The sequence below is a fragment of the Streptomyces sp. NPDC050732 genome, from assembly GCF_040654255.1.
Classification (GTDB): domain Bacteria; phylum Actinomycetota; class Actinomycetes; order Streptomycetales; family Streptomycetaceae; genus Streptomyces.
Genome location: NZ_JBFAHP010000014.1, coordinates 57,672 through 173,014 on the forward strand (window position 1 = coordinate 57,672; position 115,343 = coordinate 173,014).

83 protein-coding genes and 1 riboswitch (2 of these 84 cut by a window edge) are annotated in these 115,343 nt (G+C 71.2%); of the genes, 55 read left to right on the forward strand and 28 right to left on the reverse strand.

What is annotated here, in order from left to right:
- Together AB0H82_RS15025 and hflX are read left to right on the forward strand one after the other, a co-directional pair.
- Positions 1-1,355, forward strand: partial view of a M1 family metallopeptidase gene (locus tag AB0H82_RS15025; protein ID WP_362992617.1) — the 3' portion only. It extends 130 nt beyond the left edge of the window; 1,355 of the gene's 1,485 nt are visible here — the last part of the coding sequence; the start codon falls outside the window, past its left edge; its stop codon occupies positions 1,353-1,355.
- A 194-nt stretch (positions 1,356-1,549) separates the two neighbouring features.
- Positions 1,550-3,040, forward strand: coding sequence for a GTPase HflX (gene hflX / locus AB0H82_RS15030; RefSeq protein ID WP_362992619.1), 1,491 nt, complete (start codon positions 1,550-1,552; stop codon positions 3,038-3,040).
- A gap of 92 nt (positions 3,041-3,132) precedes the next feature.
- On the opposite strand, the gene AB0H82_RS15035 is transcribed toward hflX, so the two are convergent.
- Both AB0H82_RS15035 and AB0H82_RS15040 read right to left on the reverse strand, forming a co-directional pair.
- Positions 3,133-4,344, reverse strand: a complete 1,212-nt coding sequence (locus tag AB0H82_RS15035; RefSeq protein WP_362992621.1) for a hypothetical protein — start codon at positions 4,342-4,344, stop codon at positions 3,133-3,135.
- 230 nt (positions 4,345-4,574) lie between these two features.
- On the reverse strand, positions 4,575-5,804 hold the full coding sequence (locus tag AB0H82_RS15040) for a hypothetical protein (protein WP_362992622.1): 1,230 nt from the start codon (positions 5,802-5,804) through the stop codon (positions 4,575-4,577).
- 469 nt (positions 5,805-6,273) lie between these two features.
- Here AB0H82_RS15040 and AB0H82_RS15045 point away from each other — a divergent pair, with 469 nt between their 5' ends.
- The 5 genes from AB0H82_RS15045 (at position 6,274) to AB0H82_RS15065 (ending at position 14,775) form a co-directional block, all read left to right on the forward strand.
- Complete coding sequence (locus AB0H82_RS15045; protein WP_362992624.1) at positions 6,274-7,929, forward strand: diaminobutyrate--2-oxoglutarate transaminase family protein; 1,656 nt, start codon at positions 6,274-6,276, stop codon at positions 7,927-7,929.
- Between the two features lie 231 nt (positions 7,930-8,160).
- Positions 8,161-10,053, forward strand: coding sequence for an IucA/IucC family protein (locus AB0H82_RS15050; protein WP_362992797.1), 1,893 nt, complete (start codon positions 8,161-8,163; stop codon positions 10,051-10,053).
- A 36-nt stretch (positions 10,054-10,089) separates the two neighbouring features.
- Positions 10,090-10,806, forward strand: a complete 717-nt coding sequence (locus AB0H82_RS15055) for a GNAT family N-acetyltransferase (RefSeq protein WP_362992626.1) — start codon at positions 10,090-10,092, stop codon at positions 10,804-10,806.
- A 104-nt stretch (positions 10,807-10,910) separates the two neighbouring features.
- Positions 10,911-12,764, forward strand: coding sequence for an IucA/IucC family siderophore biosynthesis protein (locus AB0H82_RS15060; protein ID WP_362992799.1), 1,854 nt, complete (start codon positions 10,911-10,913; stop codon positions 12,762-12,764).
- A gap of 40 nt (positions 12,765-12,804) precedes the next feature.
- Positions 12,805-14,775, forward strand: a complete 1,971-nt coding sequence (locus AB0H82_RS15065; RefSeq protein ID WP_362992628.1) for an ATP-dependent DNA helicase — start codon at positions 12,805-12,807, stop codon at positions 14,773-14,775.
- Positions 14,776-14,919: 144 nt separating this feature from the next.
- On the opposite strand, the gene lexA is transcribed toward AB0H82_RS15065, so the two are convergent.
- Complete coding sequence (gene lexA, locus AB0H82_RS15070; RefSeq protein WP_030778599.1) at positions 14,920-15,705, reverse strand: transcriptional repressor LexA; 786 nt, start codon at positions 15,703-15,705, stop codon at positions 14,920-14,922.
- Between the two features lie 495 nt (positions 15,706-16,200).
- On the opposite strand from lexA, the gene nrdR reads away from it, so the two are divergent.
- The gene (gene nrdR / locus AB0H82_RS15075) at positions 16,201-16,746 is read left to right on the forward strand and encodes a transcriptional regulator NrdR (RefSeq protein WP_362992630.1); all 546 of its coding nucleotides are present in this window, start codon (positions 16,201-16,203) and stop codon (positions 16,744-16,746) included.
- Between the two features lie 137 nt (positions 16,747-16,883).
- Positions 16,884-19,781 (forward strand): vitamin B12-dependent ribonucleotide reductase, encoded by a 2,898-nt coding sequence (locus tag AB0H82_RS15080; RefSeq protein ID WP_362992632.1) that lies wholly within the window; start codon positions 16,884-16,886, stop codon positions 19,779-19,781.
- Between the two features lie 150 nt (positions 19,782-19,931).
- On the opposite strand, the gene AB0H82_RS15085 is transcribed toward AB0H82_RS15080, so the two are convergent.
- Complete coding sequence (locus tag AB0H82_RS15085) at positions 19,932-20,507, reverse strand: TerD family protein (RefSeq protein ID WP_362992634.1); 576 nt, start codon at positions 20,505-20,507, stop codon at positions 19,932-19,934.
- Positions 20,508-20,629: 122 nt separating this feature from the next.
- Between AB0H82_RS15085 and AB0H82_RS15090 the strand changes: the two genes are divergently transcribed.
- Positions 20,630-21,451, forward strand: coding sequence for an arylamine N-acetyltransferase (locus AB0H82_RS15090; protein ID WP_362992636.1), 822 nt, complete (start codon positions 20,630-20,632; stop codon positions 21,449-21,451).
- 33 nt (positions 21,452-21,484) lie between these two features.
- Entirely contained in the window at positions 21,485-22,090 is a 606-nt protein-coding gene (locus tag AB0H82_RS15095) for a YdbC family protein (RefSeq protein WP_362992638.1), read from the forward strand.
- Positions 22,091-22,185: 95 nt separating this feature from the next.
- Here the strand turns inward: AB0H82_RS15095 and AB0H82_RS15100 are convergent, their stop codons facing one another.
- Complete coding sequence (locus AB0H82_RS15100; protein ID WP_362992640.1) at positions 22,186-22,731, reverse strand: TetR/AcrR family transcriptional regulator C-terminal ligand-binding domain-containing protein; 546 nt, start codon at positions 22,729-22,731, stop codon at positions 22,186-22,188.
- Between the two features lie 445 nt (positions 22,732-23,176).
- Between AB0H82_RS15100 and AB0H82_RS15105 the strand changes: the two genes are divergently transcribed.
- From AB0H82_RS15105 to AB0H82_RS15115, 3 genes are read left to right on the forward strand one after another with little or no spacing between them, the layout of a single operon-like run.
- Entirely contained in the window at positions 23,177-24,787 is a 1,611-nt protein-coding gene (locus AB0H82_RS15105; protein WP_362992642.1) for an ABC-F family ATP-binding cassette domain-containing protein, read from the forward strand.
- Between the two features lie 34 nt (positions 24,788-24,821).
- Positions 24,822-25,481, forward strand: a complete 660-nt coding sequence (locus tag AB0H82_RS15110; protein WP_362992644.1) for a phosphoglycerate mutase family protein — start codon at positions 24,822-24,824, stop codon at positions 25,479-25,481.
- 13 nt (positions 25,482-25,494) lie between these two features.
- Complete coding sequence (locus AB0H82_RS15115; RefSeq protein WP_362992646.1) at positions 25,495-26,403, forward strand: ADP-ribosylglycohydrolase family protein; 909 nt, start codon at positions 25,495-25,497, stop codon at positions 26,401-26,403.
- Positions 26,404-26,950: 547 nt separating this feature from the next.
- Here the strand turns inward: AB0H82_RS15115 and AB0H82_RS15120 are convergent.
- Positions 26,951-28,510 (reverse strand): MFS transporter, encoded by a 1,560-nt coding sequence (locus AB0H82_RS15120; RefSeq protein ID WP_362992648.1) that lies wholly within the window; start codon positions 28,508-28,510, stop codon positions 26,951-26,953.
- A gap of 138 nt (positions 28,511-28,648) precedes the next feature.
- On the opposite strand from AB0H82_RS15120, the gene AB0H82_RS15125 reads away from it, so the two are divergent.
- From AB0H82_RS15125 to AB0H82_RS15135, 3 genes are all read left to right on the forward strand, one after another.
- Positions 28,649-29,263 (forward strand): TetR/AcrR family transcriptional regulator, encoded by a 615-nt coding sequence (locus AB0H82_RS15125; RefSeq protein WP_362992649.1) that lies wholly within the window; start codon positions 28,649-28,651, stop codon positions 29,261-29,263.
- 68 nt (positions 29,264-29,331) lie between these two features.
- On the forward strand, positions 29,332-30,033 hold the full coding sequence (locus tag AB0H82_RS15130; RefSeq protein ID WP_362992651.1) for a ribonuclease HII: 702 nt from the start codon (positions 29,332-29,334) through the stop codon (positions 30,031-30,033).
- A gap of 79 nt (positions 30,034-30,112) precedes the next feature.
- On the forward strand, positions 30,113-30,742 hold the full coding sequence (locus AB0H82_RS15135; RefSeq protein WP_362992653.1) for a hypothetical protein: 630 nt from the start codon (positions 30,113-30,115) through the stop codon (positions 30,740-30,742).
- A 262-nt stretch (positions 30,743-31,004) separates the two neighbouring features.
- On the opposite strand, the gene AB0H82_RS15140 is transcribed toward AB0H82_RS15135, so the two are convergent.
- Positions 31,005-31,643, reverse strand: a complete 639-nt coding sequence (locus AB0H82_RS15140; protein WP_362992655.1) for a hypothetical protein — start codon at positions 31,641-31,643, stop codon at positions 31,005-31,007.
- Positions 31,644-31,959: 316 nt separating this feature from the next.
- On the opposite strand from AB0H82_RS15140, the gene AB0H82_RS15145 reads away from it, so the two are divergent.
- On the forward strand, positions 31,960-34,119 hold the full coding sequence (locus AB0H82_RS15145; protein ID WP_362992657.1) for a RecQ family ATP-dependent DNA helicase: 2,160 nt from the start codon (positions 31,960-31,962) through the stop codon (positions 34,117-34,119).
- Between the two features lie 41 nt (positions 34,120-34,160).
- Here the strand turns inward: AB0H82_RS15145 and AB0H82_RS15150 are convergent, their stop codons facing one another.
- Complete coding sequence (locus AB0H82_RS15150) at positions 34,161-35,108, reverse strand: methionyl-tRNA formyltransferase (protein ID WP_362992659.1); 948 nt, start codon at positions 35,106-35,108, stop codon at positions 34,161-34,163.
- A gap of 259 nt (positions 35,109-35,367) precedes the next feature.
- On the opposite strand from AB0H82_RS15150, the gene AB0H82_RS15155 reads away from it, so the two are divergent.
- The 8 genes from AB0H82_RS15155 (at position 35,368) to AB0H82_RS15190 (ending at position 55,768) form a co-directional block, all read left to right on the forward strand.
- The gene (locus AB0H82_RS15155) at positions 35,368-36,735 is read left to right on the forward strand and encodes a lysine N(6)-hydroxylase/L-ornithine N(5)-oxygenase family protein (protein WP_362992661.1); all 1,368 of its coding nucleotides are present in this window, start codon (positions 35,368-35,370) and stop codon (positions 36,733-36,735) included.
- A 52-nt stretch (positions 36,736-36,787) separates the two neighbouring features.
- The gene (locus AB0H82_RS15160; RefSeq protein ID WP_362992663.1) at positions 36,788-37,846 is read left to right on the forward strand and encodes an iron ABC transporter permease; all 1,059 of its coding nucleotides are present in this window, start codon (positions 36,788-36,790) and stop codon (positions 37,844-37,846) included.
- Positions 37,847-37,863: 17 nt separating this feature from the next.
- Positions 37,864-38,958: an iron ABC transporter permease gene (locus AB0H82_RS15165; RefSeq protein WP_362992665.1), complete on the forward strand. Its 1,095-nt coding sequence runs from the start codon at positions 37,864-37,866 to the stop codon at positions 38,956-38,958.
- A 121-nt stretch (positions 38,959-39,079) separates the two neighbouring features.
- Entirely contained in the window at positions 39,080-39,904 is an 825-nt protein-coding gene (locus AB0H82_RS15170) for an ABC transporter ATP-binding protein (RefSeq protein ID WP_362992801.1), read from the forward strand.
- Between the two features lie 183 nt (positions 39,905-40,087).
- A complete protein-coding gene (locus AB0H82_RS15175) occupies positions 40,088-41,140 on the forward strand; it encodes an iron-siderophore ABC transporter substrate-binding protein (protein WP_362992667.1) in 1,053 nt (350 codons plus the stop codon).
- A 46-nt stretch (positions 41,141-41,186) separates the two neighbouring features.
- A complete protein-coding gene (locus tag AB0H82_RS15180) occupies positions 41,187-42,989 on the forward strand; it encodes an ABC transporter ATP-binding protein (RefSeq protein ID WP_362992669.1) in 1,803 nt (600 codons plus the stop codon).
- Between the two features lie 58 nt (positions 42,990-43,047).
- Complete coding sequence (locus AB0H82_RS15185) at positions 43,048-54,051, forward strand: amino acid adenylation domain-containing protein (protein ID WP_362992671.1); 11,004 nt, start codon at positions 43,048-43,050, stop codon at positions 54,049-54,051.
- Entirely contained in the window at positions 54,041-55,768 is a 1,728-nt protein-coding gene (locus AB0H82_RS15190) for an ABC transporter ATP-binding protein (RefSeq protein WP_362992672.1), read from the forward strand. The genes AB0H82_RS15185 and AB0H82_RS15190 overlap by 11 nt, the downstream gene beginning before the upstream one ends.
- Positions 55,769-56,071: 303 nt before the next feature.
- Here AB0H82_RS15190 and AB0H82_RS15195 read toward each other — a convergent pair whose 3' ends face one another.
- Positions 56,072-57,256, reverse strand: coding sequence for an alpha/beta hydrolase-fold protein (locus tag AB0H82_RS15195; protein WP_362992674.1), 1,185 nt, complete (start codon positions 57,254-57,256; stop codon positions 56,072-56,074).
- 120 nt (positions 57,257-57,376) lie between these two features.
- Between AB0H82_RS15195 and AB0H82_RS15200 the strand changes: the two genes are divergently transcribed.
- Positions 57,377-57,589 carry an MbtH family protein gene (locus AB0H82_RS15200; protein ID WP_362992676.1) on the forward strand — a complete coding sequence of 71 codons (213 nt, stop codon included), beginning with the start codon at positions 57,377-57,379 and terminating at the stop codon, positions 57,587-57,589.
- A 74-nt stretch (positions 57,590-57,663) separates the two neighbouring features.
- Complete coding sequence (locus AB0H82_RS15205) at positions 57,664-59,229, forward strand: amidohydrolase (RefSeq protein WP_362992678.1); 1,566 nt, start codon at positions 57,664-57,666, stop codon at positions 59,227-59,229.
- Between the two features lie 34 nt (positions 59,230-59,263).
- On the opposite strand, the gene helR is transcribed toward AB0H82_RS15205, so the two are convergent.
- On the reverse strand, positions 59,264-61,474 hold the full coding sequence (gene helR / locus AB0H82_RS15210) for an RNA polymerase recycling motor ATPase HelR (RefSeq protein WP_362992803.1): 2,211 nt from the start codon (positions 61,472-61,474) through the stop codon (positions 59,264-59,266).
- Between the two features lie 353 nt (positions 61,475-61,827).
- On the opposite strand from helR, the gene AB0H82_RS15215 reads away from it, so the two are divergent.
- Positions 61,828-62,295, forward strand: a complete 468-nt coding sequence (locus AB0H82_RS15215) for a GNAT family N-acetyltransferase (protein WP_362992680.1) — start codon at positions 61,828-61,830, stop codon at positions 62,293-62,295.
- Positions 62,296-62,378: 83 nt separating this feature from the next.
- Here the strand turns inward: AB0H82_RS15215 and argB are convergent, their stop codons facing one another.
- The 4 genes from argB to AB0H82_RS15235 form a co-directional block, all read right to left on the reverse strand.
- Positions 62,379-63,260 (reverse strand): acetylglutamate kinase, encoded by an 882-nt coding sequence (gene argB / locus AB0H82_RS15220; protein ID WP_362992682.1) that lies wholly within the window; start codon positions 63,258-63,260, stop codon positions 62,379-62,381.
- A 17-nt stretch (positions 63,261-63,277) separates the two neighbouring features.
- Complete coding sequence (gene argJ, locus AB0H82_RS15225) at positions 63,278-64,429, reverse strand: bifunctional glutamate N-acetyltransferase/amino-acid acetyltransferase ArgJ (RefSeq protein WP_362992684.1); 1,152 nt, start codon at positions 64,427-64,429, stop codon at positions 63,278-63,280.
- The gene (gene argC / locus AB0H82_RS15230) at positions 64,426-65,466 is read right to left on the reverse strand and encodes an N-acetyl-gamma-glutamyl-phosphate reductase (protein ID WP_362992686.1); all 1,041 of its coding nucleotides are present in this window, start codon (positions 65,464-65,466) and stop codon (positions 64,426-64,428) included. The genes argJ and argC overlap by 4 nt, the downstream gene beginning before the upstream one ends.
- 67 nt (positions 65,467-65,533) lie before the next feature.
- Positions 65,534-66,190 (reverse strand): isochorismatase family protein, encoded by a 657-nt coding sequence (locus tag AB0H82_RS15235; protein ID WP_362992688.1) that lies wholly within the window; start codon positions 66,188-66,190, stop codon positions 65,534-65,536.
- A gap of 247 nt (positions 66,191-66,437) precedes the next feature.
- Here AB0H82_RS15235 and AB0H82_RS15240 point away from each other — a divergent pair, with 247 nt between their 5' ends.
- From AB0H82_RS15240 to AB0H82_RS15270, 7 genes are all read left to right on the forward strand, one after another.
- Complete coding sequence (locus tag AB0H82_RS15240) at positions 66,438-67,811, forward strand: DUF4192 domain-containing protein (RefSeq protein ID WP_362992690.1); 1,374 nt, start codon at positions 66,438-66,440, stop codon at positions 67,809-67,811.
- A 162-nt stretch (positions 67,812-67,973) separates the two neighbouring features.
- Positions 67,974-70,052, forward strand: coding sequence for a glycogen debranching N-terminal domain-containing protein (locus AB0H82_RS15245; protein ID WP_362992692.1), 2,079 nt, complete (start codon positions 67,974-67,976; stop codon positions 70,050-70,052).
- A 120-nt stretch (positions 70,053-70,172) separates the two neighbouring features.
- Complete coding sequence (locus AB0H82_RS15250) at positions 70,173-70,934, forward strand: NUDIX hydrolase (protein ID WP_362992694.1); 762 nt, start codon at positions 70,173-70,175, stop codon at positions 70,932-70,934.
- Between the two features lie 166 nt (positions 70,935-71,100).
- Positions 71,101-73,017, forward strand: coding sequence for an ATP-binding cassette domain-containing protein (locus AB0H82_RS15255; protein WP_362992696.1), 1,917 nt, complete (start codon positions 71,101-71,103; stop codon positions 73,015-73,017).
- A gap of 162 nt (positions 73,018-73,179) precedes the next feature.
- A complete protein-coding gene (locus AB0H82_RS15260) occupies positions 73,180-74,067 on the forward strand; it encodes an FCD domain-containing protein (protein WP_362992698.1) in 888 nt (295 codons plus the stop codon).
- Positions 74,068-74,538: 471 nt separating this feature from the next.
- On the forward strand, positions 74,539-76,083 hold the full coding sequence (locus AB0H82_RS15265) for an RNA polymerase sigma factor (protein ID WP_362992700.1): 1,545 nt from the start codon (positions 74,539-74,541) through the stop codon (positions 76,081-76,083).
- 162 nt (positions 76,084-76,245) lie between these two features.
- Complete coding sequence (locus AB0H82_RS15270) at positions 76,246-77,076, forward strand: serine protease (protein WP_362992702.1); 831 nt, start codon at positions 76,246-76,248, stop codon at positions 77,074-77,076.
- Between the two features lie 176 nt (positions 77,077-77,252).
- Here the strand turns inward: AB0H82_RS15270 and AB0H82_RS15275 are convergent, their stop codons facing one another.
- Complete coding sequence (locus tag AB0H82_RS15275) at positions 77,253-77,483, reverse strand: hypothetical protein (RefSeq protein ID WP_362992703.1); 231 nt, start codon at positions 77,481-77,483, stop codon at positions 77,253-77,255.
- A gap of 441 nt (positions 77,484-77,924) precedes the next feature.
- Between AB0H82_RS15275 and AB0H82_RS15280 the strand changes: the two genes are divergently transcribed.
- The 3 genes from AB0H82_RS15280 (at position 77,925) to AB0H82_RS15290 (ending at position 82,342) form a co-directional block, all read left to right on the forward strand.
- Positions 77,925-80,048, forward strand: a complete 2,124-nt coding sequence (locus AB0H82_RS15280; RefSeq protein WP_362992705.1) for a DNA topoisomerase IV subunit B — start codon at positions 77,925-77,927, stop codon at positions 80,046-80,048.
- 198 nt (positions 80,049-80,246) lie between these two features.
- Positions 80,247-80,753, forward strand: a complete 507-nt coding sequence (locus AB0H82_RS15285) for a DUF485 domain-containing protein (RefSeq protein ID WP_362992805.1) — start codon at positions 80,247-80,249, stop codon at positions 80,751-80,753.
- Positions 80,750-82,342 (forward strand): cation acetate symporter, encoded by a 1,593-nt coding sequence (locus AB0H82_RS15290; RefSeq protein WP_362992707.1) that lies wholly within the window; start codon positions 80,750-80,752, stop codon positions 82,340-82,342. The genes AB0H82_RS15285 and AB0H82_RS15290 overlap by 4 nt, the downstream gene beginning before the upstream one ends.
- A gap of 46 nt (positions 82,343-82,388) precedes the next feature.
- Here the strand turns inward: AB0H82_RS15290 and AB0H82_RS15295 are convergent, their stop codons facing one another.
- The 4 genes from AB0H82_RS15295 to AB0H82_RS15310 are packed head-to-tail and all read right to left on the reverse strand — an operon-like array spanning position 82,389 to position 87,091.
- Positions 82,389-83,066 carry a response regulator gene (locus AB0H82_RS15295; protein WP_362992709.1) on the reverse strand — a complete coding sequence of 226 codons (678 nt, stop codon included), beginning with the start codon at positions 83,064-83,066 and terminating at the stop codon, positions 82,389-82,391.
- On the reverse strand, positions 83,063-84,754 hold the full coding sequence (locus tag AB0H82_RS15300; RefSeq protein ID WP_362992711.1) for a sensor histidine kinase: 1,692 nt from the start codon (positions 84,752-84,754) through the stop codon (positions 83,063-83,065). Before AB0H82_RS15300 ends, AB0H82_RS15295 begins: the two co-directional genes overlap by 4 nt.
- Positions 84,755-84,782: 28 nt before the next feature.
- Positions 84,783-85,799: a sucrase ferredoxin gene (locus AB0H82_RS15305; protein ID WP_362992713.1), complete on the reverse strand. Its 1,017-nt coding sequence runs from the start codon at positions 85,797-85,799 to the stop codon at positions 84,783-84,785.
- A gap of 35 nt (positions 85,800-85,834) precedes the next feature.
- Complete coding sequence (locus AB0H82_RS15310) at positions 85,835-87,091, reverse strand: citrate synthase family protein (protein ID WP_362992715.1); 1,257 nt, start codon at positions 87,089-87,091, stop codon at positions 85,835-85,837.
- 120 nt (positions 87,092-87,211) lie between these two features.
- Here AB0H82_RS15310 and AB0H82_RS15315 point away from each other — a divergent pair, with 120 nt between their 5' ends.
- A complete protein-coding gene (locus AB0H82_RS15315) occupies positions 87,212-88,417 on the forward strand; it encodes a citrate synthase/methylcitrate synthase (RefSeq protein ID WP_362992717.1) in 1,206 nt (401 codons plus the stop codon).
- A 63-nt stretch (positions 88,418-88,480) separates the two neighbouring features.
- Here AB0H82_RS15315 and AB0H82_RS15320 read toward each other — a convergent pair whose 3' ends face one another.
- The gene (locus AB0H82_RS15320; RefSeq protein WP_362992718.1) at positions 88,481-88,720 is read right to left on the reverse strand and encodes a hypothetical protein; all 240 of its coding nucleotides are present in this window, start codon (positions 88,718-88,720) and stop codon (positions 88,481-88,483) included.
- 245 nt (positions 88,721-88,965) lie between these two features.
- Positions 88,966-89,520, reverse strand: a complete 555-nt coding sequence (locus AB0H82_RS15325) for a DUF6082 family protein (protein ID WP_362992720.1) — start codon at positions 89,518-89,520, stop codon at positions 88,966-88,968.
- 328 nt (positions 89,521-89,848) lie between these two features.
- Between AB0H82_RS15325 and AB0H82_RS15330 the strand changes: the two genes are divergently transcribed.
- A complete protein-coding gene (locus AB0H82_RS15330; RefSeq protein WP_362992722.1) occupies positions 89,849-90,916 on the forward strand; it encodes a CobW family GTP-binding protein in 1,068 nt (355 codons plus the stop codon).
- A 23-nt stretch (positions 90,917-90,939) separates the two neighbouring features.
- Here AB0H82_RS15330 and AB0H82_RS15335 read toward each other — a convergent pair whose 3' ends face one another.
- Positions 90,940-93,393, reverse strand: a complete 2,454-nt coding sequence (locus AB0H82_RS15335; RefSeq protein ID WP_362992724.1) for a DNA topoisomerase IV subunit A — start codon at positions 93,391-93,393, stop codon at positions 90,940-90,942.
- 213 nt (positions 93,394-93,606) lie between these two features.
- Between AB0H82_RS15335 and AB0H82_RS15340 the strand changes: the two genes are divergently transcribed.
- The 4 genes from AB0H82_RS15340 (at position 93,607) to AB0H82_RS15355 (ending at position 98,442) form a co-directional block, all read left to right on the forward strand.
- The gene (locus AB0H82_RS15340) at positions 93,607-94,962 is read left to right on the forward strand and encodes a pitrilysin family protein (RefSeq protein ID WP_362992726.1); all 1,356 of its coding nucleotides are present in this window, start codon (positions 93,607-93,609) and stop codon (positions 94,960-94,962) included.
- Positions 94,959-96,344: a pitrilysin family protein gene (locus tag AB0H82_RS15345; RefSeq protein WP_362992728.1), complete on the forward strand. Its 1,386-nt coding sequence runs from the start codon at positions 94,959-94,961 to the stop codon at positions 96,342-96,344. Before AB0H82_RS15340 ends, AB0H82_RS15345 begins: the two co-directional genes overlap by 4 nt.
- Before the next feature lie 229 nt (positions 96,345-96,573).
- A riboswitch (cyclic di-AMP (ydaO/yuaA leader) is annotated at positions 96,574-96,736 on the forward strand.
- Positions 96,737-96,748: 12 nt separating this feature from the next.
- Positions 96,749-97,552 (forward strand): M23 family metallopeptidase, encoded by an 804-nt coding sequence (locus tag AB0H82_RS15350; RefSeq protein WP_362992730.1) that lies wholly within the window; start codon positions 96,749-96,751, stop codon positions 97,550-97,552.
- Positions 97,553-97,755: 203 nt separating this feature from the next.
- A complete protein-coding gene (locus AB0H82_RS15355) occupies positions 97,756-98,442 on the forward strand; it encodes a GntR family transcriptional regulator (RefSeq protein ID WP_362992732.1) in 687 nt (228 codons plus the stop codon).
- Between the two features lie 137 nt (positions 98,443-98,579).
- Here AB0H82_RS15355 and AB0H82_RS15360 read toward each other — a convergent pair whose 3' ends face one another.
- Complete coding sequence (locus tag AB0H82_RS15360; RefSeq protein WP_362992734.1) at positions 98,580-98,861, reverse strand: HPr family phosphocarrier protein; 282 nt, start codon at positions 98,859-98,861, stop codon at positions 98,580-98,582.
- A gap of 151 nt (positions 98,862-99,012) precedes the next feature.
- Between AB0H82_RS15360 and AB0H82_RS15365 the strand changes: the two genes are divergently transcribed.
- The 4 genes from AB0H82_RS15365 (at position 99,013) to AB0H82_RS15380 (ending at position 104,447) form a co-directional block, all read left to right on the forward strand.
- A complete protein-coding gene (locus tag AB0H82_RS15365; protein ID WP_362992736.1) occupies positions 99,013-101,856 on the forward strand; it encodes a GNAT family N-acetyltransferase in 2,844 nt (947 codons plus the stop codon).
- A gap of 71 nt (positions 101,857-101,927) precedes the next feature.
- Positions 101,928-102,515 carry a DUF5998 family protein gene (locus AB0H82_RS15370; protein WP_362992738.1) on the forward strand — a complete coding sequence of 196 codons (588 nt, stop codon included), beginning with the start codon at positions 101,928-101,930 and terminating at the stop codon, positions 102,513-102,515.
- A complete protein-coding gene (locus tag AB0H82_RS15375) occupies positions 102,515-103,702 on the forward strand; it encodes a nucleotide pyrophosphatase/phosphodiesterase family protein (protein WP_362992740.1) in 1,188 nt (395 codons plus the stop codon). The genes AB0H82_RS15370 and AB0H82_RS15375 overlap by 1 nt, the downstream gene beginning before the upstream one ends.
- A gap of 64 nt (positions 103,703-103,766) precedes the next feature.
- Positions 103,767-104,447 (forward strand): thymidine kinase, encoded by a 681-nt coding sequence (locus AB0H82_RS15380; protein ID WP_362992742.1) that lies wholly within the window; start codon positions 103,767-103,769, stop codon positions 104,445-104,447.
- Here AB0H82_RS15380 and AB0H82_RS15385 read toward each other — a convergent pair.
- Complete coding sequence (locus AB0H82_RS15385; protein WP_362992744.1) at positions 104,430-105,155, reverse strand: VOC family protein; 726 nt, start codon at positions 105,153-105,155, stop codon at positions 104,430-104,432. The two genes, AB0H82_RS15380 and AB0H82_RS15385, sit on opposite strands and share 18 nt — an antisense overlap.
- A gap of 460 nt (positions 105,156-105,615) precedes the next feature.
- Between AB0H82_RS15385 and AB0H82_RS15390 the strand changes: the two genes are divergently transcribed.
- Positions 105,616-106,443, forward strand: a complete 828-nt coding sequence (locus AB0H82_RS15390) for a sulfurtransferase (RefSeq protein WP_362992746.1) — start codon at positions 105,616-105,618, stop codon at positions 106,441-106,443.
- A 53-nt stretch (positions 106,444-106,496) separates the two neighbouring features.
- On the opposite strand, the gene sepH is transcribed toward AB0H82_RS15390, so the two are convergent.
- Positions 106,497-107,597, reverse strand: a complete 1,101-nt coding sequence (gene sepH / locus AB0H82_RS15395; RefSeq protein ID WP_362992748.1) for a septation protein SepH — start codon at positions 107,595-107,597, stop codon at positions 106,497-106,499.
- A 481-nt stretch (positions 107,598-108,078) separates the two neighbouring features.
- On the opposite strand from sepH, the gene AB0H82_RS15400 reads away from it, so the two are divergent.
- On the forward strand, positions 108,079-109,284 hold the full coding sequence (locus tag AB0H82_RS15400; RefSeq protein WP_362992750.1) for a hypothetical protein: 1,206 nt from the start codon (positions 108,079-108,081) through the stop codon (positions 109,282-109,284).
- Positions 109,285-109,292: 8 nt separating this feature from the next.
- Here AB0H82_RS15400 and AB0H82_RS15405 read toward each other — a convergent pair whose 3' ends face one another.
- Positions 109,293-110,618, reverse strand: coding sequence for a D-arabinono-1,4-lactone oxidase (locus tag AB0H82_RS15405; protein WP_362992751.1), 1,326 nt, complete (start codon positions 110,616-110,618; stop codon positions 109,293-109,295).
- Positions 110,572-111,816 carry an MFS transporter gene (locus AB0H82_RS15410; RefSeq protein ID WP_362992753.1) on the reverse strand — a complete coding sequence of 415 codons (1,245 nt, stop codon included), beginning with the start codon at positions 111,814-111,816 and terminating at the stop codon, positions 110,572-110,574. Before AB0H82_RS15410 ends, AB0H82_RS15405 begins: the two co-directional genes overlap by 47 nt.
- Positions 111,817-111,983: 167 nt before the next feature.
- Here AB0H82_RS15410 and AB0H82_RS15415 point away from each other — a divergent pair, with 167 nt between their 5' ends.
- Entirely contained in the window at positions 111,984-113,111 is a 1,128-nt protein-coding gene (locus AB0H82_RS15415; protein ID WP_362992754.1) for a ferrochelatase, read from the forward strand.
- A gap of 10 nt (positions 113,112-113,121) precedes the next feature.
- Complete coding sequence (locus tag AB0H82_RS15420; protein WP_362992756.1) at positions 113,122-113,928, forward strand: inositol monophosphatase family protein; 807 nt, start codon at positions 113,122-113,124, stop codon at positions 113,926-113,928.
- Positions 113,929-114,017: 89 nt separating this feature from the next.
- Here the strand turns inward: AB0H82_RS15420 and AB0H82_RS15425 are convergent, their stop codons facing one another.
- On the reverse strand, positions 114,018-114,191 hold the full coding sequence (locus AB0H82_RS15425; RefSeq protein ID WP_361731879.1) for a hypothetical protein: 174 nt from the start codon (positions 114,189-114,191) through the stop codon (positions 114,018-114,020).
- A 313-nt stretch (positions 114,192-114,504) separates the two neighbouring features.
- Here AB0H82_RS15425 and AB0H82_RS15430 point away from each other — a divergent pair, with 313 nt between their 5' ends.
- Complete coding sequence (locus AB0H82_RS15430) at positions 114,505-115,158, forward strand: response regulator transcription factor (RefSeq protein WP_062780089.1); 654 nt, start codon at positions 114,505-114,507, stop codon at positions 115,156-115,158.
- Between the two features lie 6 nt (positions 115,159-115,164).
- Positions 115,165-115,343, forward strand: the beginning of a protein-coding gene (locus tag AB0H82_RS15435) for a HAMP domain-containing sensor histidine kinase (RefSeq protein WP_362992759.1). 1,069 nt of this gene lie beyond the right edge of the window; 179 of the gene's 1,248 nt are visible here — the first part of the coding sequence; its start codon is at positions 115,165-115,167; the stop codon falls past the right edge of the window.

The window sequence follows — 115,343 nt, forward strand, 5'->3', positions numbered from 1 at the left end:
CGCTCGGCATCGGCGACCGGCTCTTCCCGCACCTGGGCAACCCCGGATACGACGTCGAGACGTACGACATCGCCTTCACCTATCACGGTGACAACCGCAAGCCGCTGGACGCCGTCACCAAGATCTACGCCCGCGCGACCGACCACCTGGAGCGCGTGAACCTCGACTTCGCGCACGGCACCGTGCGCTCCGTCGAGATGAACGGCGAGCGCGCTCGCTTCGAAAGCAGCGGCGAGGACCTGGTCGTGACACCGTCCGCGGCGGTCGGGCGCGGCGACCGGATGCTGATCACCGTCCGCCACACCAGTGACCCGGTGCCCGCTAAGGGCACCGAGGGCGGCTGGCTGCGCACCGACGACGGACTGGCCATGGCCAACCAGGCGGACGCCGCCCACCGGGTCTTCCCCTGCAACGACCATCCCGCGGACAAGGCGGAATTCACCTTCCGGATCACCGCGCCCAAGGGGCTCACCGCCGTCGCCAACGGCCTCCCGGCCGGCACCACCCGGAACGGCGCCGCCACCACCTGGGCGTACCGCTCCCACCACCCGATGGCGACCGAACTGGCCCAGGTGTCGATCGGACGTTCCACCGTGGTGCACCGGGAGGGACCGCACGGCCTTCCGGTGCGCGACGTGGTGCCCACCAAGGACCGCAAGGTCCTGGAGCGCTGGCTGAAGAAGACACCCGGCCAGATCGGCTGGATGGAGCAGAAGGTCGGCCGCTACCCCTTCGAGGTGTACGGCATCCTGGTCGCCCAGGCCAGGACAGGCTTCGAACTCGAAACGCAGACACTCTCTCTCTTCGAGAGAGACATCTTCACCCGCCCCGAGTACCCGGAGTGGTACGTCGACGCGATCATGGTGCACGAGCTGGCACACCAGTGGTTCGGCGACAGTGTCAGCCCGAGGTCGTGGTCGGACCTCTGGCTCAATGAAGGCCACGCCACCTGGTACGAGGCCCTTTTCGCCGAGGAGGAGGCGGACCGGCCGCTGGCCGACAGGATGCGGAACGCCTACCGCCATTCCGACCGGTGGCGCGCGGCCGGCGGGCCCCCGGCGAGGCCGAAGGCGCCCGCGCCCGGACAGAAGATCAGCCTCTTCCGCCCCGTGGTCTACGACGGCAGTGCCCTGGTGCTCTACGCCCTGCGCCAGGAGATCGGGCACGAGGCCTTCGACCGCCTGGAGCGGGAGTGGGTCCGCATCCACCACGACGGCAACGCCGAGACCGCCGACTTCGTGCGGCTCGCGTCCCAGGTGGCCGGACGTGATCTCGGAGGCTTCTTCGACGGCTGGCTGTACGGGAAGAAGACGCCGCCGATGCCGGGGCATCCGGAGTGGAAAGCCGGGAAATAACCCGGATGACGAGACGGGCCGTGCCGTGCAACCATCATGGGGTCGACGGCACGCCCGTCAGGGACATCCCCTCGGGGACATCTCAGGGCAGGATCGGCCGGTTCCGGGAATCTCCGGACCACGCCGGGCGTTGTCGACTGTGACGGATCCCGCATCCGTCGCCTTTTCCATCGACGAATCGACGTAAGGACCAAATGACCTCCTCTTCTTCCCCTTCCCAGGACGCACAGAGCTTCGCGCAGAACTACCCCGAAGGTCTTCGGGCCGATGCCCTGATGGAAGAGGACGTCGCCTGGAGCCACGAGATCGACGGAGAGCGGGACGGCGAGCAGCTCGACCGCTCCGAGCGCGCGGCTCTGCGCCGCGTCGCGGGCCTCTCCACCGAGCTCGAGGACGTCACCGAAGTCGAGTACCGACAGCTCCGCCTGGAGCGAGTGGTGCTCGTCGGCGTGTGGACTTCGGGAACGGTCCAGGATGCGGAGAACTCCCTCGCCGAGCTGGCCGCCCTCGCCGAGACCGCGGGCGCGCTCGTGCTCGACGGTGTCGTCCAGCGCCGCGACAAGCCCGACCCGGCGACGTACATCGGCTCCGGCAAGGCCCTGGAGCTGCGCGACATCGTGCTTGAGACCGGAGCCGACACCGTCGTCTGCGACGGTGAGCTGAGCCCCGGCCAGCTGATCCACCTCGAAGACGTCGTCAAGGTCAAGGTGGTCGACAGGACCGCCCTGATCCTCGACATCTTCGCCCAGCACGCCAAGTCCCGAGAGGGCAAGGCGCAGGTCGCCCTCGCGCAGATGCAGTACATGCTGCCGAGGCTCCGTGGCTGGGGTCAGTCGCTCTCCCGTCAGATGGGCGGCGGCGGCGGTGGCGGCATGGCCACCCGCGGTCCCGGTGAGACCAAGATCGAGACGGACCGGCGACGGATCCGCGAGAAGATGGCGAAGATGCGCCGGGAGATCGCGGAGATGAAGACGGGCCGCGACATCAAGCGGCAGGAGCGCTGGCGCAACAAGGTGCCTTCGGTAGCGATCGCCGGATATACGAACGCGGGCAAGTCCTCCCTCCTCAACCGCCTCACAGGCGCGGGCGTACTGGTGGAGAACGCGCTGTTCGCCACCCTCGACCCCACCGTGCGCCGGGCCGAGACGCCGAGCGGCCGGGTCTACACCCTGGCGGACACCGTCGGGTTCGTACGACACCTGCCGCACCACCTCGTGGAGGCCTTCCGCTCCACGATGGAGGAGGTCGGCGACTCGGACCTCATCCTGCACGTGGTGGACGGTTCGCATCCGGTGCCGGAGGAGCAGCTCGCCGCGGTGCGCGAGGTGATCCGCGACGTGGGCGCCACCGACGTGCCCGAGATCGTCGTGATCAACAAGGCGGACGCTGCGGACCCGCTGGTCCTCCAGCGCCTGCTGCGCAACGAGAAGCACGCGATCGCGGTCTCCGCGCGGTCCGGCGCCGGAATCGACGAACTGCTCGGGCTCATCGACAGCGAACTGCCGCGGCCCGAGGTCGACATCGAAGCCCTCGTTCCGTACACGCACGGCCAGCTCGTCTCGCGGGCGCACGCCGAGGGCGAGGTGCTCTCCGAGGAGCACACCGGCGAGGGCACGCTGCTCAAGGCGCAGGTGCACGAAGAGCTCGCCGCGGAGCTCGCTCCGTACGTGCTCGCCGCGCACTGAGCCGAGAAGCTGACCCGGTAGCGCACCTGGCGAAGGCCCGCCCCCTCTCGTAGGGGGCGGGCCTTCGCCATGTCAGGTGTGGTGCCGTGCGGCTACTGAGCGCCGTACTTCTTGCTCATCATGTCGTAGACCTGCTCGGCGCCCCTGCCGAGCTGGGGGCCGGCCAGCCAGGTGTTCTCGGCCGGGCCGATCGAGGTGTTCGACACGAGCTTCGTCTTGCCGCCCACCATCCGGAACCAGCCACCGCCGGACGAACCGCCGGTCATGGTGCAGCCGATGCGGTACATCGTCGGCAGGGACGGCGACAGCGAGAGCCGGCCCGGCTTGTCCACACACTGGTGCATGAGCAGGCCGTTGTACGGCGGGGCGGCCGGGTAGCCCCAGGCGCCCATCGAGCTCACGCTCTGCGCGGCCGGGGTCGACAAGTCGACGTCGAGCGCGTTGCCGACGGTCTCCTCCAGGGACTTGCCGCCCTGCTCCGGCTTCACATGCATGACGGCGTAGTCGTACGTCGCACCCGAGCCGCCCGTCGGACCGCCGTCGTTTATCCACTCGTTCGAGGTCGAGACCCAGTCCGCCCAGTACTGGCCGTAGGGGGCGATCTCCTGCGGGGCCGCGTTGCGCAGCTGGGCCTCGGACTTGCCCAGGTCGTTGTAGGACGGCACGAAGGCGATGTTGCGGTACCAGCCGCCGTTCTGGCCGGCGTGCACGCAGTGGCCCGCGGTCCACACGAGGTTGGACTTGCCCGGGTTGCGCGGGTCCTTCACGACCGTGCCGGAGCAGACCATCGACCCCTCGGGGGAGTCGAAGAAGATCTTGCCGACCGGGGCGGCGTTCTTGTGGTACGGCGTCTTCTCGGGCTTGGCCCGCACCGGAGTCGGCTCGGGGTCGGTCGCGCCCTGGCCGGCGGCCGCGTCCTTCGCGGCGATCGTCTTGTTCGGGTCCTTCGCCTTCCGCATCCGCTCGGGCTTCCAGAGCCCTTCGATGACCGGGTTGGCGAAGTCCTTGGCCTCGCGCACCCAGTCGTCCTTGTCCCAGTTCTTCCAGGCGCCGTTCTTCCAGTCGTCCAGGTCGATCCCGTTGTCCTTGAGCTTGTCGGCGAGGCCGTCGGGAAGCTTGGTGTCGGAACCGGAATCGGAGCCGTCGGCTCCCTGGGACGTGGTGGTGTCCGGCTTGTCGCTCGCCTTGTCGTCGCTCGGGCCACAGGCCGTGGCGGTGAGCGCCAAGGTCGCCGCGAGCCCGGTGGCGGCGAGCGCGACCCGCCGTCCGCGGCTGCGCGCGAACGGCGCACGAGTGGAACGCATGGTGCAGGTACCCCCGTTGAAACGTGTGATTGCCATGTACGTGTCATGCGTCGGCGCAGGGCTCCGTGGCACCCGCTGTGACGCGACACCTCACTATGCCTGTGAGGTTGGGGGCGAACAGCGGCGGGGTCGTGAAGGTTTTCGGCGCCCCGCCGCTGTGCTTCTCTACTGGACTTCGCTGCCGAGCTGGCCTTCCGGGCTTGTCTCCCGGGCCTGCCCCAGAGACCTGTCTACTGGCCGGCGAACTTCTTGCTGACCGCGCTGTAGATGCCCTTGGCCTCCTTGCCGAGGCGCGGACCGGCCAGCCAGCCCGCCGTCACCGGACCGATGGAGGTGTTCGACACCAGGGCGGGCTTGCCGTCCTGACCCTCGGCGACCCAGCCGCCACCGGACGAACCGCCGGTCATGGTGCAGCCGACGCGGTACATCGTCGGGTCGGGCTTGGTCAGCGAGAGCCGTCCCGGCTTGTCCGCGCACTGGAACAGCTTCTGGCCGTCGTACGGCGGCGCCGCCGGGTAGCCGGTCGCCGTCATCGTGTCGATCCGGGGCACCGCCGGGGCGTCGAAGTCCACCGGAAGCGCCGAACCGACCGTCTCCTCAAGCGACTTGCCCTCGCTGCCCTTCTCCGGCTTCACGTGAATGACCGCGAAGTCGTACGGAGCGCCCTTGCCGCCCGTCGGGCCGCCCTGCTCGATCCACTGGTCGGAAGTCTGCGCCCAGTCACCCCACCAGACGCCGTACGGAGCGACCTCTTCCTTCGGAGCGTTCCGCAGCTCCTCGGCCGACTTGCCGCTGTTGTTGTAGGAGGGGACAAAGATCATGTTGCGGTACCAGCCGCCCTCGGCGCCCGCGTGCACGCAGTGACCCGCGGTCCACACCATGTTGGACTTGCCCGGGTGGGCCGGGTCCTTCACGACGGTCGCGGAGCAGACCATCGAACCCTTGGGGCCGTCGAAGAAGAGCTTGCCGGACTCGGCTGCCCGGTCGTGGTACGGCGTCCCCACGGGGGCCGCCTGCACAGGCTTGGGCGTCGGGTCGGTGACGCCCTGGTCACCGGAGATGTCGCTGTCGTCGACGCTCCGGTCGGGGTTCTTGTCGGCGTCCCGCATCCGGTCCGGGTCCCAGAGGTCCTCGATGATGGGATTGACGAAGTCGCCCGCCTCGCGCAGCCAGTCGTCCTTGTTCCAGTTCTTCCAGGCGCCGTTCTTCCACTCGTCCAGATCGATCCCGTTGTCCTTGAGCTTGTCCTTCCAGGCGTCCGGGATCTGGATCTTGTCGTCACCGTTGCTGTCGCCGGGCTGCGCCGACGACGAGTCGCCACCGGCGTTGTCGTCGGTGGGACCGCAGGCCGTGGCGGTCAGTACGAGCGCCGCGCCGAGCGCCACAGCCGCCACGGGGGCGGTCCTGGTGCGCGCGCTCCTCCTGTTGCGAACGGTGAAGAGCGGACGTATGGGTCGCATCGTGAGAATCCCCCTGGGCCTCGAAATTGTTCCAAAGTGCTGGCCATCCGGGTGTGGAACACCCGTTGCCACCGGTGCGGCACCCCTTGGCCGTGTTTCTCTGCTTTGCTCTGATTTGCTCGGGGGAGCGGTGCACCTGTCGCTGATGAACGGCCCCCACACTATGCCGGTGCCGTTGGGGACGGCCGACGGAAGGGCAACGGTTCCGTCACGGCAAGGATCTTCCGATTGCCCGTGATCCCCCGGCGATTTCGTCGTTGGTACGTACGGGGGGAGTCGCGGCCTGCGTTCATCCCCCTGCCAACTCGCCCGCGCAGCCGCCCACATGAGCTCCACCGAGCCGCATCGGCGGACGCGCTCGTCCGCAGCGGGAGGACCAACAGTCGTGGCCGTGACCGAGCCTGCGCCCGCGGCAGTGTCCGCGGAGAACTCCGTAACACAGTCCCCACCGCAGTCCGCACCGAAGTCCATGGCGCAGTCCCAGTCCGTGGGGCAATCCATGGCGCAATCCGCGGCCCAAGAGGGGATCCTCCGTCGTCAGTCGGCACGCGAGTCCGCGGCGCGTACGTATGCGCGGGCCCTGCCGATCGTGCCGGTGCGGGCGCGCGGCCTGACGATCGAGGGTGCCGACGGGCGCCGCTACCTCGACTGCCTCTCCGGCGCCGGAACCCTGGCCCTCGGCCACAACCACCCCGTGGTGCTTGAGGCGATCCGGAAGGTCCTCGACTCCGGGGCGCCGCTGCACGTCCTCGACCTGGCCACACCGGTCAAGGACGCCTTCACCACCGAGCTGTTCCACACGCTGCCGCGAGGCCTCGCCGAGCACGCGCGGATCCAGTTCTGCGGCCCCGCGGGGACGGACGCGGTGGAGGCGGCGCTGAAACTGGTCCGCGCCGCCACCGGCCGCGGCCATCTGCTCGCGTTCACCGGCGCCTACCACGGGATGACGGCCGGGGCGCTCGAAGCATCCGGCGGCGCATCGGACGTACGGGTCGCGCGCCTGCCCTATCCGCAGGAGTACCGCTGTCCGTTCGGCCTGGGCGGCGCGCGTGGCGCCGAGCTCTCCGCCCGATGGACCGAGAACCTCCTCGACGACCCCAAATCGGGCGTGACGACACCCGCAGGCATGATCCTCGAACCGGTCCAGGGCGAGGGCGGAGTCCTCCCCGCTCCCGACGCTTGGCTCCGCCGGATGCGCGAGATCACCGCCGCGCGCGACATCCCCCTCATCGCGGACGAGGTACAGACGGGCGTCGGCCGCACCGGAGCCTTCTGGGCCGTCGAGCACAGCGGCGTCGTCCCCGACGTGATGGTGCTCTCCAAGGCGATCGGCGGCAGCCTCCCCCTTGCCGTCGTGGTCTACCGAGACGACCTCGACGTCTGGCCGCCCGGCGCGCACGCCGGCACCTTCCGCGGCAACCAGCTCGCCATGGCAGCGGGCGCGGCGACCCTCGCGTACGTCCGCGAGAACGGCCTCGCAGAACGCGCCGCCACCCTCGGCGCCCGCATGCTCGCCCAACTGCGCTCCCTGGCCGCCGACCACCCCTGCATCGGCGAGGTCCGCGGCCGGGGGCTGATGATCGGCGTGGAACTGGTGGACCCGGCTTCGGACACAGGGCCGGGCCCGGCTCCGAAGCCGGGACCGATGCCGACGCCTGGGTCGGCCTCGGCCTCGGGGTCGGTGTCGGGTTCTGGGTCCGGGGTGGCGGTAGGTGGAGGCTCGATTCCGGAGCAGGGTGGCCTGGCGCCGGGGGCCGGCTCGGAGGTGAGGCCGGAGTCAGGGGCGGTCCCGTCGCCGACCACGCCCACCGCGCAAGCGCGCCCCGAGACTCCGTCAGCGGTCACCCGGGCCGGAGCCGCGCCCGCCCCGCCAGTCGACGCCCGGCTCAGCCCACCCCCGGACGACCCCTTCGCCGCCTCGCGACCCCACCCACCGGCCCCGGACCTGGCCGCGGCCGTACAACGCGAGTGTCTGCGCCGCGGCCTCATCGTCGAACTCGGCGGCCGCCACTCCAGTGTCGTACGACTCCTGCCTCCCCTGACCATCACCGACGAACAGGCGACCGCGGTCCTCGACCGCCTCGCCGACGCGCTGGCCACCGCGGCGCGTGCCCACCACGCATAGCCAAGACGGACCCGGGCCGTTCCGGCTGACACGAGCCGCCGAGCGCGTACCCGCCCCGTTGCCACACGGAGCCCCTGACAACCTCACAAGGAAGCCCTCTTGAACGCCACCCCCGCATCCGAAGGCCGCCCCCAACCCCACGCCCCGGGTGCGTGCGGCGCGCACACCTCACTGGTGGCGGAGTCCAACACGGTCCCCCGGCAGAAGGGTGGCGGCCAGGACGCCGAACGCCTGCGCGGCACGTCCACCGACCTGTTGGATCACCCCGACCCGCACGTCGCCGCCCAGACGGCCGCCGTCGAGAACCTCCTGCGCTGCTGGGTCAGGGAGAACAACATCCCCGCCCCGGACCGCGGCGTCCTGCGCATCCCCCTCCCGGCCAGCGGAACGGCCCTGCTCGTCCCCGTGCACTACTGGTCGGCCACCGGCTGGCACCGCTTCAGCCTCCCCTATCTCGAAGACGGCCCGGCGAGCGCCCCGCCCGTGGACGCCGTCACCGTCGCCGCCCTCCTCGGCCGCGAGACCGCCCGACGCACCACGGAGCCGCCGTCGGCCGGCGCGACCGAACCGACCCAACCGGCCGAACCGACCGAATCGACCGAAGCGGCCGAGACTGAGGCGGTCGAGCCGACCGAGTCGACAGAGCTGAGCGAGCCGACCGAGCCGGGCGACGGTGCCGACCTGGTCGGCCGGGTCGCCGACTCGGTCCGCCGCACGACCGCGTTCATCGCCTACCGCCGCAACAGCCCCGACGACGAGCCCGACCTGTTCCTCGCCGCCGAACAGTCCCTGCTCCTCGGTCACCCCCTGCATCCGACCCCCAAGAGCCGCGAGGGTCTGTCCGACACCGAATCCCGCCTGTACTCACCCGAGTTGCGCGGCGCCTTCGCGCTGCACTGGCTGGCTGTCGACCGCTCCGTACTCGCTTCCGACTCGGCCTGGACCGAGCGCGGCCGCGCCGTCCCCGCCGACCAGCTCACCGCCCGCCTCGCAGGTCCGGACCTGCCGCTCCGGGGCGATCGCGTCGCCCTGCCCGTGCATCCCTGGCAGATCCGCGAGCTCCGGCACCGCCCCGCGACCGCCGCACTCCTCGACGCCGGGCTCCTCCAGGACCTCGGCCCTCATGGCGCCCCGTGGCACCCCACCTCCTCCGTACGCACCCTGTACCGCTCCGGTGCGGCCGCCATGCTGAAGCTCTCGCTCGGCCTGCGCATCACCAACTCCCGCAGGGAGAACCTCCGCAAGGAGCTGCACCGCGGCGTCGAGGTCCACCGGCTGCTGCGCAGCGGCCTCGGCGAAGAGTGGCAGTCGGTCCACCCCTGCTTCGACGTGGTCCGCGACCCGGCGTGGCTCGCGGTCACCGGCCCCGACGGTGAGCCGGTCCTCGGGCTCGACGTCATGATCCGACACAACCCCTTCCGCCCCAGTGACGATGCCACCTGCATCGCCGGCCTCGTCTCGCCGCGGCCGACGGCGCTGCCCGCCGGCCAGGAACCTCGTGCGATGCGCTCCCGGCTCGCCGAGACCGTCACCCGACTCGCCGGACGGACGGGCCGGTCCCGGGGTGCCGTGGCCGCCGAGTGGTTCCTGCGCTACCTCGAATCCGTTGTGCGCCCTGTGCTGTGGCTGGACAGTGAAGCGGGCGTCGCCCTGGAGGCGCACCAGCAGAACACCCTCCTCATGCTCGACCCCGACGGATGGCCCGTGGGCGGCCGCTACCGGGACAACCAGGGCTATTACTTCCGCGAGTCCCGCCGCGCCGAACTCGAACGACGCCTTCCCAGCATCGGTCAGGACAGCGACACCTTTGTCTCCGACGAGGTGACGGACGAGCGGTTCGCCTACTACCTCGGCATCAACAACGTCCTCGGCCTCATCGGAGCCCTCGGCGCCGAACGGCTCGCGGACGAACGGCTGCTGCTCGCCGCCTTCCGCCGCTTCCTCGGAGATGTCGCGACAGGGCCCGACAGGCTGCGCACCTCTCTGCCCGCGACCCTGCTCGACTCACCCGTCCTGCGGTGCAAGGCCAACCTGCTGACCCGGCTGCACGGCCTCGACGAGCTTGTCGGCCCCGTCGACACCCAGTCCGTCTACGTCACCATCCCCAACCCCCTTCATTCCTGAGGGACATGCCCCACCTCTGCTGACAGGAGCGACGACGTGCCTCCCACCGATGCGAGCACCGACGCCGGTACCGAATCCGCCGCTGCCGGCGCCGACTGCACGGACACCCTCGACCTGCGCCTGCCCGAGGAACTCGTCGCCCTGCTGGCCGAGGGCGACGGGCATGCCGCCGCGGTGGAGGACGATCTCCTGGATGGCGTCGGAGGCTGGGGGCCTGTCACCACCGCCGCCGGTGTCTTCCAACTCGTACCCGTACGTCTCGAACGCGACCTCCCGCTGATCAGTCGATGGATGAACGACCCCGCCGTGGCGGCCTTCTGGGAACTGGCGGGGCCCGAAGCCGTCACCGAAGCCCACCTGCGCCGACAGCTCGACGGAGACGGACGCAGCGTCCCCTGCCTGGGCGTGCTCGACGGCATGCCGATGAGCTACTGGGAGATCTACCGGGCAGACCTCGACCCCCTGGCCCGTCACTACCCCTCGCGTCCTCATGACACAGGAATCCACCTCCTCATCGGCAGAGTGGCCAACCGCGGCCGTGGCCTCGGCACTTCGTTGCTCAGAGCCGTCGCCGACCTGGTGCTCGACCGTCGCCCCGCATGCGCACGCGTCGTAGCTGAACCCGACCTGCGCAACACCCCCTCCGTCTCCGCATTCCTGAGCGCCGGCTTCCGCTACTGCGCCGAAGTGGAACTGCCCGACAAACGCGCGGCCCTCGTGGTCCGTGATCGGGCCCTGCGCGCCATGCTCTGACCCGATCACTCTTAGTAACGATGCTCGCCCCGATCCGGTTCCCTCCCTGAGGAGTCCCCGTGCCGAATCCGTCTTCCAGCCCGATTCCCAGCCCCTCCGCCGAGCTGTACGACCCGCCCGAGCTGACCCAGGACAGATGGCGCGAGACCGGGCGCCGCCTGCTGGCCAAGATGATCGGAGAGTTCGCGTACGAGGAGATCATCCGGCCCGTACCCGTACCCGTGCCCGCACCCGCATCCGCATCCGCAGCGGACGGGAAGACGTGCACCTACCGGCTTCACCTCGAACCGACCGAGCAGGACGAGACCGCCACGTCGGTCCGGCGGCAGGGCGCCTGCCTCACCTTCCGCGCGCGCCGTGGCTCGTACGACAGTTGGCATGTGGACCCGGCCGGCCTGACCCTCGCCGAGGGCGACGGACCGGCTCTCCCCTTCAGCGACCCGCTGCGGTTCCTGGTGATGGCCCGCAGGACCCTGGGCCTGGACGGTGCCACACTCGGGCACCTCATCCGCGAGCTGACCGTCACGCTGAGCGCCGACACCCGCATAGATCACACGGCGCTCAACGCCGCCCGACTCGCCGACCTCGGCTACGCGGAACTTGAGGGGCACCAGACCGGCCACCCCTGGCTCGTCCTCAACAAGGGACGCATCGGGTTCTCCGCCCGCGACACCGATCGATGGGCACCCGAGGCCCGCCGCTCCACGACGCTCCCATGGATCGCCGTCCACACCAGTCTCGCTGTGTACAAAGGGGTCACAGGGCTGGAGACCGCGCAGAACCTCTACGCGCGCGAGCTCTCCCCCGCCACCCGCACATCCTTCGCGGACTTACTCCGCGCACGCGGACTCGATCCGCAGGAGTACCTCTACCTCCCCGTGCACCCCTGGCAGTGGGACGAGATCGTGCTGCCGCTCTTCGCACAGTCCATCGCCGCGGATGCCATCGTTCCGCTCTGCAGCGACGGCGACCTGCGCCTCCCTCAGCAGTCCATCCGTACGTTCCTCAACGCGTCCCGCTCCGACCGGCACACAGTGAAGCTTCCGCTGTCGGTCCTCAACACGCTCGTGTGGCGAGGCCTCCCCACAGGTCGCACCGTCGCCGCGCCCGCCGTCACGGCCTGGATGCACGCACTGCGTGACGCGGACCCCTTTCTCCGTGACGAATGCGGAGTGATCCTTCTGGGTGAAGTCGCGTCGGTGGCCGTCGAGCACCCTCTGTACGACGAGTTGCCGGAAGTGCCCTACCAGTACAGGGAGCTGCTCGGAGCCATCTGGCGCGAGCCGGTCAGCCGCTACCTCGCACCGGGTGAACGCGCCCGTACGCTCGCCTCGCTCACGCACACCGACCCCGACGGCCGGGCGTTCGTCGCGGAGCTCGTGGAGCGCTCGGGGCTGGCCCCCAAGGTGTGGCTGCGGCGGCTCTTCGCCGCCCTGCTGCCTCCACTGCTGCACTTCCTGTACCGCTACGGCACCGTGTTCTCCCCTCACGGGGAGAACACCATCGTCGTCTTCGACGACAAGGACGTCCCCGTCCGGCTGGCGGTGAAGGACTTCGTGGACGACGTCAACGTGAGCGCTGTACCGCTTCCCGAGCAGGAGTCGATGCCGGACGACGTCCGCGACGTACTCCTCACCGAGCCTCCCGGCTTCCTCACCCAGTTCATCCACTCGGGTCTCTTCGTAGGCGTCTTCCGGTATCTCGCGCCCCTGTGCGAGGAACAACTCGGCATCCCGGAGCACGACTTCTGGTCCTCCGTGCGTGCGGAGATCCTCCGGCACCAGGCACGCGCCCCGGAGCTGAAGGAGCGGTACGAGATGTTCGACCTGCTCACACCCCGAATCGAGCGGCTCTGCCTGAACCGGAACCGGCTCCACCTCGACGGTTACCGGGACCGGCCCCAGCGCCCGCACGCCGCCGTGCACGGCACCGTGCCCAACCCCCTCCACCAGCCTTGATCGCCGGATTGTCAGTGGGGCACCGTAGGGTGGTCGCGCTATGACGAAGCCCTCCCTCCCCGAGCTCCTGCACGCCGCCGTCACCGCTGTCGGCGGCACGGAACGCCCTGGCCAGGTGTCCATGGCCGAGACCGTCGCCGAGGCGATCGACGACGGCTCACACCTGCTGGTCCAGGCCGGCACCGGCACGGGTAAATCCCTCGGCTATCTGGTGCCGGCCCTGGCCCACGGTGAGCGCGTGGTGATCGCGACGGCCACCCTCGCCCTGCAGCGCCAGCTCGTGGAGCGCGACCTGCCGCGCACGGTGGACGCGCTGCATCCGCTGCTCCGCCGCCGCCCCCAGTTCGCGATGCTCAAGGGCCGCTCGAACTACCTGTGCCTGCACCGCCTCCATGAGGGCATGCCGCAGGACGAGGAGGAGGGGCTTTTCGATCAGTTCGAGGCGGCCGCTCCCACCAGCAAGCTGGGCCAGGACCTCCTGCGGATGCGGGACTGGGCGGACGAGACCGAGACCGGCGACCGCGACGATCTGACCCCCGGGGTGTCCGACCGCGCGTGGTCCCAGGTCTCCGTCTCCTCCCGGGAGTGCCTGGGCGCTTCGAAGTGCGCCTATGGGGCGGAGTGCTTCGCTGAGGCGGCCCGTGAGCGCGCCAAGCTCTCCGACGTCGTCGTCACGAACCACGCGCTGCTCGCCATCGACGCCATCGAGGGCGCCCCCGTGCTGCCCCAGCACGAGGTGCTGATCGTGGACGAGGCCCATGAGCTGGTCTCCCGCGTCACCGGCGTGGCCACGGGCGAGCTCACCCCCGGGCAGGTCAACCGCGCCGTGCGCCGAGCGGCGAAGCTCGTCAACGAAAAGGTGGCGGACCAGCTCCAGACCGCGTCGGAGGGCTTCGAGCGCCTGATGGAGCTGGCTCTGCCCGGTCGTCTGGAAGAGATCCCGGAGGACCTCGGATATGCGCTGATGGCCCTGCGGGACGCCGCCCGGGGCGTCATCACAGCGCTCGGTTCGACCCGCGACAAGTCGGTCCAGGACGAGGACGCGGTCCGCAAGCAGGCGCTCGCCTCCGTCGAGTCGATCCACGACGTGGCGGAGCGCATTACGAACGGCTCCGAGTACGACGTCGTCTGGTACGAGCGCCACGAACGCTTCGGCGCCTCACTGCGTGTGGCTCCCATGTCCGTGTCGGGCCTCCTGAGGGAGAAGCTCTTCGCCGACCGCTCGGTGGTCCTCACCTCCGCCACGCTCAAGCTGGGCGGCGATTTCAACGGCGTGGGTGCCTCGCTCGGCCTGGCACCGGAGGGCACCGAATCCGAGGACGCGCCTGTCTGGAAGGGCCTCGACGTCGGCTCGCCCTTCGACTACGGCAAGCAGGGCATTCTGTACGTCGCCAAGCACCTGGCCCGGCCGGGACGTGAAGGCACCCGGAGCGACATGCTCGATGAGCTGGCCGAGCTGATCGAAGCGGCCGGTGGCCGCACGCTCGGCCTGTTCTCCTCCATGCGGGCAGCTCAGGGCGCGGCCGAGGAGCTGCGGGAGCGACTGGACGTGCCGATCCTCCTGCAGGGCGAGGAAACCCTCGGCGAGTTGATCAAGGGGTTCGCGGCGGACTCGAAGACGTGTCTCTTCGGGACCCTCTCGCTCTGGCAGGGCGTCGACGTGCCGGGTCCCAGCTGCCAGCTGGTGATCATGGACAAGATTCCGTTCCCGCGCCCCGACGATCCACTGATGAGCGCTCGCCAGAAGGCGGTCGACGAGGCCGGCGGCAATGGCTTCATGGCGGTCGCGGCGACCCATGCGGCACTGCTGATGGCTCAGGGCGCGGGACGTCTCGTACGGGCGTCGGGGGACCGCGGGGTGGTCGCCGTCCTGGACCCCAGGCTGGCCACCGCGCGCTACGGCAGCTATCTGCGGGCCTCGCTGCCCGACTTCTGGTACACGACGGACCGTAATCAGGCACGTCGCTCGCTGGCCGCGATCGACGCCGCGGCGAAGGCGGACGGGGCGTAGGCCTCCGGGCCGTGGCCACCGAGGCTGTAGCCACAGGGCGGCTGCGCGTACCGAGGCTCGCCCCTCCGTAGGCGGCCGACTCCAGACGCAGCAGGGCCCCGGAACCGGCGCAGTTGGTTCCGGGGCCCGGTCAGGGGCGGGGTTTCACACCCGCCGCAGCACCGCCACGACCTTGCCGAGGATCGTCGCCTCGTCGCCGGGGATCGGCTGGTACGCGGAGTTGTGCGGCAGCAGCCAGACGTGGCCGTCCTCGCGCTTGAATCGCTTGACCGTCGCTTCGCCGTCCAGCATGGCGGCCACGATGTCGCCGTTCTCCGCGACGGGCTGGCGGCGCACCGTGACCCAGTCGCCGTCACAGATCGCGGCTTCGATCATCGAGTCACCGACGACCTTCAGTACGAAGAGCTCACCGTCCCCCACGAGCTGGCGGGGGAGGGGGAAGACGTCCTCCACCGACTCCTCGGCGAGGATGGGTCCACCGGCCGCGATACGGCCGACGAGCGGGACGTACGACGCGGCGGGCTTGCCGGTGGTGTCGGTGGGCTGGCTGCTGGGCTGGTCCGAGCCCCGCACCTCGTACGCCCGCGGGCGGTGCGGATCGCGGCGCAGGAAGCCCTTGCGCTCCAGAGCCATCAGCTGATGGGCGACGGAGGAGGTGCTGGAGAGGCCGACGGCCTGCCCGATCTCCCGCATCGACGGCGGGTATCCGCGCCGCTGCACAGAGTCCCTGATGACCTCGATCACGCGGCGTTGCCTGTCGGTGAGCCCCGAGCTGTCGGCTCGGATGCCTGGAGGTCGGCCCGGCAGGGAGCGAGTGGGCTTGGGCCCCTCCTGGTTCGTGGCTGCGTCATTCATGGCATGCACCGGCTCGAGTCGGCTCTGGGAGCGGTCCTGGGCAGTGATGGTGGCGCTGTCTGCGGTGGTGGTCACGTCGGTCGGCCCCTCTCGAGATGTTCTCTCCCTAGCTAGCCAACGGTAGTTGCTTTCGAAAGGTTGCGCCAAACACACGTTCGAGTGAAAAAACGGAGATTACCCGCCGTGATCATGTGTTTGGGTGTATGGCTGGCGCTCGGGCCGAACGGCATTTCGGTTCATTACGGTACGCTTCACCGCCGGGACCGTGAGCCCCTCGGCGGGGCTCCCATACTGCCACTCGGCACCCCGTCAACCCGGCACCGGCCCCCGCCCCGAGCGGCGCGAGCGATGGCCCTGTGCGGTTGACGTCTTCCGAGGTGGCACGACACGCGCGGTGCCGAAAAAGCAGCCAAACCCCAGATCTAGTGGTTGGATTGCCGCAGCAGCCCAGAAGTTGTGGTCCCTGGTCTTTCAGGGCCTCCGGGATCGCCTATGCTTGGGGCTGCTTCGAGGGCCCCGAGGGCCCGTTGAGGCTTATGAGTCGTGCCGTGAAGGAGGGTTGGAAGTTCCATGCACTGCCCCTTCTGCAGGCACCCCGACAGCCGCGTAGTCGACAGCCGCACCACCGACGACGGCACGTCGATCCGCAGGCGCCGTCAGTGCCCCGACTGCTCCCGTCGTTTCACGACCGTGGAGACGTGCTCACTGATGGTGGTCAAGCGCAGCGGCGTGACGGAGCCCTTCAGTCGTACCAAGGTCATCAACGGCGTCCGCAAGGCGTGCCAGGGGCGGCCGGTGACCGAGGACGCCCTCGCCCTGCTCGGCCAGCGGGTCGAAGAGGCGGTGCGGGCCACCGGAAGCGCCGAGCTGACCACTCACGACGTGGGCCTCGCCATACTCGGTCCGTTGCAGGAGCTCGACCTCGTCGCCTACCTGCGCTTCGCGTCCGTGTACCGGGCCTTCGACTCGCTCGAGGACTTCGAGGCTGCCATCGGGGAGCTGAGGGAACAGCGGCTCCAAGCGGAGCCGTGCGACGCGGGCGGAGAGCGCGTCGTGAATGACTGCGGGCCCGGAGGGACTGTCGAAGTCCCGGTGCCCGCCACTGCCGCCGACTGACCGGCTGACCGACCGGCCGGCGGCGAACCAGACCTGTTGAGGGCGTCCTCTGCGATGTCCGCAACATCAGACACACATCCGTGCCACGGGAAGAACGTGGCACTTCAGGGCGTTTTAGCCTGATACAGGGAGGCGGCATGACCGAGACGACGAGCGGCCCGGCACGAGGTTCCCGCGCTAAGGGTTCCAAGGCCAACAAGGGTCTGCGTATCGAGCGCATCCACACGACGCCCGGCGTGCATCCGTACGACGAGGTGGCCTGGGAGCGCCGTGACGTCGTCATGACCAATTGGCGCGACGGCTCGATCAACTTCGAGCAGCGTGGCGTCGAGTTCCCCGACTTCTGGTCGGTGAACGCGGTCAACATCGTCACCAGCAAGTACTTCCGCGGGGCCGTCGGTACCCCGCAGCGCGAGACCGGCCTCAAGCAGCTGATCGACCGCATCGTGAAGACGTACCGCAAGGCCGGTGAGGACTACAACTACTTCGCCTCGCCCGCCGACGCCGAGATCTTCGAGCACGAGCTGGCCTACGCCCTCCTGCACCAGATCTTCAGCTTCAACTCGCCGGTCTGGTTCAACGTCGGTACGCCCCAGCCGCAGCAGGTGTCCGCCTGCTTCATCCTGGCCGTCGACGACTCCATGGAGTCGATCCTCGACTGGTACAAGGAAGAGGGCATGATCTTCAAGGGCGGCTCCGGCGCCGGCCTGAACCTGTCCCGCATCCGTTCCTCCAAGGAACTGCTGTCCTCCGGAGGCAACGCCTCGGGTCCCGTCTCCTTCATGCGCGGTGCCGACGCCTCCGCCGGAACTATCAAGTCCGGTGGCGCCACGCGCCGCGCGGCCAAGATGGTCATCCTCGATGTCGATCACCCCGACATCGAGGGCTTCATCGAGACCAAGGTGAAGGAAGAGGAGAAGATCCGCGCCCTGCGCGACGCGGGCTTCGACATGGACCTGGGCGGCGACGACATCACGTCCGTCCAGTACCAGAACGCCAACAACTCGGTCCGCGTGAACGACGAGTTCATGAAGGCCGTGGAGTCCGGCTCCAAGTTCGGTCTGCGGGCCCGGATGACCGGTGACGTCATCGAGGAGGTCGACGCCAAGTCGCTCTTCCGCAAGATGGCCGAGGCTGCCTGGGCGTGTGCCGACCCCGGCATCCAGTACGACGACACGATCAACGCCTGGCACACCTGCCCGGAGTCCGGCCGGATCAACGGCTCGAACCCGTGCAGCGAGTACATGCACCTGGACAACACGTCCTGCAACCTCGCCTCGCTGAACCTGATGAAGTTCCTGAAGGACGACGGCAAGGGCAACCAGTCCTTCGACGTCGAGCGCTTCTCGAAGGTCGTCGAGCTGGTCATCACCGCGATGGACATCTCGATCTGCTTCGCGGACTTCCCGACCCAGAAGATCGGCGAGAACACCCGCGCCTACCGTCAGCTGGGCATCGGCTACGCCAACCTCGGCGCTCTCCTGATGGCGACCGGTCACGCGTACGACTCCGACGGCGGTCGCGCCCTCGCCGGCGCCATCACGTCGCTGATGACGGGCACCTCGTACAAGCGTTCCGCCGAGCTCGCCGCGGTCGTCGGCCCGTACGACGGCTACGCCCGCAACGCGACGCCGCACAAGCGCGTCATGAAGCAGCACGCCGACGCCAACGGCGCGGCCGTCCGCGTGGACGACCTGGACTCGCCGATCTGGGCCGCCGCCACGGAGGCCTGGCAGGACGTGATCCGCCTCGGCGAGAAGAACGGTTTCCGGAACTCCCAGGCGTCCGTCATCGCCCCGACCGGCACCATCGGTCTCGCGATGTCCTGCGACACCACGGGCCTGGAGCCCGACCTCGCCCTGGTGAAGTTCAAGAAGCTCGTCGGCGGCGGCTCGATGCAGATCGTCAACGGCACCGTGCCGCAGGCCCTGCGTCGCCTGGGCTACCAGGAGGAGCAGATCGAGGCGATCGTCGCCCACATCGCCGAGAACGGCAATGTGATCGACGCCCCGGGCCTGAAGACCGAGCACTACGAGGTCTTCGACTGCGCCATGGGTGAGCGCTCCATCTCCGCGATGGGCCACGTCCGCATGATGGCCGCGATCCAGCCGTGGATCTCGGGCGCCCTCTCCAAGACGGTCAACCTCCCGGAGACCGCCACCGTCGAGGACGTCGAAGAGGTCTACTTCGAGGCGTGGAAGATGGGCGTCAAGGCGCTCGCCATCTACCGCGACAACTGCAAGGTCGGTCAGCCGCTCTCCGCCAAGAAGAAGGAGGAGGAGAAGGCCGAGATCACCGAGAAGGCCGAGGACACGATCCGTGCCGCGGTCGAGAAGGTGGTCGAGTACCGCCCGGTCCGCAAGCGTCTTCCGAAGGGCCGTCCCGGCATCACCACCTCCTTCACGGTGGGTGGCGCCGAGGGCTACATGACCGCCAACTCCTACCCGGACGACGGTCTCGGCGAGGTCTTCCTGAAGATGTCCAAGCAGGGCTCGACCCTCGCGGGCATGATGGACGCCTTCTCCATCGCCGTCTCGGTCGGCCTGCAGTACGGCGTGCCCCTGGAGACGTACGTTTCCAAGTTCACGAACATGCGCTTCGAGCCGGCCGGTATGACGGACGACCCGGACGTGCGGATGGCGCAGTCGATCGTCGACTACATCTTCCGCCGCCTGGCGCTGGACTTCCTGCCCTTCGAGACGCGTTCCGCGCTCGGCATCCACTCCGCCGAGGAGCGTCAGCGGCACCTGGAGACCGGGTCGTACGAGCCGACCGAGGACGAGGTCGACGTCGAGGGTCTGTCCCAGTCGGCTCCGCTGCAGACCGAGCCCCTGAAGGCCGTCGCCACGCCGAAGGCGGAGGCCGAGGGCGTCAAGGCCGCGCCGCAGCAGGCGCACACCAGCGCGGAGCTCGTCGAGATGCAGCTGGGCATCCAGGCCGACGCGCCGCTCTGCTTCTCCTGCGGTACGAAGATGCAGCGCGCCGGTTCCTGCTACATCTGCGAGGGCTGCGGCTCGACCAGTGGCTGCAGCTGAGACCAGTGGGTCGTGCCTCCGGGCCGGGCTGTGATTGTGGGCTCGTACCGGAGGTGACCTGACCGCCAAGGGCGGTGGAGCCGATTCCTCGGCGCCACCGCCCTTTGGTGTGGTCCCTGGGGCGGAGGGGAGCTCTCAGGTGGGTCAGTGTCAGTGCTCGCCGCCCATGAGCGAGGCGAACATCGTCGGATCGACGTCAAAGCCTCGGATGACCTCGCGGAACGACCACGCCCCGGTCTCGTCCCGGGTGAACTCGGCGATGGTCGCGGCCGTGCAGCCGGAGACACTGGAGAGGTCGCTCTGCGCCAGGTCCGTGTAGCCCTCGCGGATCCGGATCGCGGTGTTCCTGATCTCGCCGAACACCTTCTGCTCCGCCTCCTGCTGTATGGCCACCCCCACGACGACCCGGGCGAAAGTGGCGGCGAGACGGTCCAGCTCCAGAGTCATGACCTCGTCGAAACCGAAGCCCTGACCCGTCCTGCTGTCCCGGTTCAGGGTGATGGTGCCGTCGGGGGAGCGGCTGTCGAAGTGCACGAGGTAGACGGGGTTGCCGTACGGAGCGTCCGCGGCGTACGTCGCGGCGATGATGTCGAGGTCGTTGGACGGTGTCCCCGCCGGGCTCGGATCCCACTTCAGTCCGACTTCGACCTTCTTGATTCCCTTGCTGACACTGCTCACTGGACTTCCCCCTCCTCGTGACCTGGCAGCTACGGATTCACCAGGCATGTCCAACGCACACGCTACGGCGTGCGACTGACAACGACGTAGCGTCGCTGGTCAGAGGTGGGACAACGGGGCCTGAAACGAACGCGATCGGCCTGCGATCCGGCGAAGGAGATCATGAACCCATGACATTCAGCGGGGAAGAACTCGACATCGAGGCCTACTTGGCGAGACTCGGGCACACGGGTGGGACAAAACCGGACCTCGACACTCTGCGCGTGCTCCACAGGGAGCACGTGGCGGCGATCCCCTTCGAGAACCTCGAAATGATGCTCGGCCGTCCGGTGCCACTGGACCTGCCGGCACTGCAGGCCAAGCTGCTGCACAGTCGGCGAGGCGGTTACTGCTACGAGCAGAACCTGCTCTTCGCGGCCGCTCTGGAACGCATCGGCTTCGACGTCACCGGGCTCGCGGCTCGGGTCAGGGTCGGGGCATCGTCCACGCGCGCGGTGACGCACATGGTCCTGAAGGTAGAGGTGGACGGCGAAGCGTGGCATTGCGATGTCGGATTCGGCGCCGACGGGCTGCTCGAACCGATCCCGCTGCGCGGTGGCGTGGAAATGCAGCAAGGAGAGTGGCGTTTCGGGCTGCAGCAGGAGGCCGAGGGTGTCCTGGTCCTACGGACATCGCAATCCGACGGGTGGCTCGACCTCTACGCCTACACCCAGGAACGGCGACTTCCCGTCGACTACGTAGTGATGAACCACTACACGTCGACTCACCCCAAGTCGTCGTTCATCAGGCGTCCGGTGGTGCAGAAGGCGGCTCCAGAGGTGCGCCGCAAGCTGGTGGGCGATCAGCTGACGGTGGTGCACCCGGACGGTTCTGTGGACGAACGAAGCGTTCCTGTGGGCGAATTGACGGACGTTCTCGACCGGGAGTTCGGTATTGAGCTGGACGCTGATGATGCAGCCGAGCTGATCCGGGTGCACTACGCCGGAGCGTGACCCGGGCCGCGCTCCGCGCCGTACGATGGCGCGGTGCTGGTCAAGTGGATTCGCTGCACCGTGGTGGACCGTCGGGGGTTCGAACGAGGGCAGCGAAAGTGGGCGGGGCTTTTGGGTGAGCCGGGGTTCCGGGGGCAGGGCGGGGGGTGGAGTCGGGGTCGTCCGGGTGTCGCTCACGTCTTCGCCTTCTGGGAGAGCCGAGCCTTCTACGACTCCTTCATGGCCCGCTCGCACGACCGCCTGGCGGCCGCGCAGTCGGGCACCTTCAAGAACCTCCAGGCCAAGCTCTTCGACTACCGCTTCGACGTGAAGACCGGGTTCGAACCGCGCTTCACGGACGTGGATGTGCTGCGAGTGGCGCACTGCCGGGTCCGGGAGGCGCGGGTGGAGCACTTCGCGCTGATGCAGGAGAAGGTGTGGAACCCCGCGATGGCCGGCTCCCCGGGAATGGTGCGAGGGCTTTTCGGCGAGGCGCCCGGGCACGAGTTCCTGGTGCTTTCCATGTGGCTGTCGGCGGCCGAACACGGCAAATATCGTGCCGAGCGGGTGGAGCGACTGTCCCTGCGGGCACAGACGGATGCAGATGTCTCCGCGATCGCGGGCGACATCGTGCATCTGGAGCCGTCGTGGACGGTGTGACCCCCCTACCTGACCTTTCCCAGCCTCCTCCCCGGCCCTTGACCTGTCACCGCTGAAGCTCTCCTGGCTTCCGTGACGCTTTCTCGGTAACTCCCTTACTCCTGCGGGCATCGCCGGGCGAACGCGCCCTCGCGGGTGGCAGCGACGGCTGCTGCCGCGGACTGGTCCGCGAGCGCCGTGTCGATCGGCTCGCGCGTGATGAAGACGCGGAGCAAGAGCGGGGCCGAGACGGCGCGGACGAGCGCCGCCGCGTCGGTGTCCGGGGGTGCGTCGCCGCGTGCGACGGCGCGGGTGACGACCGCCTCGCAGCGGCCGAACCGCTCGGCGTAGAAAGCGTGCAGGGCTTCGGCGGCCCGTGCCGACTGGAAGGCCGCCGCGACGAAGGCGGTGGGAGCCGCGGCAGCCGTTTCGTCGGAGAACGAGTCGACCACTTCGCGGGCGAGCTCACGCAGGTCGCCCTCAAGGCTTCCGGTGTCCGGCGGGGTCCAGGTGTCCTCTCCCGCCATGTCCAGGGCGTCGGCGACCATGCCTTCGAGGCCGCCCCAACGCCGGTACAGCGTGGTCTTGTGCACGCCCGAGTGATCGGCGATGTATTCGACGGTGAGCCCGGGATAGCCGTGGTCGGTCAGACCGCTCAGCACGGCGTCCCGGACGGCGGCGCGGGTGCGGGCTGTGCGGCCGCCGGGGCGGCGCGTGCCGGGAGCGGGAGACGGAGGAGTTGCTTCCGTTTCCTGGGGCGGCGTTGCTGCTGCTTTCGCGGTCGGTTGCGTTTCGGTGGCGGGTCGGCTCGCTTCTGCCTTCACGGGCCGTGGCGAGCTGCGCCGCTGCGCCTCACCGCCACGCGATCCGCCCGTTCCAGCTCCGCTCCGCCGCGCTGTGCCACCGGACCGGCGATGCACAGCGCTCGGTACGTCACCGCTCTGACCAGGCGCTACAGGCTCGTCCGCCATCGATTCGGCCCTTCTCCGTCGTCTCACCGAAATCTAATCACAACTCGTGTTGCGTTAGACCGGGCAGTCTGCCACACTCATCGTAATGCGACGGACGTTGCGTTTGTCCGAGGTGGATGCGAAACCGGGGGTGCTCTTGCCTACTCAGATCTCTCTGCATGACGTGACCAAGACTCGTGGGGACCGGCTGCTGCTCGACGGGGTGTCCCTCGCGGTGCGGCCGGGTGAGCGCATAGGCGTCGTGGGGGAGAACGGCGCGGGAAAGTCCACCCTGCTGCACCTGATGTCCGGGGACGAACGGCCGGACGACGGCGAGGTCGTGACCGTCGCCGAGCGAGGCGCCGGGCTCCTCGCTCAGACTCCTCGGCTCCCGCCCGACCGTTGTGTCGGTGACGCGATCGACGCGGCGCTGGACGAACTGCGGGCGATGGAGCGCCAGTTGCGCAGCCTGGAGGCAGGCCTCGGTTCCGCGACGGAGAAGGGGCTGAGAGAGTACGGGGACCTGCTCACGGCCTTCGAACTGCGCGGCGGCTATGAGGCGGACGCCCGGGTGGACAAGGCGATGCACGGACTGGGGCTCGGTCACATCGGCCGGAACAGGGTGCTGGGCAGTCTGTCCGGCGGCGAGCAGGCTCGGCTGGGCCTCGCGTGCCTCATCGCGGCAGCACCCGAAGTCATGCTCCTGGACGAGCCGACCAATCATCTGGACGAGGGCGCCCTGGACTGGCTGGAGAGCGCCCTGTCGGCGCATCGTGGAACCGTGGTCGCGGTCTCCCACGACCGCACGTTCTTGGAGCGCGTGGCCACCGCGATCCTTGAAGTGGACGCCGATCGCCGGTCGGTGGTGCGACACGGCGGCGGCTATCAGGGACTTGTGGCGGAACGGGCAGCCGCCCGACTGCGCTGGGAGCAGCAGTACGCGCAGTGGTGCGAGGAGACACGCAGTCTCCAGGAGTTCATGGCGACCACAGCCCACGCGGTGGCCGGCGGCCGGGGCATGAAGGACAACAACAAAATGGCGTACGACCGCGCCGGGGGACGGGTCCAGGCCTCGATCGCCGGACGCGTGCGGAACGCGCAGGAGCGACTCCGCAGACTGCGGGAGAACCCGGTCCCCAGGCCTCCGGAACCTCTGCGCTTCACGGCACGCCCCGTGACCGGCGCGACCGAAGGGGCCCTGGTGACCCTGCGGGACGTGCGGGTGGGGGAGCGGCTGGCCGTGGAGTCGCTCACTGTCTCGGCCGGCGACCGACTGCTGATCCACGGAGGCAACGGCGCGGGGAAATCCACTCTGCTGCGCACCATGGCGGGGGTGCTCGAACCCGACGAGGGCTCTGTCGTCCGCAGGGGCCGGATCGGCTATCTCGCCCAGGAGATACCGGTACGACGTCCCGCCGAGCCCGTCCTCGAAGTGTTCGGGAAGGGCCTGGGACTGACCGAGGAGGAGCAGCGGGAACTGATCCTCTCGTACGGCCTGTTCCGGCCCCGTGACCTGCACATACCGGTAGGGTCCCTGTCCGCCGGGCAGCGTCGGAGGCTGGCCCTCGCACGGCTGCTCGCCAGGCCCGCCGACCTGCTGCTGCTCGACGAGCCCGCCAATCATCTGGCACTCGGCCTGGTCGAGGAGCTGGAGGCGGCACTCGACCAGTGGACGGGAGCGCTCGTCGTCGTCTCGCACGACCGGCTCCTCCGCCGGCGCTTCAGGGGCCGAATACGCCGGATGGAGGCCGGACGGCTACCCGACTGAGCAGCCCGCCAGTGACCCGATCTAGGGTTTCCCTATGGCACGCCCGCGGCGCATCATCCTGGTCCGGCACGGCGAGTCGGCCGGAAACGCCGACGACACCGTGTACGAGCGCGAGCCCGATCACGCGCTGGCACTCACCGAGTCGGGGTGGTCCCAGGCGGCGGAGACGGGGAAACACCTGCGGGAAGTGCTCGGTCGTGAGCGGGTGAGCGTGTACGTCTCGCCGTACCGCCGCACCCACGAGACCTTCCAGGCGTTCCGGCTCGACCCCGAGCTGGTGCGCGTGCGGGAGGAGCCGAGGCTGCGGGAACAGGACTGGGGCAACTGGCAGGACCGGGACGACGTAAAGCTGCAGAAGGCGTACCGCGACGCGTACGGGCACTTCTTCTACCGCTTCGCGCAGGGAGAATCGGGGGCCGATGTCTACGACAGGGTGGGGGCTTTCCTGGAGAGCCTCTACCGGAGCTTCGAGGCACCGGATCACCCGCCCAACGTCCTGCTGGTCACGCACGGATTGACCATGCGCCTGTTCTGCATGCGCTGGTTCCACTGGACGGTGGCGGAGTTCGAGTCGCTGTCCAACCCGGGCAACGGAGAGATGAGGATGTTGGTGCTCGGTGACGACGGGAAATACACGCTGGACCGACCGTTCGAACGCTGGCGCGAGCCGGAGCCGTACGGGGTGACCGGATAGAGTGGGCAGGGCGATGACCGCTGACTCCTCTCCCGACCGGCGCCTTGAGCGCGCCATGGCCAGCCTGCGCGGACTGGCGGTGGGGGACGCGCTGGGCTCACAGTTCTTCGTGCCCGCGCATTACCCACTGCTGAAGCGCCGAGAGCTGCCCGACGCCCCATGGCAATGGACCGACGACACGGAGATGGCCTGCTCCGTGCTGGCCGTCCTCAGGAAGCACCGTCGGATCGACCAGGACGCACTCGCCCAGTCGTTCGCCGAGCACCACGACTTCGACCGCGGCTACGGCCCTGCCGTGAACCGGCTGCTCCGGCAGGTTCGTGAGGGCGGGGACTGGCGGGAGCTGGCCTCCGCGCTCTTCAAGGGGCAGGGATCCTGGGGGAACGGCGCGGCGATGCGGATCGCCCCGCTCGGCGCCTGGTACGCCGACGACCCCGAGCAGGCGACGCACCAGGCGGAGATCTCGGCATACCCCACGCATCAGCACCGCGAAGCGGTCGTCGGGTCGATGGCGGTGGCCGCGGCCGCGGCGCTGACAGCCGACCCCGCCGGGCCGCCGACGCCGAAGGAGCTCCTCGACGGGGTCATCGACCTGGTGCCCCGCAGCGCCGTGGGAGCAGGGCTGCGCCGGGCACGGGACATGCTCGACTACGGCGACGCCGGGACGGTCGCGGCGGTGCTGGGCTGTGGTCGGCGTACGACGGCGCACGACACGGTGCCGTTCGCGTTGTGGTCGGCCGCCCGTGGGCTCGGGGCGTACGAGCGGGCCATATGGGACACGGCTCAGGTGGGCGGCGACATGGACACGACCTGCGCCATCGTGGGTGGCGTGGTCGCGTGCGGTGACGGTGGAGCGCCGCCCGCGGAGTGGCTGGCACGCACCGAGGCGCTGCCCGGCTGGGTCACCGGCGACGTGTTCTGACCTCCGGTCGGACACGCTCGGCGCCGAGTACGCCCCCGCCCCCCAGGGTGGGCTGAGCACTGGCCGGCTCGATCCGGGCAGGTGGGGCTGGGCCTGTCCGGGCAGGGTTGACCCCGCCCTACTGGGGAGAGCTGGGTGGCCCGCACTGCCCTGGCAGAACCCGGGCCCTACTCAGGCAGGACCCGCCCCACCCGGGCAAGGCTGGATCGGCGTCGATGGGGGCGTGAGCGTCAAGAGCAGCGCCGGCCTGCGGCCCGCCCCGGTCCGCCCCGGCCCGCTCGGGGCCGTGGGCCGCTTGCCTGGCTGTGGCTATCCTGAGGCGGGCCGCTAGTTGATCTTGGTTGCATGCGTTGAACTGCATGCGTTGAACTGCATGCGTTGCGTTGAACTGGATGCCGGTGCCGGCAGCTCTTCCGTGGCCACTTGGGTGGGTCGCGTGCTGCGTGGGGGTACCGGTCGGGAGGAGGGGCCCGTGTCCGAGACGTGCGGCAGGGCGCGGGCGTCGGCGGCATGTCGTCCGTGCGCCGGCGCCCGCGGCCCCGTCCTGTCAGCCGCCCGCGGGCCCCGCTGCGCTCGCCGTGCCGGCGAGGGCGTCGAGGTCGCTCTTGCGTACGCGGATCACCAGTGCGGCGATGATCAGGGCGAGGACGGCCATGGCGGCGGCCGGGATGAAGGCGGTCGAGATGCCCTCCGCCAGCACCTCGTGGGCCCAGGGGGCGGGGAGTTCATGAGTCTTGGCGAACTCGGCCTTCTGCTCCGGTGTGGCGTGAGCCATGAAGTCCGCCACCTGCTCCTTGGCCTCGTCCCGGCTGGCCGTGCCGAAGACCGTGGTGAGGATGGAGAGGCCGAGGGAGCCGCCCACCTGCTGGGTGGCGTTGAGCAGGCCGGATGCCGCGCCCGCTTCGTGGAGGGCCACCCCGGAGACGGCGGTCAGCGTCAGCGTGACGAAGTTCAGGCCCATGCCGAAGCCGAACAGGAGCATCGGGCCGAGCACTCCACCGACGTACGAGCTGTCCGGGCTGATCAGTGTCTGCCAGCCGAGCCCCAGCGCGACGATGATCGAACCCGTCACCATGAACGGCTTGGGGCCGAGCACGGGGAGGAACTTCTGCGACAGGCCCGCCCCGATCGCGATGACGACGGTGACTGGCAGGAAGGCCAGGCCGGCCTCGATCGGCGTGTAGTTCAGGATGTTCTGCACGAAGAGGACGATGAAGAAGAACATGCCGAACATCGCGGCGGCGAGGCTGAGCATGATCACGTAGGTGCCGGAGCGGTTGCGGTCGGCGAACATGCGGAGGGGCGTGATCGGCTCCTTCGCGCGCTTCTCGACGAAGACGAAGGCCAGGAGCAGGACCACCGCCGCGGCGAACGAGCCCAGGGTGAGGCTGTCGCGCCAGCCCTCCTCGGACGCGCGGATGAAGCCGTAGACCAAGGAGGCCATGCCGAGCGTCGATGTCGTCGCGCCGAGGATGTCGAAGCGGCCGGGGTGACGCTCGGACTCGTTGATGTAGAGCGGGGTGAGGACGGCTATCAGGATGCCGATGGGCACGTTCACGAACAGCACCCAGCGCCAGTCGAGCCACTCGGTGAGCATGCCGCCCGCCAGCAGCCCGATGGCGCCACCACCTGCGGAGACGGCGGCGAAGACACCGAAAGCGCGGTTCCGCTCGGGTCCTTCGGGGAAAGTCGTCGTGATGAGTGCCAGCGAGGTCGGCGACGCGATGGCGCCACCGACGCCCTGCAGGGCGCGCGCGGCCAGCAACTGCCAGGGCTCCTGGGCGAAACCGCCGAGGAGCGAGGCAGCCGTGAAGAGGAGGATGCCGGCCATGAAGACGCGGCGGCGTCCCAGGATGTCACCGGCGCGGCCGCCGAGCAGCAGCAGTCCCCCGAAGGTGAGGGTGTACGCGCTGACGACCCAAGTGAGGTCGGTCGTCGAGAAGTTGAGCGCTCCCTGGATGTGGGGGAGCGCGATGTTCACAATCGTCGCGTCCAGGACCACCATGAGTTGGCAGGCCGCGATGACGGTGAGCGCCAGGCCGGGATGTCCCTCTCGGCGGGCGGCCCCCGGATTTTGATTTTTCGTCAGCTGAGAGGTGGTCGTCATGATCCCCCACAAGTTCCTTAGTGAACGGCCCCGTTCACTGTTCATGCGACGGTAGTGACTCCCCTTGAGTGAACGCAAGCGTTCACTCGCCCGTCCCGTCCGCTCCCCCTTTCTCGCGTGCTCAATGGAGAGAAACTGATGGCTACTTCCCGCTGGGCGGCCGTGCCCGCTCGAACGGTCTCCTCGCGTCGCCGGGGAGCTGTCCTGGAGCGGGCGATCCTCGATGCCGCCCTTGAGCAGCTCGGTACGGTCGGCTGGAGTGGGCTGACGATGGAGGGCGTCGCCGCGGGCGCGCAGACCGGCAAGGCCGCCGTCTACCGCCGCTGGCCGTCCAAGGAGGATCTGGTCGTCGACGCGTTGCGGGCCGGGCTGCCGCGGCTCGACGGCGTCCCGGATCTCGGAAGCGTCCGGAAGGAGCTGCTGGAGCTGTGCAAGCAGGTGCGGGTGACGATGTTCTCGCGTCCCGGGCACGCCCTGCGGTCCGTGCTTCACGAGTGCGACACGGCAACGGCCGAGCGCTTCCATGACGTGATCTTCGAGGGCGTCGTCGAGCCGAGCGTGAAGTTGATCAAGGGGGTCATCCGGCGGGGAATCGAGCGCGGAGAGGTGCGTTCCGGGGGGCTCGACGCGTACGTCTGTGACGTCATTCCGGCCATGTTCATGTACCGCACGAAGGTGTGCGGAAGTGAATGGCGGGACGATGAGTTCGAGGCCTTGATCGACCGCGTGATGGTTCCGCTGCTGCGCCCCTGACCGGGTCCGGAGCGTTTGGGCAGCCTGGGTGTCGCGGGCCGTCCCCGGCGGCGTAGGCTATTGACGCCATGCCGTACGAAGCACCCACCCACACCGTCGAGCGCTCCTTGCGCGCCACCACCGGAGCGAAGATCGTCGCCGGTGTCGACGAGGTCGGGCGCGGCGCGTGGGCGGGACCTGTCACCGTCTGTGCGGCGGTCACGGGACTGCGCCGGCCGCCCGCAGGGCTCACCGACTCCAAGCTGATCACTCCCAAGCGGCGCACCGCGCTCGCCGCGGAGCTGGAGAGCTGGGTCACGGCGCACGCCCTCGGTCACGCCTCGCACGAGGAGATCGACGAACTGGGCATGACGGCCGCGCTGCGGCTCGCCGCGGTGCGCGCTCTGGAGGGGCTGCCGCTCCGCCCGGACGCGGTCATCCTCGACGGGAAGCACGACTACCTCGGGACTCCCTGGCAGGTTCGTACGGTGATCAAAGGTGACCAGTCCTGTGTGGCTGTCGCCGCGGCTTCGGTGATCGCCAAGGTTCAGCGCGACAAAATGATGGCCGAACTGGGCATCGAACATGCAGACTTCGGTTTTGCGGCCAACGCCGGCTATCCGTCGCCGGTGCACAAGGCCGCGCTGGCGGAGCGGGGGCCCACCCCGTACCACCGGCTTTCGTGGGCGTATCTTGATGCGTTGCCCCAGTGGCGGCACCTCAAGAAGGCCCGCAGCTGGGCGGACGGAAAAGTTCCGGAAATCGAGGGTCAGCTCGGCTTTGAGTTCTGATGCTTTTCCGGCGCTTCCGATCGCACTCATGTGCCACCCGCCGACGCGAGTCGTGTCGGCGTTTGATAGACAACACTTCATGCCTCTCATTCCCGAGGAGCCTCAGATTCACGAGAGTGCCCAGGGTCCCCGCGCCACGCAGGCCAACGGCCGCACCGCGCCGACCCCCCGCCCCGTACCCGGCCCCCGTCCCGCGGCTCCGCCGCGTCCCGGCCGTCCGGGTCCTGCCCGGCCGATGCCGCCCGCGCAGCGCGCGCCGCGCGACACGGCCGCCAAGCCCGGGGCGCCCGCCCCGGCTGCCCCCGACGCTTCGGCCTCGGTTCCGCAGGTCCAGCTGATCCCGGCCTCGGCCGAGGGCGCGCTGGACGCGGCCGAGGAAGCCGTCGACCTCCTGCTCGACTCCGGGCGAGCCCCCGGCGACGTCCTGGTGATCAGCACCGGCGACCCGCACCCGTGGGCCGCGCACGAGCTGTCCTTCGGCGAAGCCGCCTACTGGGCTCAGCACGACGCGGGTGACGACGTCTTCTACGCCGACGCCGCCGCGCTGAATCGTGCCGCGCCCCGGCCCGTGGTCGTCGTCGCCGTGAACGGCGGCAGCGAGGAGACCGCGGTCGCGGCGTTGCCGACGGCGCTCACGCGCGCGAAGGCCCTGCTGATCGTCTGCGGCGATCCGCAGCGGATCAACGCGATGCTGGGCGCGCGCGTCTGACACCGACGTCCGCGCGGTGGCCGCAGGACCGGTGGCCGCTTGCCCGGTGACGCGGTGAGATCACGGCCGGCGCTGCAGCTGCGCTGAAGTACAGCTGCGCAGGAGCACGGCCGAAAGCACAGTGCGGTGGCCGACGTATGCCGTCGGCTTCCGTGCCGTGCATTCGGTTCCGTGTGACCTGCGTGAGAGGTGTGAGCTGTGGGAGCCGTGCGGGCCGTCGGTACGGACGGCGTCGCGCTGTGGTGCGGGCAGGAGCCCGCCGTCAGCGTGCCGCCGCTCGCCGCAGTACTTCGGAGGCGGCGCCTCCGGTGCGTATCGCCGGCAGATCGGCCTCGCCGAGCTCCTCGGGCTGCGAACCCGAGCTCGGCCGGCGGCCGCCGCGTCCCTCGCCGAGCACCTGCCAGCCGTCGCGCGTCAGCGTGATGTACGCGCCGCAGCGCAGCCCGTGCAGGGTGCAGGCGTCCCGCAGCCCCCACATCCAGGCCCCGTCCTCCTGGGTCCAACGGGCGTCCCCGTCACGGCAGTAGAGCAGCACGGCCGTGCGCACCGGGGTGCGGCGCCGCAGGTCGTGCGGGATGACCCGGCGCAACTGCGTGAGCAGCGCGTTCCGGAAGACCCAGCCGTCCGTCACGGTGGCGCGCCTGCTGAACGAGGCGCTCGCCCGCAGCCGTTCGTCCGCGTCGAGCACGGCCACGACCGCCGTCGCCGGAGTCGGCCGATGGCGTGCGTGCAGACCGCTGACGACCTCCCGGGGGTTGCGCAGCAGCGGAATCCCCGCGGCTGACCACTCGGAGGGCTCCAGCATCCGGGCCAGCCGGTGGTCGGAATCGGCGTACAACTCGGACGAGGCCGGGGGCTCCGGCACCGGTACGGCAGGGGACGAAGCGAATCCGAAGGTCACGGTCCTCCCTTCGGCTACGCGCCCGTGGTGCGGGCGGGGTCGGACTGGGGGAGCGCAGCGCGGCACAGCCCTACCGGACCACGGAGAGCCGCACGGGGAACGACTCCGATTCTTCCCGTCGCGGTCGTCGGCGGCAACGAGCAATCGGGACCGCATGCCGGTATCGGATGATGCGCTGCTTATATCCTGCCCAGTTCATGGTCGTCCGACGCTTGCGCCCTCCTCGCACGGCGAGGACCAGCGGCAACAAGCCCATTGTGGGGCGCGTGCCGTGGCAGATTGGGCGATTGTCAGTGGCATCGGGTTGCATGGGGTCATGGACAACCTGGAGCTCCGCAACGAAGCCGACGCCATCCTCGCCGAGCTCGTCGGCGACCCCAGGGGTTCGGCGCGGCTGCGCGAGGACCAGTGGCAGGCGGTGGCGGCGCTGGTGCGGGAGCGGCGGCGCGCCCTGGTGGTGCAGCGCACCGGCTGGGGCAAGTCGGCGGTGTACTTCGTGGCCACCGCTCTGCTGCGGCGGCGCGGCGCGGGCCCGACGGTGATCATCTCGCCCCTCCTCGCGCTGATGCGCAACCAGGTCGAGTCGGCGGCCCGCGCCGGCATCCAGGCCCGCACCATCAACTCGGCGAATCCGGAGGAGTGGGACACCATCTACGGCGAGGTGGAGCGCGGCGAGACCGACGTCCTCCTCGTCAGCCCGGAGCGGCTGAACTCGGTGGACTTCCGCGATCAGGTCCTGCCCAAGCTCGCCTCCACCACCGGACTCCTGGTGGTGGACGAGGCGCACTGCATCTCCGACTGGGGGCACGACTTCCGGCCGGACTACCGCAGGCTGCGGTCGATGCTGACCGAGCTCCCGGCCGGCGTGCCGGTCCTCGCCACCACCGCGACCGCGAACGCCCGCGTCACCGCGGACGTCGCCGAGCAGCTGGGCACCGGCGCCGGCGAGGCCCTGGTGCTGCGCGGCCCGCTGGACAGGGAGAGCCTGCGCCTCGGCGTCGTGCAACTCCCGGACGCCGCGCACCGGCTGGCCTGGCTCGCCGAGCACCTGGACGAGCTGCAGGGCTCCGGCATCATCTACGCACTGACGGTCGCCGCGGCCGAGGAGGCCACCGCCTTCCTGCGCCAGCGCGGCTTCGAGGTGGCCTCGTACACGGGCCGCACGGAGAACGCCGACCGGCTGCAGGCCGAGATCGACCTCCAGGAGAACCGGGTCAAGGCGCTCGTCGCCACCTCGGCGCTCGGCATGGGCTTCGACAAGCCGGACCTCGGATTCGTGGTCCACCTCGGCTCGCCGTCCTCCCCGATCGCGTACTACCAACAGGTCGGCCGTGCGGGGCGCGGCGTCGAGCACGCCGACGTGCTGCTGCTGCCCGGCAAGGAGGACGAGGCCATCTGGCGCTACTTCGCCGATACGGCGTTCCCGCCCGAAGCGCAGGTCCGCCAGACCCTCTCGGCCCTCGCCGACGCGGGGCGGCCGCTGTCCGTGCCCGCCCTGGAGGCCCTGGTCGAGCTGCGCCGCACCCGGCTGGAGACCATGCTGAAGGTGCTCGACGTGGACGGCGCGGTCAAGCGCGTGAAGGGCGGCTGGATCTCCACCGGCGAGCCCTGGGTCTACGACTCCGAGCGGTACGCCTGGGTCGCCAGGCAGCGCCAGTCCGAGCAGCAGGCCATGCGTGACTACGTGCGCACGGACCAGTGCCGCATGGAGTTCCTGCGCCGGCAGCTGGACGACGAGGGAGCGGTTCCGTGCGGCCGCTGCGACAACTGCGCGGGCCCCTGGACCGATTCCTCCGTGTCGACGGAGGCGCTGACGGGCGCCACGAAGGAACTGGACCGCCCCGGCGTCGAGATCGAGCCGCGCAGAATGTGGCCGACGGGCATGCCCGCGCTCGGCGTCGACCTCAAGGGCCGCATCCCGGCCAAGGAGCAGTGCTCCACCGGGCGCGCCCTCGGCCGGCTCTCGGACATCGGCTGGGGCAACCGACTGCGCCCGCTCCTTGCGGAGAACGCGCCGGACGGCCCGGTCCCCGACGACGCCCTGCGCGCCGCGGTGGCGGTCCTCGCCGACTGGGCGCGCTCTCCCGGGGGCTGGGCGTCGGACGCCGCGGACGCCGCCGCCCGGCCGGTGGGTGTCGTGGCCGTGCCGTCCCTGACCCGTCCGCAGCTCGTCGGCTCCCTCGCGCAGGGCATCGCGTCGGTCGGCCGACTGCCCCTCCTGGGCACGCTGACATACACGAGCCCGGACGGCGCGCACGCGGCGCGCCGCAGCAATTCCGCCCAGCGGCTCAGGGCGTTGTCCGGTGCCTTCAGCGTCGAGGGGGAGCTGGCCGCCGCCCTGGCGGACGCACCGGGGCCGGTCCTGCTGGTGGACGACTGCACCGACTCCGGCTGGACCCTCGCGGTCGCCGCCCGCCTCCTGCGCCGGGCGGGCGCCGAGCAGGTGCTGCCCCTGGTCCTCGCCGCGGCGGGCTGAGGACCAGGGACGGGATCCCGGTTAGGGGAGGGATCGAGGGATCAGGGGCGGCTGGTCAAGTAGCCGCCCATGGAGGTGAAGTACTCCGTCGCGGGCAGCTCACGGCCGTCCTCGGTGCGGACGCGCGTGATGGCGAGGCCGTGGTTGCGGCCGTGCCGGGCGTCGGCTCCGGCGACGATGACCACGCCTTCGCCCTCGCGGTAGAAGATGCGTCCGGGCGTACCGCCGTAGCGGCCCTCGGAGACCACCGCGGAGACGATCTCCAGTCGCTTGCCCTTGTGGAAGGCGAAGGCGCTCGGGTACGGCGCGGACTGGGCGCGGATCAGGCGCTCCAGGTCCTCGGCCGGCCAGGTCCAGTCGATGCGGATGTCCTCGGCGGACCGCTTGTGGAAGAAGCTCGCCTGCGAGCGGTCCTGCTTGGTGAACTCCGTCTGGCCGCTCGCGATGAGGTCGAGGGCGCCGATGGTGACGGGGGCGATCAGGTCGACCGTCTTGTGGAAGAGGTCGGTCGCGGTGTCCTTCGGGCCGACCGGGACGGACTCCTGGCGGACGATGTCACCGGCGTCGAGCTCGTCGTCCATCATGTGCGCGGTCACGCCGACTTCGGACTCTCCGTTGATCATCGCCCAGATGATCGGGGAGAAGCCGGCGTACTTCGGCAGCAGCGAGTCGTGGACGTTCAGCGTGCCGTGGCGGGGGAGGCCGAAGATGCGCGGGGGGATCCAGGTGCGCCAGTTGTTGGCGACGATGATGTCCGCGTCCGCCTCCTTGAGGCGCTCGAACAGCTCCTCGTCGTCGGGGCGGTTGCGTATCAGCACCGGTACGCCGTGCTCCTCGGCGAGGTCGGCGACCGAATCGCTCCAGATCTTCTCGTACGCGTGCTCGCTCTTGGGGTGCGTCACGACCAGTGCCACGTCGTGTTCGGAGTCCAGGAGGGCTTGCAGGGTGCGGTGCCCCCAGGTCTGGTAACCGAACATGACGACCCGCATGGGGTTCCTCCTCAGAGCAGGGAACGACTGACGATAAGTAAAGCAAGGCTTACCTTAGTATGCAACGAGTCTACTTTGCGCCTCAGTTGACGGGACCGGATACCCGCACCAAAGGGCTGGTTGCCCGCTTTGTCCGGTCGACAGTCGCGCTCGATTAGCTTAGGCTCACCTAAGTTCGAGTGGGTCGCTCTGTCGACGTGCCCACCATCTGTACCTTCCCCACGCCTGACAGGCGGCTTCCCCGCACGATGGGAGTGACATGTCACAGGTTCTTCCTGGCGACGCACCACTGGTCCACGATCTCATTGGCATCGGCTTCGGCCCGTCCAATGTGGCGATGGCGATCGCGCTCAGCGAGCACAACGCAAGCGTCGGCAGGGAGGAGACGGTCACCGCTCACTTCTTCGAGCAGCAGCCGAGCTTCGGCTGGCACCGCGGCATGCTGATCGACGACGCGACCATGCAGGTGTCCTTCCTCAAGGACCTGGTGACACAGCGGAACCCCACCAGCGAGTTCAGCTTCCTCTGCTACCTGAAGAGCAAGGGAAGGCTGACCGACTTCATCAACCACAAGAACCTCTTCCCGCTGCGGGTCGAGTTCCACGACTACCTGGAGTGGTCCGCGGCCAAGGTCGACGACATGGTCTCCTACGGTCACGAGGTCGTCGGCGTGACGCCGTTCGTCCGTGACGGAGTCGTGGAGTACCTGGACGTGACGGTCCGTTCGGCGGAGGGGCTCGCGGTCCACCGCGCCCGCAACCTCGTCATAGGCACCGGCCTGCGCCCCCTCATGCCGGAGGGCGTGGAGCGCGGCGACCGCGTCTGGCACAACTCCGAACTGCTCACCAAGGTGGAGCAGTTGGAGGGCACCTCGCCCTCCCGCTTCGTCGTCGTGGGCGCCGGCCAGAGCGCCGCGGAGAACGTCGCCTACCTGCACCGCCGCTTCCCCGAGGCCGAGGTCTGCGCCGTCTTCTCCCGCTACGGCTACAGCCCCGCCGACGACAGCAGCTTCGCCAACCGGATCTTCGACCCGGACGCCGTCGACGAGTACTTCGAGGCGCCCGAGGACGTCAAGCGGCGGCTGATGGACTACCACGGCAACACCAACTACTCCGTGGTGGACATCGACCTGATCGACGACCTGTACCGGCAGATGTACCAGGAGAAGGTCCTCGGCACCCAGCGGCTGCGCTTCCTCAACGTCTCCCGCCTCACCGGCGTCAAGGAGACCGCCGAGGGCGTCCAGGCCGCGGTGAAGTCGCTCGTCACCGGCGAGGAGAACCTCGTGGACGCCGACGTCGTGGTGTTCGCCACCGGCTACAGCCCCGTCGACCCCGTCGGCCTCCTCGGCGAGGTCGCCGACCGCTGCCTCCGCGACGAGCAGGGCCGCGTCCGCGTCGAGCGCGACTACCGCATCACCACCGACCCCGATCTGCGCTGCGGCATCTACCTCCAGGGCGGCACGGAGCACACGCACGGCATCACCTCGTCGCTGCTCTCCAACATCGCGATCCGCGTCGGCGAGATCCTGGACTCGGTCCGCGCCCGGGGCACCGAGTCGTCCGGCTCCCCGTCCGCCACCGCCGAGGCCCGCCCGGTCGCCGGCGAGACCGGCAGCAGGTCCTAGGGCCCACCCGGCCGTGCGGCGCGGGCCGATCAAAGGGATAACGTAAGTCGACATGAGCACGACTGCAGTGGAGCGCCCCGTGCCGAAGGGCGCAACGGAGGCCCGGCGGCGGCGGGTTCTCGGCCTCGGCCTGCTCGCCGCGGTCCTGGTGATCGCGGCGGCCGTGTCGCTGGCCGTGGGCGCGCGCGCACTGAGTCCCGCCGAGGTGTGGCACGGGCTGTTCGCGGCGCCGGAATCCGACCAGCGGCTCACCGAGATCCGGCTCATCGTGCAGACCGTGCGGGTGCCCCGGACGGTGCTCGCGGTGGTCGCGGGCGTCGCCCTCGGCGTCGGCGGGGCGCTGATCCAGGGCTACACGCGCAACCCGATCGCGGACACCGGCCTGCTGGGGGTGAACGCGGGCGCGTCGTTCGCCGTGGTGTCGGTGATCGCCGTGTTCGGGCTCTCCAACCCGTTCCAGTACGTATGGTTCGCCTTCCTCGGGGCGGCCGTGGCGGGTGTCGTCGTCTTCGGCCTCGCGAGCATCGGCCGCGGGGCCGGCAACCCCCTGACGCTCGCACTGGCCGGGCAGGGCATCACGGTGTTCCTCGCGGCGATGACGACGGCGGTCGCGCTCTCGGACCAGAAGTCCCTGAACGCGCTGCGGTTCTGGAACGCGGGCTCCGTGGCCGGTGTCGGATTCGACGTCATCTGGCCGGTGGCCGCGTTCATCGCGGTCGGACTCGTCCTTGCCATGACGACGCTGCCCGCCCTCAACCTGCTCAACCTGGGTGAGGACGTGGCGCGCGGCCTCGGCGTGAACATCGCCGTCAGCCGGACCGTCGGCATCCTCGCCATCACGCTGCTCGCGGGCGCGGCGACGGCGGCCTGCGGCCCCATCGCGTTCCTCGGCCTCATGGTGGCCCACATCGCCAGGTACTGGACCGGCCCCGACTACCGCTGGCTCGTGCCGTACGCGGGTCTGCTCGGCGCCGTCGTCCTGCTGGTCTGCGACATCGTGGGCCGACTGGTGGTGCGGCCCGGCGAGTTGGAGGCGGGGGTCGTCGTCGCTCTGCTCGGGGCGCCGTTCTTCGCGGTCCTGGTGTGGCGAGGAAAGTTCAAGAGCGCATGAGCGGGACACGGGAGCGCATGAGCGGGACGCGAGAGCGCGTGGACGGGACTGAAGCGAAGCAGCCCTCGGTGGCACCGGGCGTGCGGCTCGGCCGGATGTCGTTCGTATGGCGACCCTGGCTCGTCCTCGTCACGCTGCTGCTGATGACGGCGACCTTCCTGCTGTTCTGCCTCTCCATCAGCGTGGGGGACTTCTCCATCGGCCTGTCGCGCGTGATGGCCACCCTCGTCGGCCGGGGCGAGCAGGTCGACGAGTTCGTCATCATGGATCTGCGGATGCCGCGGGCGCTCGCCGGACTCGTCGTGGGCATCGCGCTCGGCGTGTCCGGCGCGATCACCCAGTCGGTCGCGCGCAACCCCCTGGCAAGCCCGGACATCCTGGGCATCACCGGAGGCGCCAGCGCGGTCGCGGTGTTCTCGGTGACGGTGTCGGGCGGCACCGCCGCGGCGGTCGTCGACTCCGTGGGACTCTCCGCGGCGGCGCTCGCCGGCGGTCTCGGCACCGGACTGCTCGTGTACTTCCTGGCGTGGCGCCGCGGGGTCGACGGCTTCCGGCTCATCCTCATCGGCATCTCGGTGAGCGCCGTGATGGAGGCGATCACGACCTGGCTGCTCGCCTCGGCCGACATCAGGGATGTGGCCCGCGCCCAGGCATGGCTGGTCGGTTCGCTGGACAACCGGTCGTGGGACGAGGTGTGGATCGCGCTCTGGTGCTCGCTCGCCCTCCTCGCCGTGGTGGCCTGCGCCGCCTTCCAGTTCAAGCCGATGCACCTCGGCGACGACGTCGCCGCGGGACTCGGCGTCCGGCACACGCGCGTGCGCGCCGTCCTGCTGCTGTGCGCGGTGCTGCTGGCCGCCGTGGCGGTGAGCGCGGCCGGCCCGGTGCCGTTCGTCGCGCTGGTGGCGCCGCAGGTCGCGATGCGTCTGACGCGGCGCCCCACGCCGCCGATGGTGGCGTCCGGCCTGGTCGGAGCGCTGCTGCTGATCGGTGCGGACCTGACGACGCGTGCGGTGCTGCCGGACGCCCTGCCCGTCGGCGTGGTCACCGCCGCGATCGGCGGGCCCTTCCTCGTGTACCTGTTGGTACGGGCGAACCTCAAGAACCTCAAGTAACCACGGGGTACTCGATGGTGGGTACGGCTCGAAGAGCTGGTACAAAGGTGAGGCAAACCTAATAATAGGGGGGCTTGTGGTCGCTCAGTACATCACCGAGATCGAGTCGAAGGTCGACGGCATCGAGTCGAAGGGCGAGAGCATCGACACCACCGCACGGCTGGCCGCCAGGGGCGTCTCGGTCGGCTACGGCGGCCGGGCCGTCATCGACGACCTCGACGTGACCATCCCGCCCGGGGTGATCACCACGATCATCGGCCCCAACGGCTGCGGCAAATCGACCCTGTTGCGCACCCTGACGCGGCTGCTCAAGCCGGTCAAGGGCTCCGTCGTGCTCGACGGCGAGGACATCGACAAGCTCAAGACCCGGGACGTGGCGAAGAAGCTCGGCCTGCTGCCGCAGACGCCCGTCGCGCCGGAGGGCCTGACGGTCGCCGACCTGGTCGCGAGGGGGCGCCACCCGCACCAGAGCTGGCTGCGCCAGTGGTCCTCCGACGACGCGGGCGTCGTGGCCCGCGCGCTGGCCATGACCGGCGTCTCCGACCTCGCCGACCGCCCGGTCGACTCGCTCTCCGGCGGGCAGCGGCAGCGCGTCTGGATCTCGATGACCCTGGCCCAGGGCACCGACCTGCTGCTCCTCGACGAGCCGACCACCTACCTGGACCTGGCGCACGCCATCGACGTGCTCGACCTGGTGGACGACCTGCACGAGTCGGGGTGCACGGTGGTCATGGTGCTGCACGACCTCAACCTGGCCACGCGGTACAGCGACAACCTCGTGGTGATGAAGGACGGTTCGATCCTGGCGCAGGGGCACCCGCGTGACGTGATCACCGCGGAGCTGCTGCACGAGGCGTTCGGGCTGCGTGCCAAGGTGGTCGACGACCCGGTGGGGGACCGGCCGCTCATCGTGCCCATCGGCCGTACGCACGTCCAGCTCGACTGAACGCCGCCGCGGGAGCCCCCGTTCGACGGAACACCGCCCCGCTCGACGTACGCCGGTCTCAACTCGACGTATCCCGCCGTCCAATGCATCGGTAAGGCTAGGCTAACCTCATCTCCACAGGTTAAGGTTTGGCTGCCCTTAGACACGGGGCGCAGCGGTCAGCGCGAAAGCAAGGGAATCCGGATGCTCCTCAACCGATCGAAGCTCACGACGCCACGACGGCGGCTGGCGGCGGTACTGACCGCCGCGACCCTCGGCGTCGGCCTCCTCGCGGGATGCGGTTCCGACTCGGAAGACAAGGCGGGCGAGGAGACCCCGGCGGCCGCCGGTGGCGGCACGTTCCCGGTCACCGTGGAGCACGCGTTCGGCTCGACGAAGATCACCAAGGCTCCCAAGCGCGTCGTGACCGTCGGCTACACCGACGACCAGACCGTCCTGGCGCTCGGCACCAAGCCGGTCGGCATGGTCGACCAGTACCCGAACCCGGAGGGCAAGTCCCCCGACATCAACACCCAGTGGCCCTGGGTGAAGGACAAGTGGGGCGACACCAAGCCCGAGGTCGTCATGAAGAACGGCGACAGCGGCCCCAACTACGAGAAGATCGCCTCCCTGCGGCCCGACCTGATCATCGCGGTCTACTCCGAGATCGACAAGGCCGCCTACGACAAGCTCTCCAAGCTCGCCCCGACGGTGGGTCGCACCAAGGGTGAGAAGGAGCTGTTCAGCGCTCCGTGGCAGGACAACGTCGTGCACATCTCCAAGGCGCTGGGCAAGGAGGACGAGGGCAAGAAGATCGTCCAGGGCGTCGAGGACAAGCTGACCGAGGCCAAGAAGGCGCACCCGAAGTTCGCGAAGCAGACCTCCGTCGCGCTGTCCTGGTACAAGGACTCCATCAACCCGTTCACCTCCACCGACGTGCGTGGACGGCTCCTGACGGGCATGGGCTTCAAGTACCAGACCAAGATCGACAAGATCGCGGGCGGCAAGTTCTCCACCGAGCTCTCTCCCGAGCGCACGGACCTGATCGACGTGGACCGCATCGTCGTCATCAACGACAAGGCGGACACGGAGGCGTTGAAGAAGTTCAAGCTGTTCTCCAACCTGGACGCCGTCAAGAAGGGCAACGTGTCCTACCTGCTGGACAGCGAGGGCCCGGCGGTGGGCGCCGCGATGTCGCAGGGCACCGCGCTGTCCCTCCCGTACGCGATCGACGAGCTCGTCAAGTCGGTCGAATAGAGATGCCGTTCAACCCGTCCCGTCCCCGTCCCGACTTGGCCACCGTGTGAGCACCACCGAAACACCCACCACCGACAACGGCGTCGCCCCGGCGACCCTGCGCACGGCGACCGGACGTGAGGCCACCAGGTGGGTCTCGGCGCACTGCCGCGAAGTGCCCTGGCTGACCACGGCCACCGTCGCCACCACGGTGGCGGGGGCGGCGCTCCAGATCCTCCCGGTGCTCCTGCTCGGCCGGGTGGTCGACGGGGTGGTCGAGGGCGATTCGCGTTCGGTCCTGGTCACGATCGGGGTCCTGATGGGAGCCGCCGCGCTGCTCGGCGCGGCGGCCACCGCGGCGTCGACCTATCTGATCGGCCGGCTCGGCGCCGACCTCCTCGCCAGGCTGCGGGAGGGCGCCGTCCGTGCCGTGCTCGGGATGCCGAGCGCACGGATCGAGCAGGTCGGCCGGGGGGACGTGCTCTCCCGGGTCGGTGACGACGTGGCCGTGCTGTCCAAGGGAATCCGGACGGCCATCCCCACGGTGTTCTCGGCGGGCGTGCTGGTCTTCATCGCCACGGTCGGCATGTTCGGCCTCGACTGGCGGCTCGGCCTCGCGGGCGCCGGCGCGCTGCCCGCGTACGCGCTGGCCCTGCGCTGGTATCTGCCCAGGTCCGCCCCGCTCTACCGCAAGCAGCGGGTGGCGCAGGCCGACCGCGCGCAGGCGTTGATCAGCGGCCTGAACGGAATCGACACGGTCCGGGCCTACCGCCTGGAGGACTCGGTACGGGAGAAGGTCACCCAGGAGTCGTGGCGGGTGCGCAATCTCGGCATCGACGTGTTCCGGTTCTTCGGCCGGTTCGTGGGCCGGGAGAACCGCGCCGAGTTCATCGGGCTCGTCCTCATCCTCGTGGTCGGATACGCCCTGTTGGAGGCCGACGCCGCCAGCCTGGGCGAGGTGTCGGCGGCCCCGCTGATGTTCCACCGCCTCTTCACGCCGCTGGGCGCCATCATGTTCACCTTCGACGAGGCGCAGAAGTCGGGCGCGAGCCTGACCCGTCTCGTCGGCGTCCTCGGGGAGTCCGGGGACGAGCGCCTTGTCGGCGACGCGTCCGTGAAGGTGGCGGACGCCGTGCCGCACCAGGTGACGGTGGAGGGGCTGACGTTCAGTTATCCCGGCACCGACGAACCGGTTCTGCGGGACGTCGACCTGACGATCCCGGCGGGCGGTTCGCTGGCCCTGGTGGGGGCGACGGGCGCGGGCAAGTCGACGCTGGCCGCGCTGATCGCGGGCATCGGGACGCCGCAGGCCGGCTCGGTGCGCGTGGGGGAGCACGACCTCGGCGGTCTGGACGAGGCCGGGGCGCGGGCCCTGGTGAGCATCCTGACGCAGGAGACGCACGTGTTCTCCGGCCCGCTCGCCGAGGATCTGCGGCTCGCCGCGCCGGGGGCGACCGACGCCGAACTGATGGACGCCTTGCGCACGGTGGGCGCCGACGGGTGGGTGGAGCACCTTCCCGAGGGCCTGGACACCATGGTCGGCGAGGGCGGTGAGCGTCTGGACGTCACCAAGATCGCCCAGATCGCCCTGGCCCGCCTCGTGTTGAGCCGCACGCCGGTGGTGGTGCTCGACGAGTCGACCGCGGAGGCGGGCAGCGAGGGCGCCGCCGAGCTGGAGCGCGCCGTGCTCGCCGCGTGCGCGGGCCGCACCACGCTGTTCGTGGCGCACCGCCTGACGCAGGCGATGGCGGCCGACCGGATCGCCGTGCTGGACGCGGGACGCGTGGTGGAGCTGGGCACGCACGACGAGTTGGTGGCGCTCGGTGGCCGGTACGCGCGACTGTGGCGTGCCTGGCGAGAGGGTAGTTAGGCAAGCCTAATTTAGGTTAGCCTTACTGCGATTACCTGGAAGGGACGCTGAGTCTTCGATGATGGAACCGAGCGCCGGCCTCGTGCTGCTTTCCCCCGCCCGCCTGGCCGATGTACGTCGGCGCGCCGGCGACTACTCCGACCGGACCGTCGCCGAGGCGTGCGCCATCGGTCTCTCGTACTGGGCGACGGGCGGGAGCCCCGAAGGCATCGAGCTCACCCCCGGCACCCTCTTCGCCGACGTCCTCGGCTGGGTCGACAACGGCGGTACCGGGCCCGGCAGTCGGGACGCCGGAGCGGACGGCTGGCAGATCGCCGTCCCCGACGGCGTCGACCCGGCCGACGCGCAGCTCGCCCTCGACGACCTCGCCGACTTCCCCGACCGGCCCCTCGGCACCATCGGCCCGTCCGGCCCCGCGGCCAGGCTCAAGGCCCTCGCCGAGTGGAACGACACCGACGCCGACCGGGTCCGCCCGACCATCGTCGAGATGTTCCGCGAGCAGGCGCGGCTCAGGCCGGACGCCGTCGCCATCGTCGACGAGCACCGCTCCCTGACCTATCGTGAGGCGGCCGAGCGCTCCGCCCAGCTGGCCCACCACCTCGTCGCGCGCGGCCTCACCGCCGAACAGGTCGTCGGCATCTCGCTCAGCCGCTCCGCCGACATGGTCGTCGGGCTGCTCGCCGTGCTCCAGGCGGGCTGCGCGTTCGTGCCGCTCGACCCGCAGTGGCCCGCCGCGCGCCGGTCCGTCGTCATTGAGGACGCCCGCGTCGTGCTGCAGCTCAACGCCTCGGGCGAGCACGACCCGGCCGAGCCGGAAGCCGTCGCCGTCGACCTCGGCGACTGGCGATTCGGCTCCCTCCCCACCGAGCCGACCGGGATCGCCGTCCCCGGCAACGCCCTCGCGTACGTGATCTTCACCTCCGGTTCGACCGGGCGGCCCAAGGGCGCGATGATCCGCCACGAGGCGATCAGCGAGCGCCTGCTCTGGCAGGTCGACGAGATCCTCGGCTTCGGCCCCGACGACGCGTCGCTGTTCAAGGCACCGCTCTCCTTCGACATCTCCATCAACGAGATCTTCCTGCCGCTGGTCTGCGGCGGCCGCGTCGTGGTCCTGCGGACCGGCGGCGAGCGCGACCCGCACCACCTGCTCGGCGTGATCGCCGAGCAGCGCGTCACCTTCACGTACCTCGTGTCGTCCATGCTGGACGTGCTCCTGGAGATGGCGGGCGACTCCGGCCGGCTCGACAGCCTGCGCCACGTCTGGTGCGGCGGCGAGGTGCTGACCCCCGAGCTGTACGAGCGGTTCCGCACCCGGCTCGACATCCCCATGTACCACGGCTACGGCCCGGCCGAGACGACCATCGGCGTCTCGCACGTCATCTACCGCGGCGAGGCCGAGCGCCTGTCGACGTCGATCGGCAAGGCCAACCCCAACACCCAGCTGTACGTCCTCGACGACGAGCTGCGCCCCGTCCCGGTCGGCGTCGGCGGCGAGCTGTACGTGGGCGGCTTCCTCCTGGGGCGCGGCTATGTCAACGCGCCCGGCCTGACGGCCTCCCGGTTCGTCGCCAACCCCTTCGCCTCGGACGGCTCCCGGCTCTACCGGACCGGTGACCTCGCGCGGTTCGCCCCCGACGGGTCCCTCGACTTCCTCGGCCGCGCCGACAACCAGATCAAGATCCGCGGCATGCGCCTGGAGATCGAGGACGTCGAGGTCGGCCTCGCCGAGCACCCCCGCGTACGCCACACCTGCGTCGTCGCCAAGAAGAACACGGCGGGCGGCACCTACCTCGTCGGATACGTCATCCCCGCCGCCGGCCACGAGGAGCTGCGGGCCGACGAGGTCAAGGCGTGGGCCACCGACCACATGGTCGAGTACATGGTCCCCACCCACATCGTCGTCCTCGACGCGTTCCCGCTCACCGCGAACGGCAAGCTCGACCGCAACGCGCTGCCGGAACCCACCACCCCGAAGGGCACCGTCACCCCGCCCGCCACCGAGAACGAACGCGTGGTCTGCGCGGCCGTCGCGGCGGTGCTGCAGCTCGACGAGGTCGGCGTCGACCAGGACTTCTTCCAGCTCGGCGGCGACAGCATCCTCACGATCTCGCTGCTGAGCGCGCTGCGCGACGCCGGTCTCTACGTCACGGCGCGGCAGATCTTCACCAACAGCGTCGTGGGCGCGCTCGCCGCGGTGGCGAGCCGCGAGGACGTCTCCACGGTGGACCACGGCGACGTCGCCACCGGTGCCGTGGCGGGCTCGCCCATCGTGCAGTGGCTCGGCGAGACCACGGACGCGATCGACGGCTTCGTGCAGTCGGTCGTCCTGAACACCCCGGCGGAGCTCACCGCCGAAGCCCTCGACGAGATACTCTGCGCCGTCCTCGCACGGCACGACATGCTGCGCGCCAAGCTGGTGCGCGGCGACCGCTGGAGCTTCGACATCCCGGCGGCGGACCCGGCAGGGCCTGGACGGCAGTCGGGGCGGCAGCCGGCGTGGCAGGAGAGCGACCTGCCGCTCGACGACTGCGTCGCGCTCGCCACCGACGGGCTCGACCCGGACAACGGCGTGATGCTGCGCGCCGTCTGGCGCCGCGACGCGCGCCAGCTGGTCATGGTCGCCCACCACGTGGTGGTCGACGGCGTGTCCTGGCGCGTCCTGATGGAGGACCTGGCCACGGCGTGGCGCCAGTACACCGCGGGCGCGAGCGTCGAACTGCCCCCGGTGGGCACGTCGTTCCGGCGCTGGACGCAGCTCCTCGAACGCGCGGGCTTCGACGCCGACCTGGCGTACTTCCAGCGCCCCCTGCCCGGCCCCGACCGGCCGGTGGGCCGGCGCGCCCTGACCGCCGCCGACACCGTCGCACGCGAGCGGCTCCAGACCGTCTCGGTCGGCCCCGAGGTCACCGCCGCGCTCCTCGGCGAACTCCCCGCGAAGTTCCACGCGGGCGTCAACGACGTCCTCCTCACCGCGCTCGCCGTCGCCCTCGCCCGGTGGCGCCGCGACCTCGGACAGGACCAGACGTTCGCGCACATCGAGCTGGAGGGCCACGGCCGCGAGGGCCGCTTCGTCGCGGACACCGCCGGCTTCGAACCCGAACTGTCCCGCACGGTCGGCTGGTTCACCACCCTGTTCCCGGTGACCGTGGACCCCGGCGCCGCCCCCGACCTCACCGACCCCGAGTACCTCGCCGCCGCGCTCAAGGCGGTCAAGGAAGACCTCTCGCGGGTGCCGAGCAACGGCATCTCGTACGGTGCCCTGCGCTACCTCACCGACACCGAGTTCGACGCCCCCGCGCCGCAGGTGCTCTTCAACTACCTCGGCCGCTTCGACGCGGGCGCCGCAGGTGACTGGCAACTCGCTGGCACCACCGGCCAGTTGGGCGAGAAGCGCGACCCGGACATGCGCCTGCCGCGCGCCCTGGAGTTCAACGCGATCGCCGAACCGGCCTCCACCGGCGGCGAGTACGAACTGGTCACCACCGTCTCCTGGCCCGACGGCATGTTCACCGACGAGGACATCGCCACGCTCGGCGGGTACTTCCGGGTGGCCCTCGCCGGCCTCGCCGCGCTCGACGAGGGCGGCCACACGCCCAGCGACTTCCCGCTGGTGCCGCTCACCCAGGCCGACGTCGACGCCCTGGACGGCCCGGCGCTGCGGGACGTACTCCCGCTGACGCCCCTTCAGGAAGGCCTCTACTTCCACTCGGTCTTCGACGACGACTCGGCGGGCGCGTACGTCGAACAGCAGCTCCTCACCCTGCACGCGCCGGACGGCGAGGTCGACGCCGACCGGCTCGCGGCCGCGGCCACCCGGCTGCTCACGCTGTACCCGAACCTGGCCGCCCGGTTCACCGCCCTCGCCGACGGCCGCGTCGTCTCCGTCCTGGAGAACGGCGTCCAGGCGCCCTTCACCACCGTGGACCGCCCCGGCATCACCGACGAGGAGATACGCGACCTCGCCGAGCGGGACCGCCGCGCCGGGTTCGACCTGGCCACAGGACCGCTGATGCGGTACACGCTCGTCCGCGCCGGCGACGGCAGGAACGTCCTGGTGCAGACCGTGCACCACATCATCGCCGACGGCTGGTCGGTCCCGCCGATGCTGCGCGCGCTGCTCGCCGAGTACCACGCGCCGGGAACCGTGTACCCGATCGGCGGCTTCCCGGACTACGTGCACTGGCTCGCCGGACGCGACGACGACGAGAGCGACCGGGTGTGGCGCGAGGAGCTCGCCGAGCTGCCCGGGCCTTCGCTGGTCGCCGAGGGGCACACCCCCTCCGACCGCTTCGCCGACACCGCCGTCGAGGCGGAGGACGACATCGACACCGCCGTCCGCACGGCCGGCGTGCCCCTGAGCGTGGCCGTGCACAGCGCCTGGGCGGTGACGCTCGGCGGCCTCCTGCACGGCGACGACGTCGTCTTCGGCTCCACCGTGTCCGGCCGCGACGCCGACGTGCCCGGCATCGGCGACATGGTGGGCCTGTTCATCAACACCATTCCCGTACGCGCCCGTTGGAGCGGTACGACCACGGCCCGCGAACTCCTCGCGTCGGTGCGTGAGCACCAGAGCGCCGTCCTGCCCCACCAGCACGTGTCGCTCGCGCGCATCGGCCGTCAGGCGGGTGTCGGCTCGCTCTTCGACACCCTCGTCGTCTTCGACGTCGCCACCGACCTGGACGGCCTGCGCACCGCCGACGCCGAACTCGTCATCACCGACGTCGTCAACGAGGGTGCCCCGCACTACCCGTTGACGCTCGTCGTCGAGCGCACGCCCGACGGCCGCCCGCGCTTCAACCTGATCTACGACGGTGAACTCCTCGGCGAGACCACCGCCCAGGACATCCTGCGCACGTTCACCTCGGCCCTCACCGGCCTGCTCACGCGGCCGGACGCCCCGGTCGCCGACCTGGCGCCCGCGGCCACCCGCCGTCCCGCGCCCGTGGAACGGACCACCCTGGGCGGCCTGTTCGACGCCGCCGCCCGGCGCGACCCGGCGGCCACCGCCGTCACCCAGTGCGCACTCGACGGCACCACCAGGTCCCTGACATACGGCGAACTCGCCGCCGCCAAGGACGAGTTGGCCGCAGCGCTGCGCGCGGCCGGTGTCGGCCCCGGCAAGCGTGTCGCCGTCGCCGTGCCGCGCTCCGTCGAGCAGGTCGTCGCCCTGGTCGCGATCGTCGCCGCGGGCGGCGCCTACGTACCGCTGGACCTGGCGTACCCGGACGAGCGCCTGGAGTACATCCTCGCCGACGCCGCTCCGCAGGTCGTGCTCGTCGACCGCGAGCAGCGGGACCGCTTCACCGCACTCCTCGACCGCACGGGCGTCCCCGCCCGCGTCGTCGTCCAGGGCGAGGAGCTGCCGACGGAGACCACCGGGGCGCACACGCCCGAGGCGGGCTGGCACGACCCCGCGTACGTCATCTACACGTCAGGATCGACCGGCCGCCCCAAGGGCGTCGTCGTCCCGCACTCCAGCGTGGTGACGCTCCTCGCAAACACCCGGCCCGACATGGAGTTCGGACCGCACGACGTGTGGGTCCAGTTCCACTCCTTCTCCTTCGACTTCGCGGTCTGGGAGCTGTGGGGGGCGCTGGCGCACGGCGGTGAGCTGCTGGTGCCCGAGTACGGCCTGACCCGCTCCCCGGTCGACTTCCACCGACTCGTCCGCGAGCGCGGCGTGACCGTGCTCAACCAGACGCCGTCAGCGTTCTACCAGTTCATCGAGGCCGACCGGCACGCCGGCGAGCCGCTGCCCGCGCTGCGCCGGATCATCTTCGGCGGCGAGGCCCTCGACCTCGGGCGGCTGCGCGGCTGGGTCGAGCGGCACGGCACCGCGTCGCCCGAGCTGGTCAACATGTACGGCATCACCGAGACCACCGTCCACGTCACCCACCGCGTGCTGACCGACGACGACTTCGCCCGCGGCGAGGACGTCAGCCCCATCGGCGGCCCGATCCCGGGCCTGGTCACCTACCTGCTCGACGACCGGCTGCGGCCGGTGCCGCCGGGCCGGGTCGGCGCCATCTACGTCGCCGGTGACCAGGTGTCGCTCGGCTACCTGGGCAGGCCGGGCCTGACCGCGGGCCGCTTCGTGGCGAACCCGTTCGCGGACGACGGCTCCCGCATGTACCACACGGGCGACCTCGCCCGCCGGACGCTCGACGGCGAGCTGGAGTTCGCCGGACGCGCCGACGACCAGGTGCAGCTCAAGGGCTTCCGCATCGAACTCGGCGAGGTCGAGGCCGCGGTCCGGGAACTCGACGGCGTGGTCGACGTGGCCGTCACCGTCGCGGACAGCGGCGACCACCTCGTCGCGCACGTCGTGGGCCGCGCGCCCAAGGACCTCGCGGGACTGCTCGGCGCGAAGCTGCCCGTGCACATGGTGCCGGGCCGGGTCCTCTCCGTCGACGCCCTGCCGCTGACGGTCAACGGCAAGCTGGACCGCAAGGCGCTCGCCGAGCGGGCGGCCGCCACCCCGGAGAACCGCGCGACCGGCCACGACGCACCCGCGGGCGAAGTCCCGGCCGTCCTCGACCAGTTGGTCGGCATCTTCACGGAAACGCTGCCCGGCTCCGCCACCGCGGACGCCGACACCGACTTCTTCGCCGCCGGCGGCGACAGCATCGTCGCCATCACCGTGATCAACCGGGCCAGGGCGCTCGGACTGCGGATCGCGCCGCGGGACGTGTTCCTGTTCAGGACGCCGCGCGCGCTCGCCGAGCACCTGGGGTCGAGCGCACCGCAGGGCGCGACGCCCGCACACGCCACCGCACCCACCGCCGCTCGTCGCGAGGACGGCCCCCTGGTCCCGACGCCGATCGTCCTGCGCCAGCGCGAACTGGGCGGCTCGCTCGACCGGTTCGCCCAGGCCAGGACGTTGGTGGCGCCCGAGGGCGCCGGGTTCGCCGACGCCGGGCGCGCCGCGAACGCCGTCGTGGCCGCGCACCCGGCGCTCCGGCTGCGGCTGCGTGTGGAGCACGGTGTGTGGGCGCTGCGCACCGAGCCCGCGCGCGAGATCTCCGTCGTACGCAGTGACACGGCCGACGCGACCGTCGCCGCGAACGAGGCCGCCGGACGGCTCGACCCCGAGTCCGGGGACGTCGTCGCGTTCTCCTGGCTCGCGGCGAGCCGCACCCTGGTCGTCGTCGTGCACCACCTCGCCGTCGACGCGGTGTCGTGGCTGATCCTCCTCGACGACCTGGCCACCGCCATGCGCGGCGCCGAGCTGGCACCGCCGACCACGTCCTACGCCGAGTACGCCGAGGCGCTGACGCTCCGGTCCGCCGACGCGGTCGACGACCTCGGGCACTGGATCACCACGCTCCGGGCGCCCGCCCTCCTTCCGGCGGCCGCGGAGACCGCCACGGCCGGAAGCCTGCGCGAGACCACCGTCGTCCTCGCGCCCGGGACCAGCGACCGCGTCACCCGCACCGCACCCGCCGCGCTCGGCGTCGGCCTCACCGAGCTGCTCTGCGGCGCGCTGCGCACCGCGCTGACCCACGTGCAGGAGTCGCCCACCGACCTCGCGGTCGAGCTGGAGCGGCACGGCCGGGTCCCGGTCCTCGAACAGCACGACTACAGCCGTACCGTCGGCTGGTTCACCTCCATCGCGCCCGTACGGCTCACCGCGCACACCGACCCCGTCGCCGCCGCGCGCGAGGTCGCCGAGCGCCAGCCGGACGAGCGCGGGCACGTCGCGTACGGCCAGTTGAAGTACCTGAACCCGCAGACGGCGCCGCTGCTGACCGCCCGCCCGCAGGTTCTGTTCAACTACCTCGGCCGGGGCAGCGAGTCCCAGGCGGTGCACATCACCGGCGGTGACCAGGGCAGCCCGTACGCCGTCGAGGTCAATGCCTGGATCGACGACGCCACGGGCAGCCTGCACGCGGCCTTCACCCTCGCCGACGGCATCCCCGACACGATCACCGAGCACTGGCGACGCGCCCTGGAGCAGGTCGCGGACGCCTCCGCGACCGCCGAGCGCACCGCGCCGGTCACCCCCCTCCAGCGGGGCCTGTTCTTCCAGGCGCAGCTGGCGGGCGCGGCCGGGCACTACGTCGCGCAGAGCTGGTTCACCTTCGACCGGCGGCTGGACACGGACGCGCTGGCCGACGCGATGGCGCACGTCATCGCACGGCACCCGGTCGTCGGCGCCGGCTTCACCACCGACGACGACGGCAACCCCGTCCAGGTCCTCAAGGCGGGCCGCCGCGTCGGCGTCCGCACCGTCGAGCTGACGAGCGACGCGGACGTCGAGGCCCTGCGCGTCCGCGACCGCGACACCGGTTTCGACCCGGCGGAGCCGCCGCTGATCCGCCTCACGGTGGTCCGCCTGCCGGACGGCCGCGACGGTCTGCTCCTCAGCTACCACCTGCTCCTGTGGGACGGCTGGTCCCGCGAGATCGTGCTGCGGGACCTGTTCGACGCGTACGAGGCCGTCCTCGCCGGGGAGCCGCTCGACGACGCCCCGGCCACGCCGAGCTTCGAGGAGTACGCCAAGGCGCTCGACGCCAAGGACGCAGCGGTCTCGGAACGTTTCTGGGCGGAGCACCTGGCCGCGCTCCCCGGCCCCACCCTGCTCGCGGGACCGGCCCCCGCTCTGTCGGAAGACCTGCCGCCCGCGCTCGTCCACACGCTCTCCGCCGAACAGTCGGAGCTGCTGCGGAACGCCGCCAAGGCGCACGGCGTCACGCTGAACTCGGTGCTGACCGGCGCGTTCGGCCTCCTGCTCGGCGCGCACACGGGCCGCAGCGACGCCGTGTTCGGCGTGACCGTCTCCGGCCGCGACGGCGAGGGCCTGTCCGACATCGTCGGCGTGCTGCTCAACACCGTGCCGCAGTGGACGAAGGCCAGGCCGGACCAGACCGTCCGCGAGTACCTGACGGCCGTCCAGACGGCCCGCGTCGAGGCCATGGAGCACGAGCACCTCGGGCTCGGCGAGATCCAGCGCGCCAGCGGCCACGACACGCTCTTCGACAACCTGTTCGTACTCCAGAACTTCCTGGACATGGACGCCTTCGCCGAGATGAACTCCCGGCACGGCATCACGTCCGTGCAGGCCGACGACTCCACGCACTACCCCTTCACCTGGGTCGTCACCCCCGGCGACCGGCTCACGGTCAAGCTGGAGCACCGCTACGGCGACAGCGGCGACGCCCGCCGCCTCCTCGCGGACTACGTGCGCGTACTGGAGGACCTGGCCCGCTCGACCGGACCGGTCGGCGCGCTGCCCGGCCTCGGCCGGCACCCCGAGCCCGCAGAACGCACCGACGTCGGCACGGACACGGTCGTCGACCGCTTCGACCGGGCCGCCGACCGCGACCCCGGGCGGACCGCCCTCGTCGCCCACGGCGCGACGATGACATTCGCCGAACTCCGGGACCGCAGCCGCGCGGTGGCGGGTGTGCTCGCGGCGCGGGGACTCGGCCCCGAGACGACCGTGGGGCTCGCGATCCCGCGCTCCCTCGACTCGATCGTGGCGCTGTTCGCCGTGCTGCGCGTCGGCGCCGCGTACGTACCCCTCGAACTGGACCACCCCGACGAGCGGATCGCGGCGATCGTCGCGGACGCCCGCCCGGACGTGATCCTCACGGTGAGCGCGGTGTCGCCCCGGCTCACCGGCGGCCCGGTCGGAACGGACGACCTGATCGAGCTGGACCGTCCGCTGCCCGAGGCCGAGCCGTTCGTGACGTTCGCGCCGGACGACCCGGACCGGCTGCGCCACCCCGCGTACACGATCTACACCTCCGGTTCGACCGGCAAGCCCAAGGGCGTGGTGACCGAGTACGCCGGACTCACCAACATGCTCGTCAACCACCAGCGCCGGATCTTCGAGCCCGTCCTCGCCGAGCACGGGCACCGCACCTTCCGGATCGCGCACACCGTGTCGTTCGCCTTCGACATGTCGTGGGAGGAGCTGCTGTGGCTCGCCGACGGCCATGAGGTGCACATCTGCGACGAGGAGCTGCGCCGCGACGCGCCCGGCCTCGTCGAGTACTGCCTGGAGCACGCGATCGACGTCATCAACGTGACGCCGACCTACGCCCAGCAGCTGGTGGCCGAGGGCCTGCTCGCCGACCCGGCACGGCGCCCGGCGCTGGTCCTCCTCGGCGGCGAGGCCGTCACCCCGACCCTCTGGCAGCGGCTCGCCGAGACCGAGGGAACCGTCGGCTACAACCTGTACGGCCCCACCGAGTACACGATCAACACCCTTGGCGTCGGCACCTTCGAGTGCCAGGACCCGGTGGTGGGCGTGGCCATCGACAACACCGACGTGTACGTCCTCGACCCGTGGCTGCGGCCGCTGCCGGACGGCGTCCCCGGCGAGCTCTACGTGGCGGGCATCGGGATCGCCCGCGGCTACCTCGGCCAGCCCGCCCAGACCGCGCACCGCTTCGTCGCCTGCCCGTTCGGCGCGCCGGGCGAGCGCATGTACCGCACCGGTGACCTGGTGACGCGCCGCCCCGACGGGAACCTCACCTACCTGGGCCGCACCGACCAGCAGGTCAAGATCCGCGGCCACCGGGTCGAACTGGGCGAGGTCGAGGCCGCGTTCGCCGCCCACCCGGCGGTGCGGTTCGCCGCCGCGGTCGCCCAGCCCGACCCGCAGGTCGACGGGGCGTACCGCCTCGCCGCCTACCTCGTCCTCGACGGCGCCGACCTGGCCGCCGTCGCCGCCGAGGTCGGCACGGGCCTGCCGGACTTCCTGCGCCCCACCCACTACGCCGAGGTCGACAGCATCCCGCTCACCGTGAACGGGAAGGCTGACACCAAGGCGCTGCCCGAGGCCAAGCCCCTCGGCGCGCTGACCACGGCGGGGGAGCGCGGCCCCGAGACCGAGACGGAGACGGTGGTCTGCGAGTTCTTCGCCGAAGCCCTGGACCTCGACGACGACGAGGTGAGCGCGGTGAGCGATTTCGTGTCCCTCGGAGGACACTCCATGCTGGCGGTACGGCTGATCGGCCTGCTCCGCCGCGAGTACGGTCCCGTGATCACGATCCGAGACCTGTTCACCCTGCGAACCCCGGAAGCGATTGCCCGCCACCTCGATGAAGACTGAGACTGCGACACCCACGAAAAGCCCTGGTGAGAAGCGGCCGCACCCGGGATCCGAGATCCTCAGGACCGCCCTGCGCCGCAACATCGGCGCCATGGTCTGGGGCACCGTCCTCATGGGCCTCTACCAAGCGGGCGAGACGGCCTTCCCCATCGCGCTCGGCATGATCGTCGAGCACACGATGCGGGACGACCGCACGCTCGGCGCGCTCGCCCTGTCCATCGGCGCGCTCGCCGTGATCATCACGACGGTGTCGCTGTCGTGGCGGTTCGGCATGCGCATCCTGCAGAAGGCCAACACGACGGAGGCGCACCGCTGGCGCGTGAAGGTCGCGGGCTGCGGCCTCCAGCCGGTGGCCAGGGACGTCGACCTCAAGTCCGGCGAGGTCCTCACCATCGCCACCGAGGACGCCGACCAGACCGCCGACATCATCGAGGTGGTGCCGCTGCTCATCAGCTCGATGGTCGCGGTGGTCGTCGCGGCGGTCGCGCTGGGCATGGCCGACTACCGCCTCGGCCTGCTCGTGATCGTGGGAACGGTCGCGATCCTCTCCATCCTCAGCGTGATGTCCAAGCGGATCGGCTCCAGCACGCGGGAACAGCAGGCCCGGGTGGCCCGGGCCGGGGCGAAGGTCGCCGACCTGATCAGCGGCCTGCGCCCGCTGCACGGCTTCGGCGGCAACCACGCGGCGTTCCGCTCCTACCGGACGGTCAGCACGGAGGCGAAGCACCAGGCGATCACCGTCGCCAAGGTGAACGGCGTGTACGCGGGCACCGCGCAGGCCCTCAACGCGGTCCTCGCGGCCGCGGTGACCCTGACGGCGGGCTGGCTGGCCTTCGAGGGCCGGATCACCATCGGCGAACTGGTCATGGCCGTCGGCCTGGCCCAATTCATCATGGAACCGCTGAAGATGTTCTCGGAGATGCCCAAGTACGTGATGATCGCGCGGGCCTCGGCGGAACGAATGGCGCTCGTCCTCTCCGCGCCCCCGGTCACCACCCCCGGCCCCGAGCACCCGGCCGCGGGCGGCGACCTGGAGATCGACGGCGTCCGCTACGGCTCCCTCCGCGGCCTGAAGTTCACGGTGGCGGCGGGTGAGTTCGTGGCGATCGCCGGCTACCAGCCGCGCGCGGTGGCCGACCTGGCGTCGATCCTGGCGGTGAACGTGCCGCCCGACGCGTACGAGGGAGTGGTGCGGGTCAGCGGCGAGGAGCTCGCCGCCCTCTCCGTCGAGGCGGTCCGCGAGCACATGCTGGTCAACCCGTACGACGCGGAGATCTTCGCCGGCACCCTCCGCACGAACATCGACCCGTCGGGCAAGAGTGTCTCGGTCCCCGAGGCGGTCGAGGCGTCCATGCTCACCGACGTCGTCGCCCTGCACCGCGAAGGCCTCGACTACGCCGTCCGCGACCGCGGCGCGAACCTCTCGGGCGGACAGCGCCAACGCCTCTCCCTGGCCCGCGCCCTGGCCGCCGACACGGACATCCTCGTCCTGCACAACCCGACGACGGCCGTCGACGCGGTCACCGAACAACTCATCGCCCGCAACATCGCCAAGCTCCGCAAGGGCCGCACCACAGTAGTCATCACCAGCAGCCCGGCCCTCCTGGACGCCGCCGACAGAGTCCTGATCCTGACCGACGGCACGATCACAGCCGAAGACACCCACCGAAACCTACTGGCCACGAACGAGGCCTACTGCGCAGCAGTGGCCCGCTAGCGACACCGCGCCGGGGGGGGATGGGCCGGGGCGGCGCATGCGCTGAGCCGCGGGCGGTGGACGGCCGGGGGTGTGTCCAGGGGCGCGGGGAACTGCGCGAAAACCCCCACGGGCCCGCAGGCGAACGAGGGCCGCTTGTCCAGGGGCGCGGGGAACTGCGCGACCAACCCCCACCGGCCCGCAGGCGGCCAACGGCGGGGGGTGTGTCCAGGGGCGCGGGGAACTGCGCGAAAACCCCCACGGGCCCGCGGGCGGCGGACGGCGGGGGGTGTGTCCAGGGGCGCGGGGAACTGCGCAAAGCCCTCACCGCCCCGCGCGCACCCCCCCACCCCCCAGCGAAGCACCAAGCACCCAAGCCACATCCCTCACCACCGCCCCCCGCCATCCCACCCGATCATGCCCATACGCCCCCCGAGAGACCTTGACCCCCGCCCCGGCCCCCCGAACCAACGCCTCCGTCAGCTCACAGTGAGGCAGCATCCGCGTCTCGTGTTCCCCCACATCGAAGGCGATCCGCAGACCGGACAGGTCGGGCCGATCCGCCGCCAGCCGCGCAGCGACGGCACCCCCCACCGGCCCCCCCAACGGATCCGCCGAACCCACCGCCTCGGGCGTCCACCAGAACGACCCCGACTGGCAGGCGACGCGGGACACCAACTCCGGGAACTCCAGCGCCGCGTACACCGCGCTCAGCCCGCCGAGGCTCTGCCCCACGACCACCAGCCGCTCCGGGTCGGCGGGCACGCCGCACTCCGCGACCAGCGGCAGCAGTTCGTCCCGGACGGCCTCCCACAGCGCGGGGTCGCACGCGAACTCGGCCTCCCGGTCCTTGGCCGGCAGGAAGACGAGGGTGACGGGAGGGATGTCACCGGCGGCGACGGCCGAGTCGAACGCGGTCACCGCCGGGTGCAGGTACAGCCAGTCGTCCCCGTCGAGCAGCAGGACCAACGGCCCGCCCCCGCCCGCCGCGTGGACCCGCACGGTACGCCGCCCGCCGAGCCGCTGGCTGGCCCACCGGATCCGGGTGCTCGGCAGCGGCAGGATGTCGTCGGGGCCGACGGAGGGCCAGTGGGGCTGGGCCGGGGCGTCCGGGGTCGCGGCGATGGATCGGTCCCCGCCCGCACCCTCCGGGTTGAGGGGGTCGGCGTACGCCTCGCCGCCCGCCTCGCCGTCCGCGAGGATCTGATAGGTCACCCGCAGCCGCGCGGGCATGCGCACTTCCGCGTACCAGCAGTCCGTGTCGGCCCACCGGCGCAGGGGCACCGGCTCCGACCAGCTCTCGAACACGACACTCGCGGCCGACCCGCGCCACAGGAAGAGCGCCCTCCAGCCGCCGTCACCGTCACCGTCCGCGTCACCCTCACCGTCGGCGCGTACGCACGCGGGAGTACGAGCAGCCGCCGCAGCCTCCCAGAACGCGTCGGTGCCGGGCTCGCCGGGCAGTCCGAACTCGGCGAAGGCACTGTCCGTGTCGGCCGCCAGGCGCATGAACGTCTCCTTGTGAGAGGGAAGGAAGAAAGGCTAAGCTCGCATTAATTTAGGGGAGCCTAACCTAATCCTTCGGTCCGGCCCAAGATACTTCCGTCACGCCCAAGGAGGCACCGACACATGAGCACCAACCCCTTCGACGACCCCGAAGGCCGCTTCCTGGTCCTGGTGAACGACGAGGGGCAGCACTCGCTCTGGCCGTCCTTCGCCGAGGTCCCCGGCGGGTGGACCGTCGCCTTCGAGGAGAACACGCGGGACGCCTGCCTGGCATACATCGAGACCAACTGGACCGACCTGCGCCCGCGTTCCCTCGCGGCCTCCATGGACGGCTGACCTCCCCGGCGCCGCCCCGCGCGCGCCCCGTACGCGTACCACCACGCGTCGCACCACGCGGAGGGACACCGTCGATGCTCTGCACCAGACTGACGAACGCGCGCTTCCTCACCATGGATCCGGACCGTCCCGTCGCCCACGAGCTGGGCATCTGGCGGGGCCGGATCGCGGGCCTGGACGAGGCCGTGACCTCGCTGCCCGCGCGCGAGGTGATCGATCTGCAGGGCGCCACCGTGCTGCCCGGCTTCGTCGACGCCCATGTGCACCTGGCCTGGACCGGGTTCAAGGAGACCACCTTGAGCATCGCGGGCCGCACGCGGATCGACGACGTGCTCGCCGTGGTGGACGCGGCGGCCGCCCGCGAGGGCGCCGCCGGCTCCTGGCTGAGCCTCGTCGGCTACGACCAGCGGGCCCTCGGCCGCCATCTGACCGCCGCCGAACTGGACCGGGTCAGCCACGGCCGCAAGGTGTTCCTGCTGCACGAGTCCGGGCACGGCTGCGTCGTCAACTCCGCCGTACTGGACCTGCTCCCCGCCGGCATCCCGCACGACAACGGCTTTCTGGCCGAGGGTGCGATGGGCGCCGCCCGCGCGCTGCGTCTCCCGTACTCCCAGCGCGAGTTGGCCGAAGCGATCGGGCGCGCCGCCCGGACCTGTCTGGCCGAGGGCGTCACCGCCTGCGCCGAGGCGGGCATCGGCGGCACCCTCTTCGGCCACAGCCCGGTCGAGCTGGGCGCCTACCAACTCGCCCGCGAAGAAGGCCTGTTGCCGCTCCGCGTCCAGCTCATGGTGTCCGCGGACCGGCTCAACCCGGTCGCCGCGCACGCGGCCGACGGCATCCCCAGGGCGCTCGACCTCGGCCTGCGCACCGGGTTCGGCGACGACCGGCTCTCCGTGGGCGCGCTCAAGATCTACACCGACGGCGGCATGATGGCCCGTACCGCCGCGCTGAGCACGCCGTACGAAGGCCTCGACCACGCGGGCCAGTTGCAGGACGACCCGCAGGCGCTCGCCGACACGATCGTGGACGGCCACCTCGCGGGCTGGCAGCTCGCCGTCCACGCGATCGGCGACCGCGCGGCCGACCTCGCCCTGGACGCCCTGGAGCGCGCCCAGCGCCTGCGGCCGCGCCCCGCCGCCCGGCACCGTGTCGAGCACGCCGGACTGATCCGCCCCGACCAGCTCCCGCGCTTCGCACGGCTCGGCGTCAGCGCGGTCGTACAGCCCAACTTCCTGCGGTACTTCGGTGACGACTACGCGGCGATCATGGGTAGGGAAAGGGCGCCCTGGCTCTACCGCGGCCGAGGCTTCCTCGACCACGGCATCCCTCTCGTCGGCAGCTCCGACCGCCCCGTCACGGACGGCTCGCCGCTGCGCGCCATCCAGTTCATGGTCGAGCGCGCCTCCGCGTCGGGCCAGGTCATCGGCCCGGGCGAAGGCATCACCGTCGACGAGGCCCTGCATGCCTACACGGTCGCCGGCGCCCACGCCTGCCACTGGGAGGACACTTTGGGCAGCCTCACCCCGGGCAAGCGCGCCGACCTGGTCGTGCTCGGCGACGACCCCCGCCGCGTCGACACGTCGCGCATCGGCGCCATCGAGGTGGCGGCGACCTACGTCGACGGTCGCGCGACGGGGTAGCGGGCGGTGGCAGTAGGCGTACCTTCCCCCGGCCTCAGGAGCCCGTGAGGATCACGAGCTGCCGGGTGGCCCGCGTCATCGCGACATAGCGGTCGACCGCCCCCTCGATCCCCGTACCGAACGTGTCCGGCTCGACGAGCACGACCAGGTCGAACTCAAGGCCCTTCGACAGCTCCGGGGTCAGACAGCTCACCCGCGGCGGAGCCTGGAACTTCTCGTGGAACGCGGAGTTGCCGATGACGCACGCGACCCCGCCCTCGTGCGCGGCGAGCCAGTCGTCGAGCACCGACTCCAGGTCCATGACCGCCCCGTGCACGACGGGCACGCCGCTGCTGCGGATGGACGTCGGCACGTTCGCGTCGGGGAGCTCGGCCCGGATGACCGGCTCGGCCTCCGCCATGACCTCCTCAGGCGTGCGGTAGTTGATGCTCAGGGAGGCCATCGTGATCCGGTCGATCCCGGCCCGCGCCAGGCGCTCCTCCCACGACTCGGTGAAGCCGTGCCTCGCCTGGGCGCGGTCACCGACGATGGTGAAGCTCCGGGACGGGCAGCGCAGCAGCAGCATCTGCCACTCCGCGTCGGTCAGTTCCTGCGCCTCGTCCACGACGACGTGCACGAACGGGCCCGCGAGCCGGTCCGGGTCCTCGGTGGGCAGCGCACTCTCGTCGATCAGGCTGTCCTGGAGGTCCTTGCCGTGCAGCATCCGCACGGCGCCCTCGCTGTCGTCCCCGGCCGAGGCGGAGTCGGCGGCCGCGAGGATCTGGTCGATGACGGCGGACATGCGCTCGCGCTCGGCGGCGACCGCGATGTCGTGCCGCCGCTTGCGCCGTGCCGCCGCTGGGTCACCGAGCCGCTGCCGCGCCGCGTCCAGGATCGGCAGGTCCGACACGGTCCAGGCCTGGGGGGCGTCCTTGCGCTGCAGCCTCATGACGTCGTCGCGGTCGAGCCAGGGCGCGCACATCCGCAGATACGCGGGGACCGTCCACAGGTCGGAGACGACATCGGCGGCTTCGAGCAGCGGCCACGCGCGGTTGAGGGTCGTGACGAGTTCCCTGTCCTGGCGCAGCGACCGCAGGAACATCTCGGGGGAGACGCCGTCCTCCTCCTCGTCCATGCCCTGCTTGTCCATGAGGATCGTGGCCAGCTCCTCCCAGATCAGCTCGCGCGCCTCGTTGTGCGCGGTCGCCGGACCCGGCGCCCGGAACGCCTCGGCCCAGTCGGCACGGCTCACCCGGACCTCGGCCCAGGGTGTCCTGACCGTGACGGCCTCGGTCGGCGGCTCCTCGTAGAACGCGACGGCCTTCTCGACCGCCTTCACCATGTCCGCCGACGATTTCAGGCGGGCCACCGCCGGGTCGGCCTCGGGGCCCGCGGCGGCGCCCTCGGCGACGAGGTCCCGCAGCGTGCAGGTCTGCACGCCCTCCTCGCCCAGGCTGGGCAGGACGTCGGCGACGTAACCGAGGTAGGGCTCATGCGGGCCGACGAAGAGCACGCTGCCGCGCCGGTTCTTGCCGAGGCGCGGGTCGGAGTAGAGGAGGTACGCGGAGCGGTGCAGGGCGACGACCGTCTTGCCGGTGCCCGGCCCGCCGTCGACGACGAGGGCGCCGCGGGAGCTCGCGCGGATGATGGCGTCCTGGTCGGCCTGGATGGTGCCGAGCACGTCGCGCATCCGGGCCGACCGGGTGCCGCCCAGGCTGGCGATGAAGGCGGACTGGTCGTCGAGCGCGGCGTGGTGTTCGAGGCCGTCGGCGGTGAACACCTCGTCCCAGTAGTCGCTGATCCGGCCGCTGGTCCAGCGGTACCTGCGGCGGCTCGCCAGCCCCATCGGGTTGGCGTGGGTCGCCGCGAAGAACGGCTCGGCCGCGGGCGACCGCCAGTCGACGAGGAGCCGGTTGCCCTCGCTGTCGGTGAGGCCGAGGCGTCCGATGTAGAGAGGCTCCGCGTCGGCGTCGTCCGTGGTGACGACGTGCCCCAGACACAGGTCGAGGCCGAAGCGGCGCAGGGTGCGCAGCCGGCTGCTCAGCCGGTGGATCTCCGAGTCCCGGTCCATCGCCTCCCGGCCGATACCGCCGGGCGCCTTGCGCAGGACGTCGAGACGGCCGGAGAGTTCGCCGATGGCCTGGTCGAGGCTCTCCGCGATGGCGGCGAAGTGTTGTTCGTCGCGGCCGATCAGCGCCGGGTCGGCCTTGGCCGAAAGGTTGGCGGGCAGGTTGAACGCACTGGTGGTCAGGGGGGTCTCCGATATCCGCAGGATCAGGCTTAGGCGAGTGATTGTCCGGGACGACCGGGGCCTTGCCGCAAGCCCCCCTGTGCGCTATAAGTTGAGAGTGGCAAGAGGTGACTACTCCCTCTTGCCTTTTCTTGTTTCCGGACCCGGCCCCTCGGTCTCGGTCCTCGGCCCGGCCCTCGGTGTGTCCGAAGATCCACCCCCGCTGGACTCGCTAGTTAGGTAAGGCTAACCTTATCGCTGTCCCGTTGAGGGGACACGGCAGTGACACGGCTACGAGCCGTCTTCGTTCGTGGAACACCGAGGAAGGTCCAGCCTTGATCACGGCTACGCCGCGCCCTGCCCCGCCGCAGCGCGAGCTCACCGAGGGTATGTCCACCGTACGCGCCGCTCGCGAGGAGGACGCCGCCGCACTCGTCGCCCTGTCCCGCCCCTTCGTACGGTCCGGTGCGCTGCGGGAGCGCCCGCCCTCGCTCTACGCGGCCCACGCTGCCGACTTCCTCGTCATGGACGTACCGGGCAGCCCCCTGGAGGGCTGCGTGGGACTCCGCGTGCACCCGGCCGATCCGGCGGAGGGTCGCAAGGCCACGGGCGTTCTGTACAACTTCTGCGTGGCAGGGCACCGGCAGGGCCGCGGAGTGGGCGCCGGGCTGCTGCGCGCCGTACTGGCCGCGGCGCACGCCAAGTCGCTCAGCGCCCTGTTCACGGCGACGACGGGCGGCGGCGATCTCTTCCTCCGCTACGGATTCGCCCCCGCGGACGCGCGCCTGGCACCCCCGTCCTGGGCACGCTCCCTCGACCCCCGGCGCAACGCGCGGATACTCGCGCGGAGCCTCTGACACGACACGACACGACACGACACGACACGACACGACACGACACGACACGGGCCAGGCCGGGCCGGGCCGGGGCCGCGACGCGGTCAGACGGCGCACTCGGCGAGGTCCGAAGTGCTGTCGGGAACCACGGTCGTGCCGGGGCTGGTCTTCCCCAGGATGCCCCGCAGCACCGCGTGCGGCACCCGCCCGTCGAGAACGTGCGCCTTGCGCACGCCGCCGCGGACGGCCCGCAGGCACCCCTCCATCTTCGGCAGCATCCCGCTTGCCAGCTCCGGCAGCAGCCCGTCCAGCGCATCGGCCGTCAGGCGCTCGATCACCTCGGTGCTGTGCGGCCAGTTCGCGTACAGCCCCTCCACGTCGGTGAGCATCACGAGGCGTTCGGCGTCGAGGGCCACGGCCAGGGCCGACGCCGCGAGATCGGCGTTGACGTTGTAGATCTGACCGTCCTCGCCGCGTGCCACGGGGGAGACGACCGGGATGTGGCCCTGCTCCAGAAGCGTGCGCACCGCACCGGTGTTCACGTCCACGATGTCGCCGACGAGACCGATGTCCACCGCCCGGCCGTCCACCCAGGCGGACCGCCGCACGGCCGTCATCGTGTGCGCGTCCTCGCCCGTCATGCCCACGGCGAAGGGCCCGTGGGCGTTGATGTGGCCGACCAGATCCCGCTGGACCCGGCCGGTCAGCACCATGCGGACCACCTCCATGGTCTCCGGCGTCGTCACCCGCATGCCCGCCGCGAACCGGGTCTCCAGACCGAGCCGGTCGAGCATCGCGTTGATCTGCGGGCCGCCGCCGTGCACGACGACGGGGCGCAGGCCCGCGTGCCACAGGTCCACGACGTCACGCGCGAAGGTCCGCTGCAGCTCGGCGTCGACCATGGCGTGACCGCCGAACTTCACGACGACCACGCTGCCCCGCAGTTCCTCGGAGACTTGTGCGTGCTCCCTGACGACCGTTCGCATGTCTGCCTCTACTCCGTTCACGAGCTGTACGCGCTGTTCTCGTGGACGTACGCCGCAGTGAGGTCGTTCGTCCAGATCGTCGCCGCCGCCCCGCCCGAGCGCAGGTCGACGGTGACCGTCACCTGACGCTCCGACAGGTCCACGCCGTCCCGCGGCTCACCCGCCGCGCCGTCCCGGCACACCCATACGCCGTTGATGGCCACGTCGAGGCGGTCCGGGTCGAAGACGGCGGAGGTGGTGCCGATCGCCGAAAGGACACGGCCCCAGTTCGGGTCCTCGCCGTGCAGGGCGCACTTGAGGAGGTTGTTGCGGGCCACCGACCGGCCGACCGTCACGGCGTCCTGCTCGGACGCGGCGCCGACCACTCGTATCTCGATCTCCTTGGAGGCGCCCTCCGCGTCCGCGACGAGCCGGAGCGCCAGGTCGAGACAGACGCCGTGCACGGCCTCGGCGAACTCGGCCGGGTCCGGCCGCACCCCCGAGGCACCCGACGCGAGCAGCAGCACGGTGTCGTTGGTGGACATGCAGCCGTCGGAGTCCACCCGGTCGAAGGTGGTGCGTACCGCCTCACGGAGCGTGGAGTCGAGCAGCGCGGCGCTCACGTCGGCGTCGGTGGTGAGGACCACCAGCATGGTCGCGAGTCCGGGGGCCAGCATGCCCGCGCCCTTCGCCATGCCGCCCACGGTCCAGCCGGGACCGGCCGCCACCGCCGTCTTGTGCACCGAGTCGGTCGTCTTGATCGCGACCGCGGCGGACTCGCCGCCGTCGTCCGACAGCCGTGCCGCCGCGGACTCGATGCCCGCCGTCACGCGCTCCATGGGCAACCGAACGCCGATGAGGCCGGTCGAACACACCGCGACCCGACCGGGCTCGGTGCCCACGGCCCGCGCCGTGTGCTCGGCCATCGCCCGGGTGTCGTCCTCGCCCGCGGGGCCCGTACAGGCGTTGGCTCCACCGGAGTTGAGGACGACCGCGGTCAGCGTGCCGTCCGCGATCACGCGCCGGGACCAGCGCACGGGTGCGGCCTGGACGCGGTTCGAGGTGAAGACGCCGGCCGCGGCGCTCGAAGGCCCGCGATTCACCACCAGCGCCAGGTCAGGGGCGCCGGACTCCTTGAGCCCGGCGGAGACTCCGCTCGCGAGGAATCCCCGGGCAGCGGTCACGCTCACGGAGCCACTCCGTTCATGGGCAGGCCCATTCCTTCGGGAAGGCCGAGGGCGACGTTCATGCTCTGCACCGCGCCACCCGCGGTGCCCTTGGTCAGGTTGTCGATGGCGCTGACACAGACGACCCGGCGAGCGGCGGTGTCCACCGCCACCTGCAGCTGGGCGGTGTTGGAGCCGAGGACGGCGCCGGTGGAAGGCCAGGAGCCGGGCGGCAGCAGGCGTACGAAGGGCTCGTCGGCGTAGGCGTTCTCGTAGGCGGCGCGCACCTCGTCCTCGGCGGTGTCGGCCGGTATGCCGGGGCGCAGGCGCGCCGAGCAGGTCGCCAGGATGCCGCGGGGCATCGGTGCCAGGGTCGGGGTGAAGGACACGGTCACGTGCTCGCCCGCGACGTGGGACAGGTTCTGCGTCAGCTCCGGGGTGTGCCGGTGGCCGCCGCCGACTCCGTAGGGCGTCATCGAGCCCATCACCTCGGAACCGACCAGGTGGGGCTTGGCCACCCGGCCCGCCCCGGACGTACCGCTGGCGGCGACGACGACGGCTTCCGGCTCCACCAGCCGGGCCAGGAAGGCGGGGAAGAGCGCCAGGGTCACCGCCGTCGGGTAGCAACCCGGCACGGCGACGCGGTCGGCGCCCTTCAACGCATCCCGCGCCCCCGGCAGTTCGGGCAGCCCATAGGGCCAGGTCCCGGCGTGCGGGGAGCCGTAGAACCGCTCCCAGTCGTCCGGGTCCCGCAGCCGGAAGTCCGCCCCGCAGTCCACGACGAGCGTGCTCGCCTCCAACTGGCGCGCCAGCGCCGCGGACTGCCCGTGCGGCAGCGCGAGGAACACCACGTCGTGGCCGCGCAGGGACGCGGCCGACGTCTCCTCCAGGGTCCGGTCCGCGACGGCGGCCAGGTGCGGTTGTACGTCCCCGAGTCGCCGCCCCGCGCTGCTGTGCGCGGTCACCGCGCCGATCTCGACCTCCGGATGCGACACCAGCAGGCGGAGGATCTCCCCGCCGGCATAGCCACTGGCTCCGGCCACCGCGGCCCGTACTGTCATGGTCTCCGTCTCTCGTGGTGTCCGTCTGTCTGGCTGTCCGTCTGGCTGCCCGTGCGCCCCGCGTGTCTCAGGCGTGGTTCGGCTCCCTGTGCAGGAGCAGGCCGCGTAGCAGACCGTCGGTCGTACAGACCATGCCGGTGCGTGCCGCCCAGCGAAGCGCCAACGTGTGCTCCTCGGCGGAGAGGTCGGCCACCGCGTCGGCGACGACGAACGGCTGTATGTCGTTCATGAAGGCGTCGGCCGCGGTCAGCAGGACACCCAGGTGTGCGTACACCCCGCAGATGATCAGCTGGTCGCGGCCTTTCGACCGCAGCAGTCTGCCGAGGTGGCTGCGGAGGAAGGCGTTGTGGCGCACGTTCGACAACAGGTGCTCGCCGGGGCGGGGGGTGAGCGGCGCGACGATGGCGGCGGCGCCCGGCTCGTCCCCTATGCCCGGCCCCCACATGTCGGCGACGAGCCCTCGCTGCCCGGGCTCCTGCTCGGCCGGCTCCGCACTGAAGACCACGGGTATGCCCAGTGTCGCCGCGAGTTCCCGAAGCGTCGCGATGTTGTCGACGAGCTCCACCACCGGGGAACGCCCCGTGGGGAACGCGCCCACGAAGTGGTTCTGCATGTCGTGGACCAACAGCGCGGCACGCACCGGATCGATCCTCCAGGAGACATGCGACCGGGGGAGGGCGGTGCGGTCCGGCATCGGGTAGGAGCCGATGGCGGGTAGGCCCATGGGTGATTTCCCTCCCCTGAAGACGCGCGCACCGCTGGGTCCGAACTGCGAGTTGACCTTAGCTTAGCCTAACCTAAATAGCCCCACGGCTGATTGGGTCGGCCGGTCAGCTGAGCGCTGGTGTGAGACACATCTTGACGCCGGAGCGGGCGAGTTCGCTGGGCCTGTGGATAACCATTGGCGTGCCCCTGACCGGGGTTATCCACAGGGCCAACAGGAATCCTGCGATCCGCGGGAGAGTCGGCGCATGACGAATCACAGCGAAGCAGCCGACCCGCTCGACGAGCCGGTGGTCACCCTGCGCACCCCGGCCGAACTGGCGGACGCCTTGCCGTACTTGCTCGGATTCAAGCCCGAGGAGAGCGTCGTGCTCATCGCCCTGCACGGCGAGCGGGGGCGGTTCGGCGGCCGCGCCCGCCTCGGCATCCCCGAGCGCGCGGGGGACTGGCGCTGCGTCGCGGAGCAGCTGGCCCGGTGCCTGGTGAGCGGATGCGAGAGGAGGGGAGAGCGCCCCGACGGGATCGTCGCCTTCCTCTGTCAGGAGCCCGTCGGCGCGGAGACGGGACAGCAGGTCGTGGCGCGCCTGCGGCCACTGGCGCAAGTGCTGCGCACCGCGTGCGGCCGCCTTGACGTGCCGGTGTTCGAAGTCGTGTGCATCTCGGCGGGCCGCTTCTGGACGTACTGCTGCCCGGACACCCGCTGCTGCCCGCCGGAGGGCACCCCTCTGCTCAGCCCGGGCACCTCGGTCCTGGCGGCCGCCGCGACCTACATGGGCGTCCGGGCGAGCGCCACGCAGAGCGAGATCAGGGGACGGCTGACCCCCTGGAACACCGCGGCGGCGACGGACCAGGAGCGCGCGCTCGACGCGGCAGCACTCGAACTCGTCCCGAGGATGCTGAGCGAGGAGGATCTCGAAGACGACGGAAGCGATCAGGACGTCCACGGAGTCGCCGCCGAGACACTCGACCTGGCCCGCCGGATCATGGCACGGCTGGCCGCCTCTCCCGCGCTGCCCGCCCCCCTCGACGCGGACAACAGGGACGACGAGCTGATCGCCCACGACGAGGCGGCCGCCCTGATCTTCGGCCTCCAGGCCAGGGCGACCCGCGACCGCGCGGCGGAATGGATGGAAGGCGCCGACGGGCCGCCCGCGCTGCGCCTCTGGAGGGCCCTGGCCAGGCGCTGCGTCGGTGCGTACATGGAGCACGCGGCGGCACCGCTGTCCCTCGCGGGCTGGGTCGCCTGGTCCCTCGGAGACCTCGCGGAAGGCCAGGAGGCCCTCGACATGGCGCTGCGCGCCGACGCCGACTACACCTTCGCCCTCCTCCTCAACCGCGCCTGCAACGAGGACTTGGATCCCGAGTCGATCCGCCGCTGCCTGCGGAGGAGGCGGGACGGCCGCGGCAGCGAGGCGGTACCGGGCGCGGTGGCCCCCGAGGCATCGGAAGACGCTTCTCCGCGGCGCCGCCGCCGACGGCCGCACCGCTCGGCGGCGGGCGACGGCCCCCGGACTTCCGGCGGCCCTGGCACAGCCGGCGGTTCACGAGCCCCCGGCGGCCCGGGCCCAGGCCCCCGAACTCGTCGCCACACCACCAGGCGCGGCGCGAGGGACGACCAGTGAGCGCGCGGTTCCGGTGCTGGGCCAGATGGTCGGCTTCCCGCCAAGGGGCGTTACTTGGGGCCGGGTCGACCCGTTCACCTGAGTGGCGGTACCCGCAGGCGGGTCGCGCCGCCGCACCTCCTCCGACCTCCCGTAGCGCAGACAACGCAGAAGAAGCTGCCCATGTCTCTTCCCGCTCCGTCTTCCGTCTTCGACAGAGAGGGGCGCCGGCGAGCCGCGTCGGCCCCCACCTCCTTCTCCCGCGGACCGGCACCGGCACCGGCTCTGCCCCCGGCCCCGGCGCCCCGCGGCCCCGCCGAGCTCCCGCCCGCGCACGCTCTGCTGACCTGCGTCGCCCTGCCCGCCCTCGCGATCTCGACGGACCAGGGGCAACTGACCGGCCGAGGACTGGAGGGCTTCTACCGCGCGGGGCGTCGCACCCTGTCCCGATGCCAGGTGCGGGTGGCGGGACGCGAACCGGTCGCCGTGCAGGCCCGCATGCTGTCCGCGGACAGCGCCCGCTTCGTCGCGACGCTGCGCCTCTCGACGGACGGCGGCCCGGACCCCGAGGTCGTCGTCGAGCGGATCCGCCACGCGGACGGCACGGAGCGCATCACGCTGCACAGCGCCTCCGGGCGCCCCCTGCGGCTGCCCCTCGAAGTCTCACTCGGCACGGACCTCGCCGAGGTCGGCGCGGTCGCCTCGGGCAGAGCCGGACCCGAACTGCCCGCCACCGTGCACGACTCCGGCATGCGCTGGTCCTCCGCCACGGCCCACTGTCTCGTCACGGCCGACCCCGCGCCCGCGGACGCCCTGGCATCCGCGGGCCTGCTGCGCTGGGAGATGAACCTGCCGCCGGGCGCCTCCCGCAGCGTGGAGCTGCGAGTGCGGTCCGACGGCGCCGGGCCGGCCCGGGCCGCGGGCCACGGCGCGTCCCGCTCGGGATCCGGGGCACGGGCCGCCGGCGACGACCCGCGGGTCCAGCCGCTCCTCGCCCGGTCCGTCGAGGACCTGCAGGCGCTGCTGCTGCGCGACCCCCGGCATCCGACCGACCTGTACCCGGCCGCGGGGGCGCCGTGGCGCTGCGGACTCGCCCCGGCCGAGGCGCTGGCCGCCGCCCGCATGGCGCTGCCGCTGGGCACGCGCATCGCCCTCGGGACGCTGCGCACCCTCGCCCGCAGCCAACTCACGGAAGCGGGCCCTCGCTCCGGCATGATCCCCGGGCCGTTGCGGGACGCGGGACCGCACCTGCCGCCCGGCTGCACGGGCACCGAGGCGACCCTGCTCTTCCCGGTGCTCCTCGCGGAGGCGTGGCGCTGGGGGCTCCCCGGGCCGGAGGTCGAGGAACTGCTGCCCGCCGCGGAGCGGTGCCTGCGGTGGCTGCGCACCTCGGTCGGCGACGGCACGTTCCTGTCCGACGCCCGTCCCGGTGGGCTCGCGCGCGGCGAGATCCAGGCCCACGCCCACCGCGCCGCGCTCCTCGGCGCCGACCTGCTCGACGCGCACGGCCGCGCGGACCCCACCGGTCTGCGGCAATGGGCCGCACGACTGCGCTCCGCGTTCCAGGACGAGTTCTGGGTGGAGGACCGGGCCGGCGGCAGACCCGCCGCCGCCCGCCTCGCCGACGGGCGGCCCGTGCCGCACCTCACCGGCGGAGCGGCCCACCTCCTGGACACCGGCCTGCTCGAATCCGGAACCCACGCCCCAGGACTGCTCGACAAGGTCAGGACCGGGCAACTCGCCCGGCTGCTCGGCGGCCCCGCCATGGACTCCGGCTGGGGGCTGCGCAGTCTCGGCGCCAAGGAGGCCGCATACAACCCGTTCGGACACCGGGGCGGCGCCGTCCGCGTGCACGAGACGGCGATCGCCGTCGCGGGGCTGGCCGCGGCGGGATACGAGAAGGAGGCCGACTCGCTGCTGCGCGGCCTGCTCTCCGCGGCCGAGTCCTTCGGCCACCGGCTGCCCGAGATGTACGCGGGGGAGCAGCGCACCGAGGGCGGTGCCCCGCTGCCGCACCCGGCCGCCTGCCGCCCGGCCGCCACCGCCGCGGCCGCGGGGGTGCACGTCCTCGTGGCGCTCGCCGGGATCCGGCCCGACGCGCCCGCCCGCACGGTGAAGCTGAGCCCGGTCCGCAGCGTCCCGCTGGGCGAGCTGGGGCTGAGCGCGCTGAGCGTCGCGGGAGCCCCGTTCTCCGTGCGGGTCACCCGGCTCGGCCTCGCCATGGTCGAGGAGGCGGCCGACGGGCTCCAGTTGGGGGTGTGACCCCGCCGGACCGCGCGCGGCGGCGCGCCGGGGGAACGGCCGACCCGGCCCGGCGCCCCGAACCGTGAAGCAATGGACGAAGGAGGTGTTTATCGTCAGGCAGACGACTATGATCGCGGCATGTCGCCCTACGACCCGTCGGCCTTCCCGCCCTTCGCAGTCACCGTCGACCTGGTCGTGCTGACCGTGCGCCGGCACGCGCTCTGCGCACTGGCCGTGCGGCGCGGTGAGCAGCCGTTCCAGGGACGTTGGGCGCTCCCCGGCGGTTTCGTACGAGCCGACGAGGACCTGTCGGCGGCGGCCGCGCGCGAGCTGATCGAGGAAACGGGCCTGTGCGCCCACGACCCCGACGCCCCCGCCCAGGCCAACGGAGCGCATCTCGAACAGCTCGCCACCTACGGCGACCCCAAGCGCGACCCGCGCATGCGCGTGGTCAGCGTGGCCCACCTCGCGCTCGCGCCGGACCTGCCCGCGCCCAGGGCCGGCGGCGACGCCCACAGCGCCCGCTGGGCCCCGGTCGAGGCCCTGCTCCAGCAGGGGGGCTACGGCCGCGAGGACGAACAGGCGGCGCCGCTCGCCTTCGACCACGCCCAGATCCTCGCGGACGGCGTGGAGCGCGCCCGCTCCAAGATCGAGTACTCCTCGCTGGCCACCGCCTTCTGCCCGCCGGAGTTCACCGTCGGCGAGTTGCGGCGGGTGTACGAGGCGGTCTGGGGCGTCGTCCTCGACCCGCGCAACTTCCACCGCAAGGTCACCGGCACGCCCGGCTTCCTCGTGCCCACCGGCGGGACCACCACCCGGCAGGGCGGCCGCCCCGCCCAGCTCTTCCGCGCGGGCGGCGCGACGCTCCTCAACCCGCCGATGCTGCGCCCCGAAGTCTGACGGCGAAGTCCGACGGCGGTCCGGCAGGGACACAACTGGCCCAAGCCCTGACCGAAAAGCCGTAAATGTCGCGTTATCTTGCTGCAGTACCCACGGGGTTCGTCCGTCCCCGATCCGGCGGACGGGCCCCGGCCGCCGAGCGGTCGCACATCCTGCGAGAGAAGCGATGATCCAGGCCATCGGACTGACCAGCAATCCCCGCCAGGAGCTCCCGCCCGCCGTGGACGACGTGTCCTTCGAGGCGCGCACCGGCCACGTAACGGCGCTGCTCGACGCCGATACCGCCGACGCGACCACGGTGCTGCGGCTGATGCTCGAACTCCAACAGGGCCGTGGAATCACCTACTTCAGAGGCCGCCCACTGCACCGCATCGCCCGGCCCTCTCGTGAGGTGGGCGTCCTTCTCGGCGAGGTCCCCGGGCACCCCGCGCGCTCGGTCCGCGGCCATCTGCGCATGCTCTGCGCGGCCGTGGGCGTGCCCGCCGGGCGCGCCGACGACGTCCTGGAGGCCGTCGGGCTCGTCAGCCTCAGGGAGGAGCGCCTCGGCACCCTCTCGCGCGGCATGGACCGCCGCCTGGGGCTCGCGTGCGCGCTGCTCGCCGACCCGCACGCGCTCGTCCTCGACGGGCCGGGTGAGGGCCTCTCGGCCCGCGAGAGCGCGTGGCTGCACGGAATCCTGCGGGCCCACGCCGACCAGGGCGGCACGGTCCTGTTCACCACGAACGACTCCAAGGAGGCCGCTCGGACCGCCGACCGCGTCGTCACTCTGGAGTCGGGACGGCTGGTCGCCGACCAGGAGGCCGCGGACTTCGCCCGGACCAGGCTCCGCCCCCGCGTCGCCGTCCGGAGCCCGCACGCCGCCCGCCTCGGCGCCCTGCTCGCCAAAGAGGCACGCGCGGACCGGCGCTCGATCGAGGTGGTCACGGAGGACGGCAACAGGCTCTCCGTGTACGGAAGCAACTGCGCCGACGTGGGAGAGACCGCGTACCGGCACGGCATCCTCGTCCACCAACTCGCCGACGAGATCGGCGACACGGGCCCCTCGAATCAGCCGCAGCCGCAGCCGCAGCCGCAATCGCCGCAGCAGTCGGTGTCTGTGGAGCCACCTCGTACTGCGATCACGATCACTGCCGCCAGGGACCCGCAAGAAGCGCCTCCGCTTCCGCTTCCGCTTGAAGGCGACGACACCGTCCCGCTCGACACCGCGGCCACGTGCCCCGACACCCTCTCCGAAGCCGCGCAGGGCCCGCAGGCCCCACACGCCCCGCGAGGCGCGTTGTCCTCCCTGCCGCCCCCCATCACCGTCCGCCCCAGCCGAAGCCCCCTCAACCCCCTGCGCTACGAAGTGCGTCGTCTGCTGGGCGTCGGCGCGGGCTACTTCACCCTGGCCGCCGTCCTCGCCTGCTCCGCCCTGCTCTGCGTCTTCCTGGCGCGGAGCGGGCACACGCCGCAGCCACGCCTCCTCGCGGCCTGGCCGCACGAACTTCCCCTGCCGCCCGCGGCCCTTGGCGCCGGGCTGCTGGGAGCCCTCGCCTTCGGCGACGAGTTCCGCCACCCCGCGCTCGCCGCGGACCGGGGCACCGTCCCGCGCCGCCTCGGGATGCTCGGCGCCAAACTGCTCGTCGCGGCCGCCACCGCACTGCTGCTGAGCATCGTCGCGGTGGCCTCCGACGCCGCGCTGCTCCACCTTGTATACGGAGACGAGCTCACAAAGGTTCCCGCCGACTGGCTTTCGCTGAGCGTGAGTTGGGTGGCCCTGGTGACGGGCTGCGCCTGGGCCGGGGTGCTTGCCGCGGGTGTCTTCCGGTCCACGGCGGCGGGCCTCGCCGCGGTGCTCGCGGTGCCGATCGTCGTCGTACCCCTCGTACAGAAGGCCGTCGAGGGACCGTCTGTGCGATCCGCGGCCGGACTTCCCGCGCGACTCAGGGACCTCGCTCTGGTGCAGTGGCCGTTCGGTGCCGAGCGGTATCTGGCGGCGGGAGTGCGCATGATCGCCCAACCCGTGGGCGGCGCGCTGATGTTGTCGCTCACCGCTCTGCTCTGCACTTATCTGCTCACGGCGACGCGCGCGAGGGCCCGCTGAGGGTCGTCCGCGGCCTTCCGGAGAGACGCTGTGCGCAACTCCCCGAAGGGCGTCCGTTTCTTTCCGATAAGGCGTCAATTGCGGCGGGGTAAGCGATCACCCTTTCGTGTGCTTTTCACCAAAGACCTCAAGGGAGTTGGAGACAGCGCCGACAACTGATCCGTGAGTACCCTTGCGCACACCATGATGACCACCGCCCGCTCCGCCGACTCCGGCCTCGCAGGACCGGGCGACCTCGACCGATACCCGTACGCGGAGCCCGCCGGTGGCGACCGCGTCGTCGCCCCCGTGTGGGACGGCCCCGACCAGGATCTGGGGCGCATGGGCCGGCGCGCCGCCGGAAGTCGCGGCCGCGGGCTGCACGGTCAACTCGTCCAGCAGCTGGGCCAGATGATCGTCTCCGGCGACCTCGGAGCCGACCGCCCCCTCGTTCCCGAGGAGATCGGCCAGCGCTTCGAGGTCTCCCGCACCGTCGTCCGCGAGTCCCTCCGTGTACTTGAGGCCAAGGGCCTCGTCAGCGCCCGGCCCAACGTCGGCACGCGCGTGCGCCCCGTCAGCGACTGGAACCTGCTCGATCCCGACATCATCGAGTGGCGGGCCTTCGGCCCCCAGCGCGACGACCAGCGGCGCGAGCTCGGCGAGCTGCGCTGGATGATCGAGCCCCTCGCCGCCCGCCTCGCCGCGGGGCACGGCCGCGAGGAGGTGCAGCAGCGCCTCTCCGACATGGTCGAGATCATGGGGCACGCGCTGGGCCAGGGTGACGTGATCACCTTCTCCCGCGCCGACGCGGAGTTTCACTCGCTGCTCATCCAGGTCGCGGGCAACCGCATGCTGGAGCACCTGTCCGGCATCGTCTCGGCCGCCCTGCAGGTCTCGGGCGGGCCGACCACCGGCTGCGACCGTCCCACCGAGGCCTCCCTCGTGCACCACTCCCGCGTCGTCGAGGGCCTCGCGGCGGGCGACGGAGCCGGCGCCGAGGCCGCCATGCGGCAGCTGCTCGTCGTCCACCCCGAGATGGAGCGCGTCGTGCCCGCCCCGCGCGAGCACTGACCGCGCGGCCGCCCCCGGCGCCGCTGTCGTGCGCGTGCCCCGCGGCGGCGCCGAGCCGTCGCGTACGCCACTCCGCGACCGTCGACGACTCCCGCCGCCGCTGCCCCGTGTCGCCGGACCCCCACGGGCTCCTCAGGAGCTCGACGGAGTCCGGCGACACGAATGTGGGGGGTTTCTTCGCGGGGCATCCGGGGATCATTCGTGCATGCGTATAGGTGGCTTCTGACCGTGTATGGATGCTTTTGTGCGCTTACGTGGTGTGACTCGGGCCACGTAGATTGGGCGTAACGCTCCAAGGAACAGCGCGATGACCTAAGAGGTGATAGCCGAGGAGGGAATACAGACGTCGTCCGCGACGCTGTGCAGCTCCCCGGCCCCCGCCCGCGCCGTCGGCACAATCCCCAGCCGCCGGTCGTCGGCTCCGGTCCACAATGGACGGGGCCGGAAGCCGTTTTCCAACGTTCCGAGAGGTTGTTCGTGTCGGCCAGCACATCCCGTACGCTCCCGCCGGAGATCGCCGAATCCGTCTCTGTCATGGCGCTCATCGAGCGGGGAAAGGCTGATGGGCAGATCGCCGGCGATGACGTGCGTCGTGCCTTCGAAGCTGACCAGATCCCGGCCACCCAGTGGAAGAACGTTCTGCGCAGCCTCAACCAGATCCTCGAGGAAGAGGGTGTGACGCTGATGGTCAGTGCCGCGGAGCCCAAGCGCCCCCGCAAGAGCGTCGCAGCGAAGAGCCCGGCCAAGCGCACCGCGACCAGGACGGTCGCCGCCAAGGCCGCCACGGCGAAGCCCACCGCCACCGCCGCCACTGAGGCACCGACCGCGGACGGTGCCTCCGAGGACGCGCCCGCGAAGAAGGTCGCAGCCAAGAAGACGACGGCGAAGAAGGCCGTCGCCAAGAAGACCACCGCCAAGAAGACGGCGGCCAAGAAGACCACCTCCAAGAAGGACGCCGACGAGCTCCTGGACGACGAGGTCACCGAGGAGGCACCCGCCGCCGGCAAGCCCGGCGAGGGCGAGCCCGCCGAGGAGGGCGCCCAGGGCTTCGTGCTGTCCGACGAGGACGAGGACGACGCGCCGGCCCAGCAGGTCGCCGCGGCCGGCGCCACCGCCGACCCCGTCAAGGACTACCTGAAGCAGATCGGCAAGGTCCCGCTGCTCAACGCCGAGCAGGAGGTCGAGCTCGCCAAGCGCATCGAGGCCGGCCTGTTCGCCGAGGACAAGCTGGCCAACGCCGACAAGCTCGCCCCGAAGCTCAAGCGCGAGCTGGAGATCATCGCCGAGGACGGCCGCCGCGCCAAGAACCACCTCCTGGAGGCCAACCTCCGCCTGGTGGTCTCCCTGGCCAAGCGCTACACCGGCCGCGGCATGCTCTTCCTGGACCTCATCCAGGAGGGCAACCTCGGTCTGATCCGCGCGGTCGAGAAGTTCGACTACACCAAGGGCTACAAGTTCTCCACGTACGCCACCTGGTGGATCCGTCAGGCGATCACCCGCGCCATGGCCGACCAGGCCCGCACCATCCGTATCCCGGTGCACATGGTCGAGGTCATCAACAAGCTGGCCCGTGTCCAGCGCCAGATGCTCCAGGACCTGGGCCGTGAGCCCACTCCGGAGGAGCTGGCCAAGGAACTCGACATGACCCCGGAGAAGGTCATCGAGGTCCAGAAGTACGGCCGTGAGCCGATCTCCCTCCACACCCCTCTGGGTGAGGACGGCGACAGCGAGTTCGGTGACCTCATCGAGGACTCCGAAGCGGTCGTGCCGGCCGACGCGGTCAGCTTCACGCTCCTCCAGGAGCAGCTGCACTCCGTCCTGGACACCCTCTCCGAGCGCGAGGCGGGCGTGGTCTCCATGCGCTTCGGCCTCACGGACGGCCAGCCCAAGACCCTCGACGAGATCGGCAAGGTCTACGGAGTGACGCGTGAGCGCATCCGTCAGATCGAGTCGAAGACGATGTCGAAGCTGCGCCACCCGTCGCGTTCGCAGGTCCTGCGCGACTACCTCGACTAGGCACGCCGGCCGCCTCGGCGGTTGCCGAAGCACGACGAAAGGCCCGGAGCCCGCAGTACGCGGCTCCGGGCCTTTCGCGCGCGTGCGCGGGGTGCGGGTGCGGGGTGGGTGATACTGCATGACTCTGGGGTACTAACTGGCAACCCAGAGTGAGGAGATCGCATGCGTCGTCCCTTCGCCCGAGCGTGGACCGGGGCGCTGGTCGCGGCGGCCACCGCCGCCGCCCTGCCACTGGCTGCACCGGCGCCCGCGGTGGCCGACAGCGTGATCGTCGGGGGCACACCGGTGGAGGTGTCCGAGAGTCCGTGGGTGGTGGCGATCGCCAGTCGTGCCCGGTTCGGCGGTGACCGCTCCGGGCAGTTCTGCGGGGGTGTGGTCACCGGGCGCTCGACCGTCCTGACGGCGGCCCACTGCATGACCAAGGAGGTCCTGGGGGTGCCGCTGGGCCAAGTGTCGGACCTGAGGGTCATCGTCGGCCGCGGAGACCTGGGGACGTCGGAGGGCGAGGAGGTCCGGGTGAGCAAGGTCTGGGTCAACCCGGAGTACGACGGCTACACGAACTCCGGAGACGTCGCGGCACTGACCCTGGCCGAGCCGCTTCCCGAGACGCACACGATCCGCATGGCGGGCCCGGGTGATTCCGCGTACGAGCCGGGGACGGGCGCCGCCGTCTACGGCTGGGGGGACACCACGGGCAGCGGCGACTACGCCCGCACGCTGCACGCGGCACGGGTGGAGGTCCTGGCCGACGCGGTGTGCGAGAAGGCGTATCCGGGCAGTTCCGACGGGCGCTTCGTGGCCCGCAGCATGCTCTGTGCCGGTGAGACGGGTGGTGGGCGGGACGCCTGCCAGGGGGACAGTGGCGGGCCGCTGGTCGCGCGTGGGCGGCTCATCGGGCTCGTGTCCTGGGGGAGCGGCTGTGGGCGCCCCGGCAGGCCGGGCGTCTATACGCGGATCTCCGAGGTCGTCGAGGCGGTGAACGCCCGGGGCTGAGGCATCCGGCGGTCTCCGGGCCGGAGGGTCGGACCCAGAGGGCGCCCAGGAGGGCCGGGAAGGGGCCTGAGAGGCCCTGTGACGCGAGCGGGCGGCCGCTCCTGCTTTGTCGGCAGGAACGGCCGCCCGTTCACCGGCCTGGTGTGCCGGAGCTGGCTCGTCGTGGATGCGAGGTGTCAGCGTTCCTCTTCGGTGCTGCTGTCGGGAACGGCGGTCAGTCGCTCCGTCTCATCCTGTATCTCAGCGGCGATCTTCTTGAGTTCCGGCTCGAACTTACGTCCGTGGTGGGCGCAGAAGAGCAGTTCACCGCCGCTCAACAGGACGACGCGCAGGTATGCCTGGGCGCCGCAGCGGTCGCAGCGATCAGCGGCCGTCAGGGGGCTCGCGGGGGTCAGAACAGTAGTCACGTCGCCTCTTCTCTAGCTCGACGAGCTGTCGTACCAGGGTCAACATCCAACCAGGCCGAAAACGTTCCCGCTCGTGGCTTTTCCCTCGAAGTTTCTTTCCGAGGAGGTTGTCGTTGCCGGTTGGCGGCGAATGTGCCGTATTGCGTCTCTTACGTGTCTTACGGTTTCGCGCTGTCTGTCAGGTCAGATCCTCCCCGGCTGGCTTGCCGGTTGTTCATGAGGACGTGCCCGGAGCCTAAATGGTTCATGCCTCGAAGGGAACGTGACGTGCGCTTCACTCCATCGAGGGATCGAACATGCATGCGAGTCTGGACTAGTCTGAGTTGAGACGAGGGTGGCGTTACAACGGCTCTACCAGGCCTCGGTACCCTCGGACCGGCAACCGAAGCCGCGTCCTTACCCCAAAGGACTCCCCTTGAAATTCAGCGAGGAGCGAACCGCGTGACCGCCGAGACGTCCGTGCCGTCCACAGCATTGCTGACAGGAGCAGACCGGGACGGTTCCAACTACACCGCGCGGCACCTGCTCGTCCTGGAGGGGCTTGAGGCCGTCCGCAAGCGTCCGGGCATGTACATCGGGTCGACGGACAGCCGCGGCCTGATGCACTGCCTCTGGGAGATCATCGACAACTCCGTCGACGAGGCCCTGGGCGGGTACTGCGACCACATCGAGGTCATCCTCCACGACGACGCCTCCGTGGAGGTCCGGGACAACGGCCGCGGCATCCCGGTCGACGTCGAGCCCAAGACCGGCCTCTCCGGAGTCGAGGTCGTCATGACCAAGCTGCACGCGGGCGGAAAGTTCGGCGGCGGTTCGTACGCCGCATCGGGCGGTCTGCACGGCGTGGGCGCCTCCGTGGTGAACGCGCTCTCCGCGCGCCTCGACGTCGAGGTCGACCGCGCCGGGCACACCCACGCGATCAGCTTCCGTCGCGGCGTCCCCGGCGCCTTCGCCAAGATCGGGCCCGACGCGCCCTTCGATCCCTCCGCCAAGCTGACCAAGGTCAAGAAGATCCCCAAGGCCCGCAGCGGCACCCGTGTGCGCTACTGGGCGGACCGGCAGATCTTCCTCAAGGACGCCAAGCTGTCCCTGGAGAACCTGCACCAGCGGGCGCGGCAGACCGCGTTCCTGGTGCCGGGCCTGACCATCATCGTGCGGGACGAGTTCGGTCTCGGCGAGGGCGGCACGAAGGGTGAGGAATCCTTCCGCTTCGACGGCGGCATCAGCGAGTTCTGCGAGTACCTGGCGCAGGACAAGGCGGTCTGCGACGTCCTGCGGTTCTCCGGGCAGGGCAGCTTCAAGGAGACCGTCCCCGTTCTGGACGACCACGGCCAGATGACGCCGACCGAGGTCACCCGCGAGCTCGGCGTGGACGTGGCGATGCGCTGGGGCACCGGTTACGACACGACGGTCAAGTCGTTCGTCAACATCATCGCCACTCCGAAGGGCGGCACCCATGTCAGCGGTTTCGAGCGTTCGCTGACCAAGACGATGAACGAGGCGATGCGCGCCCAGAAGGTGCTCCGCGTCGCCGAGGACGACATCGTCAAGGACGACGCCCTGGAGGGGCTCACGGCGGTCGTCACGGTGCGTCTCGCTGAGCCGCAGTTCGAGGGCCAGACGAAGGAGGTGCTCGGCACCTCCGCGGCCAACCGCATCGTCGCCAATGTGATCGCCAAGGAGCTGAAGGCGTTCCTGACGTCGACCAAGCGCGACGCGAAGGCGCAGGCCCGCGCGGTCATGGACAAGGCGGTCGCGGCCGCGAGGACGCGTATCGCGGCGCGCCAGCACAAGGACGCCCAGCGGCGAAAGACCGCCCTGGAGTCCTCGTCGCTGCCCGCGAAGCTCGCGGACTGCCGCAGCGACGACGTGGAGCGCAGCGAGCTGTTCATCGTGGAGGGCGACTCCGCGCTCGGCACCGCGAAGCTCGCGCGGAACTCGGAATTCCAGGCGCTGCTGCCGATCCGGGGCAAGATCCTGAACGTGCAGAAGGCGTCCGTGACGGACATGCTGAAGAACGCCGAGTGCGGTGCGATCATCCAGGTGATAGGAGCCGGGTCGGGCCGGACCTTCGACATCGACGCGGCGCGCTACGGAAAGATCATCCTGCTCGTGGACGCCGATGTCGACGGCGCGCACATCCGGATCCTGCTGCTGACGCTGTTCCAGCGGTACATGCGGCCGATGGTGGAGGCGGGGCGGGTGTTCGCCGCGGTGCCGCCGCTGCACCGCATCGAGCTGAGCCAGCCGAAGAAGGGCCAGGACAAGTACATCTACACGTACTCCGACCGGGAGCTGCGGGAGACGCTGCTGGAGCTGCAGCGCAAGAACGTGCGCTACAAGGACTCCATCCAGCGGTACAAGGGCCTGGGTGAGATGGACGCCGACCAGCTGGCCGAGACCACGATGGACCCGCGGTTCCGCACCCTGCGCCGGATCAACATCTCCGACCTGGACTCGGCCGAGCAGGTCTTCGACCTCCTGATGGGCAACGACGTCGCGCCCCGCAAGGAGTTCATCACCAGCTCCGCCGCGACACTCGACCGCTCCCGCATCGACGCGTAGCCCCGCCCAGGGAGCCGCGCTCTCCACCCACGGGTGGACCGCACGGCTCCCGCGGGGCGGCTGGGCGCCTTCACCTGATGGGGTGAAGAGCGCTGGGAGAAGAGTCACGGCTCTTCCCGTTCTGCCCATCCTTGGGCACGTGGCCGAACAGGGCCGCGGGCTAAGGAGATTTCGGTGGAGAAGCACGACGGGCCGGATGTGGTGCCGGGCCGGGGCGACGCCGGCCGGGACCGGTCCGGAAATCTGAGGGATCCCTGGTACGACGCGCTCGCGTCCGGCTGGGGAGAACCGGACGGCACGGGGGCGCCGGCCTCCGTGGTGCCGCCCCGGGCCGCGGCCCGGCAGCGGAGCGCGAGCCCGGCCGACATCTACCTGGAAGTGCAGCGCAGCGACGCCTTCCAGGAGGTGCGCGGCAGGTACCGGCGGTTCGTCGTCCCGGCCTGCGCCCTCTTCTTCACCTGGTACGTGGCGTACGTCGTGACCGCGACATCGGCACCGGCCCTGATGGCGCGCCCCGTCGCCGGAGCCGTGAACGTGGCGATGCTGGCTGGGCTCGGACAGTTCCTCACGACGTTCCTGCTGACCTGGGCGTACGCGCGACATGCGAGGCTGCGCCGGGACCGGGCGGCGCTCGATCTGCGCTGGGCCGTCTTCGAGCAGAAGAGGCAGCAGGAGCAGCGGCGGGAGCGGGAGGCCGGCCGATGACGGGGGATCACCAGGGCCTGGCCCTGCTGCTGTTCGGGGTGTTCGTGGCCGTCACCCTCGCGATCACCACCTGGGCGAGCCGCAACCGGCACGGCACCGCGGAGGAGTTCTACGCGGGCGGGCGGCTCTTCTCCCCCATGGAGAACGGTTTCGCCATCGCCGGTGACTACATGTCGGCCGCCTCCTTTCTCGGCATCTCCGGCCTGATCGCCCTCTTCGGATACGACGGGCTGCTCTACTCGGTGGGCTTCCTCGTCGCCTGGCTGGTCGTGCTGTTCCTGGTGGCCGAACTGGTGCGCAACTGCGGCCGGTTCACGCTCGGAGACGTCGTCGCCGCGCGGATGAGGGAGCGGCCGGTGCGGATCGCGGCGGGAACTTCCTCGGTGACCGTGTCCGTTCTCTACCTGGTGGCGCAGATGGTGGGGGCGGGCTCACTGGTGGCGCTGCTGCTGGGCGGGACGAGCGGGGCGGCGCAGACCTGGACGGTCATCGGCGTCGGCGCGCTCATGGTGATCTACGTGTCGTTCGGAGGGATGAGGGCCACCACCTGGATCCAGATCGTCAAGTCGGTCCTCCTGATGGGCGGGGCGATCGCGCTGACCGTGCTCGTCCTGGTGCGCTTCCACGGGGACTTCGACCAACTCCTGCGGACCGCGGCGGACCGGAGCGGCCACGGCGACCGGTTCCTCGCGCCCGGTTTGAGGTACGGCGGCGACTGGACGGCGCGCTTCGACTTCATCAGCCTCGGGCTCGCGCTCGTGCTCGGCACCGCTGGTCTGCCGCACATCCTGTCCCGCTTCTACACCGTGCCGACCGCGCGCGCCGCCCGCCGCTCGGTCGTCTGGTCCATCGGTCTCATCGGCAGCTTCTATCTGATGACGATCGTGCTCGGCTTCGGCGCGGCGGCCTTGGTGGGCCCGGACGCGGTGCGCGGGTCGAACGCCGCGGGCAACACGGCGGTTCCGCTTCTCGCGCTCGACCTGGGAGGCGGCGCCCACACCACAGGCGGAACGGTTCTGTTCGCGGTCGTCGCCGCCATCGCCTTCGCCACGATCCTCGCCGTGGTCGCCGGTATCACCCTCGCCTCCTCGGCGTCCGTGGCCCACGACCTGTACGCCTCCCTGCGGCGGCGGGACGCGAAGCCGCGCAGCGAGGTGGCGGTCGCCCGGGTCGCCGCGGCCGGGACCGGCGTGGTGGCGATCGGCCTCGGCCTGCTGGCCCGCGACCTCAACGTCGCGTTCCTGGTGGGCCTCGCCTTCGCGGTCTCCGCGTCCGCCAACCTGCCGGTCCTGCTCTACTCCCTGTTCTGGCGGAACTTCACCACGCGGGGCGCGGTCTGGTCGGTGTACGGGGGGCTGCTGCCCGCTCTCGCGCTGGTGATCCTGTCGCCCGTCGTCTCCGGAGGGCCCGGCTCCCTGTTTCCCGGGGTGGACTTCCAGTACTTCCCCCTGGAGAACCCCGGCCTCGTCTCCATTCCGCTGGGCTTCCTCGCGGGGTGGCTCGGCACGGTGACCTCGCGCGAGGAGGCGGACGAGGCGAAGCACGCGGAGACGGAGGTGCGGTCGCTCACCGGCGCCGGCGCGGCGTAACGATTTCTCCGCGGCTCGCGGTTCCTCTTCGGGCGGCTCCAGGGGCTCAGACGCTGGCCGCCCACTCGTAGCGGTGCTCCGGGCGGCCCGTGTCGCCGTACTTGAGGCTGAGCCTGACCCGGCCCGTGCGCTCCAGGAGCTTCAGGTAGCGCTGTGCCGTCTGCCGGCTGAGCCGTGTGCGGTCCGCCAGCTCCTGGGCCGAGAGCGGCCCCTCAGCGGCCATCAGGGCCCGCCGCACCAGCTCCGCCGTGGTGGGGGAGTGGCCCTTGGGCAGCTCGGGCACCGGAGTCGCCGAGAGCGCGCCGAAGATGCGGTCCACCTCGGCCTGCTCGGCCTCGCCGCCGCCGTCCAGGGTGCGGCGCAGCGTCGCGTACGCGTCGAGCTTGGCGCGAAGTCCCGCGTAGGAGAACGGTTTGACCAGGTACTGGAGCGCGCCGTGCCGCATCGCCGCCTGCACCGTGGCGACGTCGCGCGCCGCGGTCACCATGATCACGTCGGTCTGATGGCCGCGCTCACGCAGGCTGCGTACGACCGAGAGGCCCGTCTGGTCCGGCAGATAGTGGTCGAGCAGCACCAGGTCGACCGGGACGTCCTCGACGAGACGCAGGGCCTCGGCGGCGTTGTGCGCCTTCGCCGCCACCCGGAAGCCGGGGATCTTCGCCACATAGGCGGCGTTGACGTCCGCCACACGGACGTCGTCGTCCACGACGAGAACCTCGATCATCGTGGCTCCTTCGGCGCCCTGGTCATCGTCGCTCCTTCGTGCCCGCGGTCCTCGTGCTCCTCCGGCGCGGCCAGCTCGGGCCGCGTGAGCGCCTCGGGCAGGACGACGGTGAACTCCGCGCCCCCGTCCGGCGCCTCGCCGGCCCGCGCGCTGCCGCCCTGCCGCTCGGCGAGCCTGCGGACCAGTGCGAGGCCGATGCCGCGCTTGCCGTGCGCCGGTGGCTCCTTGGTGGTCCACCCCTCGGTGAAGATCGTCTCGCGCTGTTCGGCGGGGACCCCCGGACCGGAATCGCACACCTGGAGAACCACGGTTCGCCCTTCGGTGCGCACATCGACCTCCACGCGCGCGTGGCGGGTGCCCGCGGCGGCGTCGAGCGCGTTGTCGACGAGGTTGCCGACGATCGTGACGAGCCCGCCGGGGTCGACGAGCCTGTCCGGCAGAGCGGTCTCGCGCCGTACGGAGAGCGCGACGCCGCGCTCCGCGGCGACCGTGGCCTTGCCGACCAGCAGGGCCGCGAGCAGCGGATCGTGGATCTTCTCGGTGATCTGCTCGGCGGTCACCCGGTGGGCCCCCGCGACCTCGCCGACGAACTCCGCCGCCTCCTCGTACATCTCCAGTTCGAGCAGGCCGAGGAGCGTGTGCATGCGGTTGGCGTGCTCGTGGTCCTGGGCGCGCAGGGCGTCGATGAGGCCGCGGGTGGAGTCGAGCTCGCGGCCGAGCTGCTCCAGCTCCGTCCGGTCGCGCAGGGTGGCGACGGCGCCCCCGTCGTCGGTGGGCATGCGGTTGGCGACCAGGACGCGCTGCCCGCGCACCGTCAGGAGGTCGGTGCCGGTGACCCGGCCTGCGAGCACGTCCGTCGTCCGGCCGGGGCCGAGCGCCTCGTCGAGCGGCTGCCCGGTCACTTCGGTGCCGAGACCGAGGAGGCGCTGGGCCTCGTCGTTGAGCAGCCGGATCCGGCCGGTGCGGTCCAGGGCGACGACGCCCTCACGGATGCCGTGCAGCATCGCCTCGCGCTCCGCGAGCAGGGCGGAGATGTCCGAGAAGGCCAGGTCGCGGGTCTGCCGCTGCACCCTGCGGGAGATCAGATACGCCGCCAGCGCGCCGACGGCGAGGGCCCCGCCCGCGTAGGCGAGCAGCCCCGGGATCGAGTGGACGAGGCGAGCCCGCACACTGTCGTACTCGATGCCTACGGAGACGGCGCCCACGATGTCCCCGTGCCCGTTCCGCAGCGCCACCTTGCCGCGGGCCGAGCGGCCCAGGGTGCCGTTGTCGATCTCCATGACGTCACGGCCCGCGAGGGCGTCGCTCGGGTCCGTCGAGACGACTTTGCCGATCTGGGCGCGGTCGGTGTGGGACCAGCGCACACCCTCCTTGTTCATGATCACCACATACTCGGCGCCGCTGGCCCACCGGATCCGCTCGGCCGCCTCCTGAACGGGGCCGTCGGCCGTGGGCCGCGAGGCCGACAGATCCTCGGCGATCTCCGGCTGGGCGGCCGTGGTCTGGGCGATGGCGAGCGCGCGGCGCATCGCCTGGTCGTCGAGCTGATCGCTCAACGGTGCGAGGAAGAGGCCGGTGGCGAGCACGGCGACCCCGGCGGCGATGGCCAGCTGCATCAGCAGCACCTGCGAGAACACACGCCGCGGCAGGCCGAGGCGAAGGCGTCGCGCAGGGGAGGTGGGGCTCATGTGTACGAACGGTACGGCCGTGAGCGGGCTACTCCGAAGGGACTGTGGCGGGGATCTCGTACCCCGGCCCGCCGGGGCCGTCCGGGAGCGACCGGATCGCCACCACGTCCATCCGCGCGGGGGACGCGAGAGCCGCGCCGCAGCTCTCCGGGCGGGGCGGCAGGGAAGCGGCCTGCTCGACGGTGACCAGCCACCGGCGGCCGTCGGTGTGCGCGACGGTCACTTCCAGACGCGGACCCGTGCCGCGCGAACCCTTGTCACCCGAACCAGCGCCGTTCGAGCCCGTTCCGCGCGAACCCATGTCCTCCGTGCCGACAACCCTCAGCGTCCCCGCCGTGTCTTCCCCGGTCGACGTGCGCACCGCCAGCTCGGCGGCCTGCCCGGGCCGGTCCCAGGCCGAGTTGCCCCGGCAGCCCTCGGTGACGACGCGGTCCGCGCGTGCCGCCTCAAGGACTTCCTTGACGGCGGGCACGTCCATCCGGCCGTACGCGTATCCGTGGGGCAGCACGAGCAGGGTCGGGGAGAACCGATGACCGCCCAGATGAGTGATTTCCCAGGCACCCTCCTCACCCGAGGCGGTGAGTGCGGCGGCGAGCGGCCTGCCGAGCAGGGCGCAACAGCGGTCGCGCTTGCCGTTCGTGCAGACGAACGCGAGCGGGGCGCCGGTGTGCGGGGCCCCGAAGCCGCCGTGGTCGCCCGCGCCGAGGGCCGCGAAGTCGAGGTCCATCAGTCGCCGCGGGTCGTCGAGCACGGCGCCGCGCAGCCAGGCGCGACCGGGGGCGGTGTGTCCCACGTACACCTGGTGCCGGCGCGGCGTGTGACGGTCCGGGTGGTGTCCGGGGCGGCGGATGAGGGCGATGCGCACGCCGGTTCCCTCAGCGGCCTTCTCCAGGGCGCGGCCGACCTCCGGGTCGAGGTGGCTGGACTTCAGTGCCTTGGCGCCCCAGGGGCCCGGCTGTTCCAGCAGCAGCCATGTCCTGGCGGTGGCGGCGGTCCCCGCGAGAGGCTCGGCCAGGTCCCGCGAGGCAGTCGCGCACGTACTCACACAGGCGAGCCTAACCTGCGACCCCGTCCGGTGATTCACACCTCCGGAGAGGGCATCGGCCGGGGCGGACGCAGGCCGACGTACTGGCCGCTGGGGCGCATGCGCAGCGGGCGTTCCTCGTACTCCTCCAAGGCGTGCGCGATCCAGCCCGCCGTGCGCGCCACCGCGAAGATCGTCTCGCCCGCCTCCGCCGGCATGCCCGAGGAGACCGTGAAGACGGCCAGCGCCAGGTCGACGTTGGCTCGCAGGTCGGTGTGGCGGGCGGTGGTGGCCACCACGTCGCGGGCCGCGGCGAGGGCGGGTCCTGCCTTCGGCATCACCTCCAGGAGGGCGAACAGTGCCTGCGCGCGCGGGTCCTCGCCGGGGTAGAGGCGGTGGCCGAGGCCGGGGACGCGGCGGCCGGCACGGAGTTCGTCGGCGACCACCGGGCTCGCGCTGCCCCGGTCGAGCACGTCGAGCAGCATGCGGTGGGCGAGCCCGCTCGCCGCGCCGTGCAGGGGACCCTCCAGGACGCCGAGCCCCGCCGACACCGCGGCGTAGGGATGGGCGCGTGCCGAGGCCGCGACCCTGACGGCGAGCGTCGAAGCGGCCAGGTCGTGGTCGACGAGCAGCGCGAGCGCCGTGTCCAGCGCGTGCAGTGCTGCCTCGTCGGGCTTGCCGCCGGTCAGCCGCGCCCACAGGCGGCGGGCCAGGGGACCCTCGTCGCGGTGGCCGGGCAGGACCGGTGGCAGCGCGGCCACGAGGGTGGGGATCAGCGTGCGTGCGGTCCCGATGACCGCCTCTTCGGAGAGGTCGAAGCGGAGCGGGTCGGCGGCCGCGGCGGAGATGGCGGCGACGCGGAGCCGGTCGGTGGGTCCGCTGTGCTCGGGCAGCGCGTTGACGGCGCGACGGGCCGCGGCGACGGTCTCCTTAGGGGCGGTGAAGCTGACGCCGGGGCGCAGGACGCCGGTCCACAGCCACTCGGCGACCTCTTCGTAGGAGTGGTTCAGGGCGAGCTCAGCGGCGTCGACACCGCGGAAGTAGTAGCGGTCCTTGTCGATGAGCGTGATGCGGGTGCGCACGGAGAGTTCGTTGCCCGTGGTCGGCGTCGCGGGGTCCCGCCTGTTCCTGCGCGCCAGCGCCTCGACCTCCCCGGCGTCGAACGTGCTGCCCCGGGACCCCGGGCCGCGGCGGCTGCTGAGCTGGCCGCGGCTCACGTACGCGTACACGGTCTCGGGTTTCACGCCGAGCAGCTCGGCGGCTTCCTTGGTGCTGAGCCGCCGGCCTTCGTGCGTCGTTCCTTGATCCGTCATGGGCGTCACCGTATCCGCATCCTGACGTCTGTATATTCACATTGATTCAATCAATATTGACAGGGTCGGAGTCAAGCATGGACAGTCGGATCAAGTCCAGGTAGGAAGTCGAGGAACAACATGCCGATCAATGGCTCCGCCGCCACCCCCGCCGAGCCCGTGGAGGTCCCACGAGGACTCGCGGGTGTCGTCGTCACCGAGACCCGAGTCGGAGACGTCAGGGGATACGAGGGCTTCTACCACTACCGCCAGTACTCGGCCGTCGAGCTCGCGCAGAGCCGCAGCTTCGAGGACGTGTGGCACCTGATGCTCCACGGCGAGCTGCCGGACGCCGGGCAGAGCGCCGCCTTCGCCGCACACACGGCGTCGCTGCGCCACCTGCCCGCGGAGGTGAGCGCCGCGCTGCCCGCCGTGGCGCGCGCCAGTGCGCTGTCGGGTCCGCTCTCCGGACTCCGCACCGCCCTGTCGCTCTTCGGGGCGTCGAAGGGCTTCCGCCCGGTGTACGACATCGACGACGACCGGCGCCGCGCGGACGCCCTGGCCGCGTCCGCCGTCGTGCCGACGCTGCTCACCGCGCTGTACCGGCTCGGCCAGGGCCTCGACCCCGTCGAACCCCGCGACGACCTGTCGTACGCCGCCAACTACCTCTACATGCTCACCGGTTCGGAGCCCGACGCCACCCGTGCCCGGGCGATCGAGCAGTACTTGATCTCAACGATTGACCACGGCTTCAACGCGTCCACGTTCACCGCCCGGGTCATCACCTCGACCGGCGCGGACGTGGCGGCCTGCCTGGTGGGCGCGGTCGGCGCGCTGTCGGGTCCCCTGCACGGCGGTGCGCCGAGCCGCGCCCTCGACACCCTCGACGCGATCGGCACACGCGACCGCATCGACGGCTGGATCCGCGGGCGCGTCCTTGCGGGGGACCGCATCATGGGCTTCGGCCACCCCGTCTACCGCACGGAGGACCCGCGCTCGCGCATGCTGCGGGGCATCGCCCAGCAGTTCGGCGGCGAGCTGGTCGAGTTCGCGGTCGAGGTCGAACGGCACGTCGAGGCGATCCTCGCGGAGCTGAAACCGGGGCGCGAACTCCACACGAACGTGGAGTTCTACGCGGGCGTGGTCATGGAGCTGTGCGGGCTGCCCCGCGAGATGTTCACGCCCACGTTCGCCTCGGCACGCGTGGTCGGCTGGAGCGCCAACATCCTGGAACAGGCCCGCGACCCGAAAATCATCCGGCCGGCGGCGCGGTATGTGGGAGTGGCTCCTCCGGTGCCGGTTCCTCCGGTGCCGGTTCCTTCGACGCCGACGCCCCCGCGCGGCTGACCGGGATCACTTCAGGGTGCGGGCGCTCCGAGAGCGTCGGCACCCTGGGCGCCGGGCCGGGTGTCAGGCGTCGGGGATGTCGGCCTTGGCCCGGATGAGCGTCTCGCGGGAGATCGTGACGATGCGCTCGTAGTCGGCTCGCGAGGCGTCGGCGGGGAGGCCCGCGTCCAGTGTGGCCGTGACGTCGGTGCCGATGACAGCGAAGCTTCCGTCGGACAGTTCGAAGATGTCGGGGCAGTTCTGGCCTGTCGCACAGCCTCGCGCACGAGGAGACGCCCCGATCCGACGGATGATCTGGCTCACTGTCGTTTCCCTTTGATCTCGCGGCCGACGCGTCTTGCCGCGCCGTGAGACCCGGGTCGAAGGACTCGCGGACTCGCAGACAAACGGGTGCAACACCGGCGCTCTTGTGGTGGTGCAGTCCCGCGCGGGTGAACGCGCGTGAATCTGGCGTTCACCGTCTGGCACTGCAGAACGTCACAGTGCCAACTTTGGTTACGGGCAGTGTTCGCGACACGAGCGGAGTGTCCGTGTTCCCCCAGGTGGGCTCAGGCGGAATCGGACGGCGGTGGTTCGCCCACCACCCACCAGTCATCGATGTCCGCCTCCTCCAGTTGCCGTAGGAGGTCGTCCACCAACAGGCCCAGTTGGGCCTCCTCCGTGGCGCTGTCCAGCGTCGCCCGGTGGGGCTGCGTCGCGTGCCAGTACTCCCGGACGATCGGGTTCTGGAGCATGCCGCGGGCGTAACCGTAGAACTGTTCCCGGGTGAAGTTCCCGAGGCGGTAGTTGAGCACCATGTTGGTGTACATGGCGTTGGCGTAGAGGTACTGCCGTTGACGCTTGGCGGAGACGCCCTCTCCGTAGGCGTCGAGGACCTCGGCGAGGTCGGCGTCGTCCATGGCCTTGCTCAGCAACTCCCAGTGGAGCCGCTGCTGGCAGGCCAGATTCGTGTGGCGCTGGGTCCGCGCCGACCGCTCCAGGCACCTGAGCCGCTCGTCGAGCGCGTCGAAGGAGCGTCGCTGCGCGGCCGAGGTGGCGACGGCGCCCGCGGCGATGCCGAGCCCTGCTGTGACAACGCAGCGCAGCATTTCTGCCGCGTGCATCTTTGTGAACATGTCAACCCCCGATTCGGGCGACCGTCCGCCGGTCGTCGGGTGCGGGTCGACAGGGAGCGGACCGGCGAGCGATGGGCGGTGCGCTTGCCGTCTCCCAGACTGCCGAGCGGCTCTGATCGGCGGGGAGGTGGCACGGCGGCGCACGGGGGGCAGAAGCAGTCGCGCGTCCCGGCGCCGTGCCTAACGTGTGCCCCGCGAGCGCCGCTAACAATCGTTCACTTCGCGGCCCGGCTACGCGCGCCTATCCTTGGCCGGTCTTCATTCGTCGTACGGGATCCGCCGCGGTCCGTACCAGCGTCGACACGAGAGGCCCGCGTTGAACAAGCAGCAGATCCCGGTCGTCGTCCTCGCCGGCTTCCTCGGCTCGGGCAAGACGACCCTGCTCAACCATCTGCTGCACCGCAGCGGCGGCACCCGGATCGGGGCGATCGTCAACGACTTCGGTTCGATCGAGATCGACGCCATGTCGGTCGCGGGTCAGCTCGGCGACTCGACCGTCTCCCTCGGCAACGGATGTCTGTGCTGTGCCGTGGACGCCAGTGAGCTCGACGAGTACCTGGACCGGCTCGCCCGGCCCGCCGCCGGGATCGACGTCATCGTCATCGAGGCGAGCGGCCTCGCCGAGCCGCAGGAGCTCGTGAAGATGCTGCTCGCCAGCGAGAACCCGCACATCGTCTACGGAGGGCTCGTCGAGGTCGTCGACGCGGCCGAGTTCGACGCCACCAGGGAGCGGCACCCCGAGGTGGACCGGCACCTGGGCATCGCCGATCTCGTCGTGGTCAACAAGACCGACCGTGTGCCCGCGGAGGAGCGCGAGCGCGTCCTCGATGTCGTCCGCGGGCTCGCGGGGCGCGCGGCCGTCGTCGCCGCCTCCTACGGCCGCGTCGACGTCGAGCTCTTCTTCGACCGGGCGCCGGTGGGGGAGCGGGTCGGACAGCTCTCCTTCGACGACCTGCACGACCACGAAGCGGACGAGGACGAGGACGAGGGACAGGGTGAGGGCGGTCATCATGGCCACCTGCACTCCGCTTACGAAAGCCTCGCCTTCACCTCGGACGTGCCCATGGGGCCGCGCGCCTTGATGGCCCTGCTCGACAGCCGTCCCGAAGGGCTCTACCGCATCAAGGGGTACGTCGATTTCGGCCCCGCCGACCCGCGCAACCGGTACGAGGTGCACGCCGTGGGACGGTTCCTGCGCTTCTATCCGGAGCCGTGGGGTCCGGACGAGCCGCGGCTGACCCAGCTCGTGCTCATCGGGTCGCACATCGACGTACCGGCTCTGGAGAAGCAGCTGGAGGCCTGTCGTGAGGACGCCCCACAGGCCGACGAGCGTGGCATGTGGGGCGTACTGCGCTATGTGCGGGAGCCTGACGAGGAGGCGTAGCCCCCGCCGCCCGGCCTCCGTGGCTACACCGGTCCGGCCACCGCCGTCACCGGCTTCCCGAGCGAGACGCCCGAGCCGTCACGGCGCGGGTCGATCTCCGGCAGCTCCGCCGGTGAGCCGTTGCGCTGGGCCGCGCGCGGCGGCGTCGGGCCCGCCCAGGCGAAGCTCAGGCAGTCCTCGCCCTTCAGGAACCGCTGGACGCGCACGCCGCCCGTGGCGCGCCCCTTGCGGGGGTACTGGTCGAACGGGGTGAGCTTGGCCGTCGTCTGCACCGAGTCGTCGAGCGTGCCGCGCGAGCCCGCCACCGTGAAGACCACCGCGTCCACCGCCGGGTCCACCGCGGCGAAGGAGATGACCTTCGCGCCGTCGGCGAGCTTGATGCCCGTCATGCCGCCCGCGGGCCGGCCCTGCGGACGGACCTGCGAGGCCTGGTAGCGCAGGAGCTGGGCGTCGTCCGTGATGAAGACCAGGTCCTCCTCGCCGGTGCGCAGCTCGGCCGCGCCGACGATCCGGTCACCGTCCTTGAGGGTGATGACCTCCAACTCTTCCTTGTTGGACGGATAGTCGGGGACCACGCGCTTGACGACGCCCTGCTCGGTGCCGAGCGCGAGGCCCGGCGAGGACTCGTCGAGCGTCATCAGACAGATCAGCTTCTCGTCCTTCTCCAGGGTGAGCAGCTCCGCGACGGGCGCTCCTCCGGAGAGGTTGGGCGCGCTCGCCGTCTCCGGCAGCTGGGGAAGGTCCACTACGGAGAGGCGCAACAGCCGCCCCTGGGAGGTGACCGCACCCACCTCGCCGCGCGCCGTCGCCGGCACCGCCGAGACGATCACGTCGTGCTTGACGCGCTTGGTGTCGCCGTCGGCGAAGGGGTCGCCGTTGGCCGTGCGGGCCAGGAGGCCCGTCGACGACAGGAGCACCCGGCACGGGTCGTCCGCGACCTGGAGCGAGACCGTGGCGGCCGGGGAGCCGGCCGACTCCAGGAGCACCGTGCGCCGGTCGGTGCCGAACTTCTTGGCGACGGCGGCCAGTTCGGAGGAGACCAGCTTGCGGAGCTCCGCGTCCGAGTCGAGGATGCCGGTCAGCTCGTCGATCTCGCCGTTGAGCTTGTCGCGCTCGGACTCCAGCTCGATGCGGTCGTACTTGGTGAGGCGGCGCAGCGGCGTGTCCAGGATGTACTGCGTCTGGATGTCGCTGAGCGAGAAGCGCTCGATCAGGCGCTCCTTGGCCTGCGCGCTGTTGTCACTGGAGCGGATGAGGCGGATGACCTCGTCGATGTCCAGGAGAGCGACCAGGAGGCCCTCGACCAGGTGCAGGCGGTCGCGCTTCTTGCCGCGGCGGAACTCGCTGCGGCGGCGCACCACGTCGAACCGGTGGTCGAGATAGACCTCAAGGAGCTCCTTGAGGCCGAGGGTGAGGGGCTGGCCGTCCACCAGCGCGACGTTGTTGATGCCGAAGGACTCCTCCATCGGCGTCAGTTTGTAGAGCTGCTCCAGGACGGCCTCGGGGACGAAGCCGTTCTTGATCTCGATGACCAGGCGCAGGCCGTGCGAGCGGTCGGTGAGGTCCTTGACGTCCGCGATGCCCTGGAGCTTCTTCGAGCCGACCAGGTCCTTGATCTTGGCGATGACCTTCTCGGGACCGACGGTGAAGGGCAGTTCGGTGACGACGAGGCCCTTGCGGCGCGCCGTCACGTTCTCCACGGAGACCGTCGCGCGGGTCTTGAAGGTGCCGCGGCCCGTGTCGTACGCGTCCTTGATGCCGTTGAGCCCGACGATCCGGCCGCCCGTGGGCAGGTCGGGACCCGGCACGTACTTCATCAGGGTCTCAAGGTCGGCACCCGGGTGCTTGATCAGGTGGCGGGCGGCGGCGATGACCTCGCCGAGGTTGTGCGGCGGCATGTTCGTCGCCATGCCGACGGCGATGCCCGACGCGCCGTTGACCAGGAGGTTCGGATACGCGGCCGGGAGGGCGGAGGGCTCCATCTCCTGGCCGTCGTAGTTCGGCTCGAAGTCGACGGTGTTCTCGTCGATCGACTCCGTCATCAAGGAGGTGGCGTCGGCCATCTTGCACTCGGTGTACCGCATGGCGGCCGGCGGGTCGTCGTTGCCGAGGGAGCCGAAGTTGCCGTGGCCGTCGACCAGGGGGAGGCGCATCGAGAAGGGCTGGGCCATGCGCACCAGCGCGTCGTAGATCGACGCGTCTCCGTGCGGGTGCAACTTACCCATGACCTCGCCGACGACGCGGGCGCACTTCACATAGCCGCGGTCGGGGCGCAGGCCCATCTCGTTCATCTGATAGACGATCCTGCGGTGCACCGGCTTCATGCCGTCGCGGGCGTCCGGCAGGGCGCGGGAGTAGATGACCGAATACGCGTACTCAAGGAAGGAGCCCTGCATCTCGTCGACTACGTCGATGTCGAGGATCTTCTCCTCGTACGTGTCGTCGGGCGGCGGGGTCTTCGTGCTGCGGCGGGCCATCGCTGCTGCGGCTCCTTCACCAAGCAAGTGCGGGTTCTGACGCCGACCATTGTGGACTGTCCCACTGACAACGCCGACCACGACCCGTGCACCGGCGGTGTCACGCGCGACTACGCCGAGGGCGGACCGGGAACTTCGTCAGGTGTCCGCACGCTTGCATACAGTGGCAGGACTGGCAGAACCAGCAATGTTTTAGCGATCGAAGGGACGTACATGCCCATGGGTCACACGGCCACAGCCGAGGCCGGCTCCGGCGGCCTGACAGCGACCGAGCACCGGCTGGCCAACGGCCTGCGCGTGGTGCTCTCCGAGGACCACCTGACCCCCGTCGCCGCGGTCTGCCTCTGGTACGACGTCGGCTCACGCCACGAGGTCAAGGGGCGAACCGGCCTCGCGCACCTCTTCGAGCACCTCATGTTCCAGGGCTCGAAGCAGGTGCACGGCAACGGCCACTTCGAGCTGGTCCAGGGCGCGGGCGGCTCGCTCAACGGCACGACGAGCTTCGAGCGCACCAACTATTTCGAGACGATGCCCGCCCACCAGTTGGAGCTCGCCCTCTGGCTTGAGGCCGACCGGATGGGTTCGCTGCTCTCCGCCCTCGACGAGGAGTCCATGGAGAACCAGCGCGACGTCGTCAAGAACGAGCGCCGCCAGCGCTACGACAACGTCCCGTACGGCACGGCCTTCGAAAAGCTGACCGCCCTCTCGTACCCGGAGGGCCACCCGTACCACCACACGCCGATCGGCTCCATGGCCGACCTGGACGCGGCCACCCTGGAGGACGCGCGCGCGTTCTTCCGCACGTACTACGCGCCCAACAACGCCGTCCTCTCGGTCGTCGGCGACATCGACCCGGAGCAGACGCTCGCCTGGGTCGAGAAGTACTTCGGGTCGATCCCCGGGCACGACGGCAAGCAGCCGCCCCGCGACGGGTCCCTGCCCGAGCGCATCGGCGAGGAGCTGCGCGAGGTCGTCGAGGAGGACGTCCCGGCCCGCGCCCTGATGGCCGCCTACCGCCTCCCGGAGGACGGCACGCGCGCGTGCGACGCGGCCGACATCGCCCTCACCGTCCTCGGCAGCGGCGAGTCCTCCCGGCTCTACAACCGCCTCGTCCGCCGGGACCGTACGGCGGTCGCCGCGGGCTTCGGCCTGCTGCGTCTCGCCGGGGCGCCCTCGCTCGGCTGGCTGGACGTGAAGACGTCCGGCGACGTCGAGGTCCCCGTGATCGAGGCCGCCGTCGACGAGGAGCTGGCCCGCTTCGCCGCTGAGGGCCCCACTCCGGAGGAGATGGAGCGCGCCCAGGCGCAGTTGGAGCGCGAGTGGCTGGACCGGCTCGGGACGGTCGCAGGACGCGCCGACGAACTCTGCCGGTACGCCGTCCTGTTCGGTGACCCGCAGCTCGCCCTCACCGCCGTCCAGCGCGTCCTCGACGTCACGGCGGAAGAGGTCAAGGAGGTCGCCGCGGCCCGCCTGCGCCCCGACAACCGCGCGGTGCTCGTGTACGAACCCGTGACTGCCGCCGGCGAGGGCGCAGAGGCCGCTGAGGAAGAAGAGGAGGCGGCGAAGTGACCGAGGCCGCGACGATGCAGTTCCACCCCCAGCCCCAGGCGGGCCCCGCCAGGCCCTGGGCCTTCCCGGCGCCCGAGCGCGGCACGCTGCCCAACGGCCTCACCGTGCTGCGCTGCGACCGCCCCGGTCAGCAGGTCGTCGCCGTCGAGATCAACCTCGAAGCGCCCCTGGAGGCCGAGCCCGAGGGCCTCGACGGCGTCGCCACGATCATGGCGAGGGCCTTCAATGAAGGCACCGACAAGCACTCCGCCGAGGAGTTCGCCGCCGAGCTCGACCGCTGCGGCGCCACCATGGACGCGCACGCCGACCACCCCGGCGTACGCGTCTCCCTCGAAGTCCCGGTCTCCCGGCTCCCCAAGGCGCTCGGCCTGCTCGCCGACGCCCTGCGGGCCCCCGCCTTCGCGGACAGCGAGATCGAGCGGCTCGTCCGCAACCGCCTGGACGAGATCCCGCACGAGGCCGCCAATCCGGCGCGCCGCGCGGCCAAGGAGCTCTCCAAGGAGCTCTTCCCCGCGACCTCGCGCATGTCGCGTCCGCGCCAGGGCACCGAGGAGACGGTCGCGGCCATCGACTCGGCGGCGGTGCGCGCCTTCTACGAGAAGCACGTCCGCCCCGCCACGGCCACCCTCGTCGTGGTCGGCGACCTGGCAGGGACCGACCTGGACGCCGTCCTCGCGGACACCGTCGGCGCCTGGACGGGCTCCCCGGGCGAGCCGCGCCCGGTGCCGCCGGTGACCGCAGACGACCGCGGCCGCGTCGTCATCGTGGACCGCCCCGGAGCGGTCCAGACGCAGCTGCTGATCGGCCGCATCGGAGCCGACCGGCACGACCGCGTCTGGCCGGCCCAGGTTCTCGGTACGTACTGCCTGGGCGGCACCCTCACCTCGCGTCTCGACCGTGTCCTGCGCGAGGAGAAGGGATACACCTACGGCGTACGGGCGTTCAGTCAGGTCCTGCGTTCGGCGCCGGACGGCTCGGGCGCCGCGATGCTCGCCATCAGCGGCTCCGTGGACACCCCGAACACGGGACCGGCGCTGGACGACCTGTGGAAGGTCCTGCGCGTCCTCGCCGCCGAGGGCCTGACGGACGCCGAGCGTGACGTGGCCGTGCAGAACCTGGTGGGCGTCGCCCCCCTCAAGTACGAGATGGCGGCCTCCGTGGCGGCCACCCTCGCCGACCAGGTCGAGCAGAACCTGCCGGACGACTTCCAGGCGCAGCTGTACCGGCAGCTGGCCGCCACCGGCACCGTGGAGGCCACCGCCGCCGTCGTGAACGCCTTCCCGGCGGACCGTCTGGTGACGATCCTGGTCGGGGACGCCGCGCAGATCGAGGAGCCCGTCAGAGCGCTCGGCATCGGCGAAGTGAGTGTGGTCACCGGCTGAGCGACAGACCAGGCTGAGTTACAGGCCAGGCTGAGTGACAGTCAGGACATATCGGGACCCTGGTGACCGCTTCGGGCGCCGGGGTCCTCATATGTCCGAATTCGTATGGTGGTTGCCTGTCTGCCGTGTGGCGTGCGCTACAAAAGACGACTTCTGTTTGTCGATTGAAGGCGGCCCGTTTAGCGTCGACCCGGCTGTTCGTCGCGCAGTACGCCGCACCCGCGGCACCGGACAGTCATCGCCGAGTCCCCGTACGGCGCGAGCCAGGGGAGCCGGGGACCCACATGTCCCCTGGGGTGAATCGGGCACCTTGCCGTGAGGTGAGGGATCCGTAGGAGACCTTCCTGCTCCGAACCCGTCAGCTAACCCGGTAGGCGAGAAGGAAGGAAAGGATCACCCGCCACATGGCGTTCACCCGTGCCACCGGGAAGCACCGTCGTCCGAGCCGCCTCACGCGTACCACCGCGAACGTCGCCGGCGTCGCCGCGCTCACCACCACCGGTGTCATCGGCGGCCTCGCGGCCCCGGCGCTCGCCGCCCCCGACGAAGCGGCCATGGAGCACACCGGCCTGACCCAGGCGATATCCGTGGGCGACTCCCTCGCCGCGAGCATCGACGCGCAGGCCGCGGCGCAGCAGCAGGCCGCCGACGACGCCGCTGCCGCCAAGAAGGCCGAAGAGGCCGCCAAGAAGAAGGCCGCCGAGGAGAAGCGCAAGGCGGAGGCCGAGGCCAAGGCGAAGGCCAAGAAGGAACGCGAGGCCAAGGAGCGCGCCGCCCGCGAGGCCGAGCGCAAGCGCCTGAACGCCTACGTCTCCCCGATCAGCGGCTCGTACGTCTCCACGGGCTACCAGACCGGTGGCGCCATGTGGTCCTCCGGCAGCCACACCGGTGTCGACTTCCACGCGGCGTCCGGCACCCCGGTCCACGCGGTCGGCTCCGGCACCGTCGTCGAGGCCGGCTGGGGCGGCGCCTACGGCAACAACGTGGTCATCAAGATGAACGACGGCACGTACACCCAGTACGGCCACATGTCGTCCCTCGGCGTCACCGTGGGCCAGACGGTCACCCCCGGCCAGCAGATCGGCCTCTCCGGCTCCACCGGCAACTCCAGCGGCCCGCACCTCCACTTCGAGGCCCGCACCGGCGCGGAGTACGGCTCGGACATCGACCCGGTCGCGTACCTCCGCTCGCACGGCGTCAACGTCTGACGGACGGCGGACCCCCGCACAGTTCCGAAAGCCCCGGCTCGCCCAGAGCCGGGGCTTTCGCGTTGCCCTCGTTCGTTCCGCCCTTGGCCAAAAGATATCCATGGATTCCGGCCCGCCGTCGGAAATGCCGACGCTCTGCAATAGAGTCACTGAATGAGCGTCGGTCGACCGCGTTTCGCGGGGATTAAGGCGGAGGTCCGATCATGAGCGTTCCCGCGCACTCGGTATGCACGGCCATTCGGGACGACATTGTCGCCGGTGTCCACGAAAGGGGCGGCCGGCTCACCGAGGAACTCCTCGCCCGTCGCTACGGCGTCTCCCGGGTGCCCGTGCGCGAGGCCCTGCGCACGCTGGAGGCCGAGGGCTTCGTCGTCACCCGCAGGCACGCGGGCGCCTGCGTCGCCGAGCCCACCGAACAGGAGGCCGCCGACCTCCTGGAGGTCAGGACGCTGCTCGAACCGCTCGCCGCGGCGCGCGCCGCGCAGCGCCGCACGGACGCGCACCTGAAGGTGTTGCGCGGACTCGTCAGGCTGGGCCAGGAGCGCTCAAGGGGCGGCCTGGGGGAGGATCTGCGCTCCCTGGGCGGCTGGTTCCACGAGACGCTCGCCCAGGCCTCCGGAAGCCCCGGCCTCAGCGCGCTGCTCACCCAGCTCCGCCACAAGATCGCCTGGATGTACGTCGTGGAGAGCCCGGCGGCGCCCGTCGAGTCCTGGTCGGAGCACGCCGCGATCCTCGACGCGGTCGCCCGCCGGGACCCGGAGCGGGCCAGGGCGCTCACCGCCGCTCACGCCGAACGGGCGACGGCCGCCCACCGATTGCGCCCCGCGCTGCGCGCCGGCCGTGTGAGGGATTCGCAACATGCCGTAAACACAGTGAGCCTCCGGAATTAACGGAGGCTCCGTATACAAGAAGAAAGCTATTTCTTCGAGCGAATGCGCCCGCACACTCGACGCATACGCCCATATACGTCGATGGGGTCACCCGGTAATTCCGGGCGACCCCATCCACGTAATGCGGGAAACGTGTCCTAGACCGTCTCCGGAAGCTCTTCGAGCCCCTCCGAGACCAGCTTCGCCAGGCGGTCGAGAGCGGCGTCGGCACCCTCGGCGTCGGAGGCGAGCACGATCTCCTCGCCGCCCTGGGCGCCCAGGCCGAGCACCGCGAGCATCGAGCCGGCGTTGACCGGGTTGCCGCCGGCCTTGGCGATCGTCACGGGGACGCCGGCGGCCGTGGCCGCACGGACGAAGATGGAGGCGGGTCGGGCGTGAAGGCCCTCGGCCCAGCCGACGTTGACGCGGCGCTCAGCCATGTGTTGCTGCCCTTCCAGGTGTCTCACACTTGTCTAGACCAGTGTCTCATGCCGTCACGGGTGCTCTGCCGGACCCGGTCCGGCCCCGACTGCCTCGACCCGTCCCAGCTTGCCCCGGCCCCGACGGCCGCGCGACCCGTACCCTGGCCCCATGCAGACCCCGTCGGATCAGCACGATCGGCACGACTACCCCTCCCACTGGGAAGCCGATGTGGTGCTGCGCGACGGAGGCACCGCCCGGATCAGGCCCATCACGGCCGAGGACGCGGACCGCCTGGTCAGCTTCTACGAACAGGTCTCGGACGAGTCGAAGTACTACCGCTTCTTCGCGCCCTACCCACGGCTGTCCGCCAAGGACGTGCACCGTTTCACCCACCACGACCAGGTGGACAGGGTCGGCCTCGCGGCCACCGTGGGCGGCGAGTTCATCGCCACCGTGCGCTACGACCGCATCGACGAGCGCGGCATGGCCGCCAGCGCGCCCGCGGACGAGGCCGAGGTCGCCTTCCTCGTGCAGGACGCCCACCAGGGCCGTGGCGTCGCCTCCACCCTCCTGGAGCACATCGCGGCCGTGGCCAGGGAGCGCGGCATCCGGCGCTTCGCCGCCGAGGTGCTGCCCGCCAACACCAAGATGATCAAGGTGTTCACGGACGCGGGCTACCAGCAGAAGCGCAGCTTCGAGGACGGCGTCGTACGCCTGGAGTTCGACCTGGAGCCGACCGACCGCTCGCTCGCCGTGCAGCGCGCCCGCGAACAGCGCGCCGAGGGGCGGTCCGTGCAGCGCCTCCTGACGCCCGGCTCGGTCGCGGTGATCGGCGTGGGCCGGGCCCCCGGCGGCGTGGGCCGCAGCGTGCTGGCCAACCTCCGGGAGTCCGGCTTCACCGGGCGCCTGTACGCGGTGAACAGCGCCTTCGAAGAGGAGGCCGAGGGTGCCCGCGACGCCTGTGTCGGCGGGGTGGCCGCGCACCGCTCCGTGGCGGCCATCGAGGAGCCCGTGGACCTCGCGGTGGTCGCCGTGCCCGCCGAGCGCGTCCCCCAGGCCGTCGCCGAGTGCGGTGAGCGCGGCGTGCGCGGCCTGGTGGTGCTCTCCGCGGGCTACGGAGAGAGCGGCCAACTCGGCCGCGAGCGCCAGCGCGAACTGGTGCGCCAGGCCCGTTCGTACGGCATGCGCATCATCGGCCCGAACGCCTTCGGCGTCATCAACACCTCTCCGGAGACGCGGCTCAACGCCTCACTCGCCCCGCAGTCACCCGCGCGCGGACGCATCGGTCTGTTCACCCAGTCCGGCGCGATCGGCATCGCCCTGCTGTCCGGACTGCACCGGCGGGGCGCGGGCCTCTCCACGTTCGTCGGCTCCGGCAACCGCGCCGACGTGTCCGGCAACGACCTCCTCCAGTACTGGTTCGAGGACCCGGACACCGACGTCACGCTGATGTACCTGGAGACCATCGGCAACCCGCGCAAGTTCACCCGCCTCGCACGCCGTTCGGCCACCACCAAGCCCCTCGTCGTCGTCCAGGGCGCCCGGCACAGCGGCATCACGCCGACCGGCCACGCCGTGCAGGCCACCCGCCTGCCGCACGCCACCGTCTCCGCGCTGCTGCGCCAGGCGGGCGTCATCCGCGTCGACACCGTCACGGAGATGGTCGACGCGGGGTTGCTGCTCGCCGGGCAGCCGCTGCCCTCCGGGCCCCGCGTGGGCATCCTCGGGAACTCCGAGTCCCTCGGCCTCCTCACGTACGACGCCTGCGTCGCCGACGGACTGCGGCCGCTGCCGGCCCGCGACCTCACGACGGCGGCGACCCCGGCCGACTTCCGTGCCGCGCTCGCCGAGGCGCTGTCGGACGACGGCTGCGACGCGGTGATCGTCAACGCGATCCCCTGGGTCGGCGAGGACGGGGCCGCCACCGACCCCGAGACGCTGGCCACCGAGCTGCGGGCCGCCGCCGCCGGCTGCCCCGCCAAGCCTGTCGCCGTGGTCCACGTCGAGCTCGGCGGGCTCGCCGAGGCACTGGCCGCCGCGGCAAGCACCCGCCCCGACGCCCCCGCCCCGCCGTCCAGCAGGCAGCCCGCCGAGGAAGCCGCCCCGCACACCCAGGACGAGCCGGCGCCCGCCACGGACCAGTACCGCATCCCCGCCTACCCCGCCGCCGAGCGGGCCGTCCGCGCCCTCTCCGAAGCCGTCAAGTACGCGCAGTGGCGGCGCGAGGCCGCCGAGCCGGGGCGGGTGCCCGAGTACGACGACATCGACGAGAGCGGCGCCGCCGACCGCATCGCGGAGCTGCTCGCCAAGGACGGCGACCCGCGCGGCCTCACCCTCGCCCCGGCCGACGCCCACGAACTGCTCGGGCGCTACGGCATCCGCGTACGACACGCCCTGCCCGCGCCAGGATCCGACGCGGCGGCGGAGGCCGCGCGCACCCTCGGCTACCCCGTCGCCCTGAAGACCACGGCCCCGCACCTGCGGCACCGCGCCGACCTCGGCGGGGTGCGCCTCGACCTGACCGACGAGGAGCAACTGCGCCGGGCCTACCAGGAGTTGACGGACGCCTTCGGCAGCCCTGCCGAGCTGCGTCCCGTCGTGCAGGGCATGGTGCCGCGCGGCGTCGACACCGTCGTGCGCGCGGTCATCGACCCGGCCGCCGGAGCGGTGCTCTCGTTCGGTCTCGCGGGCGCCGCCTCCGAACTGCTCGGCGACACCGCCCACCGCCTCATCCCGGTCACCGACCGCGAGGCGGCCTCCCTGGTCAGGTCCATCCGGACCGCACCGCTCCTGTTCGGCTGGCGAGGCTCCGCACCCGTGGACACCCCGGCCCTCGAAGAGCTGCTCCAGCGGGTCTCCCGGCTCGTCGACGACCACCCCGAAGTGGTCACCGTCTCCCTGGAGCCCGTGGTCGTCGCCCAGCGCGGCCTCTCCGTGCTCGACGCATCGGTCCGGCTCGCGCCCCCGCCCGCCCGCGACGACCTCGGCCCACGCACCCTTCCCGGGTACTGAGCACCCCTTCCCGGCACCGGGACGGCCCGCGGGGCACCGTGGGCCCCGCACCGGGCCGTAGGATGGACGGCATGGCAAAGACCGGTACGACGACCCAGGGGCTGCGCGCGGCGATCGAGCGCAGCGGCTACTACCCGGCCCTCGTGGCCGAGGCGGTGGAGGCCGCGATCGGCGGCGAGGCCATCGGGTCCTACCTGGTCCACCAGGAGACGACGTTCGACGCCAACGAAGTGCGCCGGCACGTCACCGTTCTCGTCCTGACCGGCACGCGCTTCATCGTCAGCCACACCGACGAGCAGGCGGCGGACAGCACGTCCCCGACGCCGTACGCGACGACCTCCACCGAGTCGGTCAAGATCGGCCGCATCTCCTCGGTCGTGGTCAGCCGCGTCGTCGGCAACCCCGAGAAGTACGTTCCCGGTACCCCGCCCCGTGAGGTCGTCCTGACCATCGGCTGGGGCGCCGTCGCGCGCCTCGACCTGGAGCCCGCGGCCTGCGGCGACCCCAACTGCGAGGCGGACCACGGGTACACGGGCAGCTCGACCGCCGACGACCTGAGCCTGCGCGTCAGCGAGGCGGGCGACGGCCCCGACGCCGTGCGGCAGACCCTCGCCTTCGCCCAGGCCCTGTCCGAGGCGACCGCGGACACCGCCCGCTGATGTCGCTGCCCGCCTGGGACGACGTACAACCGCTCGCCCTCGACACCGCCCCCGTGCCCGCGTACGGCATCGGCTCGCTGGCCGACCTGCTGCCCACGCTCGTCGCCCACCAGGGCGTCGACGGCTTCACGCCCGTCATCCCCGAACTCGCCCCGGCCGACCGGAACTGCGTCTTCCTGATCGACGGCCTGGGCTGGGAGCAGCTCAAGGCGCACCCGGCCGAGGCCCCCTTCCTGACCTCGCTGCTGCGGAGCTCGCGCGGCGGCACGGGCCGGCCCGTCACCGCGGGCTTCCCCGCCACCACCGCGACCTCGCTCGCCTCCGTCGGCACGGGCCTGCCGCCCGGCGCGCACGGCCTGCCCGGCTACACCGTCCGCGATCCCGCGACCGGCGAGCTGATGAACCAGCTCCGCTGGAACCCGTGGACCGACCCGCACGCGTGGCAGCCGTACCCCACCGTCTTCCAGCTGGCCCACGACGCCGGCGTGCACACCGCGCAGGTCTCCTCGCCGACCTTCGAGCACACCCCGCTCACCAAGGTCGCCCTGAGCGGCGGTTCCTTCCGGGGCAGGGTCTCCGGAGAGGACCGCATGGACCTCGCCGCGGAGCAACTCGCCGCCGGGGACCGCTCGCTGGTCTACACGTACTACGCGGAAGTGGACGGCAAGGGCCACCGGTTCGGCGTCGACTCCGACGCCTGGCGCGGCCAGCTCATGTACGTCGACCGGCTGGTCCAGCGCCTCGCCGAGCAGCTGCCCCCGCGCAGCGCCCTGTACGTCACCGCAGACCACGGCATGCTCGACATCCCCTTCGACGACGAGTCCCGCGTCGACTTCGACGCGGACTGGGAGCTGCGCGCCGGCGTCGCGCTCCTCGGCGGCGAGGGGCGAGCCCGGCATGTCTACGCGGTGCCGGGTGCCGAGAACGACGTCCTGACGGTCTGGCGGGAGGTCCTCGGCGAGCAGTTCTGGGTGGCCGGACGTGACGAGGCGATCGCCGCGGGCTGGTTCGGTCCACACATTGATCAACGCGTGTACGGGCGTATCGGCGATGTCGTCGCGGCGGCCCACGCCGATGTGGCGATCATCGCCTCCGAGCGTGAGCCCAAGGAGTCCGCCCTGGTCGGCATGCACGGCTCGATGACCCCCGTCGAGCAGCTCGTCCCGCTCCTCGAAGTACGCTCCTGACCGGTCCGCGCCCGCCCCCCGTCCGTCCCTCTCCCCCCGAGCCTCGAAAGGTCTTCGACCCCCCATGCCCGAGCTGGTGTTCTTCTCCGGAACGATGGACTGCGGAAAGAGCACGCTGGCTCTGCAGATCGAGCACAACCGCTCCGCCCGCGGACTCCAGGGCATGATCTTCACGCGGGACGACCGCGCGGGCGAGGGCAAGCTCTCCTCCCGCCTCGGCCTCGTCACCGACGCGATCGAGGCCGCGGACGACTTCGACTTCTACGCCCACCTGGTCGACCACCTCTCGCAGGGCGGCCGCGCGGACTATGTGATCGCGGACGAGGCGCAGTTCCTGGCGCCGGACCAGATCGACCAGCTCGCCAGGGTCGTCGACGACCTCGGCCTGGACGTCTTCGCGTTCGGCATCACCACGGACTTCCGCTCCAAGCTCTTCCCGGGCTCGCAGCGCCTGGTCGAACTCGCCGACCGCGTCGAGGTCCTGCAGGTCGAGGCGCTCTGCTGGTGCGGCGCCCGCGCCACGCACAACGCCCGCACCATAGGCGGCGAGATGGTCGTCGAGGGCGCCCAGGTCGTCGTGGGCGACGTCAACCAGTCGGCGGACGAGGTGGGATACGAAGTGCTGTGCCGCCGCCACCACCGGCGCAGGACGACGGCGGCGACCGCGCAGGCGGGAGCCCTGTCGCCGGACGTGCTGCCGGTCGACGCGGCAGCCGTCGCGCCCGGCTCAGCCGTCCGTGTGTGAGCGGACGAGAGTGAAGGCCGCGCCCTCCGGGTCGGCGACCGTCGCCATCCGGCCGAAGCTGCCGGCCCAGGCCGGTCTGACGACCTGACCACCCAGGTCGAGGACCCGCTCCACCGCCTCGTCCACGTCGGCGACTTCGAAGTGCGTCATCCAGTGCGGGCCCCGGTCGCGCGGGAGCGCCTGGCCCACGCCGTGCACGCCCGCGACCGGCCGGTCGTCCACGCACAGCGTCACATAGTCGAAGTCGGCCGAGACGACGGCCTCCGCGGTGCAGCCGAAGACGTTCTGGTAGAACTTGACGACGCTCGCCGTCTCCAGCGTCACCAGCTCGTTCCAGGTCGGCGTGCCGGGCCTGCCGACCACCGCGGTGCCCAGGTGGGCCGCCGCCTGCCAGACGCCGAACACGGCGCCCGTCGGGTCCGATGCGATGATCAGCCGTCCGGCCTCGCCCGCGTCGAGCGGACCGACGCCGACCGTGCCGCCGCAGGCCCGCACCGCCTCCGCCGTCGCGTCCGCGTCGTCCGTGGCCATATAGGGCGTCCAGGCGATGCGCAGCTGACGCCCCGGGGGCAGCTGGCCGATGCCCGCCACCTCCTGGTCGTCGAGCAGGGCCCGCACATACGGGCCGAGCTGCTGCGGACCCGGCCGGAACTCCCACCCGAAGAGTGCTCCGTAGAACTCCTGGGTCGCGCGCAGGTCATGCGTCATCAGACTCACCCAGCAGGGCGTTCCGGGCTTGTCCCGCAGACCGGTCCACGCACCGTCCCGCCGAACTTTCCCGAAGGGCTCCGACGAGCTCTGTCCAGACGAGCTCTGTTCAGGGGAGACCCCATGCGCCCGCGCCTCGGTCATCGTCACCCTCTCCTCGGTCATCGTGCGACCGCTCAGCTTCATTTTCGAATGCGCGTACGATTCCGCGCGGACTCGCGCCCCTGCAGATGCTCGCACCGCCCGCCGTCCCACGCGCCACGACGGCGCCGCTCTGTCCGGCTTCCCGCGGTAGATGCCCGATTTCCCGCTTCTCATCCGTGAACACGAGTCCGTGCGCCGGTGATCGTCAGCCGTACAGGCCGTGCATGGTTCCATACGCCCCGTGGTCGGGCGACGTCCGGCGGGCAGGGTAGCCGGGCCTTGGCGACACGACCACCCCGTACGCAAGGATGGGGCCATGAATGCCATCATCTCCGCATCCGAACTCGCGAGCGAGCTGGCGGGCGAGAATCCGCCGGTCGTGCTCGACGTCCGCTGGCAGCACGAGGGCTCCCTGCGCTCCGCATACGAGGAAGGGCACATTCCGTCGGCCGTCTTCGTCGATCTGGACGCCGACCTGGCAGGACCCGCGGGTGCCGGTGGCCGTCATCCGCTGCCCGACGTGGACCGGTTCGGTGCCGTGATGCGGGCGGCCGGGGTCTCGCAGGACCGGGCCGTCGTCGTCTACGACGGTGGCCAGAACTGGGCGGCGGCCCGCCTGTGGTGGATGCTGCGCTGGACGGGGCACGCGTCCGTCCGGGTCCTCGACGGCGGCATCGGCTTCTGGACGGGCCCGCTGGAGCAGGGCGCGGGCACGGCTCCGGCCGAGGGTTCCTTCGAGCCGGCCCCGAACAGCAAGGACCTGCTGGACGCGGACTCCGCCGCGGCCCTGGCGCGCTCCGGGCTCCTCCTGGACGCCCGCGCGGCCGAGCGCTACCGCGGCGAGGTCGAGCCGATCGACCGCGTGGCCGGCCACATCCCGGGCGCGGTATCGGCGCCGACCACGGAGAACGTCGCGGCGGACGGCCGATTCAAGCCGGCCGACGAGCTGGCGGACCGCTTCAAGGCGCTCGGCACGGCCGGCACGTCGGAGGTCGGCGTCTACTGCGGCTCGGGCGTCTCGGGCGCCCACGAGGTGCTCGCCCTCGCGGTGGCGGGAATTCCGGCCGCGCTGTACGTCGGCTCGTGGTCGGAGTGGTCGGCCGACCCCTCGCGACCCGTGGCGACGGGCCCCGACCCGCAGTAGGAAGCGGCCGGTTCCCGCGCCCTCCGGGTGCGGGAACCGTGGCCGTCCGACGGTTACTCCTGCTTCTTGCGGCGGGTGCCGAAGACGATCTCGTCCCAGCTGGGGACCGCCGCGCGGCGGCCCGGCCGCACCCCGTCGGCCTCGGCCTGACGGTCCGTGGAGCCGACGAGCCGGTCGCGGTGGCTCGCCACCGAACGCGGCATGAGGACGTCCGCATAGGCCGCGCCGGCACCGGCGGACGCCGCCGGGGGCTCCTCGGCGTCCGGCTCCTGCTCGGGCTCCTCCTGGGCGGGCGGCGGCAGCTCCGTGGTGGTCGCGGCCGAGGGGCGCTCGGGCACGACCATGTCGCCGCGGAAGCTGGGCACCGCCTCCAGGAGGCTGGTCAGGGAGTCGCGCTCCTGCTCGGCGACGGCGCCACCGGCGCCGGTGCCCTCCTCCGCGGGGTCGGCGGGCGGGGCCGGGATGCTCGGGCGGTCCAGCTGCCGGTCCAGGGCGCGGTCGAGCGGCCGGTCCGCCGGGCGGTCCCTGGGGAGCCGTGCGATGCGCGGGACGAACGGGAAGCTCGGCTCGGGCGCGGAGATGTCGTCCGTCTCGCCGATCAGCGAGCGCGCCTCGTCGTCCACGGCCTGGACGAGCCGCCGGGGCGGGTCGTACGTCCAGCACGCGGAGTGCGGCTCGGCCGCGACGCGGTAGACGAGGAGGACTTCCCAGGTGCCGTCGTCGCGGCGCCAGGAGTCCCACTGGACGGTGTCCTTGTCGACGCCCCGCAGCATCAGCCGCTCCTGCACGGCCTCGCCGAGCTGGGGGCCGGTGTTCTCACCGGGGCGGCGTACGGGCGTCTTTCTGGCGCGCTCCGCCATGAAGGCGCGCTCGGCGAGCACGGGCCCCTCGAAGCGGCGGACGCGATCGACGGGGATGCCTGCGAGCTGGGCCACTTCCTCGGCGCTGGCGCCCGCCCGTATCCGCGCCTGGATGTCGCGCGGTCGGAGGTGGCTCTCCACCTCGATCTCGATCTGTCCGAGTCGGGGCCTGTCGCCGCGGACGGCCGCACGCAGCCGCTCGTCGATCGGAAGCGTGTACTCCGTGCTGTCCGCAGCCTTCAGCACCAGCCGTGTGCCGTCGTTGCTGACGGCCACGACACGCAGTTCGGGCATGGGGACCTCCCGGGTGGTGCCTGCCGACGTCACGTGCGTCGCTGCTTCCGCTAGTCGAGTGTGGCCTGCCCGGGTGCAGCCTGCCACAACCTTGCCGAGTTGCCCGGCGTGTCGGGCAGGGGCCCTGGATCGCCGTTATGGCACGGTTACCATTTTGCAACGCTAAGTGACGACCTTCGCCACCCTGTGCGGTCAGCCCCCCACCCGGCGGTTCTGGAAGGCCCCGGGCACCCTGGCGGGAGACCGGACCCAGGGCTCGCAACAGTACTCCATTCGGGCCACGCGGGTGGACCGCCGCGCCGCCGAAGTTCTCGTGGCGGAAGGGAGTTGGTGGTCGCCCCGTCCCGTCGCGCCCGCGTGCGCGTGGCGCACTTCACGGAAAAGACAGAAACGGAACTAATCGCTTCGCCCATACGTCCCTGTCTCGTGCAGTCGGCCGAGAAAAGGTTGAGAAGAACGAGAAAGCAGGCAAGGGTCGGAGATGCGTGAAAAGCCGGATTCCGGCAAGAAGTCGAAGGACCAGGAGGAGCCGGAGGAGAAGCGGCGCCTCGATCTGAGCGTGCCGCAGGTGGCGGGCAGCGCCATCGCCGCGGTCGTGGCGGCGAAGCTCGCCTCGAACCTCGGGGTCTACGGGACGATCCTCGGCGCCGGTGTCGTCAGTGCGATCGCGACCTGTGGCGGCACCGTCTTCCAGCACTTCTTCAAGCGTACGGGCGAGCAGATACGTGACGTCACGGTGCACGCCAAGCCGAAGGCACGGCAGGTTCCGGTGCCGGCCGCGCAGCAGGTGCCCGAGACGTTCAGAACCGCCGCCTATCCGAGAGCCGTCGGCGCGACGGGCCCCGTGACCACGACGTGGGGGAGGCCACAGCCGACGGACATGGGTGCTGACGCCGAAGCCGACGCGACCACGGTGCTGCCCACGGCGGGAGACGCGGATCCCACGACGGTGCTGCCGTCCGTGGCGGTGGGGCTCGACGCCGACGCGGACAGGACCCAGCTCCTCGGACCGGTGGACCCCGCGGAGCTGGACGCCACGCAGCTGGTGCCCCGGGACGACGCCACGCGCGTCCTGCGCACCACGGGCCAGGACCCGGCGCCGACGACCGCCCTCGAACCGCCGCTCCCGTCCGACGAGTTCACCGAGGGCACCACGCACCGCGCGCGGATCCGCAGCTGGAAGCGGCCGTTGATCGCCGCGGCGGTCGTCTTCGGAGTCGCCATGGCAGGGATCACCACGTACGAAGTGGTCTCAGGGAAGGACTTCAGCGGCGGCAAGGGCACCACGATCGGCAACGGCTTCTCGGGCCGCAACTCCTCTCCGGAGAAGCACTCCACGCCCCCCGAGGAACCGTCCGGGCAGCCCTCGGACAACGGCACCACGGGGCCGGACGACGGTTCCCGGAAGGGTGACGGCGACGCGTCGCAGGACCCGAACGGGACCGGCGGCGAGACCCCGGGCACCGGTCAGGGCGACGGAACGGGCAACGGCAACGACTCCGGTTCGAAGGACGACCCGGACCGGGGCACCGGCACGGACCCCGACAAGGACCAGGGCGACGACTCCGGAGACGACGGTTCCAAGACGGACCCGACGCCCACGCCGACCCCGACGCCCACTCCGTCGAGCGGCACGGGCACCGGCACGGACGGCGACGCCCAGCAGGGCGGGACACCCACTCCGTAGAGCGGGGTTCAGTCGCCGAGGACCCGCCGCAGGTAGGCGTTGCCGAACAGGCGGTCCGGGTCGAGGCGGTCGCGCAGGGCCGTGAACTCGCCGAAGCGGGGGTACGCCTTGGCGAAGTACTCCGCGTCGCGCGTGTGCACCTTGCCCCAGTGCGGCCGCCCCTCGTGCGCGGTGAAGATCCGCTCGGCGGCCGCGAAGTACGCCTGGTACGGCGTGCCCCGATACATGTGGACGGCGATGTAGGCGCTCTCCCGGCCCGAGGCCGTGGAGAGCGCCATGTCGTCCGCGGGTGCCGTGCGGACCTCCACGGGGAAGCTGATCCGCAGCCGCGAGCGGTCCACCATCGCCCGCAGCTCGCGCAGGGCCGGTACGAGCGCCGCGCGCGGGACGGCGTACTCCATCTCCATGAACCGCACGCGGCGCGGGCTGGTGAAGACCTTGTAGGGGATGTCCGTGTACGTACGCGCGGAGAGCGCCTTGCTGGAGATCCTGGCGATGCCGGGTATGGCGGCAGGGACGGCGCGGCCGAGGGAATTGACCACCTGGAAGAGGCCGTTGGAGAGCAGTTCGTCCTCTACGAAGGCGCTGATCCTGCCGGGCGGCTCCGCCGGGCCGGGGCTGCGGTTGTTGCGCTTGGTGGTGCAGTTGCCGGTGTGCGGGAACCAGTAGAACTCGAAGTGCTCGTTCTCGGTGACGAGCGCGTCGAAGTCGTCGGTGACCTTGTCGAAGGTCATCGGCTCCTCGCGGGCCGTGAGGAAGAAGATCGGCTCCACGGCGAAGGTGATCGCGGTGATCACGCCGAGCGCGCCGAGCCCGACGCGGGCGGCGGCGAAGACCTCGGGGTTCTCCTCGGCGGAGCAGGTCAGGACCGTGCCGTCCGCGGTGACCAGCTCAAGTGCCGTGATCTGGGCGGCGATCGAGGCCGATTCGCGGCCCGTGCCGTGCGTGCCGGTGCTGACGGCTCCGGAGACGGTCTGCTCCATGATGTCGCCCATGTTCGTGAGCGACAGGCCCTCGCGGGCCAGTGCCGCGTTCAGGCGCTTCAGCGGAGTACCCGCCCCGACGGTGACCGTCCCCGCCGCACGGTCGATGCCGCGGATGCCCGTGAGCAGGTCGGGGCGTATGAGGACGCCGTCGGTCACGGCGGCCGCCGTGAAGGAGTGCCCGGAGCCGACCGGCTTCACCTTGAGGCCGTCGTCCTTGGCCCGGCGCAGTGCGGCGGACACTTCGCCGACCGACGCGGGGGTGACCTCCCTGGCCGGTCGCGCGGTGACGTTGCCCGCCCAGTTACGCCACGTCGCTGTGTTCCGCCCGCTGCCCGTGCCCGTACTCATGGGTCCCTCCCCGTTGCGGCACCGGCCTCTTCAGCCGGCGATACCCAAGGAACCCGACCGCGACCGCGACGGCTCCGGAGACCCCCGGTACCCCGTACCCCGCCTCCGACCCCGCGGCGTCGATGACCCAGCCGGCCGCGGAGGAGCCGAGCGCGACGCCGACCGCGAGTCCCGTGCTCACCCACGTCATGCCCTCGGTCAGTTTCGCGCGTGGTACGTGCTGCTCGACGAGGGCCATCGTCGTGATCATTGTCGGTGCGATGGAGAGGCCCGCTACGAACAACGCCACGGCCAGCAACGGAAGGTTCCCGACCAGTTGAAGCGGGATCATACTCACGGCCATCGCGCAGACACCCAGCAGCCACCGGGGAGCGGGCGCCCCCTTGAAGTGCAGCAGTCCGAAGGCCGCGCCGGCCAGGCAGGAGCCGAGCGCGTAGACCGCGAGGACCAGGCTCGCCGCGGACTTGTGGCCCTGGTCCTCCGCGTACGCCACGGTGACCACGTCGACCGAACCGAAGATCGCGCCGGTCGCGACGAAGGTGAGGACGAGCACCTGAAGGCCCACGGAGCGCAGCGCCGACTCCTTGGTGTGGTGCTCGCGCGGGTGCGGCACCGGTTCGGTGGCCCGCTGGGCGGTCAGCCAGAAGACGCCCACGGCGAGGAAGACACCGGCGAGCAGTGGCCCCGCCTCGGGGAACCACACCGTGGACAGACCGATCGAGATGATCGGTCCGAAGATGAAGCAGACCTCGTCCACCACCGACTCGAAGGAGTACGCGGTGTGGAGCTGCGGGGTGTCGCGGTACAGGACGGCCCAGCGCGCCCTGATCATCGAGCCCACGCTCGGCACGCAGCCGACCAGGGCGGCGAAGACGAACAGCGTCCAGTCGGGCGCCTCGAACTTCGCGCAGAGCAACAGCCCGGCGACGGCCGCCAGGGACACCAGCGTCGCGGGCCGCAGCACGCGGCGCTGACCGTGCCGGTCCACAAGGCGGGAGATCTGCGGCCCGATCGCCGCGGCGGACAGCGCGACGGTCGCCGACAGGGCGCCCGCGAGGCCGTACCGCCCGGTGAGCTGGGACACCATGGTCACGATGCCGATGCCCATCATCGACAGCGGCATGCGGCCGAGGAACCCGGCGCTGGAGAAGGCCTTGGTGCCGGGGGCGGCGAAGATGGCGCGGTAGGGGCTGGGCACGTGGGACTCCGCTGAGGGACCGGAGCGGCTCCCGGGAGGAGGGGCTCCGGTAAGGCGTAAAGATGGCCCATACAGCTTACGGCTCCGGGGTGGCCGTCCGCACCGTGTTTTTCCGGTCGGCGGAGGCCGTTTTCCGCGTGTCAGTGGCGGGTGGCAGGATCGGAGACATGTCCGATGCGCTGGATCCCACTCCGTACGACGCCCTGCTGCTGCTCTCCTTCGGCGGCCCCGAAGGCCCTGACGACGTCGTCCCGTTCCTGGAGAACGTGACGCGTGGCCGCGGCATCCCCAAGGAGCGGCTCAAGGAGGTGGGGCAGCACTACTTCCTGTTCGGCGGGGTCAGCCCCATCAACGACCAGAACCGCGCGCTGCTCGACGCCCTGCGCAAGGACTTCGCTCAGCACGGCCTGGACCTGCCGGTCTACTGGGGCAACCGCAACTGGGCGCCCTATCTGACCGACACCCTGCGCGAGATGGTCACCGACGGCCACCGCCGCATCCTGGTTCTCGCCACCAGCGCGTACGCCTCGTACTCGGGCTGCCGCCAGTACCGCGAGAATCTCGCGGACTCCCTCGCCGCCCTGGAGGCCGAGGGCCTGGAGCTCCCGCAGGTCGACAAGCTCCGGCACTACTTCAACCACCCCGGCTTCGTCCGCCCGATGATCGACGGCGTCCTGAAGTCCCTCGCCGATCTCCCCGACGGCGTGCGGGAGGGCGCGCACCTCGCTTTCACCACGCACTCGATCCCGGACTCCGCGGCGGACACCTCGGGCCCCGTCGAGGAGCACGGCGACGGCGGTGCGTACGTGAGGGAGCACCTGGACGTGGCCCGCCTCATCGCCGACGCCGTCCGCGAGGAGACCGGCGTCGACCACCCCTGGCAGCTCGTCTACCAGTCGCGCAGCGGCGCCCCGCACATCCCGTGGCTGGAGCCCGACATCTGCGACCACCTGGAGGAGCGGCACGCGGCCGGGGCACCCGCCGTGGTCATGGTCCCCATCGGCTTCGTCTCGGACCACATGGAGGTCCTGTACGACCTCGACACCGAGGCCGAGGCCAAGGCGGCGGAACTGGGTCTGCCGGTGCGCCGCTCGGCGACCGTCGGCGCCGACCCGCGGTTCGCCGCGGCGATCCGGGAGCTCGTCCTGGAGCGGGCCGCCAAGGAGAGCGGCACGCCCGTCACGCCGTGCGCCCTGGGCTCCCTCGGCGCGAGCCACGACCTGTGCCCGGTGGGCTGCTGCCCCGCCCGTGCCCCCAAGCCCGCCGCCGCGGGCGCCGACAGCCCGTACGCGTAAGACTCCCGAGGTGACCGAAGTGACCGACCTCAAGGCAGAACTCCTCGCCGTCGCCGTGGAGGCCGCGCACCGCGCCGGGACCTTCCTGCGCGAGGGCCGCCCCGACGACCTGGGCGTCGCCGCCACCAAGTCCAGCGCCGTCGACGTCGTGACCGAGATGGACATCGCCTCCGAGAAGCTGATCACCGACTTCCTCGCCGAGCGCAGGCCGGCCGACGGCGTGCTCGGCGAGGAGGGCGCGAGCTCCGAGGGCAGCAGCGGTGTCCAGTGGGTCGTCGACCCCATCGACGGCACGGTCAACTACCTCTACGGACGCCCCGACTGGTCGGTGTCCATCGCCGCCCGCAAGGACGGCGAGACGCTCGTCGGCGTCGTGCACGCCCCGATGCGCGGGGAGACGTACCGCGCGGTCCTCGGAGAGGGCGCCCACCTGAACGACCTGCCCGTCCGGGTGCGTCCGGCACCGCCGCTCGACCAGGCGCTGATCGGCACCGGCTTCGGGTACGTCGCCGAGCGCCGCGCCCAGCAGGCCGAGGTGGCGCGCCACCTGATCCCGAAGGTGCGGGACATCCGGCGCGCCGGGTCGGCCGCGATCGACCTGTGCGACGTGGCGGCGGGCCGCCTCGACGCGTACTACGAGCGAGGGCTCAACCCCTGGGACTTCGCGGCCGGTGACCTCGTGGCGCGGGAAGCGGGCGCCCTGACCGGTGGCCGCCCCGGAGAGGCCCTCTCGGGCGAGCTGGCCGTCGCGGCCCCGCCCGCCCTCTTCGAGACGCTCCAGGGCCTCCTGGAGGACCTCGGCGCCTGGCACGACTGAGCGCCTGTGTCCCGCCCGGGCATGCGGAAGGGCCCCGGCACCTGGTCCACAGGTGCCGGGGCCCTTCCGCTCATGTCCCGAGGCGTCGGTCAGGCGTGGAGTGCGCCCACCTCGACACCGTGCTCGGCGGCCAGGCGGTGGAGATCTTCCAGCTCCGCCAGCTCGACCTCGGCCAGGAAGTCGTCTCCCGTCTCACGGGCCTTCGTGAGGTCGGACTCCGTGGCCTCTATGCGCTGCAGGAGACCTGCGGTGAATGCGTCCATGGTTGCGCCCCCTCGGCTGGGTCGTGGGTCGATGGCACGGGGGTGTGCCCTCAAGGAGTGGGGCGATCACGTCTCAAGCCGCCCTGGAAAAGCGGTTCGTGGCGCGCCACATACAAAGCGTGATCGCGGGTGTAAGGCCGTCCTCCCCTGGCTCCGTTCCGCAGAAACCTCAACCGGCGGAGAAAATCCCGCATTCCCGGTCGCCGATCCCGGAGCCAGGCCGCCTTACAGCCGGTTTATGGCCGAAAGGGGCAGGATGGAGGCCTACCCCAAGACAGACCTGCCCGCAGGGGCACAGAGGAAGGACAGCCACGTGCGCGTACTCGTCGTCGAGGACGAGCAGCTGCTCGCCGATGCGGTGGCCACCGGACTGCGCCGGGAGGCCATGGCCGTCGACGTCGTGTACGACGGAGCGGCCGCCCTGGAGCGCATCGGTGTCAACGACTACGACGTGGTGGTGCTCGACCGGGACCTCCCGCTCGTCCACGGCGACGACGTCTGCCGCAAGATCGTCGAGCTCGGCATGCCGACCCGCGTCCTGATGCTCACCGCGTCGGGCGATGTCAGCGACCGCGTCGAGGGCCTGGAGATCGGCGCCGACGACTACCTCCCCAAGCCGTTCGCGTTCAGCGAGCTCACGGCACGCGTGCGTGCCCTCGGGCGGCGCACCAGCGTGCCGCTGCCGCCCGTCCTGGAGCGCGCCGGGATCAAGCTCGACCCCAACCGCCGCGAGGTGTTCCGCGAGGGCAGGGAGATCCAGCTGGCCCCCAAGGAGTTCGCCGTCCTCGAAGTGCTGCTGCGCAGCGAGGGCGCCGTCGTCTCCGCGGAGCAGCTCCTGGAGAAGGCCTGGGACGAGAACACGGACCCGTTCACGAACGTCGTCCGGGTCACCGTCATGACCCTGCGCCGCAAGCTCGGTGAGCCGGCCGTCATCGTGACGGTGCCGGGCTCCGGCTACCGGATCTGACCGGCGGTGGCCGCGACCCCGGCGCCACCAGCCGCGCCCCCGAAGCCGACGTGGGACCCGAGGAAGGTCGAACCGCCGTTCCCGTGGCTGCGCCCGACCATCCGTATACGGCTCACGCTGCTCTACGGCGGCATGTTCCTCATCGCGGGCATCCTGCTCCTGTCGATCATCTACCTGCTCGCCGC

Coding starts and splice junctions, on each gene's coding strand:
- hflX (WP_362992619.1), top strand. CDS start 1,550: ATGACCTCCTCTTCTTCCCCTTCCCAGGACGCACAGAGCTTCGCGCAG.
- AB0H82_RS15035 (WP_362992621.1), bottom strand. CDS start 4,344: ATGCGTTCCACTCGTGCGCCGTTCGCGCGCAGCCGCGGACGGCGGGTC.
- AB0H82_RS15040 (WP_362992622.1), bottom strand. CDS start 5,804: ATGCGACCCATACGTCCGCTCTTCACCGTTCGCAACAGGAGGAGCGCG.
- AB0H82_RS15045 (WP_362992624.1), top strand. CDS start 6,274: ATGGCGCAGTCCCAGTCCGTGGGGCAATCCATGGCGCAATCCGCGGCC.
- AB0H82_RS15065 (WP_362992628.1), top strand. CDS start 12,805: ATGACGAAGCCCTCCCTCCCCGAGCTCCTGCACGCCGCCGTCACCGCT.
- nrdR (WP_362992630.1), top strand. CDS start 16,201: ATGCACTGCCCCTTCTGCAGGCACCCCGACAGCCGCGTAGTCGACAGC.
- AB0H82_RS15080 (WP_362992632.1), top strand. CDS start 16,884: ATGACCGAGACGACGAGCGGCCCGGCACGAGGTTCCCGCGCTAAGGGT.
- AB0H82_RS15085 (WP_362992634.1), bottom strand. CDS start 20,507: ATGCCTGGTGAATCCGTAGCTGCCAGGTCACGAGGAGGGGGAAGTCCA.
- AB0H82_RS15090 (WP_362992636.1), top strand. CDS start 20,630: ATGACATTCAGCGGGGAAGAACTCGACATCGAGGCCTACTTGGCGAGA.
- AB0H82_RS15110 (WP_362992644.1), top strand. CDS start 24,822: ATGGCACGCCCGCGGCGCATCATCCTGGTCCGGCACGGCGAGTCGGCC.
- AB0H82_RS15115 (WP_362992646.1), top strand. CDS start 25,495: ATGACCGCTGACTCCTCTCCCGACCGGCGCCTTGAGCGCGCCATGGCC.
- AB0H82_RS15120 (WP_362992648.1), bottom strand. CDS start 28,510: ATGACGACCACCTCTCAGCTGACGAAAAATCAAAATCCGGGGGCCGCC.
- AB0H82_RS15125 (WP_362992649.1), top strand. CDS start 28,649: ATGGCTACTTCCCGCTGGGCGGCCGTGCCCGCTCGAACGGTCTCCTCG.
- AB0H82_RS15130 (WP_362992651.1), top strand. CDS start 29,332: ATGCCGTACGAAGCACCCACCCACACCGTCGAGCGCTCCTTGCGCGCC.
- AB0H82_RS15135 (WP_362992653.1), top strand. CDS start 30,113: ATGCCTCTCATTCCCGAGGAGCCTCAGATTCACGAGAGTGCCCAGGGT.
- AB0H82_RS15145 (WP_362992657.1), top strand. CDS start 31,960: ATGGACAACCTGGAGCTCCGCAACGAAGCCGACGCCATCCTCGCCGAG.
- AB0H82_RS15150 (WP_362992659.1), bottom strand. CDS start 35,108: ATGCGGGTCGTCATGTTCGGTTACCAGACCTGGGGGCACCGCACCCTG.
- AB0H82_RS15155 (WP_362992661.1), top strand. CDS start 35,368: ATGTCACAGGTTCTTCCTGGCGACGCACCACTGGTCCACGATCTCATT.
- AB0H82_RS15160 (WP_362992663.1), top strand. CDS start 36,788: ATGAGCACGACTGCAGTGGAGCGCCCCGTGCCGAAGGGCGCAACGGAG.
- AB0H82_RS15165 (WP_362992665.1), top strand. CDS start 37,864: ATGAGCGGGACGCGAGAGCGCGTGGACGGGACTGAAGCGAAGCAGCCC.
- AB0H82_RS15175 (WP_362992667.1), top strand. CDS start 40,088: ATGCTCCTCAACCGATCGAAGCTCACGACGCCACGACGGCGGCTGGCG.
- AB0H82_RS15185 (WP_362992671.1), top strand. CDS start 43,048: ATGATGGAACCGAGCGCCGGCCTCGTGCTGCTTTCCCCCGCCCGCCTG.
- AB0H82_RS15190 (WP_362992672.1), top strand. CDS start 54,041: ATGAAGACTGAGACTGCGACACCCACGAAAAGCCCTGGTGAGAAGCGG.
- AB0H82_RS15195 (WP_362992674.1), bottom strand. CDS start 57,256: ATGCGCCTGGCGGCCGACACGGACAGTGCCTTCGCCGAGTTCGGACTG.
- AB0H82_RS15200 (WP_362992676.1), top strand. CDS start 57,377: ATGAGCACCAACCCCTTCGACGACCCCGAAGGCCGCTTCCTGGTCCTG.
- AB0H82_RS15205 (WP_362992678.1), top strand. CDS start 57,664: ATGCTCTGCACCAGACTGACGAACGCGCGCTTCCTCACCATGGATCCG.
- AB0H82_RS15215 (WP_362992680.1), top strand. CDS start 61,828: ATGTCCACCGTACGCGCCGCTCGCGAGGAGGACGCCGCCGCACTCGTC.
- argB (WP_362992682.1), bottom strand. CDS start 63,260: ATGCGAACGGTCGTCAGGGAGCACGCACAAGTCTCCGAGGAACTGCGG.
- argC (WP_362992686.1), bottom strand. CDS start 65,466: ATGACAGTACGGGCCGCGGTGGCCGGAGCCAGTGGCTATGCCGGCGGG.
- AB0H82_RS15235 (WP_362992688.1), bottom strand. CDS start 66,190: ATGGGCCTACCCGCCATCGGCTCCTACCCGATGCCGGACCGCACCGCC.
- AB0H82_RS15240 (WP_362992690.1), top strand. CDS start 66,438: ATGACGAATCACAGCGAAGCAGCCGACCCGCTCGACGAGCCGGTGGTC.
- AB0H82_RS15245 (WP_362992692.1), top strand. CDS start 67,974: ATGTCTCTTCCCGCTCCGTCTTCCGTCTTCGACAGAGAGGGGCGCCGG.
- AB0H82_RS15250 (WP_362992694.1), top strand. CDS start 70,173: ATGTCGCCCTACGACCCGTCGGCCTTCCCGCCCTTCGCAGTCACCGTC.
- AB0H82_RS15255 (WP_362992696.1), top strand. CDS start 71,101: ATGATCCAGGCCATCGGACTGACCAGCAATCCCCGCCAGGAGCTCCCG.
- AB0H82_RS15270 (WP_362992702.1), top strand. CDS start 76,246: ATGCGTCGTCCCTTCGCCCGAGCGTGGACCGGGGCGCTGGTCGCGGCG.
- AB0H82_RS15290 (WP_362992707.1), top strand. CDS start 80,750: ATGACGGGGGATCACCAGGGCCTGGCCCTGCTGCTGTTCGGGGTGTTC.
- AB0H82_RS15295 (WP_362992709.1), bottom strand. CDS start 83,066: ATGATCGAGGTTCTCGTCGTGGACGACGACGTCCGTGTGGCGGACGTC.
- AB0H82_RS15300 (WP_362992711.1), bottom strand. CDS start 84,754: ATGAGCCCCACCTCCCCTGCGCGACGCCTTCGCCTCGGCCTGCCGCGG.
- AB0H82_RS15310 (WP_362992715.1), bottom strand. CDS start 87,091: ATGACGGATCAAGGAACGACGCACGAAGGCCGGCGGCTCAGCACCAAG.
- AB0H82_RS15315 (WP_362992717.1), top strand. CDS start 87,212: ATGCCGATCAATGGCTCCGCCGCCACCCCCGCCGAGCCCGTGGAGGTC.
- AB0H82_RS15325 (WP_362992720.1), bottom strand. CDS start 89,520: ATGCACGCGGCAGAAATGCTGCGCTGCGTTGTCACAGCAGGGCTCGGC.
- AB0H82_RS15335 (WP_362992724.1), bottom strand. CDS start 93,393: ATGGCCCGCCGCAGCACGAAGACCCCGCCGCCCGACGACACGTACGAG.
- AB0H82_RS15340 (WP_362992726.1), top strand. CDS start 93,607: ATGCCCATGGGTCACACGGCCACAGCCGAGGCCGGCTCCGGCGGCCTG.
- AB0H82_RS15350 (WP_362992730.1), top strand. CDS start 96,749: ATGGCGTTCACCCGTGCCACCGGGAAGCACCGTCGTCCGAGCCGCCTC.
- AB0H82_RS15355 (WP_362992732.1), top strand. CDS start 97,756: ATGAGCGTTCCCGCGCACTCGGTATGCACGGCCATTCGGGACGACATT.
- AB0H82_RS15360 (WP_362992734.1), bottom strand. CDS start 98,861: ATGGCTGAGCGCCGCGTCAACGTCGGCTGGGCCGAGGGCCTTCACGCC.
- AB0H82_RS15365 (WP_362992736.1), top strand. CDS start 99,013: ATGCAGACCCCGTCGGATCAGCACGATCGGCACGACTACCCCTCCCAC.
- AB0H82_RS15370 (WP_362992738.1), top strand. CDS start 101,928: ATGGCAAAGACCGGTACGACGACCCAGGGGCTGCGCGCGGCGATCGAG.
- AB0H82_RS15375 (WP_362992740.1), top strand. CDS start 102,515: ATGTCGCTGCCCGCCTGGGACGACGTACAACCGCTCGCCCTCGACACC.
- AB0H82_RS15380 (WP_362992742.1), top strand. CDS start 103,767: ATGCCCGAGCTGGTGTTCTTCTCCGGAACGATGGACTGCGGAAAGAGC.
- AB0H82_RS15385 (WP_362992744.1), bottom strand. CDS start 105,155: ATGACGCATGACCTGCGCGCGACCCAGGAGTTCTACGGAGCACTCTTC.
- AB0H82_RS15390 (WP_362992746.1), top strand. CDS start 105,616: ATGAATGCCATCATCTCCGCATCCGAACTCGCGAGCGAGCTGGCGGGC.
- sepH (WP_362992748.1), bottom strand. CDS start 107,597: ATGCCCGAACTGCGTGTCGTGGCCGTCAGCAACGACGGCACACGGCTG.
- AB0H82_RS15400 (WP_362992750.1), top strand. CDS start 108,079: ATGCGTGAAAAGCCGGATTCCGGCAAGAAGTCGAAGGACCAGGAGGAG.
- AB0H82_RS15405 (WP_362992751.1), bottom strand. CDS start 110,618: ATGAGTACGGGCACGGGCAGCGGGCGGAACACAGCGACGTGGCGTAAC.
- AB0H82_RS15415 (WP_362992754.1), top strand. CDS start 111,984: ATGTCCGATGCGCTGGATCCCACTCCGTACGACGCCCTGCTGCTGCTC.
- AB0H82_RS15425 (WP_361731879.1), bottom strand. CDS start 114,191: ATGGACGCATTCACCGCAGGTCTCCTGCAGCGCATAGAGGCCACGGAG.